Annotated in this window: 80 protein-coding genes, 1 tRNA gene and 3 pseudogenes (1 of these 84 only partly in view); 40 read left to right on the forward strand and 44 right to left on the reverse strand. The window is 62.2% G+C overall.

Going from position 1 to position 91334, the window contains the following annotated elements; genetic code table 11:
* A protein-coding gene (phnN, locus tag NKI20_RS06725) for a phosphonate metabolism protein/1,5-bisphosphokinase (PRPP-forming) PhnN (RefSeq protein WP_352829271.1) crosses the window boundary here: on the forward strand, positions 1 to 587 show its 3' portion. Its footprint begins 43 nt before the window's first position; only the last 587 of its 630 coding nucleotides appear in the window; the start codon falls outside the window, past its left edge; the stop codon is at positions 585 to 587.
* Positions 588 to 604: 17 nt separating this feature from the next.
* Here the strand turns inward: phnN and NKI20_RS06730 are convergent, their stop codons facing one another.
* From NKI20_RS06730 to NKI20_RS06740, 3 genes are all read right to left on the reverse strand, one after another.
* Positions 605 to 1600: an ABC transporter permease gene (locus tag NKI20_RS06730; protein ID WP_352829274.1), complete on the reverse strand. Its 996-nt coding sequence runs from the start codon at positions 1598 to 1600 to the stop codon at positions 605 to 607.
* 62 nt (positions 1601 to 1662) lie between these two features.
* Positions 1663 to 3201 (reverse strand): sugar ABC transporter ATP-binding protein, encoded by a 1539-nt coding sequence (locus NKI20_RS06735; protein ID WP_352829395.1) that lies wholly within the window; start codon positions 3199 to 3201, stop codon positions 1663 to 1665.
* Positions 3202 to 3316: 115 nt separating this feature from the next.
* Positions 3317 to 4279: a sugar-binding protein gene (locus NKI20_RS06740; protein ID WP_031260946.1), complete on the reverse strand. Its 963-nt coding sequence runs from the start codon at positions 4277 to 4279 to the stop codon at positions 3317 to 3319.
* Between the two features lie 650 nt (positions 4280 to 4929).
* Here NKI20_RS06740 and NKI20_RS06745 point away from each other — a divergent pair.
* Positions 4930 to 5970, forward strand: a complete 1041-nt coding sequence (locus NKI20_RS06745; protein ID WP_502898043.1) for a LacI family DNA-binding transcriptional regulator — start codon at positions 4930 to 4932, stop codon at positions 5968 to 5970.
* Positions 5971 to 6315: 345 nt separating this feature from the next.
* Entirely contained in the window at positions 6316 to 6519 is a 204-nt protein-coding gene (locus NKI20_RS06750) for a CsbD family protein (protein WP_352601557.1), read from the forward strand.
* 201 nt (positions 6520 to 6720) lie between these two features.
* Here the strand turns inward: NKI20_RS06750 and NKI20_RS06755 are convergent, their stop codons facing one another.
* The 10 genes from NKI20_RS06755 to NKI20_RS06800 form a co-directional block, all read right to left on the reverse strand.
* On the reverse strand, positions 6721 to 7632 hold the full coding sequence (locus NKI20_RS06755; protein ID WP_352829279.1) for an ABC transporter permease: 912 nt from the start codon (positions 7630 to 7632) through the stop codon (positions 6721 to 6723).
* Positions 7629 to 8729, reverse strand: coding sequence for an ABC transporter permease (locus tag NKI20_RS06760; RefSeq protein ID WP_352829281.1), 1101 nt, complete (start codon positions 8727 to 8729; stop codon positions 7629 to 7631). Before NKI20_RS06760 ends, NKI20_RS06755 begins: the two co-directional genes overlap by 4 nt.
* Complete coding sequence (locus NKI20_RS06765; protein WP_352829283.1) at positions 8726 to 10246, reverse strand: ABC transporter ATP-binding protein; 1521 nt, start codon at positions 10244 to 10246, stop codon at positions 8726 to 8728. The genes NKI20_RS06760 and NKI20_RS06765 overlap by 4 nt, the downstream gene beginning before the upstream one ends.
* Before the next feature lie 3 nt (positions 10247 to 10249).
* Entirely contained in the window at positions 10250 to 11347 is a 1098-nt protein-coding gene (locus tag NKI20_RS06770; RefSeq protein ID WP_352829397.1) for a BMP family ABC transporter substrate-binding protein, read from the reverse strand.
* Positions 11348 to 11373: 26 nt separating this feature from the next.
* Positions 11374 to 12753, reverse strand: a complete 1380-nt coding sequence (locus NKI20_RS06775; RefSeq protein ID WP_352829285.1) for an amidohydrolase — start codon at positions 12751 to 12753, stop codon at positions 11374 to 11376.
* Position 12754: 1 nt separating this feature from the next.
* A complete protein-coding gene (locus tag NKI20_RS06780) occupies positions 12755 to 13414 on the reverse strand; it encodes a glutathione S-transferase family protein (protein ID WP_352829288.1) in 660 nt (219 codons plus the stop codon).
* The gene (locus NKI20_RS06785) at positions 13411 to 14256 is read right to left on the reverse strand and encodes an aromatic ring-hydroxylating dioxygenase subunit alpha (RefSeq protein ID WP_352829290.1); all 846 of its coding nucleotides are present in this window, start codon (positions 14254 to 14256) and stop codon (positions 13411 to 13413) included. The genes NKI20_RS06780 and NKI20_RS06785 overlap by 4 nt, the downstream gene beginning before the upstream one ends.
* A complete protein-coding gene (locus NKI20_RS06790) occupies positions 14253 to 14906 on the reverse strand; it encodes a Rieske 2Fe-2S domain-containing protein (RefSeq protein ID WP_023761891.1) in 654 nt (217 codons plus the stop codon). Before NKI20_RS06790 ends, NKI20_RS06785 begins: the two co-directional genes overlap by 4 nt.
* 93 nt (positions 14907 to 14999) lie before the next feature.
* On the reverse strand, positions 15000 to 15320 hold the full coding sequence (locus NKI20_RS06795; protein ID WP_352829399.1) for an acylphosphatase: 321 nt from the start codon (positions 15318 to 15320) through the stop codon (positions 15000 to 15002).
* Positions 15321 to 15513: 193 nt separating this feature from the next.
* Complete coding sequence (locus NKI20_RS06800) at positions 15514 to 16113, reverse strand: DUF308 domain-containing protein (RefSeq protein WP_352829292.1); 600 nt, start codon at positions 16111 to 16113, stop codon at positions 15514 to 15516.
* A 279-nt stretch (positions 16114 to 16392) separates the two neighbouring features.
* On the opposite strand from NKI20_RS06800, the gene NKI20_RS06805 reads away from it, so the two are divergent.
* On the forward strand, positions 16393 to 17322 hold the full coding sequence (locus NKI20_RS06805) for a LysR substrate-binding domain-containing protein (RefSeq protein ID WP_352829294.1): 930 nt from the start codon (positions 16393 to 16395) through the stop codon (positions 17320 to 17322).
* 362 nt (positions 17323 to 17684) lie between these two features.
* On the opposite strand, the gene NKI20_RS06810 is transcribed toward NKI20_RS06805, so the two are convergent.
* The 8 genes from NKI20_RS06810 to NKI20_RS06845 form a co-directional block, all read right to left on the reverse strand.
* Positions 17685 to 18407 (reverse strand): hypothetical protein, encoded by a 723-nt coding sequence (locus NKI20_RS06810; protein ID WP_352829296.1) that lies wholly within the window; start codon positions 18405 to 18407, stop codon positions 17685 to 17687.
* A gap of 28 nt (positions 18408 to 18435) precedes the next feature.
* On the reverse strand, positions 18436 to 19635 hold the full coding sequence (locus NKI20_RS06815) for a gluzincin family metallopeptidase (RefSeq protein WP_502898044.1): 1200 nt from the start codon (positions 19633 to 19635) through the stop codon (positions 18436 to 18438).
* Between the two features lie 67 nt (positions 19636 to 19702).
* Positions 19703 to 20371, reverse strand: coding sequence for a TfuA-like protein (locus NKI20_RS06820; RefSeq protein WP_352486666.1), 669 nt, complete (start codon positions 20369 to 20371; stop codon positions 19703 to 19705).
* Between the two features lie 61 nt (positions 20372 to 20432).
* A complete protein-coding gene (locus tag NKI20_RS06825; RefSeq protein WP_352829300.1) occupies positions 20433 to 21581 on the reverse strand; it encodes a YcaO-like family protein in 1149 nt (382 codons plus the stop codon).
* Positions 21581 to 24673 (reverse strand): ATP-binding protein, encoded by a 3093-nt coding sequence (locus tag NKI20_RS06830; protein WP_352829302.1) that lies wholly within the window; start codon positions 24671 to 24673, stop codon positions 21581 to 21583. Before NKI20_RS06830 ends, NKI20_RS06825 begins: the two co-directional genes overlap by 1 nt.
* A 158-nt stretch (positions 24674 to 24831) precedes the next feature.
* Complete coding sequence (locus tag NKI20_RS06835; protein WP_352829304.1) at positions 24832 to 24960, reverse strand: hypothetical protein; 129 nt, start codon at positions 24958 to 24960, stop codon at positions 24832 to 24834.
* Positions 24961 to 25038: 78 nt separating this feature from the next.
* Positions 25039 to 25569 (reverse strand): hypothetical protein, encoded by a 531-nt coding sequence (locus NKI20_RS06840; RefSeq protein ID WP_352829306.1) that lies wholly within the window; start codon positions 25567 to 25569, stop codon positions 25039 to 25041.
* 177 nt (positions 25570 to 25746) lie between these two features.
* Positions 25747 to 27129 carry an FAD-binding oxidoreductase gene (locus NKI20_RS06845; protein ID WP_352829308.1) on the reverse strand — a complete coding sequence of 461 codons (1383 nt, stop codon included), beginning with the start codon at positions 27127 to 27129 and terminating at the stop codon, positions 25747 to 25749.
* A 219-nt stretch (positions 27130 to 27348) separates the two neighbouring features.
* Here NKI20_RS06845 and NKI20_RS06850 point away from each other — a divergent pair, with 219 nt between their 5' ends.
* Entirely contained in the window at positions 27349 to 28356 is a 1008-nt protein-coding gene (locus NKI20_RS06850) for an AraC family transcriptional regulator (protein WP_023761879.1), read from the forward strand.
* 109 nt (positions 28357 to 28465) lie between these two features.
* Here NKI20_RS06850 and NKI20_RS06855 read toward each other — a convergent pair whose 3' ends face one another.
* Together NKI20_RS06855 and NKI20_RS06860 are read right to left on the reverse strand one after the other, a co-directional pair.
* Positions 28466 to 28588, reverse strand: a complete 123-nt coding sequence (locus NKI20_RS06855; protein WP_352601598.1) for a hypothetical protein — start codon at positions 28586 to 28588, stop codon at positions 28466 to 28468.
* A 103-nt stretch (positions 28589 to 28691) separates the two neighbouring features.
* A complete protein-coding gene (locus NKI20_RS06860; RefSeq protein ID WP_352829311.1) occupies positions 28692 to 29240 on the reverse strand; it encodes an invasion associated locus B family protein in 549 nt (182 codons plus the stop codon).
* Positions 29241 to 29497: 257 nt separating this feature from the next.
* Between NKI20_RS06860 and NKI20_RS06865 the strand changes: the two genes are divergently transcribed.
* The 6 genes from NKI20_RS06865 to NKI20_RS06890 all read left to right on the forward strand — a co-directional run bounded on the left by NKI20_RS06865 (position 29498) and on the right by NKI20_RS06890 (position 44012).
* Positions 29498 to 40330 (forward strand): inverse autotransporter beta domain-containing protein, encoded by a 10833-nt coding sequence (locus tag NKI20_RS06865; RefSeq protein WP_352829313.1) that lies wholly within the window; start codon positions 29498 to 29500, stop codon positions 40328 to 40330.
* A gap of 206 nt (positions 40331 to 40536) precedes the next feature.
* Entirely contained in the window at positions 40537 to 41034 is a 498-nt protein-coding gene (locus NKI20_RS06870; protein ID WP_352601605.1) for a phage tail protein, read from the forward strand.
* Between the two features lie 13 nt (positions 41035 to 41047).
* Positions 41048 to 41557: a phage tail protein gene (locus tag NKI20_RS06875; RefSeq protein ID WP_352829316.1), complete on the forward strand. Its 510-nt coding sequence runs from the start codon at positions 41048 to 41050 to the stop codon at positions 41555 to 41557.
* A gap of 10 nt (positions 41558 to 41567) precedes the next feature.
* On the forward strand, positions 41568 to 42101 hold the full coding sequence (locus tag NKI20_RS06880; RefSeq protein WP_352829318.1) for a phage tail protein: 534 nt from the start codon (positions 41568 to 41570) through the stop codon (positions 42099 to 42101).
* 30 nt (positions 42102 to 42131) lie between these two features.
* Positions 42132 to 43451 (forward strand): DUF8189 domain-containing protein, encoded by a 1320-nt coding sequence (locus tag NKI20_RS06885; protein WP_352829320.1) that lies wholly within the window; start codon positions 42132 to 42134, stop codon positions 43449 to 43451.
* 3 nt (positions 43452 to 43454) lie between these two features.
* Positions 43455 to 44012: a GNAT family N-acetyltransferase gene (locus NKI20_RS06890; protein ID WP_352829322.1), complete on the forward strand. Its 558-nt coding sequence runs from the start codon at positions 43455 to 43457 to the stop codon at positions 44010 to 44012.
* A 268-nt stretch (positions 44013 to 44280) separates the two neighbouring features.
* On the opposite strand, the gene NKI20_RS06895 is transcribed toward NKI20_RS06890, so the two are convergent.
* The gene (locus tag NKI20_RS06895; protein ID WP_352829324.1) at positions 44281 to 44550 is read right to left on the reverse strand and encodes a DUF6916 family protein; all 270 of its coding nucleotides are present in this window, start codon (positions 44548 to 44550) and stop codon (positions 44281 to 44283) included.
* Positions 44551 to 44941: 391 nt separating this feature from the next.
* Between NKI20_RS06895 and NKI20_RS06900 the strand changes: the two genes are divergently transcribed.
* Positions 44942 to 45736, forward strand: coding sequence for a SapC family protein (locus tag NKI20_RS06900; RefSeq protein ID WP_352829326.1), 795 nt, complete (start codon positions 44942 to 44944; stop codon positions 45734 to 45736).
* Here NKI20_RS06900 and NKI20_RS06905 read toward each other — a convergent pair.
* The 4 genes and pseudogenes from NKI20_RS06905 to NKI20_RS06920 all read right to left on the reverse strand — a co-directional run bounded on the left by NKI20_RS06905 (position 45726) and on the right by NKI20_RS06920 (position 48465).
* Positions 45726 to 46061, reverse strand: coding sequence for a hypothetical protein (locus tag NKI20_RS06905; protein ID WP_031260931.1), 336 nt, complete (start codon positions 46059 to 46061; stop codon positions 45726 to 45728). The two genes, NKI20_RS06900 and NKI20_RS06905, sit on opposite strands and share 11 nt — an antisense overlap.
* Positions 46006 to 46464, reverse strand: a pseudogene (locus tag NKI20_RS06910) (DUF6772 family protein); the annotation flags it as partial. The pseudogene NKI20_RS06910 and the gene NKI20_RS06905, both read right to left, overlap by 56 nt.
* Before the next feature lie 30 nt (positions 46465 to 46494).
* Positions 46495 to 46656 carry a hypothetical protein gene (locus tag NKI20_RS06915; RefSeq protein WP_352829328.1) on the reverse strand — a complete coding sequence of 54 codons (162 nt, stop codon included), beginning with the start codon at positions 46654 to 46656 and terminating at the stop codon, positions 46495 to 46497.
* A gap of 51 nt (positions 46657 to 46707) precedes the next feature.
* On the reverse strand, positions 46708 to 48465 hold the full coding sequence (locus tag NKI20_RS06920; protein ID WP_352829330.1) for an adenylate/guanylate cyclase domain-containing protein: 1758 nt from the start codon (positions 48463 to 48465) through the stop codon (positions 46708 to 46710).
* Positions 48466 to 49191: 726 nt separating this feature from the next.
* On the opposite strand from NKI20_RS06920, the gene NKI20_RS06925 reads away from it, so the two are divergent.
* The 5 genes from NKI20_RS06925 (at position 49192) to NKI20_RS06945 (ending at position 52845) form a co-directional block, all read left to right on the forward strand.
* Positions 49192 to 49866: a protein-L-isoaspartate(D-aspartate) O-methyltransferase gene (locus NKI20_RS06925; protein WP_352829332.1), complete on the forward strand. Its 675-nt coding sequence runs from the start codon at positions 49192 to 49194 to the stop codon at positions 49864 to 49866.
* Between the two features lie 569 nt (positions 49867 to 50435).
* The gene (locus NKI20_RS06930) at positions 50436 to 51719 is read left to right on the forward strand and encodes a tyrosine-type recombinase/integrase (protein WP_352829334.1); all 1284 of its coding nucleotides are present in this window, start codon (positions 50436 to 50438) and stop codon (positions 51717 to 51719) included.
* Between the two features lie 60 nt (positions 51720 to 51779).
* Positions 51780 to 52130 carry an MbcA/ParS/Xre antitoxin family protein gene (locus NKI20_RS06935; protein WP_352829336.1) on the forward strand — a complete coding sequence of 117 codons (351 nt, stop codon included), beginning with the start codon at positions 51780 to 51782 and terminating at the stop codon, positions 52128 to 52130.
* 8 nt (positions 52131 to 52138) lie between these two features.
* On the forward strand, positions 52139 to 52636 hold the full coding sequence (locus NKI20_RS06940; RefSeq protein WP_352829338.1) for an RES family NAD+ phosphorylase: 498 nt from the start codon (positions 52139 to 52141) through the stop codon (positions 52634 to 52636).
* A gap of 71 nt (positions 52637 to 52707) precedes the next feature.
* Positions 52708 to 52845: a hypothetical protein gene (locus NKI20_RS06945; protein ID WP_352829405.1), complete on the forward strand. Its 138-nt coding sequence runs from the start codon at positions 52708 to 52710 to the stop codon at positions 52843 to 52845.
* Here the strand turns inward: NKI20_RS06945 and NKI20_RS06950 are convergent.
* The 7 genes and pseudogenes from NKI20_RS06950 to NKI20_RS06980 form a co-directional block, all read right to left on the reverse strand.
* Positions 52843 to 53081: pseudogene (locus NKI20_RS06950) on the reverse strand (phage integrase N-terminal SAM-like domain-containing protein); the annotation flags it as partial. The gene NKI20_RS06945 and the pseudogene NKI20_RS06950 sit on opposite strands and share 3 nt — an antisense overlap.
* Positions 53082 to 53335: 254 nt before the next feature.
* Entirely contained in the window at positions 53336 to 55069 is a 1734-nt protein-coding gene (locus NKI20_RS06955; RefSeq protein ID WP_352829340.1) for a tetratricopeptide repeat protein, read from the reverse strand.
* A gap of 30 nt (positions 55070 to 55099) precedes the next feature.
* The gene (locus NKI20_RS06960; RefSeq protein ID WP_352829342.1) at positions 55100 to 56461 is read right to left on the reverse strand and encodes an HlyD family type I secretion periplasmic adaptor subunit; all 1362 of its coding nucleotides are present in this window, start codon (positions 56459 to 56461) and stop codon (positions 55100 to 55102) included.
* Positions 56462 to 56546: 85 nt separating this feature from the next.
* Positions 56547 to 58841, reverse strand: a complete 2295-nt coding sequence (locus NKI20_RS06965; RefSeq protein ID WP_352829344.1) for a peptidase domain-containing ABC transporter — start codon at positions 58839 to 58841, stop codon at positions 56547 to 56549.
* A 215-nt stretch (positions 58842 to 59056) separates the two neighbouring features.
* A complete protein-coding gene (locus NKI20_RS06970; protein WP_352829407.1) occupies positions 59057 to 61015 on the reverse strand; it encodes a hypothetical protein in 1959 nt (652 codons plus the stop codon).
* Positions 61016 to 61249: 234 nt separating this feature from the next.
* Positions 61250 to 61831, reverse strand: a pseudogene (locus NKI20_RS06975) (DUF4347 domain-containing protein); the annotation flags it as partial.
* A 4-nt stretch (positions 61832 to 61835) separates the two neighbouring features.
* The gene (locus tag NKI20_RS06980; protein WP_352829346.1) at positions 61836 to 62615 is read right to left on the reverse strand and encodes a DUF4347 domain-containing protein; all 780 of its coding nucleotides are present in this window, start codon (positions 62613 to 62615) and stop codon (positions 61836 to 61838) included.
* A gap of 1294 nt (positions 62616 to 63909) precedes the next feature.
* On the opposite strand from NKI20_RS06980, the gene NKI20_RS06985 reads away from it, so the two are divergent.
* The 5 genes from NKI20_RS06985 to NKI20_RS07005 all read left to right on the forward strand — a co-directional run bounded on the left by NKI20_RS06985 (position 63910) and on the right by NKI20_RS07005 (position 70222).
* On the forward strand, positions 63910 to 65997 hold the full coding sequence (locus NKI20_RS06985) for a glycosyltransferase (protein ID WP_352829348.1): 2088 nt from the start codon (positions 63910 to 63912) through the stop codon (positions 65995 to 65997).
* 176 nt (positions 65998 to 66173) lie between these two features.
* Complete coding sequence (locus NKI20_RS06990) at positions 66174 to 67355, forward strand: glycosyltransferase (protein ID WP_352829350.1); 1182 nt, start codon at positions 66174 to 66176, stop codon at positions 67353 to 67355.
* Complete coding sequence (locus NKI20_RS06995) at positions 67352 to 68323, forward strand: glycosyltransferase (RefSeq protein ID WP_352829352.1); 972 nt, start codon at positions 67352 to 67354, stop codon at positions 68321 to 68323. Before NKI20_RS06990 ends, NKI20_RS06995 begins: the two co-directional genes overlap by 4 nt.
* A 153-nt stretch (positions 68324 to 68476) precedes the next feature.
* Positions 68477 to 69286, forward strand: a complete 810-nt coding sequence (locus NKI20_RS07000) for a hypothetical protein (RefSeq protein ID WP_352829354.1) — start codon at positions 68477 to 68479, stop codon at positions 69284 to 69286.
* A 189-nt stretch (positions 69287 to 69475) separates the two neighbouring features.
* A complete protein-coding gene (locus tag NKI20_RS07005; protein WP_352829356.1) occupies positions 69476 to 70222 on the forward strand; it encodes an AI-2E family transporter in 747 nt (248 codons plus the stop codon).
* 31 nt (positions 70223 to 70253) lie between these two features.
* On the opposite strand, the gene NKI20_RS07010 is transcribed toward NKI20_RS07005, so the two are convergent.
* The 4 genes from NKI20_RS07010 to NKI20_RS07025 all read right to left on the reverse strand — a co-directional run bounded on the left by NKI20_RS07010 (position 70254) and on the right by NKI20_RS07025 (position 74016).
* Positions 70254 to 70330, reverse strand: a tRNA-Arg gene (locus NKI20_RS07010).
* Between the two features lie 141 nt (positions 70331 to 70471).
* Entirely contained in the window at positions 70472 to 71434 is a 963-nt protein-coding gene (locus NKI20_RS07015; RefSeq protein WP_352601625.1) for a DUF5655 domain-containing protein, read from the reverse strand.
* A gap of 158 nt (positions 71435 to 71592) precedes the next feature.
* Positions 71593 to 72516, reverse strand: coding sequence for a DUF1003 domain-containing protein (locus tag NKI20_RS07020; protein ID WP_352829359.1), 924 nt, complete (start codon positions 72514 to 72516; stop codon positions 71593 to 71595).
* A gap of 609 nt (positions 72517 to 73125) precedes the next feature.
* Positions 73126 to 74016, reverse strand: coding sequence for a D-alanyl-D-alanine carboxypeptidase family protein (locus NKI20_RS07025; RefSeq protein WP_352829361.1), 891 nt, complete (start codon positions 74014 to 74016; stop codon positions 73126 to 73128).
* Positions 74017 to 74240: 224 nt separating this feature from the next.
* Between NKI20_RS07025 and NKI20_RS07030 the strand changes: the two genes are divergently transcribed.
* From NKI20_RS07030 to NKI20_RS07045, 4 genes are all read left to right on the forward strand, one after another.
* Positions 74241 to 76055: a methyl-accepting chemotaxis protein gene (locus NKI20_RS07030; RefSeq protein ID WP_352829363.1), complete on the forward strand. Its 1815-nt coding sequence runs from the start codon at positions 74241 to 74243 to the stop codon at positions 76053 to 76055.
* 287 nt (positions 76056 to 76342) lie between these two features.
* Positions 76343 to 77443, forward strand: a complete 1101-nt coding sequence (locus NKI20_RS07035) for a hypothetical protein (protein ID WP_352829365.1) — start codon at positions 76343 to 76345, stop codon at positions 77441 to 77443.
* Between the two features lie 130 nt (positions 77444 to 77573).
* A complete protein-coding gene (locus tag NKI20_RS07040) occupies positions 77574 to 78194 on the forward strand; it encodes a nucleoside triphosphate hydrolase (protein WP_352829367.1) in 621 nt (206 codons plus the stop codon).
* An 85-nt stretch (positions 78195 to 78279) separates the two neighbouring features.
* Complete coding sequence (locus tag NKI20_RS07045) at positions 78280 to 78621, forward strand: hypothetical protein (protein WP_352728416.1); 342 nt, start codon at positions 78280 to 78282, stop codon at positions 78619 to 78621.
* A 29-nt stretch (positions 78622 to 78650) separates the two neighbouring features.
* On the opposite strand, the gene NKI20_RS07050 is transcribed toward NKI20_RS07045, so the two are convergent.
* The 3 genes from NKI20_RS07050 to NKI20_RS07060 all read right to left on the reverse strand — a co-directional run bounded on the left by NKI20_RS07050 (position 78651) and on the right by NKI20_RS07060 (position 80996).
* Positions 78651 to 79355, reverse strand: a complete 705-nt coding sequence (locus tag NKI20_RS07050; RefSeq protein WP_352829369.1) for a glutathione S-transferase family protein — start codon at positions 79353 to 79355, stop codon at positions 78651 to 78653.
* Between the two features lie 172 nt (positions 79356 to 79527).
* Entirely contained in the window at positions 79528 to 80736 is a 1209-nt protein-coding gene (locus NKI20_RS07055; RefSeq protein WP_352829371.1) for a beta-ketoacyl-[acyl-carrier-protein] synthase family protein, read from the reverse strand.
* 5 nt (positions 80737 to 80741) lie between these two features.
* Positions 80742 to 80996 carry an acyl carrier protein gene (locus tag NKI20_RS07060; protein WP_023760236.1) on the reverse strand — a complete coding sequence of 85 codons (255 nt, stop codon included), beginning with the start codon at positions 80994 to 80996 and terminating at the stop codon, positions 80742 to 80744.
* Between the two features lie 214 nt (positions 80997 to 81210).
* Here NKI20_RS07060 and NKI20_RS07065 point away from each other — a divergent pair, with 214 nt between their 5' ends.
* Genes NKI20_RS07065 through NKI20_RS07085 form a run of 5 tightly spaced genes read left to right on the forward strand, consistent with a single transcriptional unit; the run spans position 81211 to position 83573 of the window.
* Positions 81211 to 82044: an urease accessory protein UreD gene (locus NKI20_RS07065; protein WP_352829373.1), complete on the forward strand. Its 834-nt coding sequence runs from the start codon at positions 81211 to 81213 to the stop codon at positions 82042 to 82044.
* A gap of 28 nt (positions 82045 to 82072) precedes the next feature.
* Positions 82073 to 82375 (forward strand): urease subunit gamma, encoded by a 303-nt coding sequence (locus NKI20_RS07070; RefSeq protein ID WP_023760238.1) that lies wholly within the window; start codon positions 82073 to 82075, stop codon positions 82373 to 82375.
* Between the two features lie 10 nt (positions 82376 to 82385).
* Positions 82386 to 82640: a DUF1272 domain-containing protein gene (locus tag NKI20_RS07075; protein WP_023760239.1), complete on the forward strand. Its 255-nt coding sequence runs from the start codon at positions 82386 to 82388 to the stop codon at positions 82638 to 82640.
* Between the two features lie 31 nt (positions 82641 to 82671).
* Positions 82672 to 83265, forward strand: coding sequence for a HupE/UreJ family protein (locus tag NKI20_RS07080; protein WP_031260534.1), 594 nt, complete (start codon positions 82672 to 82674; stop codon positions 83263 to 83265).
* Between the two features lie 2 nt (positions 83266 to 83267).
* A complete protein-coding gene (locus NKI20_RS07085; RefSeq protein WP_023760241.1) occupies positions 83268 to 83573 on the forward strand; it encodes an urease subunit beta in 306 nt (101 codons plus the stop codon).
* Positions 83574 to 83593: 20 nt separating this feature from the next.
* Here the strand turns inward: NKI20_RS07085 and NKI20_RS07090 are convergent, their stop codons facing one another.
* Both NKI20_RS07090 and NKI20_RS07095 read right to left on the reverse strand, forming a co-directional pair.
* A complete protein-coding gene (locus NKI20_RS07090; RefSeq protein WP_023760242.1) occupies positions 83594 to 84088 on the reverse strand; it encodes a hypothetical protein in 495 nt (164 codons plus the stop codon).
* 126 nt (positions 84089 to 84214) lie between these two features.
* Positions 84215 to 84592 (reverse strand): hypothetical protein, encoded by a 378-nt coding sequence (locus tag NKI20_RS07095; protein WP_352829377.1) that lies wholly within the window; start codon positions 84590 to 84592, stop codon positions 84215 to 84217.
* Between the two features lie 194 nt (positions 84593 to 84786).
* Between NKI20_RS07095 and ureC the strand changes: the two genes are divergently transcribed.
* The 9 genes from ureC to NKI20_RS07140 all read left to right on the forward strand — a co-directional run.
* The gene (ureC, locus tag NKI20_RS07100; protein WP_502898042.1) at positions 84787 to 86499 is read left to right on the forward strand and encodes an urease subunit alpha; all 1713 of its coding nucleotides are present in this window, start codon (positions 84787 to 84789) and stop codon (positions 86497 to 86499) included.
* Positions 86500 to 86532: 33 nt separating this feature from the next.
* Entirely contained in the window at positions 86533 to 86967 is a 435-nt protein-coding gene (locus NKI20_RS07105) for a YfbO family protein (protein WP_352728401.1), read from the forward strand.
* A gap of 34 nt (positions 86968 to 87001) precedes the next feature.
* Complete coding sequence (locus NKI20_RS07110; RefSeq protein WP_352829379.1) at positions 87002 to 87595, forward strand: hypothetical protein; 594 nt, start codon at positions 87002 to 87004, stop codon at positions 87593 to 87595.
* Between the two features lie 45 nt (positions 87596 to 87640).
* Positions 87641 to 88246: a glutathione S-transferase family protein gene (locus tag NKI20_RS07115; protein ID WP_352829381.1), complete on the forward strand. Its 606-nt coding sequence runs from the start codon at positions 87641 to 87643 to the stop codon at positions 88244 to 88246.
* The gene (gene ureE / locus NKI20_RS07120) at positions 88243 to 88836 is read left to right on the forward strand and encodes an urease accessory protein UreE (RefSeq protein WP_352829383.1); all 594 of its coding nucleotides are present in this window, start codon (positions 88243 to 88245) and stop codon (positions 88834 to 88836) included. Before NKI20_RS07115 ends, ureE begins: the two co-directional genes overlap by 4 nt.
* Complete coding sequence (locus NKI20_RS07125; RefSeq protein ID WP_352829403.1) at positions 88829 to 89500, forward strand: urease accessory protein UreF; 672 nt, start codon at positions 88829 to 88831, stop codon at positions 89498 to 89500. Before ureE ends, NKI20_RS07125 begins: the two co-directional genes overlap by 8 nt.
* On the forward strand, positions 89497 to 89937 hold the full coding sequence (locus NKI20_RS07130) for a DUF3995 domain-containing protein (protein WP_352728391.1): 441 nt from the start codon (positions 89497 to 89499) through the stop codon (positions 89935 to 89937). Before NKI20_RS07125 ends, NKI20_RS07130 begins: the two co-directional genes overlap by 4 nt.
* Entirely contained in the window at positions 89934 to 90575 is a 642-nt protein-coding gene (ureG, locus tag NKI20_RS07135) for an urease accessory protein UreG (RefSeq protein WP_352829385.1), read from the forward strand. Before NKI20_RS07130 ends, ureG begins: the two co-directional genes overlap by 4 nt.
* 82 nt (positions 90576 to 90657) lie before the next feature.
* Positions 90658 to 91334: class II aldolase and adducin N-terminal domain-containing protein (locus NKI20_RS07140; protein WP_352829387.1), on the forward strand; the 677-nt coding region annotated here is incomplete at its 3' end.

Here is a 91334-nt window from a genome sequence, read left to right on the forward strand (position 1 = left end):
TGTTTCCGATCCGTGACGGCGTCTTCGTCGCCGTCGTCGGTCCAAGCGGCGCCGGCAAGGACACGGTGATCGGCTATGCCCGCACCCGCTTTGCCGACGAGACAAGGCTGGAGTTCGTCCGCCGCGTCATCACACGACCGAGCGATGCCGCCAGCGAGGACCACGACACGCTGGCCGACGCCGCCTTCGCCGAGGCCGAAGCCGATGGCGCCTTCGCCATTTCCTGGGAGGCGCATGGCTTGCGCTATGGCATCCCGGCCGATGTCGACTGGTCCGTCGCCAATGGCCGCGTTGCCGTGGCAAACGTGTCGCGCGCGATCATCCCGGTGCTGCGCGAGCGCTATGCCAATCTGGCCGTGGTCGAGATCACCGCCTCGCCCGACGTGCTGGCAGAGCGTCTGGCGATGCGCGGCCGCGAGTCACGCGGCGAAGTGCTGGCGCGGCTGGCGCGAAGCGCCAATGTCACTCTGTCCGGCCCTGGCGTCACCTCGATCGACAATAGCGGCCCGCGCGACGCGGCCGGCGAGCGCTTCGCCGAGGTACTGCGCAAGGCGATGGCCTTTTCCGATATGTCGGGACTGATCTAACCTGCCTCGAGCCCGGCCTATTCCGCGGCCGCACCAGCGGCGCTTTTGCGAGTGGCGTCGACCATCAGCCGCCGTTCCCGGAACACGCCCCATTGCTGGTCGACCAGCACACCGATGAGGATGACGCCGCCCATCACCGCGAAGTTGAGCGAGGACGGGATGCCGAGCAGGTTGACGAGGTTCTGCAACTCCTGCAGCAGCACCGTGCCAAGGATGACGCCGATCAGCGAGCCCTCACCGCCGCGCAGCGAGAAGCCGCCGAGCACGGCGGCCGCGATGGCGTAGAGTTCGTAGAACTGGCCGTGGCTGGCCGGCGAGATCGAGCGCGTGTACATGGCGAAATAGATCGCCGACAACGCCGTCAGCACGCCGCAGATGACGTAAGCGGCCATGACGACGCGGCCGGTGCGGATGCCCGAATATTTCGCCGCCTCCTCGTTCTTGCCGATAGCGTAGAGATAGCGGCCGAAAACTGAGCGGTGCAGCACCACCCACATGACGATGGCGATGACGATTAGCGCGATAAAGCTGTTGGGAACGCCATATGAACGTCCGGCGGTGAGGAATTCGAGGTTCGGGAAATTCTGGCCGAAGGCAAAGCCGGCGGTGCCGTCGGCGGTGTAGAAGCGGGCGACGCCGCGATAGATCAGCAAGCCGCACAGCGTGACGACGAAAGGCTGCAGCTTTAGCCGCGTGATCAGCCAGCCATGCACCAGGCCGATGATGGCACCGAGGAACAAGATCAGCACGAAGGCCAGCGGCCAGCCCACCTCGCGCACGGCGATGAAGTCGATGAACAACGTTCCCAGCAGCGCAACCACCGAGCCGACCGACAGTTCGATGCCGCCGGTGATGATGACGAAGGCCTGGCCGATCGACAGGATGCCGAACAGGCCGATCAGGTTGGAAGTGTTGGCGAGATTGATCGGCAACAGGAAGCGCGGATTGATGATCGCCACGATGGCGCCGACCACCAGGATCAGGATCAGCAGGCCGAGATCTTTCTTGCTCATCGTCTTCTCCCCAATGCCCGCCCTAGAGGGTTCCGGACCGGAACCCGTGGCAAAACAAAAAATTATTTCGGTTGCTTGCCCACCGCCAGCAGCAGCACGTTTTCCTGGCTGAACCGGTCCTTGTCGAGAATGCCCGAGATCTGGCCTTCATGCATGACGGCGATGCGGTCGGACACGCCGATCACCTCTTCCATGTCGGAGGAGATCATCAGCACGGCGACGCCGGCATCGGCCAAAGCGCGCATCAGTCCGTAGATTTCCGCCTTGGCGCCGATGTCGATGCCACGCGTCGGCTCGTCAAGGATCATTACTTTCGGATTCATGGCCAACCATTTGCCGAGCACGACCTTTTGCTGGTTACCGCCCGACAGTGTGCCGGTGCGCGTCTGTACGGACGGCGCCTTGATGCCGAGATCCTTCTTCTGCTTCTCGGCGGTGGCAATCTCGGCACTTGTGGACACCAGCGAGCGGCGCGCATGTGCCGGCAGATTGGGCAGCGAAATATTCTGGGCGATCGACAGGTCGAGCAGGATGCCGGTCAGCTTGCGGTCTTCCGGCACCAGGAAGATGCCATGCGCGACGGCATCGGCCGCCGAGCCCAGCACAAGCGGCTTGCCGTCGAGCTCGAGAGTGCCGCCAAGGCTTGAGTCTATGCCGAAGAACACCCGCGCCAGCTCGGTGCGGCCGGAGCCGACAAGGCCGGCAAGGCCGAGGATTTCGCCGCGCCTGACGTCGAGATCGACCGGCCGGCCGGGATAGGCAGGGGTGCGGATGGCCTTGGCCGACAGGGCTGTGGCGCCGGGCGCGCGCGCGGCCTCGGAGGCCTTTTCGCGTTCCTTCAGCATGCGGCCGATCATCAGCTTGACCATCTGGTCATGGCCGATGTCGCTCTTCGGCAAGGTGCCGGCCAGCATGCCGTCACGCAGCACGACGACGCGGTCGGCGACGCGCTCGACTTCGTGCAGGCGGTGCGAAATGAAGATGACGCTGATGCCATCGGCCTTCAGCGCTTTGATGACGTCGAGCAATTTGTCGGTCTCGGCGAGCGGCAGGCTCGATGTCGGCTCGTCGAGGATGACGAGCCGCGCCTCGATCGACAGCGCCTTGGCGATCTCGACCATTTGCTGCTGCGCCAGCGACAAGGTCGCAACCGGTGTGTCGGCGGAAAAATTGGCGCCGACGCGCTTCAACAGCGGCGCCACCATGGTGCGCAGCTTTGCGCGGTCGACGAGCTTGAACGGCCCGGCGCGCAACGGCTCGCGGCCGAAGAAGATGTTGGCGGCGACATCGAGATTGTCGAACAGATTGAGTTCCTGGTGGACGAAGGCGATGCCCGAGCCCAGGCTGGCTTCGACGGTCAAGCCCTTGTGGGCGGTGCCGTCGACCGTGATCGTGCCGGCGTCGGGCGTGGTGACGCCGCCGAGGATCTTCATCAATGTCGATTTGCCGGCGCCGTTTTCGCCAACGAGGCCGATGACTTCGCCCGGCCTGACCTCCATGGAGAAGCCATCGAGCGCGACGACGCCCGGATAGGTCTTGCGCACGTTCTCGAGGCTGAGGAACGGGGTGGTCGTAGCGATGGATGTGTCGGAATAGTTCATCATGCCTGACAGCAGTTGGCGGGCTGACCTTGTGGCAGACTGACGATCCTCGCGCGGTTCGTCAATGCGAGCAGCCGGCCCAAGCGAAGTTGAGCCGGCTGAACTGCTTCAAGTTTTAGTTTCCAGACATTGCCTTCAGGTTGGCGGCATAGGCGTCGACATCATCCTTGCCGATGATCTTGGTGGGAACGATGATGAGGCCGCCTTCCGGGATGCCCGACTTGTCGCCCTTGAGATAGGAAGCCATCAGCTTCATGCCCTGATAGGCCCATTCGAAGGGCTGCTGCACGACGGTTGCGGCAACGGTGCCTTCCTTGACGCCGCCCAGCGTGATCGGATCGTCATCGAAGCCGACGACGGTGATCGAGCCGAGCTTGCCGGCGTCACGCAGCGCTTCATAGATGCGCGGCGTGTTGTAGGAGTAGAAGCCGACCATGCAGGTGACGTCGGGGCTGGCGACCAGCGCGTCCTCGACATTCTTCTTGGCGCGCGCCTGGTCGATGTCGTCACCGCGCACGTCGATCAGCTCGATCTTGGTGCCGGCCAGGCCGTCCTTCATGCCCTGGATGCGCTCCTTGGCATTGTCGGCGCCGAGCAGGCCGACGAAGCCGAGGCACTTGCCGCCATTGGGCATCGCCTTCTTGGCGATTTCAGCCGCCTGCTTGCCGGCATCGACGTTGGACGAGCCGATATAGGCGACGCGCTTGGTCTGCGGGGCGTCGCTGTCCGTGGTGAACAGAGCCGTTTCCGAAGCGATCTTGTTGAGCCCGTCTGTCGAGGTCTTGGGATCGACGGCCGAGACCATGATGCCCTTGACGCCGGCCGTCACCAGATCGTCCATCAGCCGCTGCTGGATGGCGACCGAGGACTGCTCGGGATATTTGAGTTCGAGATTATAATCCGGCAGCTCGCCTTGCGCCTTCTTGACGCCGGCTTCGGCGGCCTTCCAGAAATCGGAAGCGCCGTTGACGACGAAGGCCAGCGTCGGCTTGTCGTCGGCGCGCGCGATTGCCGTGGCCGACAGGCCGAGCAGCAGCGCCGCGGTGGCCACGGATGCATTTCGTATCAAAGATTTCATGTTCAACCTCCCATTTGGTTTAGTCATCAGACAGACTGGTCTTAGTCACCTGAATTTGCCGTTTGCAGCTTGGACGCCCCTCCTCCTCAAAGGGTTTCCGGCAACGAAAGAATGGCGCCCTTCCAGCCACGATCATGGACCTTAGAGACTCATCTCTCGTTCGTAAATAGTCCGATTTGTCTGACATATCGTATGTCCGAGACAAGGCTCGCGGAGATGATATCCGCTCGCCATCGGCCATTTGCGCACACTCCCGCCGGCCCCGACCCAGGCGGCCCGGACGCGACAAATTGACGGTACAGCGCATTCTTGTATTAGTAAACAGTATTAGTTTTCGAGGTGGCATCCGGGACGAGATTGCGGTTTCGCGGCGTATCTGCCGCGAGCCGCCGCCTGGCTGCGACAACGCCCGGACTTTATGGCGCTTGAGTTGTGAGTTGTCCAGATTCGCGTGGCGAGTGGACCTCAAGGTCGCTAATAGATATAAATGACTTGTGGCGATTTCTATAAACCGACAGCGTCCACGCCATCTTGGCGGCCCGACAGGCCGTCGCCAGACAGGCTGAGGGAGCGACATGAGCGATAGTCCGGCCATCGACAAAGAGAGGCGCCGCAAGGCGCCGGCGAAGGGCGCAAGGGGTCGTGTCACCATGACCGATATCGCCAGGGCGGCAGGCTGCTCGCAGGCGACAGTCTCCTTCGTGCTCAACAATTCGCCAGGGATCAAGCTGTCTCAGCAGACCCGCGAACGGGTGATCGAGGCCGCGCGGACCCTTGGCTATGCGGCGCCCGCCTTCTCGGCGCTTCACCCGGCGTTGCCTGCCTTCAAGGAGCCCGCCTTCGAAGGACTCGACGGAGTGATCGGCTTCGCCGTTGACCAGCTCGCCACCAGCCCGGAAGCCGTCGTCGCCATCGAGGGCGCGCGGCAGGCCTCGTGGAATGCCGGAAACGTGCTCTTGGTGGCGCAGACGCTGGGCGATGCAGTCATGGAGCCGCGCGCCATCGCGGCACTCACCAAGCGGGGCATTTCGGCGCTGATCTACATGACTATCTTCACCCGGGAGATCACCGCGCCCGATTACCTCTACGGCCTCGATATCCCGGTGATCCTGCTCAACTGCTACACATCAGACTACGCCTTCCCGGCCGTGGTGCCGAGCGAGATCGCCGGCGGCCAGAACTCGACCCGCCATCTGATCAGCCACGGCCACCGCCGCATCGCAACCATCACCGGCGAGCCGTGGATGCAGGCGGCACAAGACCGGCTGAAGGGCTACCGCCGCGCACTCGCCACCGCCGACATCCCGTTCGATCCCGAGCTGGTGGTCGAGGGCGACTGGTCGGCCAGTGCCGGCTATGCCGCGACCGTCAAGCTGTTGGCGCTGAAGGACCGTCCGACCGCCATCTTCTGCCAGAACGATCGCACCGCGATCGGCTGTTACGAAGCGCTGAAGGAAGCCGGCCTGCACATCCCCCAGGACATCTCCGTCGTCGGCTACGACGACGAGGAAATCGCCCGGCACTTGTTCCCGCCGCTGACCACCTCGATCCTGCCGCACATGGCTATGGGCCAATGGGCGATCGAGCAGCTGGAGGCGCCGGCGGTGCCGGGGCGAGGACGGTATCCGATCACCAAGCTGGAGTGCCCGCTGGTGGAGCGGGAGAGTGTAAGGGCCGTGGTGGCGGTGTGATAGGAGATAGCGCATGGCCCGCCAACGCGGCTTCTCGAACACGCTGACGACGTAGTTTGTTACCGGCTTGTCGGTTATCGCTTCACTTTGTGAGTTGATAAAATAAAGCCCGCGCCTCTGGCGGAGAGCGCGGGCCGATCGGGGCTTTCGCCCCAATCTTCAGCAGGCGATGGAGGGCACCGCCTGCCGCACACATCAACATTTAGAAACTGCTAATGTTCCATCGAGGCTGTTTGATCGAAACGAAATCCGCTTCCAATCGCGGTTGTCGCTTCTCCGCATTGTAGCGGAACCCCACGGCCATACGACCGTTTTTCCACCAGAGAAACGAAGGAGTTCGCCACCATGGACTGGAACCGCGTCGAAGGAAATTGGAAGCAGGTCAAAGGCAAGGTGAAGGAACAGTGGGGCAAGCTCACTGATGATGATCTCGACCGCATCGCCGGCAAGCGCGATCAGCTCGAAGGTAAAATCCAGGAACGCTACGGCCTGGCGAAGGATCGCGTACGCCGAGACATCGACGAATGGTATGGGCGACAAGGCTGGTAGACAGCTTTGAACCAATCAATTTTTGAGGCGTTATGGACCGCCGCTTTCATTGGAGCGATCTCGACGATGCATGCGGTTCTCGACCGCCACGGGTCTGGTCGAGCGCCGTAAGTCTTTGCCAGTCGCTGCCTGATTGCCTGCGAGCAGTAGACCGCCAAGGGCGCTTCAACTTGCGCCGAGCTTCGCAAATCCACATCGTGGCTAGCGTTCGAAGGGTTCGCCAAGCGAGGCGACGCCGTTCAGCCTGAGCAGGCGGCGGTCCGCCGAGATGATACCGAGCACGACGATCGTAACGAGATAGGGAAGGCTGGAAAGCAGTTGCGACGGCACGTCCAGACCGGTCGCCTGGGCGGCGAGGCTCATCAGCGAAACCGCGCCGAAGAGGCAGGCACCCAGGAAGATACGGCCAGCGAGCCACGTACCAAAGACAACCAGTGCGATCGCGATCCAGCCGCGTCCGGCAATCATGCCGTCCGCCCAAAGGGGCGTGTACACCGCTGCCGCATAGGCGCCGGCAAAACCCGCCATCATGCCACCAAAGGCTATCGCCGCGACACGGATGGCGATGACCGGATAGCCGATGGCGTGGGCAGCCTTGGGATTCTCGCCGATTGCCCTCACGACAAGGCCGACCTTCGTATAGGCAAACATCGCCCAGATCGCGAACGTCACGGCAAGGGAAAGCCATACGACGACGTCTTCGACAAACAGCCTGCCGACTACCGGGATTTCCGAGAGGCCGGGAAAGGCAAGTTTCGGCAGCCCCTTGACCGTCAGGCTCTCGTAGCTTTTGCCGAACAGCGCCGAAAGGCCCTGGCCGAGGATGCCGATCGCAAGGCCTGTGGCGACCTGGTTTGCCCTGAAACCGAGTGCCAGCACTGCAAAGACGAGGGACAGGACGGCGCTGCCGAGACCGGCGGCGACGAAGCCCAGCAGGTGTCCACCGCCGTGGTAGACGACGATGAACGCGAGCACCGCGCCGAGGGCCATCAGGCCCTCCACGCCGAGGTTAAGGACGCCCGCGCGCTCGACCACCAGCTCGCCGAGTGCGGCAAGCAGAAAGGGGGTTGCGGCTGCGAGCATGCCCGAAATAATGAACTCGACGGCGTTCATGGGTGGCTCCGGAGATGGGGGCGGCGCCACTCGATGCGGTAGCGCACGAAGGCCACAGCGACGAGATAGGCGAGCAGCAAACTGCCTTGAAAGACGCGGACGGCGGCGATCGGCAAGTTGGCCGACACCATCGCATTGTCGCCGCCGATATAAAGGACGGCCATGAAGAGCGCAGAAAAGACGATGCCGATCGGATGCAAGCCGCCGAGATAGGCGACGATGATGGCCGCATAACCGTAGCCTGTCGAGATCGAGCGCTGCAACTGGCCGAGCGGCCCCGCGACTTCCGCGGCGCCTGCCAGTCCCGCCACGAAGCCGCCGATCAGAAGCGACAGCCAAATCGCACGCGCTTCGCTGAAGCCGGCGTAACCGGCCGCGCGCGGGGCAAGGCCGCCGACCTGGAGCTTATAACCCATGAAGCTTCGCTGCATGAAAATCCAGGCCGCCAGCGAGAGCGCGAGTGCGATGAGCAGCGAGACGTTGACGCGGGTACCGGCGATCAGGGTCGGCAGCATCGCGTCGTTCTGAAACATCACGGATTGTGGGAAATTGAAGCCGGCCGGGTCCTTCCAGGGGCCGAGCAGCAGGTAGTTGAGGACTTGCGCGGCAACGAGGCTCAGCATCAGGGAGACCAGGATCTCGTTCGCATTGAACCTTACGCGCCAGAAGGCGGTGATCGATGCCCAAAGCGCACCTCCGATGGCCCCGAGAAGCAGCATCAGCGGCCAGATCCACTGCCCGGTCGCCAGCGGAAACCAGACAGGGATCGCCGAGGCAAAAATAGCGCCGAGGATGAACTGGCCCTCCGCGCCGATGTTGAACACTTTTGCGCGAAAACCGATCGCCAGCCCCTGCGCGATGAGGAGAAGAGGCCCGGCCTTGAGTAGCACCTCCGCGAACGATGTCCAGGAGAGGAACGGATCGAGAAGCATCGCGTACAGCACGGTCGCCGGATCGCGGCCTATCAGCGCATAGAGGCCCAGATTGAGGATGATCGCCATGCCAAGCGCGGCAACCGGGGCCAGCATGGCCGCGACGAGCGAGGCATGCTCCCGGCGGACGAGCGCGGGGAGGAACGTCGCGGCCGAAATGTTCATGCAGGAACCTTCTCTGGCGAGGCATGTGCGCCGATCATGTATCGGCCGATGTCTTCGGGGCGCGTGTCCCGCGTGACCAGAGGCGGACTGAGCATGCCATGGTGCAGCACCTGGATGAAATCGCAGAGTTCGAAAAGTTCCTCGAGTTCCTCGGAAATGACGAGGATCGCCATGCCCTCGTTGCGCAACGCAATGAGCCGCCTTCTGATGGCGGACGCAGCGCCGATGTCTACGCCCCAGGTCGGCTGCGCCACGAAGAGCAGTTTTGGCGAGAGCATCATCTCGCGACCGACGATGAATTTCTGCAAGTTGCCGCCCGACAGCGAGCCCGCTTCGGCAGCCGGGCCGGAGGCGCGGACGTCGTGCTGGCGGATGCATTCGCTGGTGAAAGCCGTCGCTCCGGCGTTGTCGATGAGGCCGTGCCTCACGAGATCGAAAGGATGGGCGGTAAGAACGGTGTTGAGCACGAGCGACATTTCAGGGACCGCGCCGCGCCCGAGCCGGTCTTCGGGTACGAAGGCGAACCCGAGTCTCCTGCGCGCTGCCGCGTCGAGCGTGCCTACGTCGCTGCCCATCATGTAGATCCGATCGCGCTGTTCCTTCACCATCGCTTCGCCTGAGATGAGCGCGGCAAGTTCGCCTTGGCCATTGCCCGAGATTCCGGCTATGCCAAGGATCTCGCCTGATCGTACCGTGAGGCTGATGCCGGAGAGCGGCGTGGCAAAGGGGTCATCGGGCGTGTAGTCCATGCCGATTATTTCCAGCCGCTTCTCCCCCTCGGGCATGGCCAACGCCGGCATCACCTCCGGCATGTCGCGGCCGATCATCATGCGGGCGAGGTCGTGCGTATCGTGGTCGCGCGGGTCGACGGTGCCTGTAACGCGCCCTCCACGCAGGATGGTCGCCCGGTCGCAGATCGTGCGAATTTCCTCCAGCTTGTGGGAGATGAAGAGGATGGACACGCCACGGTCGCGAAGGCGCCTGAGCGTGTCGAACAGCTTCTTCACCGCCTGCGGCGGCAGCACCGAGGTCGGCTCGTCGAGAATGAGCAGCTTCGGGTCCGTCATTAGGCAGCGGATGATCTCCACCCGCTGCCGCTCGCCGACCGAGAGCGCATGCACATCGGCGAGAGGATCTACTTCAAGGCCAAACTCCTGGCCGAGGGTGCGGATGCGCCCCGCCAGCTCCGCCTTGCTGCCGGGCACGACGAGCTGGATGTTCTCGACAACGCTCAGCGTCTCGAACAGCGAGAAATGCTGAAAGACCATGCCGATGCCCCTGCGCCTTGCCTCGGCCGGCGAGGCAAGGCTCAGGAGCTCTCCGTTCCAGACGACGGTGCCCTCGTCCGGCTGTTCAACGCCATAGATGAGTTTCATCAGCGTCGATTTGCCCGCCCCATTCTCCCCTAGAATCGCATGGATCGATTGGGGCGCCACGTCCAGATCGATGGCCTGGTTGGCACGGATCTGGCCGTAGCTCTTCGAGATGCCGCGGAGCGACAGAAGGGGCGGGGTCATGACTTACTTTGGCAGCGGTGTGGTGACACCCTTGACGTGCCAGTCCATCGCGACGATCTCGGGATCCGCTATCGTCGCACCGGCGGCGGCGGCTTCGCTGCCATCGGCCTTGGAGATTGGGCCTGTGAAGGGCGAGAAGCTGCCGTCGGCGATCTTCGCCGCCACTTCCTTGATCTTCGCCATCGTGTCGGCTGGGACATCCGAGTTCCAGTCCACGACCTCTACCACCTTTTCGGCGACGCCAAGGAAGGCGTTGGCGCCCTTGAAGGTTCCGGCGATATGGGCATCCACGGAAGCCTTGAAGAAGGGCGACCAGTCCGTCGCAATGCAGCCGAGATATTTCTTCGGCGCATATTTCTTCATCGACGAATTGAGGTTGAACGCGTAGACGCCAGCCTCCTCGCAGGCCGAGATGACCGAGGGCGTATCCTGCGCGTTCGAGAAGATCACGTCGCAGTTCTGTGCCATCAGCGCCTTGGCGGCTTCCTGTTCCTTGGCCGGGTCGAACCAGGAGTTCACCCAGACGACCGATACCTCGATAGCGGGGTTTACGGTCTGTGCGCCGAGCGTAAATGCGTTGATCGAGGTGATCAGCTCCGGAATGGCGAAGGCCGAGACCGAGCCCAGCTTGCCGGTCTTGGAAAGAGCTGCGGCGGCCATGCCGAGCAGGTAAGTGCCTTGGAAATACTTCGCCGCGAAGGGCGAGAAATTCGGCGCGGTCTGGAAGCCGGATGCATGCAGCACAGTGACCCCAGGATCGCGGCGGGCGATCTGCAGTGCGCCATTCTGGTAGCCGAACGAGCCGGCGATCAGGAATTTGTTCCCGTCGGCGACGGTCTTGTTCATGATCCGGTCGGCGTCCGGCCCCTCGGCGATGTTCTCGATGACGGTGATCTTCACCTTGTCGCCGTATGCGGCCTTGACCGGCTCGAGGCCGGCGGCGAGCGCATGGCCCCAGCCGACATCGCCGACCGGCGACGGGAGCACGAGCGTGATACCCAGCGGCTCGTCGGCCGCAAAGGCGGGACGGCCGCCAAGCGCGCCGGCAAGCCCCGTCGCGGCAAGGCCCTTCATTAGAGTTCTGCGGGTCAGGTAGTTCAGCATGTCAGTTCCCCTTTTTTAAGTTGTCAGAATTCCACCGTAGCAAGCGCGGCTTCCGCGTCCGCGGCAAGCCGGGCCTCGTCCAGCCCGGCAAACGCACCCTTTTCCCAGACGATGCGGCCGTTGATCATGGTCATGTCGGTTGGCATGCCGATGCCGACCTTGGCAATCAGGCTCAACGGATCGTGGCGCGTGCCGACATAATCCATGCGGCGCGTGTCGATCGCGAAGAGATCGGCGGCCATGCCGGGCGACAGTCGGCCGATGTCCTTGCGACCGAGAAGCGCGGCGCCGCCAGTTGTCGCATAGCCGAGGAAATCGGCCGGCGCGGGCACCGGATGAGCGCGCGTCGAGGCCGCCAGGCATTGCAGCATGTAGGCGGAATGGATGCATTGCATGAGGTTGGAATTGTCGTTCGAGGCGGCACCGTCGCAGCCGAGACCGACGCGCAGGCCGAAGGCGGACATGGCGGGAATATCGGTCACCTGCGCACCCACCAGATAGACCGGCTCCGGGCAATGCGAAACGCCGGTGCCGCTCGCCGCCATCAGCCGCAGTTCGTCATGCGTCAGCTCCCAGCAATGGGCATAGAAAGTGTCTTGGCCGGCAAATCCGAGTTCCTCGAGATAGTCCACCGTGCGCATGCCAAAGCGGGCTTCGATGACCGGGCTTTCGCCTTCGCCGACATGGGTGTGCATCTGCAACCCGCGATCACGCGCCAGCGAAACCGACTCCACGAAGGTTTCGCGGTAGCAATTGACCGGCTGGCAGGGAGCGACGACGACCTGGCGCATGCTGAAGGGGCTGGTGTCGTGATAAGTGTCGATGAGGCGGGCGCAGTCGGCGATGAATTCGTCCGTGGTCTCCAGCATCTCGTCCGGAATGGTCGAGCCTTCCGACTTCGGCAGCGTGTTGCCGCCGCGGCCCGCGTGGAAACGCATGCCGAGAAGATCGGCCGCTTCGAACTGCCGGTCGATGAGCCGCTTTCCGGCATGGCGGGGAAAATTGTACTGGTGGTCGAAGGCCGTCGTGCAACCGTGCTTGATCATCTCTGCCATCGCCGTGACCGAGGCGTGGTAGAAACAATCCTCGTTGAGCCGGGAGAAGATCGGATAGATCCGGTCGAGCCATTCGATGACCGACAGCTTCGTCCAGTCGAGCTCGGCACGGTTGCGCACGAAGCATTGGAAGAAATGATGATGGGTGTTGACGAGGCCGGGATAGACGAACCAGCCGTCGGCGTCCTGCACGATGGTGCCGGCCGGCAGTTCGCCTCTGTGCAGGCCTTCCCCGATTGCCTCGATCCGCGGCCCATTCGTCAGCACATCGACATTGCGCCGGACGCTCGGACCCCTGCCGTCATCGATGATGACCGCCGCGCAATCTTTCAGGAGATAGCCGGTCATCTCAAGCCTCGTCCGGGCATGGTCGCGGTTCGGGCTTCAGCTCGTGCAGCCGGTGGATACCGGGCATCTCGATGAAGTTGTCGAGGCTGCGGAGCGCTCGCGACCAGAGCCGGATCGTGGGATACGGGTCGAGGGAAACGCCTCCGTCGGGCGAGAGCGCGACATAGGGAAAGCAGGCAATGTCGGCAATCGTCGGCCGGTCGGACGCGAGAAACCGATTGCCACGCATTTTTTGTTCGAAGAGGCCGGCTTCCAGTTCACGCAGTGCCGCTGTGCCATTGGCCTGAAGCGCACCGATGTCACCGGGGCGCAGCAGCATCTCGTGCAGGCGCGCGCCGCCGAGGCTGGCGGTCAGCCTGTGCGAGAAGGAAAGCCATTGCTGGACGCGCGCCGTCTCCTCGGGGGCACCGCTGCCGAGCCAGGCCGGTGCTGCCTTCGCGGCGAGATAGCCAAGCATGGCGGAAGATTCGGTCAGGATCAGGTCGCCGTCCTCGAAGATCGGGATGGAGCCTCCCGGATTAAGCGCCATAAGCTCGGGGCCGCGATGCTCGGCGCCGGGATGGAAGTCGACCGGACGGATTTCGAGCTTCACGCCTGACAGCGCCGCCATCAGGCGCACCTTGTAGCAACTTGGGGAGAGGACGTAGTCGTAAAGCCTCATTGTGCCACCAGCTGCGCGCCGTAGGTATAATTGCGGCGTTTCAGCCAGCGGCGATAGGCGACCGAGGTCAGGTCGGCGCGTGTCGGGATTTCCATGCCTGGATCGAGCGGCAGAAGCCGCGGGATCTGGTTTTCGAGGATCGAGCGATCCTGCAGGAAAATCGTCTGCTGGAAATGGATCAGGTCGGTCAGTGGCGTCTCGTCGTCGAAGAGCGCCATCCACGGCCAGACGTCGCAGAGATCCTCGGCAAGCGGCTGGACGAACAGCGCGATGACATCCCATTCGCCCGGGCGCGGCGGGCAGGTCTTGTAAAGGACCGAGCAGGTCGGAGCCGGCACGCGGTACATATATTCCGTCGTGATACCCCCGCTCGCCGATTTCGCCGCTTGCGGCTGGTAGAACTTCACCTGGGTAGCCCAGACCTCGTCCTCTTCCTCGCGGATCTCGACCTTGTAGTCTTCGACTTCGGTATGCGGCTCCGAGCCGAGGATATCGGTATGGACGAAGGGGAAGTGTGCGATGTCGAGAAAGTTCTCGACGGCGCGGAGCGGCGAGCAGCGCACCCGCACCACACCGACATCGACGAAGCGGCGCCCGGGCTGGTCCGCCTCGGGAATCGGAAAGACCGGTTTCCTCGGTTCGCCGAGCGACGACCAGATATGGCCATAGCGCACCGAGACCGGCAGCACGCGACCGTTTTCGCCTGTCACTTTCGCCGCACCATTGGCGTCGAGCGCAACCTTGATCGGCGCGCCCATCAGGGTGGTCTCGCGCCCACCGCGGTCGAGCTGGCTGAAAAGCCCGACCGGATACCATTCGTCGCGCATCGCATCGTCGTTCATGGCACAGCCTCTTTCGCCTCGATCCGTTCGGCCATGCGCCGAAGGCTCTCGGCGGCTCGCGAGGCGGCGACGCGCTCGGACACACCGCAATCGGCTGGAACAAGGACATGGATCAGCGTCTCGCCGGTTTCCTGCGGGACGGGCAGCAGGCGGATTGCTGGCGCGCCGGGCGCCCGCCAGACGAATCCTTCCACGGCGGCCTTCGTACCGGTAGCCGCAGAAAGTGCCGAACCTCCGGCACGGACCGTCAATGAACGGAGCGGGACGTAACCCTCGAAAAGCGGTGGCTTGCCGTCGGGCTCTCCATCAGCAACCCAGACGATGCCGCCTGCCTCTTCGACCGACCGGGTCGCAACGCGAATCGTCTCCGGCGGCGTGAGGCTGGGATGGGCGGGAATGCGCAGACACCGACCGGCCTGCGAATAGGTCCAGCCGTGATAGATGCAGGAGAGCGCCTCGCCGCGCACGAAGCCATGGGAGAGGCGCATGCCGCGGTGTGGACAGCGATCCGCCGATGCCGCCAAGCGCCCCGATTGGCTTCGCCAGAGGGCAATGGGACCGGCGAGCGTCCGCGCCGGCATTGCCTGTCCTGTCGGCAGATCCTGGGAAAGGGCGACCGGCACCCAGGTGTCCGTCTTGTCGGACAGCATGACCTTACTTTCCGTACTGATACCACTGTTTGCCGGCCAGAGATGCCAGCGCAAGGAGTTGGCGAACCGCTCGATAGTCTGACGTATGCATAATTATTTCGCAACTGCAACATTGATTAAATTAAGTGCAGACGGACGGTAACCACGCGCAAAGCCATGTGTTTTTTGCTCGACAGGCGCGCGGTCGATCGTCTCGACCCAGACCTCGATGGGCCCTAGCGAACACCCCATCTCCATCATGTCGATCAGTTCCGCCGCACCGGCAATATCGAGCTCGATGCGATCGGTACTTGCATGAGTGACATGGTGCGCGAGACCAAGCTTGGCCGCATGGCGCATGATCCATGGCACGAAGGACGCGGGTTGGAGCTGGCCGCGAATGGTCATCCGCTCATGGTGCTGACCTTGCTTCATCAAGAAGGACCTCGCGGCTTTGGTATCATGGTCAGCAGCATAGCGTCTGACTGAACGGGCGGAAGTGATAATCGACGCGTGCGATTGCTGCGGATCCATACGCGAACGGCTGCGAGGGGCGAAAGGGCATAAAAGGCCAAAGCCGAATGGTTAGAGCCGCGCCTGGCCGGACTGGCGTGGCTGGCGCCGCGTCTTAGCTCGCGGTGCGAATCCCGCCTTTTCGGGCATCGCTGATGGCGAGCCAGATGGCCGAGACGGCGAAATAGAAGGCGCCGAACGCCGCATAGGGGGCGATGTTGGCGATGCCGACCGGGTCTGGTCCGTGGGCCATCAAGATCATGAAGACGCCTGCAAGGGCGGACTGGGCGCCGCTCAGGATCATCGCCCACTGGGCGCCGAAGGATTTCCAGCGACCAACGGCGGTGGCGAGTTGGAAGATGCCGGAGAAGCCGGCCCAGATGCCGAAGACGATCAGCACGCTGTGCATGCTGCTGCGAAGCGCGACAGCGACGGCGATCGCGGTGAGAATGCTGAAGATGAAGTTGAGCAGCTGCGATTTGTTGCGGCCGAGGCCGCCGCTGCGCTGGGCATCGATGAAGTTGGCGAGCGCGTCCCAGGCCGGATAGCCGACGAGCATGATCGCGGCGAGCGGTGGCACGCTCTTGGCGACCGAGAAGGCAATCACGACCCACGCCGCCGAGAAGGCGAACCGGGTGAAATAATAGCGCTTGAGCCAGCCCGAGGCGGATGGGGCGGATGGGGCGGATCGGTGTTCGATCGTCTGCGTAACCATGTCGAGTCTCCTATTCATTGCCTACCAGCTAGAAGACGGATCGTCGGCACGGAAATCGTTTGTTCAAATACCAGCAATCCAGCTCGGATATTCCTCGTAGGAATCCCTTGATCATCAGTCCCTTGCCGCGAGGGCGCCGAGTTCGTCTGTAATCCGCGAACCCCCGCAAGATCGGCAGAGAAGGCTCCGTGCTAACCAGGTGGTTTATTTGCATTGGTGCTCGAACGGACCTAAAAAGCCCGAAACCCTCGCTCTTATGGGCACATATTGGGGGAGCGGATGCATCTTCGAGGGCTCGATCTCAATCTTCTGGTTGCGCTCGATGCGCTCCTCACCGAAAGGAATGTCACCCGCGCCGCGGAGCGCATTCACATCTCTCAGCCCGGGATGAGCGCGGCGCTGCGGAAGTTGCGCCACCATTTCGCCGATCCGCTGCTAGAGCAAATCGGCCGCAATCTCGAGTTGACCGCCAGGGGCCGCGCGCTCGCCGACCCTGTCAAGACTATTCTCTCTCAGGTCAGCGAGCTTAACGATCAGTCGACCAGCTTCGATGCGTCAGCCGCGCGACGTGTTTTTCGGATTTCTGCGACAACCTACTGCTGCGAGCTTCTGGCCACGCATTTGATATCTCGGCTGCGGGAGATCGCTCCGCTGATCAGCGTGCAGTTCGAGGAGCTGTCAGCGGATACCGCAGACCGCATTGTGGACGGCCAGATCGACTTCGCGATCACAATCTCAGCCAGACTGCTCGACAAAATGCAGGCCTATGACGAGTTCATACGGTCGCAGAAACTATTCACCGACAAGTTCGTTGTGGCGATCTCCAAAGATAATGCGCACACCGCCAAGACCATCACTTTCGACGAGCTATGTGTGATGGGATATATCGAGACTCGGTTTGGCGGGGTGATCGCTGGCGTCGCTGAGCAGCTTTGGCGCCAGCAGCCTAAGCAACCGCACACATGCGGGTGGCTGCCGAACTTCCATCTCACTTTGAATACGGTCGGCAGGACTGATATGGCGACGATCCTGCCGTCGCTGCTGGTTGCGATGCAGAGCGACCGCTACAATGTGAGGGCGCTTCCAGTGCCCTTCGAGATGCCGATCATCGAGGAACGTCTCTACTGGCACCGGCGGAACGACAGTGATCCCGGCCATCTATGGATGGAACGGACGCTCGAAGAGGTCGCTGCCAGTTTCATAACTTGAGAACTGACGATCACGCGACGCCTCAGCGTGATGTTCCAGAGATCATCGCGCCGAGCGAAAGCTTGTGCCGGCCTGCGCCGGCGCCCGCCTCTAGGCTAAGACTAAGAGGAAGGGGGGCGCCATCAAACACTGCCGATTACCCTCCACAGTGCGATTTTGCCGCCGACTGCCGCATCACCACCGTGGGCATCGAAAACCGCCAATTCGCCAACAACGGTCAAAGCGGCCAGTAGTCCGGCAAGCTGAGTTATAGCGGTGTATAATCGCCACAGGCCGGTGGATTTGGACAACAACCATGGAAGCCGAGCCGGGGGGGCTAGCCGACAACAACTCGCCATCGGACATGCGCGCACTCGCGCCTATCAGTCGCCAAGTCTCCCCCCGCGGTGGCCCATCATCATCCGGGAAGCATACATCGTGGGCGAGCGCTTACCCGGCATATTGGCTTCGAGAACGATCTGCTCGACGAACCCCTGGTTCGTTTCGAATTCAATGCACTCATCAAGCCTGTCGACTATCCAAAGCATGTATCTGTCCCCCACACTCGGCTTTTTCTTGTCATAGCCGCAATCGTCGAGTGGAATTTCTTGAGGAAAGGCTGAGATCAGCATGATTTTCGGTTTTGGTAAATCATAGCAATGTCCTTCATAGGAATAACCAACAATAATGCCACAGGAAAGAAATTTTCCTTCCCTTGCTGCCTCTTCGAGTGTTACTATTGTTGATAAAGCAATTTTTCCAAACTTTCGCGTGTCGAGTACAATTTGGTACGACATTCCTGTGGACCATGGAAATGGTGGTATGGTAATAAGTTTTTTGAATATTTCTTCATCTGATAATATATCTTCTCCTTCACTTCTTAATTCTTTCACGATTTTCTTAACTTCTGCATTTGCTTTCTCATCTTTTTTGAGATCGCCCGTCGAAATATTTGAAGAAATACTTGTGTTTTTTGTGCCGACGGCCTTTGAGCTCCCTGGGAAAACGAGACCACCACTCCCGGGGATGCCGTAGAGCCTTACTTGGCTGGCGTTATATGCGCCATCGGGAAAGGTCAGTGTCGGTCGGTGAAAATCGTCGCTCATGTCGTTACCCTCCGTTGCAATCACCAATTCATAAAATTTCCCGCCATCTGAAGTTCTCTTCGAAGCTTGCCGCTATCGCCGGGCCGACGCGGTCGGACACTTCGATGATGGTGGAGGCTGCGATTGCGAATGTGAGATGGTCGGCATCGAGGCGCGTCCACGCGCGCGCGAGCGAAAGCGCGACATCGTCGCGCGCCTTGATTAGCTCGGTCTTGAAAAGGAACGGACTGGCCCGGAATGCATCGCCCGTGAAGTTAGAGATGCGCCGCATGTCGGCTTCACTAACCTGCCTGATGTCGAAGCGAAGCAGGCGCTCGTCGGCCAGGCCCTGCCGCACCAGGCCGGCATGGTAGAGATCGACCAGGGTATCGAACACCGCTCCCGTGAATGGGCGAGACCGGTCATGAATCTCTGCGGTGACTTCCGTCATCTTGCGCGAGTTACTGGCGAGGCGGATCTGGCGGTCGCCCGTCAGTTCGGCGATGCGGTTGAGCTCGTTGAGGACAAGCAGGTTTGCCTGGCTGTGCCGTAACAATCGATCCATCCCGCTGTCGAAATGCAGGAACGAAAGCAGCGAAATAAGATCGGAGTTGGCTTCGTGGAACGGCCCGAAGTCGCCGTCCTGCAGGCCTTGCGTGGGCACTCCGAAGAGAGAAAAGAGTATGGAGTGACCCATTTCATGCGCGATCACGTCGAAGTTGAGGGCGTACGGATGGCCGCGCCCGTCGGCTCCACGCTCGCGGCCAAGCTCCAGATAGCCATATCCCGATTGCGCATTCTCCCAGTCGACCCAGGGAATGATCTCAAGCCGCTCGTATGTTTCGGCGAAGTACCAGACAATCGGCTTGCCCAGATAGCTTTCCCAGATGTCCAGCACCCGGCTCGCAGCCGCGAACGCATGCGCTGCAAGGAACTGGCGCGACTGAAGAGCGAGGTGGTCGAAATGACCATCAACGCCGGGCTCGGCGGGTGGGAAATACGCGCCAACAAAGGGCGGCAGGTAGGGATACTCGTACGGCTGCTTGTCCAGCAAGGGATCACGCACGTATATGCGATGATCCGCCGGACCCGGATGGATCAAACCAGGCGATGTTGAAATCCAGACCGCCTCGGGTTGCTCGTACCCAGAAACGTGAGGCGCTTGTGGGTATAGCAGGAAGCGTGTTCCAGCCGACATCCCCGCCCGACCGGCCACATCGAGCGCGTTCACTTGCGCGGCCCCTCTCATGGTCGGCGACACTAGCACGAAGCCTGCATTTCGTAAATTGCACCAGGTATCACCGGCAACTCTGTCGTCAGATTGCTAAGCCGGCGTCCTCCAGATCTTGGGCAAACGCGACCGTCATTCTGAAATTCCTCAATTCCGCCGCCACCAATGCATTTTCTTGCACAAGTTGCAGAGCTGACAGTGCATCGCGTTTCTTTTGCTGAATGAAAGCTCCTGCGAGAATTTGCCGGCAGGCTTCGATATCATGGTCACTGGCTTCCCGTAGTGCCTCGCGGACCATTCGCGACAGCGTACGTTCCCTAAAATTGAGGTTCCGCGCCGCATTCTCAAGCCTTCCTGACAAATCGGTGGAGATCAGGTTCCGCCTCCAAGCGGCGCGAACGGTCATTCGCAAATCAACCAAAGCGTGCGTTAGGGGCGAAAAATTCACCGCCTTCGGACCGTACAGCACTGCCACTGCGTCATCAGGCAGGAAAGCAAAGCGGCGGTACCATCGATAGATAAGGCCAACGCCGTGCATGTATGGGTAAAGCTCGGCGGCTCGCAAGGCTCCCATGCTTCCAGCACCAATCACCGGGATGGCCTGGCTGATCGCCCACAGTATCTCCTTGTGCCTCACTGCCGGCTCAGCCTGGAAAGCGCCATCTATGATGACAATTGCAGCCGGGTCATAACGCTGCACCGCAGCTATGATCGAGCCTTGCACCGCGGGCGCCAGGCAGATCACGTCGGCCACCTGCTGTGCCTCTGGATGCGATAGCGTGGGGCCGGTGAAAACGAGCCGAGGTCGCATCCGCTCACTCCACCAAAGGGTACATTTGGGGGATAACTATCCTGACGGCCGACAGTCGGTTCCAAGGGCTGGTGTTGAGGCGGATCAGATACACGGCGTTGATTCCGCTTTCCTCCAGTCTCGCGAGAAGGCTACCAAGCAAGGTCTGCCCGCCCGCCACTCGATAGGCAGGCTGACGGGTGAAGCTCACGTCCTTGCGGCCGCCGGTGATCAGCTGGCGGTGCGCCTCGATAAGCTGCCAGTCGGGATATTTCGGATAAGACGCCCGGGTTATGTCATCGCGCGCACCCGAGATTGCCGCAAGCCGCGCCTGCGCCGCCTCGTGGATCGCTTGGACGGCAGCTGCCGCCGGATCGAATGCAGCGGCCGAGCCGTCGGCTGGCAGATGGAGCAATGCCGTCTCGCGAGGATTGCTCTCCATCAGATGGCACCAAATCACAGGCAGGCCAACAGGCGACGGCGCAAGCCAAAGGCCGACGATCATGTCCTTTCGTGCAAGTTCATCCAATAGGGCCACGACCCTTGCGTCATCGATGGTCGCTGGATCGATTCGCTGGTGTTGCAGAAAACCATGTGTCTTGAGAGCGCGGGCGATGGCATCGCGTTCGACGCATTCCAATATTCCGTGTGTGATGGCGTCTGTTTCATCAAGCGCGGCCGCCAGTCCGGTTGTCGTTGGCGTGAAAATTCCGTCACGGGGGCTGGGCGGTACGAGATAGGCCGTGTGCACCAATTCCAGCGGAACGAAGTCACGGCCGCCGCCCAGCAGGTTCTCCGCCTCTACCCAAGCGTTTTCTCGGCCGCGCCAATCAGCAGGTGCGGGCTCTCGCAGCCACGTCTCAAATCGCCCGTAGGGTATTCCGAGTAACTTGGCCGAAGCGTAAGCTGCATCAAGATGTTCGATGCGCTCGGCGAAAAAGCTCTCAGCGGATTCCAAAATGGCCGATATGGCAGCGCGAGCCAGGCTGGCACCCTTTCCCTGCGCGACCGCATTTGAAAACGAGAACGGCCTCGTTGCCTGCACGACCGGGATGCCGACACGGTCCAGGCCGGTAATGTCCGCAATACGGGTGATGCCCAACGCTTGTCGCATCGACATCAGACAGGTCAGCGCTTCGTCTGCCGGAGGACCAACGCGCTCATATTGTTCCACTATCGGCTGGCCCGCAGTTCCGGCTCAGGGTTCATGACCAGCGGTTCGCCGGGCTCAACCGACTTCCTTGCCGCTTCGACACGGTCGTTGTAGCTCCGAAGCAGTACGGGCGAGAGATTTGACGCGCTGAGCGTCTCGTAGGCCGCGATGAGAATGGGCACGGCATTCTGCTCGGCTGCAGTATTGAGGCTCTTCTCAAGGGCGGCCGCCACCCGGCTGGCCGCCGCCCTGTCAAGGACGAGCAGTTGTGCAATTCGCCGGTGTAGTTCCGCCAGCCAATATCGGCTGCCACCCGCCTCGGCCTGCGCCACCGCCGAATGAAGCAGCGCAAGCGCATGACCGATCTCACCCGAGCGTGCGAGAAGTTCTGCCAGCATGCCGCAATAGACGGGCTCGTCCTCGGGTGTCTGCACTTGTCCATGGAGGCCGAGGCCCTCACGCATCTTGTCCTTGCCCCGCTGAAGTTGGCCAGCATTGCCATCGCACCAGCCCTCGAAGATCTGTGCCGAGACGGCTATCGAAGGCAGGTGATGAAGCGCGGTCAGCTGTCGCAGATCCTCAATCACGTCACGCAAAGAAGCGAAGTCGCGGCGATAGCAACTCAGCATCGCGTCGTTGATACAGGCATGCGCAATGCTGCTGACATGGCCAGTCTGCTGCGCCCAACGGCGGGCCTCCGACATGGAGCGGAGAGCGCTCGTTGCACGTCCCGAGAACCACAGCGACAGTGCACGATGCGCCAAGCCACACACGCGCGCGTCGTGCCCCCCAAAACGCGTGGCATTCGCGTGCCCCTGGCTCACGTCATAGAGCGGCAATCCAGCATCAATCGCAGCTATGCATCCACCATGGTCTCCGCGATTGAAATCGACTGCCCACAAGCAGTGCCTAGCCTGAAGCTGAATCTCGGGGTCGTTAACCTCCTTCAAATCATTGACGACGGCCTGCGCCCGCTCGCCATCAACGACCGAACCCGTGAACCACCAACCCCAATAGATCGGGAACCACTTGGCGCGCTCCGCTATCGGCCGACGCCGTGCGATCTTTACGCCGTCGTCATAGAGCCTGCGGGCGTGTTCGGAATTTGGCCCTTCGACGGCAGTCAGTATCGGCCCGAGCACAACCATCGCCGAGAGCCGCAGCGCATCCCGTTTGTCATGATCAGAAACCTGCCCGCAAAGCGCGATGACATGCTCGAGCAGCTGCCTTGCCTCAGCCATGGCCGAGCGGGACGAGCTTTCCATGCCGGCATTGACGAACTCGCCGATCGCTTCGTCAAGCAGGCCGCCTCGCTCAGCATGATCGGCAAGAGCTGCCGTTGTTAGCCAGCCAACGAGGCTGCGGTTGCCGCTAGCCACCGCGTAAAGACGCTGATGCAGAGTCTGCCGCCGTTTCCGCAGTGTTCCATTGTAGATCGTCTCTTGAATGAGCGTATGCCGAAACGCGTACACTGTCGCCGCTGCGTGCCTGGCACGTACGAAGCCTGCCTCGGCCAGGGCATCGAGCGCCGCAGAGATTGTGCCCCGGTCAAATTCCGGCAAGAGCGCCGACAGCAAGTCCAGGCTGAATCTGTTGCCGGCGACGGCGGCCGCTCGCGCCACCTCGCGGGCGCGGCCGAGAGGCTCCAGCCGGGCATCTATCACTGTTTCCAACACCGCCGCGCGGCCGAGCGAAACGCCCTGTGGCAGCTGCTCCGTACCGCTAGCGGCATTCTCCGCCATCCATTGGCAAACCTCCTCGATGAACAGGGGTACACCGCCGGTGACGCGCTCGACCAACTCTATCAACTCAGGCGCAGGCGCTCGCTTGCCTTGAGGCCACATCGTTGCGATTGCCCGCAAGGTGTCGGCATGCTCAAGGGGAGCGAGCAGGACATGCTTGCTTCTTTCGTCCAGCCAGTCGCCAGATCCCGGCCTCGTCGTTGCGATCAAGAGCACGGGCGAACTAGGAACCAGCTTTGCAAGTTCACCCAGCAGCTGCTTCGACGTCAGGTCGATCCAATGAATATCTTCAACGATCAACACCACTGGGCCACGGGCGCACGTTGCTTGTAACGCATGGCGCGCAGCCCAATCGGCCTTCTCCCGGATTGCTTCCGGGCCCATCTCATGGAAACCGGACCTCGCGCCTTCCACGCCGAGCAGAAAAGAAAAGATGTCGACGACTTCGGCGTCGTGAACGTCATGTGCGGCGAACGCCTCGGCTAGAAGCGCGGGGGTGAGTGCACCGCCGTCGTCGAAATTGCCCAGCATCGCCTGCCGCAGTGGATACAGCGTCGAACGCGAGTCGCCTGGCATACATTGGAAGAGGAGCAACCTGTTGCGTTGGAAGCGCGTTCGCCGGCGCACCTCGTGCAGGATGCGCGACTTGCCAATGCCGGCTTCGCCCTCGATCACGATGACCTGGCCACGTCCCGAAACAGCTTCATTCCAACATTCATGGATCAGCTCGGCCTCATCCGTGCGGTCGATCAAGGGGCTGGTGAGGCGTCCGAACGCGAAGAAACGGTCTACCCCCCGTTTGTGGCTCAGCGCCTGCCAGACCTGCTCGGGTTGCGCGAAGCCTTTGATGACGTGAGAACCGCAGAAGCTAAATACGTGTGAGCGCCGTGTCAGATTGCGCGTCTCGTTGCACACGACGACGGTATCTGGCCGGGCGATTGCCTGCAGCCTGGTTGCCAGCGCAAATGCAGGGCCGGTTACCGTGTCTTGCCCTACAGCGGTGTCGCCCTTCAGGATTAGCGTCATCGAGGTCGCCACGCCGACCCTTACATGCAGGTCGCTCCTCCCTTTCTCCGCGGCAAGGAGCTTGCACGCCCTGACGATCTCAAGTCCGGCGCTGATTGTCAGCGACGCCGCATCCTTCGCACCCAGATCGACTGGGAACACGGCGACGCCGCCGTCGCCGACCTCGACCCTCACGGTTCCGGAGCACGATACTATTGCTTTCTTGGCGGCCATTTGAAACGCCAAGATAAGTTCCTCAAAATCTTCGATGCCGAGCAGGCCGAGCAACTCGGTGGAGCCTACGAGATCGTAGCAAAGGGCGGTTAGTACGCGCCGCTCGTGACGGGACTCGACGCCGTCGTCCATCAACCCCCTGCCGATCGGAAGGCGCGAGCCAGTCCCCGCCTTCGGAACATCAACTCGGCTCTTATGCGACATGTCACCCTCGCTGACAGGGCATACTATCAAAAGTATGACAGAGCACAAATTACAGAGCGGCGATCGCCGGAACCTGCGACGGCTGCTCAGGACCTCTCGCTTGCCTTCAGCTCGCGGCCCATGTTTTTCATCGCCGTCATGCGCTCGGCGATGGTACCCGTCGCCTCTTTGTGCGCCAGCGCAGCGCCTGCAATAAGCACGGCTGCTAACGTCATGGCCGCGAGCTTGAAAACCCAAACCTCCCGTCCACGAGGGTGACCTGCCACTGCGTTAAGCGGCAGGTCTTGCTTGGACTACTTCACTGGAATCATCAGGTGTGCGTAGGGCGTGTCGGGGAACATGACATATGGCTGTGTCTGGTTTGGTTCGTGGGGATATAACGCCATGATTTCCGGTGCGTTCATGATCATGACATGGGGACCGTCATGTAGCCATTCGGCCCCTTCCGCCGGCTTGGTTGCAAAGGGGTCGGTATTGCTGGCTGCATCGCCGCCCTTCAGCATGTAGGCAAAAGCGACCTTGCCTTTCGGTGGCTCGCTCTTTGACATGATCGCGTGCATCCACGCCATCCCGTTCTCATCTGTGCACATCGGGTCATCGGCGGGAGTTCCAGGGTCGTCCGGGATGCAAGTGAAGCCGTTCGTGCCCTTCCTCAACGTCTTCATCTCCCAGTTCACGACGGCGGCGTTTTTGCCGACAGCCTCCGGTGCTGCCGTAATCGCATTCTCAATCAACTGCTCATCGCTTTTGTCAGCCGCAGGTGCGGGGAATGCCCAAGCGGCGGCAATAGCTGCCAAAAACACAGGGCTTGAATGGATGCGCATTTCCTCCTCCTTAGCGAGCGCAGATTTTGCCGGCGAGTTCGCAACGAGCACAGCTCCCGCTCTTTGGAGTTGGCTGCTGCCCTAGGATCTGGAACGCGCCGCATACATAAGATACTCCTCATATTACCGGGGGTCACTCAGGATGTGACGCCGGTCCGCCTGACGAGCGGCCGCCCGTCAGGCAGCCGGCCGGATGTTTTGGTTCACCCGGAAGAGGTTGTTCGGGTCGTATGTCTTCTTCAGCGTAGCCAGGCGCTCGTAGTTGTCTCCATAAGCAGCCTTGAGCCTTGCATCGCCCTCGTCATCCATCATGAAGTTCAGGTAGGCGCCACCCAGATCGAACGGATGCACCGCCTCCCAATAGGCCTTGGTCCAGCGCGTCACCGGCCCCGCTTTCTGTGGGTCCGGATCGATCCCTGCGATAACCATCGACCAGGTCGCATCACGGCAATTCCAAGCTGTCTCGTCTTTGCCGATTCGATGAACGGCGCCATCGATCGGATAGAGATGCATGAGCGATAGCTCGCTCGGCGTCTTCGCCGCCTGCTTGAGATGAGCGTCAATCGCCGCGTCAGACAGTGTCTTGACGAAATCGCCCCGCCAATACCACTGCATCCCCTTCGGGTAGAGCCCGTCGAACATGCTCTGCACGGCGGGATAGGGCATCGTTCCCATCCAATTGAACCAAGGCGCAGGGAGCGCATCGATGAGCGGGGCCAGCGCCTCTCTACCCTTTTCCTCCGGACCGCTATAGCAACACATCAGGAGACACATCCGCTTGCCCCAAAACTCTTCCGGAAACGGCGCGCTCGAGAGGACCGTCTTGAGCCCGAGGAAGATCCCGAGTTCCTCGGGCGCGTCCGGCAGGAACTCGCGATAACGCTGCATGATGGTACGGGCGTGTTGTTGATCAAATGCGATCGGCCCCGCAAAGACCATGTTGACCCGGTGAAGCTGGAACACAAAGCTGGTGACGACGCCGAAATTGCCGCCACCGCCACGCAGCGCCCAGAACAGGTTGGGGTCCCGTTCCTTGCTGGCGGTGACGAAGCTTCCGTCGGCAAGCACGACATCGGCCTCGATCAGATTGTCGATGGTCAGACCGTATTTGCGCGTCAGATAGCCGTGGCCGCCACTCAGCGTCAGCCCGGCGATCCCAGTGGTCGAGATGATGCCCGCCGGGACAGCCAACCCAAAGGCATGGGTGGCGTGGTCGACGTCGCCCTGAGTGCAGCCCGCGCCTACCCGCGCCGTACAGACGTCCGGATCGACGCGCACGCCGTTCATCGCCGACAGGTCGATCACCAGACCGTCGTCGCAGCTTCCTAACCCCGGTCCGTTATGGCCGCCGCCACGTACCGCAACCAGCAACTTGTTGTCGCGACCGAAATTCACCGCTGTGATCACGTCGGCGACGTCGACGCAGCGAGCGATGACCAACGGTCGCTTGTCGATCATGCCGTTGTAGAGCTTGCGGGCCTCGTCATAGTTCGCGTCGCCGGTGCGGATGACTTCGCCCCGCAGGCTTGCTGCGAATTTGGTGATGTCTTCGTCGTTCATGGCATTCCTCCCTACCGAACCTGTCGGCCGGTCGATGGACGCTAGCCCATCCGGTGCTCGCGAAAATGTCACATCGTCCAATTCTGTTGCCCGATCGTTCAGAGTAGGATCGCGCATATGCGCGCTTGCTCATATGGCCGTATTGCTGGATAGTTCGGGATGTCCGGCCAAAAAATTCGTCATTCAGGGAGTAGTCGATCGTTTCCGGAGGTGTAGTGCATGGATGTCCTTTCCGATGTGCTCCGAGCCGTTCGCCTGACGGGTGCGATCTATTTCGATATCGACGCCAGTTCTCCCTGGGTCGGCGAGTCGCCGGGTACCGCCCAGATTGCCGCCGCCATCATGCCGGAGGCCGAGCACGTCATTTCCTTTCATGCCGTGATGTCTGGATCGTGCTGGGCTGCGCTAGGAGACGATTCTATGCCTCCGGTACGGGTTAACGCCGGCGATATCGTCGTCTTCCCCGGAGGTGCCCCGAATGTCATGAGTTCCTCGCCGGGGACGCGGGGCAAAGCCAACATGGCAATGTACTATCGGCCGGTAGACGAGAACCTGCCGTTCGCGGTGATTCATGGCGGTGGTGGAGACGAGCGGACCCGGTTTATTTGCGGGTACCTTGGCTGCGATGCGCGTCCCTTCAATCCGCTGCTCGCCGCGTTGCCGGCCATACTGTGCGCCCACAAACCTGCCGACGGCAGCAGCTGGGTTACTGACCTGTTTCGCCAGGCGTTGGCTGAGGGTGGCAGCGGGCGCGCCGGTGGCGAAACGGTTCTCGCCAAGTTGAGCGAATTGATGTTTGTCGAGGTCATCCGCGGCTATCTTGAGACCCTGCCAGAGGACTCGCGTGGATGGCTGTCCGGCCTTCGCGATCCGCACGTCGGCGAGGCGCTCCGACTCATTCACGCACGCCCTACGGAGGAATGGACATTGGACCGTCTCGCCCGCGCCGTAGGGCTCTCGCGCACTGCTTTTGCGGGCCGCTTTAGCCACTACGTCGAGGTCTCGCCCATGCAGTATCTTGCTCGCTGGCGTCTGCAGTTGGCGGGACGCCTGCTCGAACGGCCCGATGTCAGCATCGCGCAGGTGGGAGCTGAGGTCGGCTACGAGTCGGAGGCCGCGTTCAATCGCGCCTTCAAAAAGTTCGTCGGCATTCCACCTGGTACCTGGCGCAAGGGACGTTCGGGTTTGCTGAAAGCCCAAAAGTTGGCCTCTGTCGTCGTTCAGTAGGCAAAAATGGCGCGTGTTCACGGCTCGGGCTGCGTGCCAAGCCGACGTCGACGCAGAGCTCGAATGCCCGTTTCTGCCGGCAACCGCGACAACCTTTAGTCGTCCGTGATCACGGGCAATGTTCGCTCTCGTGCGGGGTAAAGTTGACCTCAACGGCCGACATCAGGCGCGAAGCATAGTGGAAGCCCTCGGGTGCGCTCAGCACCAGCGCCTCGACGCCGGCGCGGTCCATCAGGTGCGCCGCGATCTTAACGGGTCGGACCGTATGCGAGGGGCTTCGGCGCATTGGCGGACAGGCAGACGGCGCGCCAACCGGCCGTCAGCGGACAGCCCAATTACTTGATCGATTCCAGCTTGGCGACGGCGGCCGTGAAGCCGGCCAGCGACACCGGAATGGTGACCGGCTTGCGGGTGACCGATTCCATGCCGATGTTCAGATTTGTGCCGGACTTCATGGCCTTGACGAGGTCCGCCGACAGCGGCGTGGCGGCATAGGCGCCGTTCTGGTCGCTGGTCTGGATCGCGAGGGTCGTCTTCTGGGCCTGGTCGATCTGGAAGGAGGCGCCGGACGGCAGGAACAGCCCGTGCGGCAAGGCAAGCAGCATGGCGAGGCCACCGTTGCCGCTGTCGCGGCGCACGGTCACGGTCAGCACGCGCTGTCCGGTCTTGGCTTCGGTCAGGTTCTGCGACACCTGGCATTGAAGCTCGGCGTTCGCAGAGCCGCTGGAGCAGTTCACCGCCCACGGATTGGCATCGGAAGGTTTCGGCTGGGCCGGCTTGGCGTCTTCGGCAAGGGCCGGTCCCGCTGCCGCCAAGGCCAGCCACAGGGCGCCGCATCCCGCCGCCACGCCAAGTAGATTAGCTTGCGCTAAAATAAATGCCATGATCTTTTGTCGGATGCCTTGCATGTTTCCTCGCCCCACCAGGTATTCGCCTCGGTATGGCTTGATACAACAGTCTGGATGGTTCCGAAAGCTGGGCCGGAGACAAGAAAGCCGACGAAGATACTGTGACCTTTCGGACACACCACGCGACATTGCAGGAAACTTCTAGAAATTGAAGGGCCCGAGACTCGCTATACAATAGAATTCGAGTAAGAATTTACACGGGGCACGTGTAGTCCCGGAAGGACTCGCCAGGGATGGGAACTACCGAGAATTCTCGGCAAGTTGGTGGGGCGGCGGCGCATGGGGAGGATTTCCACGTGCGCGCCGGCTATCGCCATTCGCGGATAGCCAGACAGCTGTGGAAGACGACGGCGCTTACGACATTGGCGCTCGGCCTTTCCGGCATGGCCGCCCATGGCGACCCGAACGGGCTGTGGCGGCCGCAGATCCGCGCCATCATCGGCGCCGACAACAATGGCGGCAACGCCGCGCTCGAAGGCTTCATCCCGCTCAAGCAGACGGCCGAATCAGTGCTGTTCCTGGATGTCCGGGCCAAGCATGATTTCAAGGACAGTTTCGGCCAGGATGTCGGCCTCGGCATTCGCCGCATCGTCAACCCTGACCTGATGATCGGCGGCTACGCCTATCTCAACGTCGAGAACTATAACTCCAACCAGTTCACATCAGCCACGCTGGGCGCCGAGGCTATCACGCCGCATTTCGACGCGCATGTGAACGTCTATCTGCCAATCAAGGGCGACCACACCGATCACTCGTCGAGTTCGACGCTGTCGATGGTCGGCAACCAGCTGTTGGAGCAGATTTCGGTCCTCGACCATCGCGACTACGCGGCATGGGGTATCGAAGGCGAGATCGGCGCGCAGGTGCCGGTCAACCTGCCCGACAAGCATTCGCTGCGGCTCGACATCGGCGGCTATCGTTTCGAGGATCCGCACGACAACGACCACAGCGTCACCGGCGCCAAGGCGGGGTTCGAATACACGATCGGCGATGTCTTCGGCAGCGGCACCGAGCTGGTGCTCGCCGGCGAGGTCCGCAACGACAATCGCGACGACACCCAGTTCGCCGGCAGCGTGCGGCTGAACATCCCGTTCAATCCAGGCCACGGTTCGGACAATGCCGACAGCGGGGCCAACAGCGGGGCCGACAGCGGGCCGGAGCCGGTCTATCCGGTCAGCGAAGGCCTGCGCAAACGCGTCAACGAGCGGGTGCGCGGTGATATCGGCGTCAGGATCCAGTCGCAGGAACTGAACGGCGGATCGACGACGCGCGTCGCCATCAGCGCCGCCACCAATGCGGCCTTCGGAAAATTCTACTTTGCCGATGGCGGCTTGGCAGGCGCAGGCACCCAAGCCGATCCGACAACATTGGACGATGCCGTCACCAAGGCCGGCGGCGGCGGGTTTGTGGTAGCGCTCGGCGGCAACGGCAATCTGACAACCGACGGTGTGACGCTCGCCGACGGCCAGACCGTCATCGGCGGCGGCGAAAGCGTCACCGCCAAGCTTTTCGGCGGGGGCACCGGCACCTTCAACCTGGGCGGCAGCGACGGCACGATCCAGGGCACCAACGTCGCCAACCCGGTCATCACGCTGGGCAATGGCAATGCGCTCAACGGCATCAACATCACCGGCGGCGGCGATGGCATCCTGGGCAACAACATCACCGGCGCCACGCTGACCAATGTCACGGTCACTGGTGCGGGCGGCAACGGCGCCGACTTCACGGGCAGCTCGACCGGCATCACCGGTTCCAATTTCACCGCGACCGGCAACGGCCTCGACGGCCTGCACATCGAAGGCGACGGCACCTACAATTTTATCGGCACGACATTGCTGCAGGGCAATCTCGACGACGGCCTCGATATCACCGGCAAGGGCACCTACACCTTCGCCATCGTCAATGCGCAGGACAATGCCGACCGCGGCATCACCGTGCAGGGCACGTCAACAGGCGGCACGTTCACCACCACCGGCGGCGCCACTTCCGGCAATGGCGGTATCGGCGTCTACATCGACCCGATCACCGCCAATGTGACGCTGGATTCGATCGACCAGAACGGCGGTCCGGCGGGCGTGGTGCTCGATCAGGTCTCGGGCAAGTTCACCGTCACCGGCACGACCACGACCAAGAACACGACCGGAGTGGCGATCCAGATCACCAATTCGCCGGCTGAGATCCGCTTCGGCGGCGATGTGACGATCCAGGCGCCGAATGCGGGCGGCATCGACGCCTCGGGGATCAACGGCAAGATCGGCTTCGGCAACGTCTACATATCGGAGCTTGTCAGCGGCAATACCGGGCTCGACCTGTCGGGCAGCACATCGACATTCACCGCCCTGCTGCTCGACATCACCGGCGCCGGCACATCGACGGGCATCGACCTTTCGGGCGCCACCGGCGGATCGGTGGCCATCGGCAGCGGCACCATCGCCGTCGGCACCGGCGTGCAATTGGGCACGCATGGCGCGGCGGGTGCGAGTGCGAACACATCGTTCTCCTTCGGCGGCGGCACGATCACGGGCACGGTCGCATCACTCGACGCGCGCGGGCTGAACCAGACGCTTGGGCTCTATGCGTTCGGCCCGACCGACCTTGTCGGCCCACAGCTGTTCGACGTGCAGAACGTCATCTTCGTCGGCGCCGCGGCGACCGGCAGCGGCGATGGGTCGTGGCTGTCAAATCTCGCATCGGCGATCACCGCCAACAACAATCACGACAGCGACGCGATCTTCGTGCTGGTCAACAATCCGGCCAACACGCCGATCGACGCCGGGAGTGGTTTCACGCTGGACGACGGCCAGACACTGGGCTCGTTCGGCAACGGACGTAGCTTCTCGCTCGGCGGCATTCCGATCAACGTCACCGGCGACAATGTCGAGCACGACCAGATCGTCTCGGACCCCGGCGGCGGCGCGGCGACGCTGACCGCTTCCAGCGGCAACGTCGTGACGCTGGCCAACAATACGGCGGTGCTCGACCTCAACATTTCCGGCGGCGCCGGCTACGGCATCTACGGCAACGGCGTCAGTACGGTAACGATCTCCGGCGTGGATGTTTCCGGCGCAGGCATGAGCGGCGTGGTGTTCGACGGCACCAACACCGTTTCCGGCACCAACCTCGGCTCCAGCGGCAATGGCGGCGCGGGCCTGTCGATCCAGGGCGACGGCACCTACGCTTTCGGCGGCACGACGACCCTGTCGAGCAACGCTGGCGACGGCCTGCTGATCAACGGCAACGGAACCTATGGGTTCGGCGCGCTCAATTCGGACGGCAATGGCGGCAGCGGCGTCAGCGCGACCTCGACCGGCGCCGGCACACTGTCGACGACGGGCGGGAGCCTCTTCAACAACACCACATCCGCCTTCTCGGCGGCAAATATCGGGCTTGGCGTTACTCTTGGTAGTATCGGCCAGGTCGGCGGCACCACCGGCGTCAGCCTTTCGGGCGCCACCGGCAGCTTCAGCGTTACCGGCCCGACGACAATCGACAGCACCACGGGCGATGGAATCTCGGTCAGCGGCAGCGCTGCAACGGTCGGGTTCAGCGGCGACGTGTTCGTCACCCAGGTGCACGGCAATGGCATTGCGCTCAGCGCCAACAGCGGCGCCGTCAGCTTTGGCTATACGGAAATCGGTCTCCCGGGCCTCAACGGCATCGACGTTCAGGGTGTCAACGGCGCGATCAGCTTTGGCAATACCAACATTGGCGGCGTCGAGGCCACCGGGCTCGACTTGTCGGGCAGTCAGTCGACCTTCACCGCCACTTCGCTCAACATTTTCGGTGGGGCCACGTCGACAGGCATCGATCTTTCCGGCACCACCGGCGGCTCGGTGACAATCGGCGCCGGCGCCATTTCGGCCGACACCGGCGTGCAGATGGGCACGCATGGCGCGTCCGGAACCACCGCCAACACGGCGTTTTCGTTCGGCGCCGCCGGCGGCGCGACCATCACCGGCACGACGGCATCGCTCGACATGCGCGGCCTGTCGCCGGGCAGCGGCACCTATGCCTTCAACACCACGGTGCTCAACGGTCCGCAGCTGTTCGACATCGCCAATGTCATCTACGTCGGCGCCGCCAACACGGGCCTCGGCGATGGCTCCAGCGTCAACGACCTGATCAACGCCACCGCGGCCGACGCGCTGGCGGCCCCGGCCAACACCATCTTCGTTCTGGTCAACAACGGGGCCGGAAGCATCGACACCGATGCCGACGGCTTTACGCTGGCCGACGGCCAATCGATCGTGTCCTTCGCCAATGGCGCTTCCGTCAGCCTTGGCTCGCCGCCCGCCAATGTCACCGGTACGAATGTCATCAGCGGCACGCAGGTGCAGGACGACCCCTTCGGCAATGGCGGTGCGACGCTCAACAATGCGGCCGGCAAGACCATCGACCTGGCCAACGGCAACGTCGTCGAGAACCTCACCGTCATCAGCTCCGGCTTTGCCATCTACGGATTGGGCGCCAGCGGCGCAACGATCAACGGCGTGACGGTCAGCAGTGCCGGGATAGGTCTTTTCCTCAATAGCGTGACGGGCACGGTCTCCGTCGACGATCTTGACATCCAGAACGCAAGCCAAACCGGCATCGCGCTAGCCAATTCGAGCGCGACGGTCAATTTCACCGGCAGCACGACGATCGCCAATGCCGGCACTGTCGGGCTGTTCGCCAATGATTTCGACGGCACGGCCACCTTCGACGACCTCGACATCAGTGGCGGCGGCATGGGCGTCGCTATCTGGACCGGCTCGAGCGGCACGCTGACTTTCGGGGCCGCGAGTTCCATCACCAATACGGGCGGTGTAGCCTTCAACATCAGCGTCGCGACGCCCAACGTCACCTATAACGGCACGATCAACCAGGCCACGGCGGCCAACGCAGTCAGGATCTCCGGCCTGACCGGTGGCAGCGCCACTTTTGGCGGCAAGATCACCGCCAGCACCGGTGCGGCCAACGCGATCGACCTGAGCGGCAATGGCCGCGCGATCAATTTCACCGGCGGGCTCGACCTCACCACCGCCGGCGGCGATGGCATAAACATCAGCAACAATGCCGGCCCGGTGACGTTCTCGGGCGTGACCACGGTGACGCTGGGCGCGTCCGCCAACGCGGCCGGGATCAATTTCAGCGGCACCAATGCCAACGTCCTGTTCGGCCCCACGACCATCAACAATGTCGGCACCGGCCAGACCGGCATCGATTTCAGCGGCTCGGCGACGACCGCCGTTTTCGGACTGACCACGATCACAGGCACTGGCGACCTCACCTCGCGCGGCATCGACCTGTCGTCGACGACGGGCAATAAGACTATCACCTTCCTGCAAGGTTCCAAGATCGACAATGTCGGCATCGGCGTCGACCTGTCGTCGGGCCTCAGCACCGCGACCACTGCCAATGCCACCTTTACCTTCGGCGACGGCGATTCGACCGACGGGCTGGAATCCTTCATCATCGCGGCATCCGGCGGCTACACCGTCAACACCGTCGGGCTCGATCCGACGAAGGGCAGCTATGATTTCGACGACGTGTTGTTCACCGGCAGCGCCAATCTGGCCACGGCTCCCGGTTCGGTCACCCTGGTTTCGCAATCGGGCGGCTTCATCGCGGCCGGCACGACGGGCAATCTCAGCACGGGCGTCAACTCCATCTCGCTCGCCGCAGCCGATGCGCTGACCGGCGCGCAGAACTTCGTCTTCGTCGGCACGATCGATCTCGGCGCCACCGCCTTCACGCTCGACTCAGGACAGACCATTGCCGGCTTCGGCAATAGCAGCGTCGTTTCGACCGGCACGATCCAGCCGGCCAATGTCCAGGGTAATCTCGGCGCCACCGGCGGCAACATCACCGGCGACGAGGCCGTGGTCAGCGGCACGGCCAATCTCATGCAGCTGCTCGGCGACAATGCCGTGCGTAACACCGCCTTCGACTTCAGCGGCGCCACCGGCGCTGCCTTCCTCATCGACCAGGGCGCGGTCGGCTTCAGCAATGCCAGCGGCATCACCATCGAAGGCGTGACGATCAGCAATGTCTCGGTGGGCCAGAGGGCCGTCCAGGTTGCCGGCCTTGATGGCAATCTGTCGGTCATCAACAACAACATCAACGTCGCCGGTGCCCTGCTCGACGTGAATGGCGGCACCGGCACCATCTCGGTCTCGCGCGGCTTCCTGCCCAACGCCGGACCGGCAGGCACGCTGACCGGTGGCGGCATCACCATCGCCAACCGCACCGGCGGTTCGGTGACTTTCACCGACCAGGTCACCATCAATGGCGGCGGCGTGGCGATTTCGAGCGGTAGCGGGGCGGCGGCGGTCAATTTCGACGGCGGCCTCGCCATCGCGGCATCGACCGCCACCGGCCTCAGCCTTGCCGGGCTGAACAGCCTGACCGTTGCCGATGCCGGCACGACGACGATCGACGGGACCGGCCAGACGGCATTGTCGCTGCAGGGCACACTCGGCGCTGGCGGTGTCCATTTCGACAGTGTCGCTTCGACCAACGCGGGCACACAGGGCGTGCTGATCAGCGGCGCCAGCGGCGGCGCGGTCGACCTCGACGCAGTCAACGTGACAACTTCCAACGGCGCCGGCATCGAAATCCTCAATTCGGCCGGCACCTACACGTTCGGCAACACGACGATCGACAATTCCCAGTCGTTCGGCCGCGGCGTCAACATCGAGAACGCAACCGGCGCCACGTCAGCCACCTTCGATGGCACGCTGGCGATCACCACCGGCACCGGCACCGGTTTGCGTGCTGTCGGTGGCGCCACGCCCGCCAATACGAGCTTGAGCTTCACGGGTGGCGGCACAAAGACCATCACCGCGCAGGCCGGCGAGGCCGTCGACATCACTTCGGCAAACGTCAACGGCACCTTGACCTCGACCAGCGCCTCCTTCGGCGCCGGCCACGGCATCAATCTGGTGAATCTGACCGGCTCGCTCAATCTCGGCACCGGCACGCTGAACAATCTGGGCGCGGGCGCCGCCTTCAATGTTGGTTCGGGCACCGATCTCAGCGGCGGCAACGCTGATATCTCCTATGCCGGCACCATCGCCAGTGCCGGATTGGGCGCGGCGGTCTCGATCCAGGAACTGACCGGCGGCTCGGTGACACTGTCAGGCAATCTGAGCGATACGAACGCTGCCGGCGGCGGCAATATCGTCGTGGCCAACATCAACAACGGCACCTCGGCCACCGTCACCTTCTCCGGCGCCACCAAGCAGATCCAGTCGGGTGCGACCGCCAGCGTCAACCTGGTCGGCAACACCAATGGCACCATCGATTTCAGCAATGGTGGCCTGGCCATCAACACGACCAGCGGCGTCGGCTTCGCCGCCCAGGCCGGCGGCACGATCAGCGTGGCCGGCACCACCAACACAATCACGTCGACCGGGAACGCGCTCAGCCTCAACGCCGTGACCGTTGGCAGCGGCATCAACTTCAACTCGGTTTCGACCAGCGGCGGCGTGACCACCGGCATCGCGCTCACAAACGTCGCTTCATCCGGCGGTGCCATCAATCTCGGCACGGTCGACCTGCAAGGCATCAGTTCACGTGGTGTGGACGTCACCGGCACACTCGGCGCGGGGCTCAATTTCAACTCGTTGAGCATCGGCCTAACCAGCACTACGGCCGTGGCCTTCGACCTCAATGGCGCCGCCATCAACGCGCCGATCACGGCCAATGATTTCGATGTCACCAACACGATTGGCGCCGGCACCTCGATCGGCGCCGACCTGCGCGGTGCCACCGGCGGCCAGGTCGTGCGCCTCGGCGACGCCGTTGCGGGCGGCGCCAGCTCGAGCATCTCCGGCGTCAACACCGGCGTGTACCTGAACAGCGCCACCAACCTTGCCTTCACCTATGGCGACGGCGAATCGGCGACCGACCAGAATTCGACCATCGGCGCCACTGTCGGCATCGACGCCTCCAGCGCGCCAGCCGCCGGGACTTATAACTTCCAGGATGTCAACTTTGCCGCCAGCCCCGGCCTCGGCTTCGGCGTCGGCAAGATCTATTTCGTCGGCGCCAGCGCGACCGGCGACGGCACCGGCCGCGACCAGAACAATCTGGCGACGCTGTCGACGGCGGAAGCGGCGGCGGTAACGAGCGATGTCCTGGTGCTGGTCAACGACGGCGGGACCATCACCGCGACAAGCAGCGGTGCGGACAACACGCTGGTGCTGGCCACCGGCGAGCAGGTGCGCGGCTTTGGCAATGGCAACATCAATCTGGCAATGACGGTGCCATCCACTATCCAGCTTGCCAACAACAACATCTCGATCGTCGACGCCACGGCCGATGGCGCCGCCACGCTGACGACGAGTGCCGGCAGCAATGCCATCACGCTCGGAGCCAGCGGCAACTTCATCGACGGCTTCACCCTCGACGGCAGCCCCGCAGGCGCGGCGCGGGGCATCAAGGACAATGGCGGCGGCGCTTCCGGCAACATCATCAGCCACATGACGATCCGGAACTTCGCCACCGCCGGCGTCGAGATCACGCCGTCGACCAGCACGGCGATCGACCATGTGACATTCGCCGGCAACGCCACCGACGTCATCGTCAACGCGCTCAACACCACCATCACCAATGTCAGCAGCACCGGCGCTACCGGGATCGCCTTCGATATCCGCAACACGACCGGCACCACGACGCTGGCCAACCTCAACGTCACCACGGCGTCGACCGGCACCGGCATCGTCTTCGGCGGGGGGACCGGCCCGCAAGGCACGATCACCGGCGCCAATGTCGATGTCACGGGCGGCGCCGGCGGCGGCATCAAGGTTACCGGCGGCAACGCTGCCATCGCGTTCGACGCGGCGAGCTTCGTTGCCAGCACGTCGGGTGGCACGGCGGTCACCATCGCGAACCGCAGTGGCGGCAGCGTCGCCTTTGCCGGCTCGGTCGTGGCGAATGGCGCGGCGAGCGGCATCAGTGTTTCCGGCGCGACGGCGGCCAACACAATCAGCTTCACCGGCGGCGTTGATTTCGGCAGCAGCTTGGTGCTGACCGGCACCGCCGTTTCGATCGACAACAATGCCACCGCCTCGACGGTCAGCTTCTCCAACCTCGCCATCGCCACCAACGGCACGACTGGCTTCAGCGCCAGCAATGGTGGCACGGTCAACGTCACCACCGGAACCGTGAGTTCCACGGCTGCACAGGCCGTCGCACTGAACGGTGTTGCCGCAGGGGTCACGTTCAGCGCGACCAATTCGAGCGGCGGCGTCAATAATGTCAACCTGACCAATGTGACCGGCACAGTCGGCCTCGGCTCGGGCGCGCTGACAGGCGCGACGGGCACGGCATTCGTGGTTTCGGGTGGCTCGGCCAATGTCGACTACAACGGCACGATCAACCACAGCGCCAATGCTGTGGCGATCAATGTCCTGAACCACACCGGCACCGCCGGCGGCGCCAGCACGATCTCCTTTGACGGCGCCATAACGTCGAACGGCTCCAGCGACGGCATCAGCCTGACGAGCAATGGCAGCACCAACGGCACCAATATCAACTTCACCAGCGCGCTGACCATCAACACCTCTACCAGCAACACCACCGGGTTCAACGCGACCGGTGGCGGCACGATCAGCGCCACCGGGTCGGCAAGCACGATCAATTCGGGCAACGCTACGGCGATCAATGTCGCCAACACGACGATTGGGGCCAGCGATCTGACCTTCCAGAGCATCACGTCGAATGGTGGCAGCGCGACCGGCATCATCCTCGACAACACCGGATCTAGCGGCGGCCTGCATGTGACCGGCACCGGCACGACGGTCGGGAGCGGCGGCACCATTGCTAACAAAACGGGCGCCGACGGCTCCACCTCACAAGGCGTCGGTATCTATCTCAACAACACGACAGACGTGCAGCTTGCCAACGTGCAGATGAACGACTTCCAGAATTTCGGCATTTTTGGCAACAACGTGGCCGGGATGACGCTCAATCAGGTGGTCATCAACGGCACCAACGGCACGCTGCAGGGTGGCGTCGGCGAAGGTGATGCCTACTTCACGGGCCTGACCGGTTCTGCGACCGTTACGAACTCCACCTTTACCGGTGCGACCTATGACGCCTTCCACGTCTTCAACAATGCCGGACAGACCCTCAACAGGATAACCATCACGGGCTCGACGTTTGCGACGCTGACGGGCGCAGGAAATCTCTCCAACGACGCGCTGGTCTTCCAGGCGACGGACGGTGTGTTCAACGCGACCATCCAGGGCTCGACATTTACTTCAGCGCGCGGCGACCTGTTCCAGATGGATCTCCACGGTGGTGTCAGTTCGGATCTTGTGTTTGGCGGCGGAACGGCGTTGCTCGGCAATACGCTGACCAACAACAATGGCAACATAGTTTCCGGCGGCGGTGGCATCACGATCAGCTCTGGCGGCGCCGGCGACCACGCCAACCTGACGTTCAACATCGCCCACAACACGATGCGCGACGCCCTTGGTTCCGCTCTCGGTATCAGCTCGGGCTCGGGGACCGGTTCGTTCACCGGTACAATCGATTCCAACACGATCGGTGTCGCAGGGGTAACGGACAGTGGGTCGGCACAAGGGTCCGGCATCGGATTCGTCACCGACGGCGGAGCCGCGTCGAGCGTGACGATCACCAACAATACAGTCTATCAATATAACAATGCCGGTATTTTCATACAGACCGGCGACGCCGCGAATGGCGGCAACGCCCAGCTCACCGCCGTCGTACAGGGCAATACGGTCAGCAATCCCGGCACGTTTGGCACCAATGGCTTCTTGCTCAACGCCGGCACAGTCGCAAACGATGCACAGACGGTTTCGCTGACCCTTGGCGGCCCAGGGGCTTTGACCAACAACTTTGCCGGGTCCGGTGCAAACGGAGGCACGGATATTCGTCTTCGCCAGCGTTTCAACGTGCATGTCGGGTTGCATGCGGGCGGAGGCTTCAGCTACGGCGGTGCGCCAACGGATACGGCAGCAATTACAAGTTTCGTTCAGACGTACAACGCTGGTTCTCCGACGGTCAGCGTGGTCACCGGTCTTGCGGGCAGCGGATTCTTCTCGGCGCCGTAGCGCAGGGCTGTCGATGGCATGCAACGAATCGGACCGGCTGGCGCCAGCTCGATTTTGAGCTGATCGGTCAAAAAACATAGTGAAGTTTTGTTGAATACTAACGGTTTGTTGAGCGTCACATAGAATAATATCTTTATGAGACAGTATTACTGATAGATTTCTACATTGGCTCGTGTATAGTCATGAATGGAAATGAGGGACGCTGAATGTCAGAGCCGTTTCTGTCTGAAATCCGCATGCTGTCGTTCGTTTTCGCGCCCAAGGGTTGGGCGTTATGCAACGGCCAGCTTCTTCCGATCAATCAGAACCAGGCGCTGTTTTCGTTGCTCGGCACTACGTTCGGCGGCGACGGGAGAGTGAATTTCGCGTTGCCGGATCTGCGAAGCCGTGCGCCGATACATGTTGGCCAAGGACACACACTGGGAGAACGAGGAGGCGAACAAGAGCATACCTTGTCGATTTCGGAGTTGCCGACACATCCTCACCTGGCAAACGCCACCAACGGTAACGGGACTACCCCCACGAATTTTGGAAATTTCCTCGGCGCCTTCAACAATGGCTACCGTCAGCCAGCCAACTTGACGTCGCTGCATCCAGCTAGCATCGCCAATGTTGGCGGATCGCAGGCGCATTTGAATATGCAGCCATTCCTAACGCTCAGCTTCTGCATTGCCCTGCAGGGCATATTCCCATCGCCGAACTAAAGGAAGCGCGACCATGGCACAACCCTATGTTGGCGAGATCCGCATGTTCGCTGGCAACTTTGCTCCGGCCGGCTGGATGTTCTGCGAAGGCCAACTTTTACCGATCTCGGAAAACGAGACCTTGTTCCAGTTGATCGGCACCACATATGGCGGAGATGGCGAAGCGACCTTCGCATTACCCGACCTGCGCGGCCGCCTACCCATCCATCAGGGCAATGGTTTCATTCTGGCTGAAACCGGTGGCGCGGAATCGATCACACTTACAACCAATCAAATTCCAGCGCACTCACACGCGTTGTTGGCATCAACACAGACTGGCACGTCGGCCAACCCGGGAGGAAACGTTCTCGATCAAACCACCGGGACGATCTTCATGTACATCGATGGCCAAAGCCCCGATGGCGCAATGGCGGCAACCATGGTGTCGTCCGTCGGCGGCAGCCAACCACACGACAATTTCCAGCCCTATCTCTGCGTCGATTTCATCATCTCGCTGTTCGGAATTTTCCCGTCGCCGACTTAAGAGGACCGCCATGGCCGACCCGTTCATCGCCGAAATCCGCATCTTTCCGTTCAATTTTGCACCCAAGGGCTGGGCATGGTGCGATGGGCAGTTGCTGCCACTGTCGCAGAACACGGCGCTGTTTTCTTTGCTCGGCACCACCTATGGCGGCAACGGCAAGTCCAACTTTGCCTTGCCCGATCTGCAGGGCCGCTCGCCGATGCATCCGGGCCAGGGACCGGGTTTGTCGCTGCATGACCTAGGCGAGACAGGCGGCTCGGAGACGGTCACGCTGCTTGAGAGCGAAATGCCGGCGCATTCGCACAATGTCATGGTAGGAACCCAGGACACGGCCGATGTTCAAGTTCCAAGCCCCTCGAGAATTCTTGGCAAGTCCGGCGGCGCGTTTGCTTATGTTCCCGGATCGCCAACACCGGCGCTGACACCGATGAACGACGGTTTGTTGACAACGGCCGGCGGCGACCAGCCGCACAATAATTTGATGCCTTATCTGACATTCTATTTTTGCATCGCGCTGGAAGGTGTTTTCCCGCCAAGAACGTGAATTCCGAGCCAACAGGGCAGGACCAAGACCATGGCCAAGAAAGCAGAACCAAAGTCGAAAGCCCCCGCCGCGAAGATGCCGGCAGCGCCGAGAGCGGCTTCCAAAGCCAGGGCAGGCGGCGGCCGGCCCAGCATACCGCTCGCCTACCAGCACATGCCGGCCGGCTCGTCCTTCTTCGAACTGTCGCGGCTGATGGTCGTGGGCATCGATTCCGCGGCCGGGCGCCTTATCCAGAAGGCTCAAGATGCGCCGAACGGCGCGTGGTCGGCAGCCTGGTCGACCATCGCTCCAGGAGCCTGGGTGATCATGACCGCCGGCCTGACCAAGGACGGTCGGGTGGCGGTGATCGCGCAGCCGTCTGGTACCACCAAGCTGTCCTTCATCACCGAGGACGCAAACCAGATCGGCCCGATCGACAAATGGACCGCGCCGATGGACATCGGCGCGCCGCCCGGCGCCACTTCCTACCAGAAGCTTTCGATGGCCAACGATGCCGACGGTCGCACCGAGGTGTTCCTCACCGACAATCAGGGCCGTATCTGGTGGATCTACCAGAATCCGGACCAGATCGTGCAGGTGCAGAAAACCATCACGCCGCCCGGCTCGACGACGCCGATCGTCGTCACCGTAGACGTGCTCGCGCCGCCCGCCAAGATGTGGAGCGATTGGATCCAACTGACCGGGCAGCTGGTAGCGATCACGGCGATCCGCCAGGCCGACGGCCGCATTGCGCTGTTCGGCATCAATTCGGGCCTCCATCTCTATCGCTGCCAGCAGGCGAAGCCGCAGGCACTGAAGGTCGCCGACTGGACGCAATGGGTGCAGATCGACACCGGGCAAACCGGTGGGTTCATCGAAATGGCGCCGGTGGTCGGCCCGCTCGGCGCCACCAATCTGTTCGCCTTGACCCAGAATGGCCAGGTCTTGCACACGCGCCAGAAGCCTGCCGGATCGGACAGCTGGACGCAGTGGGCAACGCCCGGCTACAGCAGGGTGTCCAAATACACACTTGCCGCGGGCATCCAGGGCGACGGCGACATCGTGCTGGTCGCATCCGACCAGCAGCTTGTCCACTCATTCAACGCCCAATATGATGCCGTCACCCAGAATTGGTCGGGATGGCGCGACTTCAGCATGTCTTCGCTGCGGACACGGCTCTCGCTCGACTACAATGCCGATGGCCGGCTCGCTTTGTTCAGCCTGCTGCTCATGCCGGACGGTACGAACGGGCTGTGGACGATCTCGCAGATGGGCATCGACAGCTCCGAATGGGAGTATGGCTGGACGACGCTTGCCGACAACAATCTCAAGCAGATTGTCGTGGTTCGCGACCTGACGCCGCCGGTCTGACGGTTGATTTCCGGCAGCGTGACAGAAGCGAAGCAGGCACAGCCCCGTCCAATCTGGCCCCGGTCTGATAAGGTCGGGCTCGGCTTCCGTGCGGCGACGGCGGCGGATCTGCCGTTCCTGTCGCGGCTCTACGCCTCGACGCGCATGGAAGAACTTGCCGTGACATCGTGGACCGACGCACAGAAGACGGCGTTCCTCGACATGCAGTTCCAGGCGCAGCACGCGCATTACCAAAAACACTATCCCGGGGCCGACTGGCTGGTGGTGGAGCGAGCCGGACAGGACATCGGCCGGCTCTATATCGAGCGCTGGCCGAGCCAGCACCGCATCATCGACATTGCGTTCCTGCCGGCGCATCGGCGCAAGGGCTACGGCGCGGCGCTGCTGCGCGACCTGATCGACGAGGCATGGTTAGCCGGCAAATCAGCCTCGATCCACGTCGAGAAAAACAATCCGGCCAGGCAGCTTTATGTCGCGCTGGGCTTCGCAGTGGTCGAGGACAAGGGCGTCCATGATCTGATGGCCTGTGCGCCGCCGGGGGGCTGGTATGTGACGGGCTGAAGGCATGCGGGGTTGCAGGATAAAAGGTTGGTTCTGCCGCGATCCTTCACACCCCCCTCTGGCCTGCCGGCCATCTCCCCCTCAAGGGGGGAGATCGCAGCTTCGGCGCCGAGTTCTTCCTGCTGCATTCGAGATTGGCGAAAGCGGCTGAGCGCTCAATCTCCCCCCTTGCGGGGGAGATGGCCGGCAGGCCAGAGGGGGGTACTGTCCCGCTGACGTCAAGGTTCAGCGCCGCAGCGCAAGCGTCGCCTCAGAAAGCTAGCGACGCCTAATTGAACACCGCCTCGTAAAGCCGCCCCGCAGCATCGGCCGCCACCGGCACGATGAAGATCTCGTGGGTGCCGCTTGCGCCTGTGAAAAGATAGGTCGCCTGCGGCAGGGCGATTTCGCGCGGGCCCCTGAACATCAGCGAGAAACCGCCGCCCGGGCGCGGGCTGGCGGCGATGGGGTTGACCGCGCTCAGTTCGAGCGGGATCTGCCGGCCGCCGGCTTCGATGGTGAAGGTTTGTCCCTGTTCGAAATCCGATACCGATGCCATGCTATCAGCCTCAATTTGTCCGTTGGAGCGGTTCAGCGTTCGGATTGCCGATCAGCTCCCGCTTGTGTTTCTTCGCAATTCCCAAGGAAAAGCGCTATGCGCTTTCCCGGGAAAACCGCTACACACTTTTCCTGAAATTGCTCGAGCGGCGGCACTGTCGCCGCTTCGCCGCAAGCTGTCCAGAGGTGGGCAGGCGGCCGGGCCGGGCCCGCAAGACAATTCGCCGCCGCAAACCCAAAAATACAGCACCGCCTGTCCTTTTATGCGCGCAAGAGACGCTGTAGTACTTTGTTCGCGCGCGGGATTCTTTTCGATCCAAGATCAGCGCAAACAAGAACAGATCCCGGCTTCGGGACCATTGGCGGCCGGATCGGCTTGCGGGAGACGGACGATGGCGGATGCAAAGACGGACGTGGCGGGCGATGCGATGCCGCTGTTCTATTCCACGCCGGAGGCGCTCAACCCGGTGCGGCACGGCTCGCTTGGCCTGACCGCGCGCAGCGACTTTTCGTTCGCCCGCTCGGCGCACGCCATTCCGGTGGTGGCGTCGGAAATGCCCGCGGCGATGCGCTCCTACCCGATCGTCTTCATCGGTGCCGCCAAGGCGCCGGTGATCATCACCGGCGTGCGCCAGAACGAAAACCTGTTCGTCGATGCCGACGGCCGGTGGACCGCGCCGCACTATGTTCCCGCCTATGTCCGCCGCTATCCCTTCATTCTGGCCGACGACCCGAACGCGCCCGGCCGACTGACGCTGTGCGTCGACCGGGCAAGCGAGCGCGTTGTCGACCAGCTCATGGCGCCGTTCCGCGACGACAAGATCGCGCCGTTCTTCAGCGGCGCCGAGGCGACCGATGCGACGAAGCAGGCGCTCGCCTTCTGCGATCAGTTCCAGATCGATTTCAGAGCCACCCGCATCATGATCGACAGGATCGACGCGCATGGCCTGTTCGCGCCGCGCCAGAGCAAAGTGACGCTGGAGGGCGGCGAAGTGCTCAACCTCACCGATTTCCAGGTCATCGACGAGCCGGCCTTCAACAAGCTGAGCGACGAAGCCTTCCTCGACCTCAGAAGATCAGGCGCGCTCGGCCTGCTCTACTGCCACCTCGCCTCGACCAACAGCTGGACGTCGCTGGTGCACCAGGCATCGCTGCGAACCACGAAATTGCCGCCCGTCAGGCCTTGAGGTGGAGTGTCACCAGCACGAAACATTCCCCACCTTCCTCGAAGCGGGCCGTTACACGCAGCCAGTTGCCGAAATGCGTCAAGCGCGCCATCGCCATGCCGTCGCGTCGGTTGGGCATGCGGAACTCGGTGCCCTCCGGCAACCACCGCATCCCGTCCGGCGAGATTTCGACTCGTGCCATCGGCACGGGACCGCTAGGCTCCTTCAAGGCCCGAACGAAGAAAATCGCCTCGCGCGCCCATCCCGCCTCATAAGGTTCACTGGCGGCCTCACCGCTCCATCGCTCGTTGCGCGCGACAATGGCGGTAATGCTCTCGGGCAGCATCAGAAATCCCCCGAAAGAGGAACGCGCGCTTGGCGACGTCGGTCTCGGCGAACACGCAGAAATTGAGCATGCACCAGAGGTTCTTCATGGCCGGAATGTGAATCGACTCGAAACCAGACAAATCGAAGCTGCGGTCGTTGCAGCGCAGGGCGAGCGCCCGCATCGACTCCAGGTCGAAGTCGAAACACAGATAGGTCCAGTTCACCTTCGTCGGGATCTCATTGTAGCAGAGGCGCTGCGCGCCGCCGGCAATGTCGATCCAGCCCTCCGGCGAGAGATGGTAGTGGCTGATCGTCTTGTTCTCGGTGCCGAGCGGGATAATGCGTTCCGTTTCACGCTTGTATTGCCATTTTTGCAGATGCTGGCCGTCGAGCGCATTGAGGAAGCACAGATGCGGCATGACCCTGTCATCGCTGTTGTCCCGGTCTCCGCCTTAGAGATCGAACAGGAAGCCGACCGAACGCACTTCCGTTTCCGACAGCTTCAGTTCGGTGGCCTCCGGCTTGAAGGTCGTGGCGGGGTCACGCCAGCGCCCAATTAGCGCTACGAAGCAGACCTTCAGCCTGGAAGCTGGGCCCGGCTTGCCACGTGGCATATCCAGGAAGCGCGTCCCCCTCCTGAACTAGGCACCGTTTTCGGCTCTATGCTATGCTATACCTGCACGACGAGCCCCTTCCTTGATCGCAGCGAGGGCAAGAGGATTGGTGACAGGATAGGTTCGGATGAAGTTCTCGACGGTGAACCTTGGAAACTCGACGGCAATCCGCCTGGCGATCGACTGCGCCTGCGCCGGCTCTTCGAGCAGCGCGTGGCACAGGGCACGGAACATCAGAGTGACGGGAATATCCGGCGGACTTTGGCACAGCGACGACAGACTGTCGGCATAGCGACCGGCGACGAACCGCGCCCGGGCGAGCTGCGCGTAGTACCAACTCGGAGCCTGCGGATTGAGGCGAAGCGCCCGTTCGGCAAGAGCACAGCCTTCTTCCGGGTTTCCACACACGAGAGCTCGGCTTGAGGCAAGCATCGACAGCACATCGGCGTCATTGGGTGCCAGGGCCAGCGCCCGGTCGTATTCCTCTGCGGCCCCGCTGATATCGCCGTCAAGGGCGCGGAGAGCGCCCATGTAAAGGCGCGTCATCGGATCGGTAGGGTCGAGCGCCAAAGCCGTTTCCACGCATTCTCGCCAGCGCTCGACCGAAGCGGCTGAATCTGGCGTGAAGGCATTGAAGGCATCGACCGCATGTGCCAATCCCAACGTCATCCAGGCCCGCGCGAAGCCGGGGTCAAGTTCCACGGCGCGGGACAGCATGCGTATGGCTTCTGCCCTCGCCTCGGTCGTGAATCTGTCGTGCAGTTCCACCCCGAGTAGATAGCAGTCGTAAGCACCCAGGCTCGAGGGAGGCTTCCGCCGAGCCACCTCGCGCCCGAGATTGGCGAGCTTGCCGAAAGTACCTGCCAGGGCATTGATGACGTTCTGTGTGATGCTGTCCTGCATGAGAAAAAAATCATCGGTCGATTCGTCGAACCGCGCCGACCAAAGGTTGGCTCCGGTCCGGGTGTCGACCAACTGCACCGCGACGCGGACACGCTGTCCGATCGCCTGGAGGGTGCCTTCCAGCAGGTAATCGGCGTTCAGTTCCCGTCCAACCGAGCGTGTGTCGCTCGCCCGTCCCCGATAGGACTGCATGGTCTGGCGCGAAATGACCGCAAGGTCGGGATAGCGCGCCAGGTCGCCGATCATGTCGGCCGACAGGCCGTCTGCCAGCCGCGTCCAGCCGTCGTCGGCGCTCAGGTTTTCGAACGGCAAAACCGCAATTACCGGCGGCTTACTGTCGTCGCCGGAAGAAGGGCCTGGTTTGGCACCGACGATCTTGCCCGCAGTGGCGGGGTCGATCAAGACACGGTACACGCAAACCGGTTCGGCGATACTTTTCATTTTCTGCTCGCCGAGTGAGGCAAAGCCGATCGGCACCTTTCCCCTCACATGGTCGCAGGCGGTGGCGGAAATTGCGATTCCTCCAGGTTCCGCCAGCCCTTGCAGCCGATCGGCGATGTTCACCGCATCGCCGTGGATGTCGTCACCCTCAACGATAACATCGCCCAGATTGATGCCGATGCGGAAATCAAGCCGCCGTCCTGGCCGCGTCAGAACGTTCACCTCCGCCTTCTGTTGCTGGATTTCGACCGCGCAGCGCAGCGCGTCGACCACACTGTGGAACTCGACCAGCATCCCATCACCCATGGTTTTCACCAGTCGACCATGGTGCGCAGCGATCCGTGGCTCGAATACTTCGTTCAGATCGGTTCGGAAAAGCGCACGCGTACCCTCGTCGTCGATCTGGCTCAAGCGGCCATAGCCGACAACATCGGCAATCAGGACGGCTGCGAGATGACGTTCCATCCCCCATTCCTTCGCGGATTGTTACCCGCGTTCCAAGCTTACAGCAGGTCGCAGGTTGATGCCATTGCCGCCGCCCCTGAAAGACAGCTTTTCGGGTCTGTGTATCTTGCTGCATGAGAGCCCGAATGTCGGACAGGGTCATGATCTTCGATCACATGGCATGTCCGCTTCCGAGCCAGGATTCCACGCCGTGAACGACCGGTTAGGTGAGTTCACGTCGATTCATGTGAGCGCCTGAATGTCCGCTTCCCACATTCCAAGCGTCGAAGCCACAGGTCCGCTTTGGCTCCGCCAACGGACGGTCCACTTTCCTCTGACGGCCTGGCAGCAGCCTGGTCTGCCCATGGCGATCAACGATGCAGCCCTAGCCGCTGTCGTGCGTTCCCCACGGAGACTGGCACTATTGTCGGGACAGCCCTTATGCTCCGCGCTGTCTACCAGGGGAGATCTTCTGCACGACAGAAGAACCGGCTTTACTCTCAGCGACAAGAAACTTGCACCACATTCGCCAATCGGCCTGTGACATGTGGATTTAGTCGTCGGCGTCGAAGAACTCGATGTCCGCGCCGAGAATCTCGGCGGCGGCACTGGCCTCTGCGGAGCGTCAGCCTTCCTGCTTCCAGGCCCGGGCCCGCCACTTCGAGCGCACACCGAGGATCGCCTTTCGATTCGCGACAGTGGTAGACTGTACCTGGCAGCAGGCTGGTTGGAGAAAGCCCCACCGTCATGAAACCGATGACCGAAGAGCACCTTGCGATTTTACGCAGGCACATGGTCGAGATGATTGCGATCCATGCCGACCTTGCAAGCGAAGAACTCGGCAAGGCAACGCTCGATGAGCGGGTGATGGCATCGATGCGGCGGATCCCGCGGCATCTTTTCGTACCAGCCCAGGTCGCGTCCTATGCCTACCAGGACATGCCGCTGCCGATCGGCTTCGATAAGACCGTCTCGCAGCCCTTCATTGTCGCTCTGATGACTGATCTCCTTGCTCCCCAACCGCACCAGGCAGTGCTCGAGATCGGAACTGGCCTGGGCTACCAAGCCGCAATCCTCGCGGAACTCGCCGGACAAGTTTGGAGCGTCGAAATCATCGAGGAATTCGCAAGCCATGCCAAGGCTCTGCTGCAGGGCCTCGGCTTCTCCAATGTCGGCATTCGTGTCGGAGACGGGTCTCGCGGCTGGCCCGAGCACGCCCCATTCGACAGGATCCTGGTTAGCGTGGCGGCTGAGCGGACGCCGCCGGCTTTGCTGAACCAGCTCAAGCCAGGGGGACGCCTTGTTCTGCCTTTGGCGTCTGAAGACGCACAGTTTCTGACTGTCATCGACAAGGACGTGGCAGGGCAACTCAAGACTCGGAAACTCATCCCCGTTCGGTTCAGCCGGCTCGAAACCGTCTAATGAGGACCGCGCAACTGACGCAACCGCGCTTTCCGACCGTCAACCGGATGCCAGCCTTCGGCATTTCTTCGCCCATGGTGACGCAAAGAAAAGATCCGTCTCGGCCAGCGGCGACAGGCAAGTGATTGGGCGCCAGGGTGTGACATGGCGGATCGATTGCAAACTTTCTGGTTACCGGCCCTGTGGCAAAGAACGCTCGACCATTTTCGGAGGGGTGCTTTGCCATTTGCCGGTGACGCTGTGATTGCTGCGCGGCGGAAGCCGAACGCGCTAAAGCGAAATGGTCTACTGATACCGAGTAGGCGTTGAGACACTCGCCAAAACCATTCTCACCTAACTACCTGATATTTATGTTGAAACTGGCGCACCCGACAGGATTCGAACCTGTGACCTCTGCCTTCGGAGGGCGCTATATCGCTTTCGCTATGATACGCTATAGTATCCAAAACTCCTAATAAAACCAATATGATAGCGCGCGTCACGTCGCCGGGCATATCCATTTTTTGCCTTGAGCTGCTCCCATTTGGTTGCACTATGGTTGCAACATGGAGAACCCCAGAAGAGGCAAGATGCCCAAGCTTAGCAAACGCGCAATCGAGAGCCTTCGGTCAGATGGCACCAAGACAGGAACCCTCTACTGGGATACCGAGCTCAGAGGGTTCGGCGTCAGAGTGTTCCCATCCGGCCGAAAGACATTTGTGGTCAAGTTCCGTACCCACAGTGGACGCCAGCGATGGCTGAAGATTGGCGCCTATGGTCCACTGACCGCGGAGCGCGCACGCGACCTCGCGAAGATCGAGCTGGCCAAGGTCGTGGAAGGCAAGGATCCGGCGACGCTTCGGCACGATTTGCGAAATGCGATGTCCGTCTCTCAGCTCTGCGAGCTCTACATGGAGGCCGCCTCGGCCGGCCTGGTTCTTGGCCGCAAGGGACTACCCAAGAAAGAAAGCACGCTGTCAACGGATCGATCCCGCATTGAGGCGCATATCAAGCCTCTGCTGGGACAGCTCAAGGCCAGAGCGGTTACGCGAATGGACATGGAGCTGTTCAAGACAGGCGTCGTAACCGGAAAAACTGTTAGAGACGAAAAGCTCGGGCCGCGGCGTCGGTCGATCGTGAAAGGCGGCAAGGGTGCGCTGACTCGCACGCTAGGGCTGCTTGGTGCGATCTTTGCCTGGGGCATCGATAGTGGGCATGTCGAGCAGAATCCGGTGCGCGGTGTGCGTCGTTTTGCGGATGCGCAGAAGAAGGCACTCCTAACCGGCGATCAGTATCGCGCGCTGGCAGAAGCCCTTCATGCACTTGAGCAGAAACGCGATCGCCACGGCGCACCTAGGCACAGCCAGATTGGAATCGCTGCCATTCGCTTCATTGCGCTGAGCGGTGTCCGGCGTGGCGAATGTCAACAGTTGCGCTGGGACGAGGTCGATGCTCTGGGAACTTGCCTCGCCCTTGGCGAGACCAAGACCGGACCATCCTTGCGGCCGCTCAGCCAGGCTGCATTTGCGATAATCGATAGCTTGGAGCCGATTTCGGACTACGTGTTTGCCGCCGGGCCTGAGCAAGCGGGTTACCAGGGGCTACCTGGCCTCTGGGAGATGGTTCAGAAAACGGCACGCCTTTCGGCTGAAACCGCCGCGGCCAGGTGCCGTGACGAAAAGCCTCCTGAGGTCGGCCCGCTCGATGGCGTGACTTTGCATAGTCTGCGCCATAGCTTCGCGGGCGTTGCGGAACAGCTCGGGGCGACGATTCCGACGATTGCCGCGATGCTGGGGCATCGGCTCAGCGGGGTGACCGGCGGCTATATCCTGAAACGCAAGCTCAAACGCGGAATCGAGACAGCCAACCATTGAATGCCGTCAGGTTTGACGCTATATTGCGTCATAACATGCGGCAATCGTAGGAAGCAGCTGATGGGCCTAGTTCAATATTCCGACAATGGGTTTTTCGCGCCGCGCAAGATCGCGGAAGCTCTCCGAACGACCAGCGAGGAAGTTGCGAAGACTGCCGGCCTCGGCAAGGACGCCGTCCAGCGCAAAGACCGCGTTCGGTCGGACAAAACCCAGCGCCGGCTGCGCGAAATGGTGGAGATCGTCAATAAGGTCGAGCCGCGCTTCGGCTCGGCGCTCATGGCCTATGCGTGGTATCGGTCCGAACCGTTGCCCGGCTTCTCCGGGCAGACGGCCATGCAATTGGTCCGTAGCGGTCGGGCTGACGAGGTGCTCGACTATATCGACGCTGTCGATGCCGGCATCCACGCCTGACCCGGTGGATGCGGTATCGAGGCAAGCTCTATCGGGCGCTAAACCCCATTTACGCACGCGCGCCGCTTTCGGGTCGCGGTGCTGAGCTTTACGGCGGTCGGTTCAATCCGAAGGGCACTCCCGCACTCTATACATCCCTCTCGGTGCTGACCGCGCTGCGGGAAGCAAATCAGGTCGGCAATTTGCAACCGACGACACTGGTCTCCTATGACGCTGAGATCGGGCAGGTCTTTGACAGCCGGAACGAACAGGCGCTTTTGGCCGAGGGGATAGATGCAACTACACTTGCTGATAACTCCTGGCGCGACCAGATGAAGGCGACCGGTGAGGCAGTGACGCAGGCATTTGCCCGAAGACTGATCGGCCTTGGCTATCACGGATTGGTCGTCAGGAGCTTTGCGCTGGGCGCGACCGCGGACGATGTCAATCTCGTGCTCTGGACGTGGGGAGATGCCCCGCCCTCTCGCCTGACCCTTATCGACGATGAGGGTCGGCTGTCGCGGTGAGCTGGTACGGCGGCCCGGAAGACCGGTTTCCTCGGCGGCATTCTCACCCCGTGCATGAGACCACCGCAGAAATGATCCGGGTGATCGCCCTAACGGGCTACTGGCGCAGCGAGGTCGTCATTCTGCGTTGCGGCGAAGTCGATATCGAGGGCAGTTGCCTGCGCCTGGGCGATGCGTTCCGGATATCGGCATGGCCTAATTTAATTTAGCGTCACGCCGTAGAAGAACCGCAGCGCGCACCGTCTGGTTCAGCGCCGGCCACCATATCCCGGTCGAAACGAGATACATCTGGAAGGCGCGGACGTCCTCCAGACCAAGGCGCTCGGCCGAAATACCGAGAAAACTTAGCGACTGCGTAAATGTAGGATCACTGCGTTGCCGGCGATAGATTGCGGACCGTAATGTCCTCGATCATGCGACGGCGCAGAGGGCTCATCTCGGCCATTTCTCATCTCCTGTTCTCAAGATTACGCTTCAACGGCCGCAATCCTTCAAAACAGAAGCCTTATCCGAAAACCCTCGCACCAAATGCCGCGTCAGCGGCTTGGTTCAATCTCGAATCCCTTAAATCGCGACGTGCTTTAGTCGAGAAGTTCATGCGACGAGCTGTGTGATCCTGTCAGCATCGTCCACATTGGCTCCAGCTCCGGCAGCAATCCAGCTGCTACCCTGATTGTTGTTTGGCCAAATCGGCCGGCCTCAACCAGAGGCGAACTCGGCGAGATCGTCTGCCGCTTCACTGATACCGTGCGCAGCCGCGCGCTCGAGCCAAAGACGACCGGCCACCGGGTCGCGCTCACCAGCGAGACCTTTCAAGAGATAACGTCCGAGCATGAGTTGAGCTTGGCTATGCCCGAGCTCCGCGGCGGCGGCGAACCATTTCTGCGCCGCGATCTGGTCTATCGGCACGCCCTGGCCGGCGCCGTACAGCGCGCCAAGCGCAAACATCGCCCCAGCGTGGCCGTCGACGGCAGCCCGCTCAAACAGCTGCATTGCAGCCTTTGGCTCTCGCGAGCCTCCACGCCCGTTGAGCAGCATCTCGGCGAGCGCCACCCGTGCGTCAAGTACGCCGGCCTCGGCCGCCCGCGCAAACCATATGCGAGCCTGTGTTGGGTCGGCCGCAACGCCGCGTCCATCCTGGAGGAGGCGGCCATACATGTATTGCGCCTCGGCGACGCCCTCGGCTGCGCGTCTCAGCCAGTGTGCCGCTTGCCCCTCGTCCTGGCGAACGCCGACGCCCTTGGCAAAACAGAGCCCAAGGTTGAATGCCGCGATGAGGTCGCCCGATGATGCAGCTGCCTCGAACCATCCGGCGACGCTTGCACCGTCGTCCGTTTCGCCGGCTCCTCCGAGGACAAGATTGGCGAGGTCGACCTGAGCTTCCTGATTGCCGCCATTTGCAGAAGTGCGCAGCAAGCGTGCCCCCTCCTCGACATCCTCGGCCACACCGTTTCCCGTCAAATAGAGCGAAGCCAAAGCGCGAGCGGCGGCTTGGTGACCCGCTTCAGCCGCTCGCCGATACCAGTTTGCGGCTTCAGCAAAATCCGGCCGCTGCGTCTTCACATAGCGATCGCCGAGAAGATAGGCTGCCTCGATGTTGCCAGCCAAGGCGGCACGCCTCAACCACGCCTCTCCGGCAGCAATATCCAGATCGATGAGTCCACCATCGATCAATGCCAATCCCAACCGGAACTGGGCCGAGGGAAGGCCCTTCTCTGCGGCAGCCAGATAGAGTTGGGCGGCTGCAGGCATGTCGCGTGGCACGCCGAGCCCGTGCTCGCTCAGGACCGCGAGAAGATACGTTGCGGTGGGCAGGCCAGCACTGGCCGCGCGCCTCACCTCGTCTGCAATCCTGACCCGGTCTTCTTGCCTGCCGCGCCGGGCCAGCGAGAGGGCAAGGCCGAGACATCCTTCGGCGCAGCCGGCGAAAGCCGACTTCTCGTACCAGCGGTGCGCTGCATCCGCATCGCGCATCGGTTCGGGGCCGCTGGTAAGGATATAACCGAGGATCGCCTGTCCCGTTGCCGAGCCCGCCTCGGCCGCCTTCGTGGCAAAGGCGAACGCTGCCGTGAAGTCCGGTTCGCCCGAGGAATCCCGTTTGAACAAGTACTCCGATTCTGCCCCCTTGCCATCGGCTTCCGCCGTCGCCAGCCCGGTGACGTAGAGAGCGGCGAGGAGTGCCTGCGCATCGGCGCTCCCGTGGTTGGCTGCCTGCAGCAGCCATCGGGCGCCTTCCATGCGGCTCGGCGGCACGCCCGAGCCTTCGAGATAGCAACGCGCGATCCGGTACTTGGCGTCAACGATCCCTGCCCGCGCCGCTGCCGCCAGAAGCGGAAAGGCTTCAGCGGCTTTGCCGCTGTCAGCTAGCTGGATCGCCCGGCGCAACGCTGCCGCAGGGAAGGCGAGACGGGTTAGCCGATCCAGGATTGTCATCGATCCGAGCCTCCGAGTTCCTCCAGTTCTCTATGGCTCCCGCATCGCCTCCTGGCCGATCGGCAGCATCACACCGAGAATGTACTTGAGTATCGTGCGCCGACCGACCTTTACATCGGCGGTCACCGGCATGCCAGGGCTGACGGAGAAACCGGCTGGCACACCGTGGAGGGCGGTCTGGTCGATGGAAATCCGCGTGCGATAGAACGGCTCGGCGTCAGAAGGCAGCATCGCCAGCGAGCTGTTAGGATCGCGCGCTTGTTCTTGCGCCGAGAAAGAATCAGGGCTGACTGCCCGCACGGTGCCATGGGCGAGGCCATATTGCGAATAGGGGAAGGTGTCGAATTTGATGACCACTGGATCGCCGACATGTACAAAACCACTGCTCGTTCCAACGATGTTTGTCTCGATCTCGAGCGGCGCGTCGGCCGGCACCAGTGTGATAAAGCGTTCCCCTGACTGCATGACCGAGCCGACCGAGACCTTTGCCACCGACTGGACGATGGCGTCCGATTGGCTCTTCAACTCGACCAGCTGTTTTCGAAGCTTTGCCTTGTTCAGGAGTTCGCGGGCGTCCGAGATTCGCGAGCTCGCCTCCGACAAGCTCTGCGAGACATCAGCTCGCCAGCCCTGGATGTAGCCGTCGCGCTCAGCGGCCACCGCTGCTTGCTGACGCTTGGCGGCTTCCGCGGTCTGCTCGGCATTGCCGAGCGCCCGGGACATTTCTGCCCGGTTGTCCTCGGCAAGGAGCGTATTGAGGCGGCTCCCCACCTGCCTTGCCTCGAGCTGCTTACGCATCTGTTCGATCGAGGCCGCGACCGTGAGCCGCTGGCGGTAGCCGTCGGCATCCGATTGCGATCGCGAAATCACCGAACTGAGTTCGTCGCGCTGGCGTTCGAAATTCTCCACCTTAGCGTCGTAGACCGCCTTGCGGTGCTCGTATATCGACACCTGCAGGGTCCAACTCGGGTCGAGGCCGTTGTAGGTGAACGCCTGGCCGTTGGCCTCGGCCTTCAACCGCGCCACCTCTGCTTCAAGCGTCGAGACCTGCATCGCCAGTGCCGCCAGGTCGGCTGAGGCAAAGGTCGCGTCGAGGCGGGCGAGCAATTGGCCGGCCTGGACACGCTGTCCCTCCCGTACTTCGATCGAGCGGACGATCGCTGTCTCGAGCGGCTGCACGACGATGTTGGGCGATTGCGAGACCACCAGCCCTCTGGTCGTCACAACCTGATCGACCGGTATCAGTCCCGCCAGGGCGATCAGCGCAATGACCAGGCTCGAAACGATCCAGACGATGCCGCGAGCTGCCTGCGGAATAGGCGCATTGGCGACAGCCGTCGACGGCCACTGGAACTCGAGTATGGCTGGCGTCGTCGCATCCCTCGTTTCCATCCGATGCCACCGGGCGGGTAGGGCGGTGAGAGAGGTGCTGCTCATGGTTTACCGACCTGATGCGAAAGTGAGCCGCGCGACATGGTCAAACCAACCGCGGCGGAACGGCGACCGGGCGGCCGTGGCGACCGTCGAGGTGCCGGTTCTGCTGCGACCACAGCTGGCGATAGAGCGCGCACCGTTCGAGCAGGATCGCATGCGGTGCGACATCGAGTACCTTGCCCTGGTCCATGACCAGGATGTTGTCGCACTCGGTCAGGGACGAGAGCCGGTGTGAAACGATGATCATCGTGCGCCCGCTGGCGATACGCATGAGGTTGGCGCTGACAACCGCCTCGCTCTCCGGGTCGAGTGCGCTGGTCGCTTCGTCGAGGATGAGAATGGTCGGATCATGGATGAGGGCACGTGCGATCGCCAGCCGCTGCTTTTGACCGCCTGACAGGTTGGGCGAACCTTCCTCGATGTAGGTGTCATAGCCATTGGGCATGCGCTCGATGAATTCCTGGGCGCCGGCGAGATGCGCCGCTCGCATGGCGTCGGAAAGCGTCAGGCCCGGGCGCCCGGCGATGATGTTGTCGCGGATCGATCCACGGAACAGAAAGTTGTCCTGGAGGACCACGCCGAGGCTTTGGCGAAGATGGCGCAGGTTGATTTCCTTGAGATCGACGCCGTCAAGCTTGAGGAAACCGCTGTAGTCGCGGTTGATCCCCTGCAGGAGGCGCGCGATCGTCGACTTTCCCGAACCGCTGCGGCCGACAATGCCAAACACGGTGCCGGCTGGAATGTGGAAACTGACCCGATCGAGTGCCGGTGTCTTGGTAGCGATATAGCTGAAGGTCAGGTCGCTGAACGCGACCTCGCCGACGAGCTTGGGTCTCAGACCGGTTGAATTCGAGCTGCTTTCCAGCGGCCGGTTGAGGACCGACGCTGCCTCGCCGATGGCCGCACCGACCTCTTCGTAGTCCTCAACCAGTCGCGCCAGTCCAACCAGCGGCTGCGCCACGCGCTGGGCGATCATCATGAACGCAAACAGGCCGCCGACCATGTAGCCCGAGCGGTCGTTCATCGCGAGATAGGCGCCGATCAGCATGGTGCCGAGCACCATCATCCGTTCGAGCGGCGTGACCAGGGTCTGCGGCCAGCTTGCCAGCTGTCCGAAGGCGAGACGCGCCTTTCCCGCTTCCGCCACGCGCTCATCCCAGAGCGCCTTGCGCTGTGGCTCGAGGCCGAGCGCCTTCACCGTCTTGATACCGACGACAGTCTCGCCGATCGCCGCAGACTTCCAGGTTTCGGCGTCGACCACCCGCTGGTATCTGCGGCGCAACGGCTTAAGAAAAGCAAGGATGATCAGCATGATCACGACCGCGCAAGCCAGCACGATCCAGGCGAGGGCGGCGTTGATGTAGAACATGACCGGCACCAGCACGCACAGCGTAATCATATCCAGGAACGTGCTGAGGAGTTTTCCGGTCAGGAACTCGCGGATGCGATAGACCTGGGCGAGGTGATACATCGTCTCGCCGGCCGGATGACGCTCGAAATAGTCGAGCGGTAGTCGCAAGAGCCGGCTGAAGACGTGCAGCTGCAGCTTGGTGTCCAGACGCGCGCCGACGACATTGATGATCAGTCGTCGCGCGTGACCAAGCAGCGTCTCGTAGACAAAGACCACGGCGATTACCGCCGACAGCAACACCAACGTCGAGATGCTGTTGAACTGCAGCACCTTGTTGACCACCGTCATGACGATAAGCGGCGGCAAAATCGTAAGGATGCTCAGCGTGAACGAGCCGATGGTGACGTCACGCAGAGCGCGGCTTTCGAGGCGCACCAACTCGGCGAGCCAGCGAAAGGTGAAGGGCGCGTCGGCCGCGACATAGGATCGTGATGCGCGCAGCAGCACGGCGTCGCCCGTCCACACCTGCGACAGTCGCAACTCATCGATGGCGATGGCTTCACCATCATCTGATGCATCCGCACGTTTCAGGAAGACGATGTTTCGCTCGGCGTTCGCCCCCGTAAGGAGAGCCGCGCCGCCATCGTTGAACAACAGCACGACCGGTCCTGTTTCCTGGAAGCGCAAAAGGTGGGACCAGCGGATGCGGACGGCGCGCGACCACATACCGGCATCCTGCGCCCACTGGGACAGATCGGCGGCGGCCGGATCCGCGCCCGCGGCCTTGAATTCGTTCGGGTCGAGCTCGACACCGTGATAGCGGGCGGCCCGCAGCATCGCCTTGAGGCGTGGCCCGATCTTGTCGAGCTCGGCGGGGCCGCTTGGACCCTGCGTTATGGTGCTCTCGCCGCCAGCCGCGTGACCTTGCGCGGTACTGGAGTCGATCGGGGCCGGCTCGATTCCGGCGTTCGCGGGGATGGTCACCATGCACCTGTCTTCCGGTACGCGAGCGAACTCGACAATACCCGGGCCGACGTGCCTCTGCCGAGGGTTCCGATCATGCCCGCTTGTACTCCTAATTGAGCCGCCGCGCGACTCTCGCGCCAATCCGTGTCCGGGGATGATTAACGCGCGAACCTCGCTGTCTTGCGATGTTCGCGCGTTATTCCCCTTCTCCGGAGGTCTCTCGTCAAGCTTCTCGCTCACTCATGCGGCTTCAGAAGATCCTTTAGGGTCGTCTTGGCTGTGTGATCGATGCTGGCGGAGCCCGTACCGTGCTTGGTCGTATCCAGGGTCTGGTCCGTACTCGCGCCTGACGTCTGGTTCTGCTGGTGACCAAATCCCTTGATCGTGTCGAGGACATTCAGGAGATCGGTCGTCACCGAGCCGGCCGCAAGGCCGATCAGGTGGTTTAGTGAGGGCCCCCCGGCGGTAACGCTGCCGGTCGAGCTCGACTGCAGGAATTGCCCGGTGTCCTTGAGGCCGAGCGAGTCGGACGTGACGTTGGTGGTCGTCTGGGTCGTCGTCGCCAGGGTTGTGGTCGTCGCAACAACCGCGTCGTGATGACCACCCGAGGGTCCAGTCGCTCCGGTTGCGCCGGTGGCACCTGTCGCGCCCGTGGGTCCGGTTGGCCCGGTCGCTCCGGTCGGCCCGGTTGCGCCAGTCGCACCTGTCGTGCCCTTGGGTCCGGTTGGCCCGGTCGCTCCGGTCGGCCCGGTTGCGCCAGTCGCACCTGTCGTGCCCTTGGGTCCGGTTGGTCCGGTTGGTCCGGTTGGCCCGGTCGCTCCAGTCGCACCCGTCGTGCCCTTGGGTCCGGTTGGTCCGGTTGGCCCGGTCGCTCCGGTCGGCCCGGTTGCGCCAGTTGCACCCGTCGTGCCCTTGGGTCCGGTTGGTCCGGTTGGTCCGGTCGCTCCGGTCGGCCCCGTTGCGCCAGTTGCACCCGTCGTGCCCTTGGGCCCGGTTGGTCCGGTTGGCCCAGTCGCTCCGGTCGGCCCGGTTGCGCCAGTGGCACCTGTCGCGCCCGTTGCTCCGGTACCGCCGGTCGAGCCTGTGGCACCAGTCGAACCCGTGGCTCCGGTTGAGCCGGTTGCGCCGGTGGCTCCGGTCCCGCCGGTCGCACCAGTGGCTCCGGTTTCGCCGGTCGCACCTGTGGCTCCGGTCCCGCCGGTCGCGCCAGTGGCTCCGGTTTCGCCGGTCGCACCTGTGGCTCCGGTTTCGCCGGTCGCACCTGTGGCACCCGTCTCGCCGGTCGCGCCAGTCGCTCCTGTTCCGCCGGTCGCACCAGTGGCTCCGGTTTCGCCGGTCGCACCTGTGGCTCCGGTTTCGCCGGTCGCGCCAGTCGCTCCTGTCCCGCCGGTCGCACCAGTGGCTCCGGTTTCGCCGGTCGCACCAGTGGCTCCGGTTTCGCCGGTCGCGCCAGTCGCTCCGGTCCCGCCGGTCGCACCTGTGGCTCCGGTTTCGCCGGTCGCACCGGTGGCTCCGGTCCCGCCGGTCGCACCTGTGGCTCCGGTTTCGCCAGTCGCACCTGTGGCACCCGTCCCGCCGGTCGCGCCAGTGGCTCCGGTTTCGCCGGTCGCGCCAGTGGCTCCGGTGACGCCGGTCGCGCCAGTCGCTCCGGTTCCGCCGGTCGCGCCAGTGGCTCCGGTTTCGCCGGTCGCGCCAGTGGCTCCGGTCCCGCCGGTCGCACCAGTGGCTCCGGTTTCGCCGGTCGCGCCAGTCGCTCCGGTCCCGCCGGTTGCGCCTGTGGCTCCGGTTTCGCCGGTCGCGCCAGTCGCTCCGGTCCCGCCGGTTGCGCCTGTGGCTCCGGTTTCGCCGGTCGCACCTGTGGCTCCGGTCGCGCCTGTAGCGCCGGTCGAACCTGTAGCGCCCGTCCCGCCCGTAACACCGGTGGCACCCGTGGCACCTGTCGAACCTGTGGCTCCGGTTGCACCGGTCGAGCCTGTGGCGCCAGTCGCGCCGGTAGAACCCGTAGCGCCAGTGATACCGGTTGCGCCGGTTGCGCCAGTCGCTCCGGTCGCACCTGTAGCGCCGGTTGAACCCGTCGCGCCAGTCGAACCGGTGGCACCGGTCGGGCCTAGGTTGCTCGCAAAAGACGAAGTCGAGAACGTATCACCACCGGAAGTCGCATTCATCGTTGCGGCTACCGTGACCACAAGAGTCATACTTCCGGCACCACTGGTGCTATAAGTATATATGGCATAACCATCCGTGTTGCTCGGTACGATAAATGTATTCGAGAAGTTTGTAAATCCGGATGGCGCTCTTGAGGGTAGGGTAAAACTAGAGACGATCGTTCCAGTGGTAGTATCTACCAAATAAAAAAGATTGTTTGCTGCACTGCCGCTGCTGGTTGCAATTGTTCCACTTATTGTAAGGTCATAGCTAAGTATTCCGCGATAGACTTCTACCCCGTTGGGAGTTAGTAGTGCAGGAGCTGACACCTCGTATGCATTTCGCCCCACAAGTTCCCAAGTGCCTCCCAGTGAAGCAGCACCGATTTTCCCAGCGGCCGCTCTTACGTCCGCGCCTGTTGCATCCTCCAGCGCCCTGACAAGTGCCTCACCAGCAGCGCCACGGCCCGTCTCGCAACTCCATAGCCGCAGGTCGCCGTTCTCGGCCAACGCCCGGCCGATCGCCGCCAGGTCGCGAGCGTCACGCGCCAGCGTCTCAGCAGACCATTCGCCGGCCGCGAAAGCGACGCGTCCAGGGGCGCCGTGGGCGATGACGTGCACCGCCGCAAGGCCTCGCCGCCCGGCCAGCGCCCGAGCCATCTGCGCGGCCGCGGGCCGCGTGGCATCGAGGAGCACCGGTTGCACGCCGGCCCGCAGCTCGGCCAGGAGGGTGCTGACGTCGCTGACGGCAGGATCGATGAAAACAATTTCGGTGGCATGATCGCTCCGAGGGTATTCGGCCGAAGCCTCCCGTGCTGATGCGGAAAGGCGCGCGGGGCTATGGAAGGGAACCGGGTTGTTCAGCATGGCCTTATCCTCTCGATCCAACGGCGCCGGATGGAGGCGCGGGCATATCCACCGTGAAGCCGGCCGAAGTGAACTTGCCGGTTTCGTCGAAGACGCCGACGTCAAGACCCGTCGATTCGCTGGGCACCCTGACGGTGATCCGGAAGGGCTTGTTCGCCATGTTCGGCAGATTGATGTTGCCGACGATCGCACCGCGGTCCCTGTCCACCACGAAGTAGGTTGTGGAGCCGGTCGCCGAGCCGCTTGGGATCAGGCCGGATACCGTGATCTCGATTGCCGCCAGAACTGCTGCGTAGCTCATGATACCCCCCAGGGTCAGCGGCGGCCGCGCCATGGCGTGCTCCGCCCGCAAGTTCAGTTTCCAGTCGCCGCCAAGCGCCGGCGACCCAACCAGGTCATTCGCCGCCGCGACCGGCGTTCCCGCCGCGCGCGACAGCGCATCGATAAATTCCGTTCCGGCGGCACTGGCGCCGGCGTTGCAGCTCCACAGCAGCAGTTCGCCAAGGCCACCCAGCGCCTGGCCGATCGCGGCGAGGTCGAGCGCATCGCCGTCCAGCGTCTGCGTCGACCACTCACCGACAGCGAAGCACACCCGACCAGGCGCGCCGTGTGCGATGACGTGCACCGCGTCGAGGCCGTCGCGACCTTCGAGCGCCAGCGCCATCTGGCGCGCGGCCGGGCGTTCGGCGTCGAGCGCGATCGCCTCGACCTCGGGTCTCAGGTTTCGCAGGATTGTGCCGAGATCGGATACAGAGGGATCGACGAAGACGAGCTCGCGGCCCATGGCGAAATCCTGTCCATATCGATTGGGTTCAAGCTGAAAAGCGACACCGGGCTTGGCCGGACCGACCGCGCGGGCAGGGCGCGAGGTTCTGATGGCGTCGTGGTCGTCAGGGAAGGGGTTGTCGACGCAGGAACGGCCCAGCGGCCGGTCTCCGAATGCGGTAACCCATGGCTGCTGCAGAGATGCAGGTTTATCGGCGCTGGAATTCGCTCCGCGCCGGCCCTCACGCAATGTCACTGTACCCACTCCCACAACCGGGCGCCGACGGATCGGCGCCAACACGCGAAGGAACTCCAGAACGGGAAACCTGTCCGCCTCCGCCGATGGCAAACGTACACGCGGTTTGTCATTGGCACGTCCCAAGAACGCGCCTTCTTCATTGTCCGCGATGTGGCTTTACGACCCTAGACCCCTCTGTCCCATGACTCCTGCAGAACCTCCGGCCACCGACCGTGAGACCTGCGGACATCCCTCATATGCCCGTATATTAGTAAAGTCGAAATTTAGCGATTTGTAAACTATTAAGTAGAGAACTGGTAAATGGCTAGGAATAAGGCCGCAGGGTTTGCGTCAATATTGAAGGGTCGAAGCTGCGCGAATTCGTTTTAATATCGGGGGCTTGGCGTCCTCGTTTCAGTTCCCGCCATCTGCAAACACCCATCATCGCCAGAGGCAAAAGAAAAGCGCGGACCGGCTGCCAAGGAGTCCGCGTAGCCCCTTTTTTCAACTTGGACCAGCTCCGGTCCGTGATCCGTTCAACACTGCTGCCCAACTCGTGCGGCTTCAGGAGATACTCAGAGCCGTCTTGACGGTGTGGTCGTTGCAGGCCTCCCAGATAATTCCGACCACACCAAAAAAACCGCGTGTCCGGACATATAAGTGATGCAAAAATTAGGGGTTTTTGGAATATAAGGTAACGGGCCGATAGGTACCCAGGGACAAGGTGGCAGGCATTGCTCGACGGCATCTGTAAGAATTCTCTGAGAATCGCAGGCTTAAAGCTTCCGCTTCAATTCTCGTCATCGCGCCGCTTTAATCGACGTAGACTCTCGCGGTTGTTCGCAGGGTGGCTGCGTATTGACCACACAGTGGGTTTCTCGACCTTGACGCCATCTGGTATTGGCAGTGAAGTGGGCACGCGGAATTGGCCGACACGTCTTGGCCGCACCCGGACAAGCAAAAATGATCGGGACCGCAGGGGGGAATGCATGAACAATGCGAGCCGTGGTGCGGCGCACCAGACCGATCCTGGAGTCCGAAGAATGGCACTACCCGGGCGTGACGGACCGTTGGCGTGACCAACATCGGCCTATGCATGATCGTCAAGAACGAGGCAAAGGTCATCCTGCAATGCCTGAGCAGCGCGCTTCCCATCGTTGACTATGTGCTCGTCGTCGACACGGGTTCCGAGGACGGTACGCAGGACCTCATTCGCGCCTTCCTGGCCAAGCACAATGTCGATGGCGCAGTCATCGACGAGCCCTGGCGGGACTTCGCCTACAACCGGACTTTCGCCCTGGACCGGTTACGTGAGGTTGGGACTGTCGACTATGCGATGATCATCGACGCGGACGATGTCGTGATCCCGAGCCCCACCTTCGATCCGGTCGTATTCAAGTCGCAGATGGAACACGATTTATATGACGTTGAGGTATCTGATGGCGGTATTTCGTATTATCGCCCGCAGATCTGTCGGAACCGGCTGGCCTTCTCCTTCAAGGGAGTTCTGCACGAATATCTCCAGGGCCCTTCTAGCCATCTCACATGCGAGACCGCCAAGGGTTTCAGAATAGCATCGGGGCGAAGCGGAGCACGCAGTCAAAACCCGCGAAAGTACCAGGACGACGCGGTCGTTCTTGAAAATGCGCTAGCGACGGAGACCGACCCCTTCCTTGTTTCGCGATACACCTTCTATTTGGCGCAGAGCTACAGGGATTCCGGTGAACCTGAAAAATCACTGGCGAACTATATGAAGCGCGCCGAACTGGGCTTTTGGGATGAGGAGGTCTATGTCAGCCTGCTGGAGGTGGGCAACAGCATGGTGGCGCTGGGACGGCCGTTCGACGAGATCGTTGCCGTCTTTGAGCGCGCCGCGCAGGTCGTTCCGGCCCGTGCCGAGGCTTTTCACGCCGCGAGCCTCTATTGCCGCAACCAGAGCCGGTATGCGGAAGGAACGGAATTCGCGCGTCGAGGGCTTGACCTTGCTCAACCCGCCGGACTTTTCGTTCGGCCCTGGGTCTACGACTACGGACTGCTCGACGAGTTTGCCGTCAACGCCTACTGGACAGGCGCTTATCGGGAATCGCTCGACGCCTGTCTAAAATTGCTCGCCACCGACAAATTGCCGGCGGACATGGCGAAACGTGTGGCAGCCAATGCGCGCTTTGCCGCCGACAAGCTTTCAGCCAATGAGCCCTCGAAACTTGCGGTGTTCGGGACGGCGGCGCCGACTAGCGCGGCAGTAAGCTCTTGGGTTCCGGAACGACCCGCGGCGGGCACCGAGCTCATGGTTGAAGGGTTGAGAGAGCGGTTAGGGGAAGAACTCGAGCGGATCAACCTCCAAGTGAACCACCCAGGGTACGATAAGACCGATGTCAGGCCCTGTGTCGTTTGGATGCATCATGATGTCGACCAGCCGTGGGTTCAGTGGTGCACTGATAGGGAACTTGTCGATTCTGTTCGTTGCTTTGTTTTCGTGTCGTACTGGCAAAGAGAACAATACCTGACCACCTTCGGGCTGCCTCCGGATCGTTGTGTGGTGCTTCGACACGCGCTGGACTTGAGCCCGGATCCGCGACTGTGGGAAACGCGATCGACCTGGCGCTGCGCATACACAAGCACGCCGTTCCGTGGACTTTCCGTACTCCTTGATGCCTGGCAGCGCCTCAGTCCCGCCAATGCCGAACTCCATGTCTGGTCGTCGATGAAACTTTATCTGGAGGATGACAGTCCCTACCAGCACCTCTACGATCGGGCGCTGTCCATGCCGGGTGTACTATATCACGGCATTGCGCCCAATTCCGAACTCCGCAACACGTTGCGGTCCATGGATTTCCTGATTTATCCCTGCACATTCGCTGAAACCGCGTGCCTCGCCGCCATAGAAGCAATGGCCGCAGGCTGCCGCATTATCATCCCTTCCTTGGGTGCGTTGCCCGAAACCACGGCCGGCTACGCACGCGTCTATCCATTCAATCCCGACGCACAGGAACATGCCGTAACGTTTGCCGAGAACCTGGCTGACGAGTTGGAGACGCCGTGGGGAGGCCGGCCGGGGTTGTCGCTGAGCCAGCAAGCGCACTGTGCTGCGGTGTACGATTGGCCGCTGCGCTTGCACGAATGGCGACAGATGATCCAGCGACTCACGCGTAGGAGATGGTAATGCGTATCGTTCCAGTATCGGTTCGTCTATGGGTGTTGGTGATGACGAAGCCCGGATCGCAGCGGCGACTGCCGATGATATGGCGCGTGATAGTGATTCAAGGCGGCTCTTCCGAATTTTCCACAATACATGCCGCAAACGCGAAGATGACGACATAAGAGTATATAGGGGTCAGCATGGGCTACAGATTTCACGTCTTAGGAGTACCGCACACAATAACTGTAAAAGAGTACTCCGCCTGTGCATTCACGCAAAAAATTCTGAAACTATGCAAGATGCTTAAATCGCGCGGTCACACCGTAATTCACTACGGTCATGAGGATTCGCGTGTTGAATGCGACGAGCATGTCACTGTAACCAAGCGCTATGATTTACACAGATCCTATGGTGACCACGATTGGAGGACGATGGGTTTCCCTCCTTATCGTCTCGATGATCATGTTTATAAGGTTTTTTATGCAAAAACGATCGCCGCATTGCACGAGCGCAAGCAACCCAAGGACTTCCTGCTCTGCGCATTTGGTGGAAATCACAAACCGGTCGCCGATGCGCACCCGGACATGATCGTTTGTGAGCCGGGCATTGGCTATCCCGATGGCGGATTCGCGAAATTTCGTGTCTTTGAGTCATATGCTGTTATGCACGCCTACCTCGGGCAGGCGATGGTCAAAACATCGAGCAATGACATGTGGTACGATGTTGTCATTCCAAATTACTTTGAGCTTGACGACTTCGAATTCTCGACGACCAAAGATGATTATTTTCTCTTTTTGGGGCGGGTGAACTCTGCCAAGGGTATTCACATTGCGCTTCAAATCGTTGAAGAAATTGGAGCTCGATTGGTAGTTGCCGGCTCAGGTGCTGTTGACGGTAAGCTAGCGCGCACCAGTCGGCCCATTGAGGAATATATTGACTTTGTCGGCGTCGTTGGGCCCGAAGAGCGTAAGCGCCTGATGGCAAGGGCCAAGGCTACGCTCGCTCCCTCGACTTTCCTCGAACCGTTTTGCGGTGTCCAGATCGAATCCATGCTGTCCGGGACCCCTGTGATTTCCTCTGATTGGGGTGCCTTCGCCGAATATAACCTACACGGCATTACCGGATACAGATGTAGGACGTTCGAGCAATTCACATGGGCGGCTCGTAACATTCACACGATCGACCGGCATGCTTGTCGCAGTTGGGCAGAGCGTAACTTTTCGCTCGAACGCGTCGCTGACCTTTATGATGAATACTTTTATTCGGTCAGAAATGTGTTTGATGGAAAGGGGTGGTACGAGGCAAATCCAATGCGCTCACAGCTCAACTGGCTCCACCGATATCCCCCCAAATTCAACGACGATTTGGATACTCGCACATGAGAAAGTCAGCAGAGCCACACGCTGAGCCGGCCTACGATCGAACCACAAGCCAATCGCCTGTTCGCGTCGTCTTCTATTCCGCGAGCAGTTGGGCGTTGGGAGCGATCCATTATTCTGTTTGTGACCACTTTACCAAGCTAGGCTGGATCGCGGAGCTCAAGCCCTGGGAACAAGGATACAATATCAGCGAATTCCGTTCTGAAATGGAAAAGTATGACTATATTGTTACCCTCCCAAGTGGTGGAACCAGACCACTGCTGAATTCATATGGCATTCCCCGTGAAAAGATTATTCTTGTCGCCCATGATGAAGAGGACATCATTCGACTTCTCCGTCAGGAAGGGACCCCTGCAGCATTTGAGCGCTATGCCGGTTATGGCGTGGTAAGCGATACACTTGCATGTTCGTCACTGGCATTAGGTATTACAAGAGTTCCGGATGTCGTTCGCCTCGGGATCGAGTTCGAACACTATCGCCGTGAAAATGCCCCGACACTGACGAATGTTGGCTACGCAGCAACGATGAGTCGACCGAACGAATACGGCGTCGAACGCAAACGCGGGTTTCTGGCCAAAGAGGCCGCGGAACTGGCAGGTCTCAACTTCTCCGAAGTTTCCAATCTGCCGTTCGAAAAGGTCGCTGATTTCTACGCCACAGTTGGCGCAGTTTTGATGCCTTCGCTGCAAGAGGGGGCGGGTTTGCCCTCGCTGGAGGCCGCCGCTGCGGGGAGATTGGTCATAGGAACTCCGGTCGGCCATTTTCCTCGTCTGGCCTACGAGGGCCTCGGCATACTCGCCCCCTTAGGCGCTAACGCGTTCCGGCGCTTTTCGGCCGAGAAATTGCGGTTCTATAAAGACAATCCCAGCGCTTATGTCGACAGATGCCGCTCGATACAGGAGAGCGCGAAAATGCGCGATTGGAGTCACGTCATAGACGATTGGAGAGATTTGATCCTAAACGCAAATTAGGCGGGAACTCCTTCTCTTCAATAGAGCCTTCCATCAGAAGAGATTTCAATGCGGCGGCGGGACGTTCTTGCCTTCCTTATGGCCGCGATGTACGCGTCGCGAACCTTCGCCTCCCCCGCGCGTTGGGATTCATCCCCAACTTCGAGCGCCCCCATGCCCAAACCCACCGCCCCGGCCTACCTCGCCACCCTCCTCACAGCTCCCATCGAACTCGCGGGCAACTGGGGACACATGCTTCCTCGCTCCGCCCAATCGGTCGTCGAACGCATGCGGCACGCCTGCCTGGATGGCGTCCGCCTCGTCTCCGATCGCCAGCCGACGTGGCTGCGCGTCGACGAGCACACCTCGGGGCCACCGGCGATCTGGCTGCACCCTGACGGCAGCAGCATGGCCTGGATCATCGTCGACATCGGGGAGCGGGACTGGTCGAAGCTTGCCTACCAGTTCGGCCACGAGCTCGGCCACGTCATGGCCAACAGCTGGCAGGCTGACGCCAAGCCGGCGCCGCCCTGCCAATGGTTCGAGGAAGCGATGGTTGAAGCGTTCTCGCTGCGTGGCCTGGGGCGCCTGGCGACAAGCTGGAAGGACACCCCGCCCTTCGCCGGCGATAACGCCTTCGGCGATGCCATCGCCCGATACCGACAGGATATTATCGACCGCTATACGGCGCTCGCCGATAGCCAGGGGCTCACCCGCGACGCCGCGGCGTGGTTCTCCGACCATCGCAGCGAGATCGAAATGCCTGGCCTCAATCCATTCGCCCAGGCGATGTCGGTGGTCATCCTCGCCGAATACGACCGCGCGCCGGACTGCGTCGAGGCGCTGGGTGCACTCAACCGCTGGCCCGGCCGCACCGGCATACCGATCGATGAATATCTGAAACGATGGAAGGGGAGCTGTGCCGAACTGCGGGCCTCGCCCCAACTGCCGGTCCGCCTGCGCGAACTGTTGCGCATTGCGTAATCAGCCGAGGTGAGAAAAGAGACGCTCTACGGAGCGCAAGTGGGAGGCAGAGCCGCCGCGGCGACTGCAGAACGAGGCCCGGTTCGCCTCTAAGGTGGTCCTCGACGGCGATAAGGCCAAGTTAGCGCGCGAGGTCAATGTAGTCTTCTACACGCAAGCGCAGTCGGATTCGGACCCATAGAGGTCGGTATGCGTCGCCGATCGCGTGATGTTGGGGGCAGACGTCATGATCGGCCGCTAGACCATACAGAACCATGCGGGAATATTGATGATTCCGGCCCGCAAAAAAGCCTCCTCTTACTTGATGGCGATTGGGGCAAGGCCCTAATCCTCACAGCCTGGGGCGGCATTGTTGTAGGCGGCATCGACAATGTCCTTCGCCCCATGTTGGTCGGAAACCAGCTCAGGCTTCACACGATTCCCGCCTTCATATCGATGATAAGTGGGCTCGCCCTGTTCGGAGCTTCGGGATTCATACTGGGGCCCTTGGGCGCTACTTGTGACGATGCTGCTCGTAGAGGTGTGGGCGGCGCGCTACAAAAATCCGCAATCACAGGCAACGGGAATGACCTCGTATTGAAGGGTCCGGCGGACGACGACACCGACCAACTGCACGGACAGGCGCACGCACCAGCACCTGTTGGCATTCATTGCCCATCTCGATCCCCAGTCCGCGTGGCCATGAGCCGTTACCGGCGGGATCCGAGTGTCGGGCTGGGCCGCCGCGCGCACCGCAGTTCCGACCAGCGCGCCGATGCCGGCGGTAAGCGCGTGGCGAAGTCACCCCAGACGCGCAGCGTTGCGCGAAGAATGTTGGCGCTGGCGCCGATGGCGCCCAGCAAAAAATCGCACCGACTGGCGTCGCTTGGTTTGCGTCGAAGCGAGCTCAAATGCTCACGCGCGCCTTCCCTTCGGTACAAGCAATGCGCCCAATGATCAGCTAGTCAATTGAAATATAACGGAAAATTGGCGCACCCGACAGGATTCGAACCTGTGACCTCTGCCTTCGGAGGGCAGCGCTCTATCCAGCTGAGCTACGGGTGCTTCCCGGAATCCGGAAAACGTACCAGCCGGTGAACCGGCAAGTCACGGCTTCTTAGCGGAAGCCGCGGCGGGCTTCAACGGGCAAGTGAGTTGTGCGAAATCAAAAACGCTGGTGCACCGAATCAAAGACGAGGGCGCCAATCACGATCCTTCATACGCTCTCAGGAACAACGACTGCGCCTTCTGGAAGTCAGCCATTGACCTGATTGAAACTTGTAGATTACCGGTTCCGTAGTGGCCAATTTTCGTTACATCACGGGTAAAGCCCTCCTCAAGCTCGATTGTCCGTGGGTCTAGCTTGACGTAGACAACGGCAACCTTCGGCTGTGGATAGACCTCAAGGCAGGCGAAGTTCTTTATGCGCTTGAACGCCGTATACAGCTTTAGTTCCTTGACCTGAACGTCGTCTCCAAGGCCGATGAGAAAGTCGCGAATGGCATCATGGAGATCGCGCAAAGCCGGGCTCGCTTGCGATAGGCGGTACGCCATACGGTATGTGGCATAAGGGTCTTCCGGATCTTCGTTCGAGGTGGCCACAGTGGTCTCGCCAGGAGTACTCTTTATGTCGGGTACGGCTGAAAATGTGTTTACCTTGGCCAGTTTCGGTGCGTGAACGAGTTCCAACATGAGCATAGATTCACCAAACTGCCGGTATCTTATCAACTCGATGTTCCGGGCGATCTGCTTTACGGCATGCTGGTCATAGCGGGTGAAATCCCCGGCGACGCAGAGCAGCCTTGGGGCCGAGAAATCGACATTCTTCGCAGCTTCAGGACCAAGCTTTTCCATGGCCAACCATTGAAATTCCTTTCGATGGTCGAGAAGCCAATCAAGGTAAAATAGACCTTGATTGATGACGTTCTCGTTCACCGCGCGCTTATACTCAATGATAACGGGACAATTGTCTTCATCGAGCCCCAACGTGTCGATGCGCCCGCCGTGGACCGGTCCCGTTGAGTGTTCCGTCGCTAGGAATCGAACACCTAACAGGGCTTCAAGGTTCGCCTCAAAGATATGTTGAAGCGATTTTTCGACCTGTATGGCAGAGCCGGCTAGTTCGTGAATCTGCCCTTGGGTGAATTGAAATAGTTTAATATCGCTCAAAAAAGTACCCGCCCAATAATTACTTGAAACAGACTGTCTTGAATTTCCAGCTCAATGTCCAGTTGTGGCAACCGCTAGCGAAACATTAGAGTCCCCTGTCGTCGACCGCTGGCCGTCATGCCTGACCGGCCGTCCTCGACCTCGCACCGCGCCCATCCTCACTGCGCCGCCTCGCTCTTCACCGCCCTCTTTCTCCGCACCGCCCGCTTCGGCTTCCTGGCACCCGTCAGTTCGTGCATCGCGTCCAGCTGCATCTGCTGCATTTCGGCCAGGCGGGTCCATTGGCGCGAGATGAGGTAGTCGAGTTTTTCGTGCAGATGGCGCACTTCGAGCTCGGCCTTGAGGTTGACGCGGTAGTCGTTGAAGGAGCGCAGGCGGTCCTTGGATTCCTGCCGCCTCTGGCTCATCATGATGATCGGCGCCTGGACGGCGGCAATGCAGGAAAGCAACAGGTTCAAGAGGATGAAGGGGTAGGGATCGAAGGCGCCCGCCATGCCGGCGAACAGGTTGATGCCGATCCACACCAGAAGCACGCCGGCAAACGAGATCAGGAACCACCAGCTGCCGCCGAAGGAAGCCATGTTGTCGGAGACGCGGTCGGCGAACGTCCGGTGCTCCTCGAACTCTTCCTCGGAGTTTTCGGAAATGGTGTCCTGCCTGGCGATCGATTCGACCACCTGGCGGTCGAGCTCGGAGAATTCGCCGTGTTCCTGCTGGAGCAGTTCCTCCATGTAGCGCATGCGGTAGCGGCCGAGTTCGGCGCGGGTGATGCGGGCGCCGGCCGGCAGGTCCGGATGATCGGAGCGAATGCGGTCGGCGAGGCTCGGGCGCAGCGTGTCGATGCGCACCAGATCGCGCTTGCGGAATTTGCGGCCCGATATCGCCGATGGTTTTTTCTTCGGCTTGCCGCGATGGGCGCCCGGAACGGACGGCTCCGAATCCGGCACGTCGGGCGTTTCGAGGTGCTCGTCCGAAGTCTGGTCGGCCTCGAGTTCACCGGTGGTCGGCGCCTCGAAATATTCGCCGCCGCTGTCGTTCTGATTGTCTGGCGGCTGCTCGGGTGTTTTCGGGACGGTGCTCATGGTGGGGGCTCCTGCTGCGGTGCTGGGCGGGACGATAAACAGAGGTGGCGGCGCATAGCCAGCGCGGGGCACGGATTTCGCGGGCCGGACAAGTGGTTTTGATCGGAGAAGGCGATGCGGCTGGCGGCGGCTCGCTCTTCGCGGGTTCAGGGCGGTGGAGGCATTCGAGATTGGCCGAAGCCTTCCAAACTTCGTCATCCACGGGCGGAGCGGGAGCGCAGCGACGCGGCGCAGACCCGAGGATGAACAAGCGATGAGGGTTTGCGCTGATCGCCTACCTTGCTCGAACGGCATTGCGAACCAGGGCGTACATGGCTGCGGGAGGGTGACGGCAACAAAAAACCGCCTTGCGGCGGGTCACTGGCGCGACTCAGCACCATGCTTGGATATGTAGCACAGTTGCCCTCACCGGGCAATGCGCCACGCGCAGCCGAGCGCGATGCTTGCTACCGGCAGCTCGCCCTTCGCAGGCTCCCTGCCCTTCGGGCGTTCAGCCCCTTCAAAAGGTCCACTGGACCTTTCGATCCGCCCGAAGGCGGACCGGGGCTTCACCGTTCGTCGTTCAAAAAGCCAAGCAATTGGCTTTTTGTCCGCTGCGCGGACCACTCCTCACTGCTCGGCGAACATCAGCCTGGTCTTGGTGTCGGCCATCGCGGGCGACAGACTGCGCTGGATCAGCGCTTCGACATGGTCGTTGCGCTGGCGGGCGCTGTCGGCGCCCATCACCACCACGATCAGATTGCGGCCGTCGGCATTGTAGGAGGTGACGATGTTGAAGCCCGAGGCCCTGATGTAGCCGGTCTTGATGCCGTCGACGCCGTGCACGCGGCCGAGCATGTCGTTGTGGCCGCGCACCAACCTGCCGCGGAACATGAAGTCGCTTTCGGAGAAATAGTGGAACTGCTGGGGAAACCGCCGATGCAGCGCCATGCCGAGTACCGCCATGTCGCGCGCGGTCGTCATCTGGCCATTGTCGGGCAGGCCGGACGCGTTGCGGAACGAGGTGCTGGTCATGCCGAGCTGGCGCGCCTTGGCCGTCATCATGGCGGCGAATTGATCCTCCGAGCCGCCGAGATATTCGCCGACCGCCACCGCCACGTCATTGGCCGATTTGACGACGATGGCGCGGATCGCGGAATCGACATCGATGGTCTCGCCGCGCCGGAAGCGCATCTTGGTCGGCGGCTGCGAGGCGGCATGGTCCGAAACCGGGATCTGCGTTTCCTTGGTGAGGCGGCCGGCGTCCAGCGCCTCGAACAGCAGATACAGCGTCATCATCTTGGTCAGCGAGGCCGGATAGCGCTGCGCCGTCGAGTTGACCTCGAACAGCTGCTTGCCGGTCCCGGCGTCGACGACGATGGCGGCATATTTCTGCGGCGGCGCCGGTACCGCCAATATGGCGTCCGGCGGCGTCACGGTCGTGCAGCCGGCAAGCAGCAGCAACAGGCCAAGGACCGCAAAAAAGCGCTGGATAAGCGGAAGGGGACGCAGGTGGGGCAAGGGCAAGTCTGTTCGGTCAAGCTGCTGCTGAGATAAGGCGAAGCTAACGTAACGCGTCAGCTGCGTCCATTTGGTTAATGGAGGTTAGCCCCAGGATTGTCGAGGCCGCGCAGGACCTGGTTCCTCCGAAAAGCGCCCCGAAACGGCCTGTTTCCCGTGTCTTTCCTTGCCAAAACCACGTTTCCTGTGGGAAGTCGTGGTATCTGGCGGCTTGGGGGCGTGGCATGATTGACATCGGGGCCGGGGGCGCGGCGCCCTCGCTTATCAGGGCATCGCTCAGCCGCACCGGCAAATGGGCCGGCAGCGTCGCCTTTATCGGAGGTGCGGTTTCCGATATCCTCAATCCGCTGGCGCCGTTCGCCGCCTATATCGCGCTGGTCGCCTCGGTGGCTGCCGTCATCATCGCCATTGCCATAGTGCTCAGGCTGGTGCTGGCGGCCAAGGCGCTGCCGGCCTTGATCTTCGCCACAAGCGCTGCCGCCGTCGCCGGCGGCGTCTACGGCCTGCAACAGCAGACCAACGCACAGAACGGAGTGATCGCCAGCCTGGTGCCGGCCATCGCCGGGCTGCAGCAGTCGCTGGGCATCGTTTCGGCCAAGGTGGCCAAGATCGAGCAGACGGTCACGCAGACGCAGAAGACGGTCGAAGCGGTCAAGCAGTCGACCGACACGGTGGTGAAGAAGACCGACGAAATCGCCAACGCCCAGCAGCAGCAGACGCAGCAGACCGCGCAGGTGCAGAAGACCACCGAAGAGGTGAAGAAGCAGACCGAGACGCTGGCCGCCGGCCAGGCGCAGCAGCAGGCTCAGACCGAGAAGCTGCAGGCGACGACGCAGCAGATCGCCGCCTCGATCGACACCATCGCCAAGGGCTTTGCCGCCCTTGCCGCGCAAGGCGGGGCGATCGCCGAGCCGAAGCGGCCGGACGAGTTCTACCACAATGCGCGGGTCTACGAGCTTTCCGGCGACATGCTCAACGCGCGGCGCTCGTATCTCGCCTTTGCCGGTTTCGATGTCGATGCCATCGACCCCTACACGCGCTTTGCCACGCTGCTTCGGGTGCAGGACGGCAAGGCCGGCGCCCGCGAGGTGTTCGGCGCGCTTGCCGACAAGGGCAAGGCGCTGTCGATCAAGCTGGTGCATATCCAGCAATTCGACGACGCCCAGCGCCTCGACAAGCTCAACGCTTTCCTCACGGCCAATGCGGATTTCGCGCCGGCCTATTTCCTGTTGGCGCAGGAGTTCTCGGAAGACCGCCTCGGCGCCCAGACGCTGGCCGACAAGCGCAACGAGGCCAAGGCGCTGACCAGATTCGTGTCCTACGAAAAGGATGGCGGGCTGCTCAAATATTTCGTCGACCAGACGCAGTTGGCCGACTGGCTGGACCGCAGCCGCAGCCGGCTGGCAGCCCTCGGCGACGTGCTCGACCCTGCCCGCTTCGTGCCTTCGCTGACGCCGATGCGCTCCAACCAGGGCTGGTCGATGACCATCTCGCTGCCGGAGCCGGCGACTGGCATCTCGTGGCGCATGGGCGAGACCGGCCCGTTCACCGACACCGGTTTCCTGGCGCTCAACGACCAGACCACCGGCAAGCCGATGCCCAATCCGAGCTTCGAGATGCCCGACAGCACCGTGGCCGGGACCATCGCCATCAAGTATCTCGACATAAGGGGCCGCGAAACCGGCCCGTTCGATATCCGCTTCGACCCGGAGGCAGCGCTTCAGCAAGGCAACAAGCAGATCCTCGACCAGTTCTGGACGTCGTGGATCGCCTTCGACTCCGGCGGCAACCACGGCCTGGTCTATTTCACCCAGATGCTGTCCTACCGCTGCGCCATCAAGGAGGTGCATTACAGCCTGAACGGTGCCGCGCTCGACAAGTCGCTCGAGATACCGCCTTGCGACAAGAAAGACCCTTACGCCATCCCCTACGACGCCAAGGGCTATTTCAAGGTCGCCGACAGCGTGAAATCGATGTCGGTGCAGGTCACCTACACCGACGACACCAAGTCGCCCGTGCGGGAATACAAGCGGCAGTAGAGGGGGCGGTGCCATTCCCCTCTCCGTCTCGGCTTCGCCGAGCCACCTCTCCCCACTTTCGTGGGGCGAGGAACCGCCAACTTCGAAAGGCCAGTCTTGCAGAACTTGGGTTCCTCGCCCCCGCAAAGCGGGGGAGAGGTGCCTCGCGCAGCGAGGCGGAGCGGGGGCAGCGCCGACGTTCGGCGATCAGTCGCCACCCTCCTTTTGATACGAAATGCCCGACATCAAGCTTGCGCAACCGGCGCCGAAGGGGTTCTGTTTGCGCCTTCAGAATCGGTGAGAGCGCAATGACTGTCAGCACCATCAAGGCCAGGAATATTTCGGTTTCGCTCGACCTCACCGTCGGCCACATCGCCGACATGGTCGTCGAGGGCGGCGGGCGGCAATTAAGGCCGCTGCACCGCGCACCGTGGGTAGACGCTGGCGAGACGCTGCCGGATGATCTGCCGGAAGGCACAGTCCGGCTGTCCGGCGATTTTCTCTGCGCGCCGTTTTCACGCAGCGATGTCGAGGAGGCGCCGCTGCATGGCTGGCCGGCCAACAGCGCCTGGGATGTCGTCGAGAGTGCCGCAACGGAAGATGGCTGGCGTGCGGTCTACCGACTGCGGCACAAGGTGATGGGCGCTTCAGTCGACAAGATCCTGACGCTGCGCGACGGCCATCCCTTCCTCTACCAGGAGCATGTGTTTTCCGGCGGCCATGGCGCGATCTCGGTCGCCCATCACCCGATGACGGCGATGACGGGCGGCGGCAGGCTGGCCTTTTCGCCGAAGCGGTTCGCCGCGACGCCGGACGATCCGCTGGAGCCGGATCCAGCACGCGGCCGCTTCATGCTGGGTTACCCGGGTCGATCCGCCGATCTCACCCATTTTCCCGCCGCCGGCGGCGGCACGCTCGACCTGACGGAATATCGTATGGGCGACCGCCGCGAGGATTTCCTGACGCTGGTCGAGGCCGATCATGGCGGGCCGGGCTGGACCGCCCTGGCGCGTGGGGCCGAACAGGACCTGGTTCTGGTGCTGAAGAACCCCTCCGAGCTGCCGATCACCATGCTATGGTTCAGCAACGGCGGACGCGACTACGCGCCCTGGAGCGGCCGCCACCGCGGCGTGCTCGGCATCGAGGACGGCCGCACGGCGATAGGCCATGCCGCCTCGATCGGTGACAACTGGCTGACGCGCGAAGGCGTGGCGACCGCCTTTGCGCTTGGCGCAGGCCGCAGCGTTTCCTTTCGCCATATAATCGGCGCCATGCCGCTGTCCGGCGGCGAGCCGCCGCAGGCGATCACGACGGCGGATGGCCGTATGCGGCTGGCAGCCGGCAGCTCGTCCTGGGAGGTTCCCTTCGACAGCGACTTCCTGCGCATAGGGCGAACGGCGGCAGCTTGAGTGGATGGCTTCCTGTTTGTTCTCAAGGAACGCTGGCGCGCAAATCCCGGTTTGAAATTTCCGCCTGCTGCCGACAAGATGCCGTGATTATGGTTATCCTGGCGATCATGCAGGCCAGAGAGAGGCTCCAATGTCCGAAATCGCCCATCTCGCCGCCACCATCTTCAAGCGTGCCGGCAAGGCAAGCCGCTTCATCGTCGCCATTGCCGGGCCGCCTGGCGCCGGCAAGTCGACGCTGTCGGCGAGGCTGCGTGAGCTGCTGCCAGAAGGCACTTCGGAGGTCGTGCCGATGGACGGCTTCCACTATGACGACGCCGTGCTCGAGCGGCGCGGCCTGCGCGCGCGAAAGGGTGCGCCGGAAACCTTTGACTTTGCCGGTTTTGAAGCCCTGCTTAAGCGCATCCGGGCCGGCGAACCCGATATCGCCATACCGGTCTTCGATCGCAGCCTTGAACTGTCGCGCGCCGCCGCCTCGATCGTCGCCGCCGAGACCAAGTTCATCCTGGTCGAGGGCAATTACCTGCTGCTCGACGAGGAACCGTGGTCGCGGCTGGCGCCGCTGTTCGATTTCTCGATCTTCGTCGACGTGCCGCGTGACGAGCTCGAGCGCCGCCTGCTGGAGCGCTGGCATGGGCACGGCCGCTCCGATGAGGATGCGCGCGCCTGGATCGCCTCAAACGACATGCCCAACATCGACCGGGTTATCGCTCGCCGCCGCGCTGCCGACCTGGTGATCGGCCTTTCCGCTTGATTCTACGGATTGCGCAAGGGGAACCTTAAGACTTTCAGGCCGTTATCGCGGACAAGGCAATTCTGCCAAGAAGGGAGTCCGTCCGATGGCACAGAAGGCAAGAAAGCCCGCGCCCTCCAAGGGCAAGGCAACCCAATCCAAGGCAGGCGCCGGCCCGGCAACCACGGCGCGTTCCAAGGATACCAAGCCGGCCTTCGGCAAGGCAGCGCCGAAGAAAGTGGTGCCGGCCGCCGCGAAAGCCGCGCCGAAAACCGCAAAGCCCAAGAAACCGGCAGGCGCTGACGGTTCTATTTCGAGCAGCGCATTGCGTACGGTCAAGGCTGCGGCCAATGTGGCTGCAGGCGCCGTCGTCGCCGCCGCCAGGGGTACTGCATCGCTTGCAGCATCCGTGGTGGGCAAGGGCGATTCGAAAGCCAAGGCGAAGTAGAGCCTTCTCAAAGCTCGCAGGTTTGGGGGTCAGGCTCTGGCCGGGATGGTCAGGCCCTTCTGCACGGCAGGCCGCGCCAGGCCGCGTTCCAGCCACGCCGCCACATTGGTGAAATCGTCGAAACCGACGAGGTCGCGCGCTTCGTAGAAGCCGATCAGGTTTCGTACCCAGCCGAGCAGCGAGATATCGGCAATAGTGTAGTCATTGCTCATGATCCATTTGCGGCCCTTCAGCCTACCATCGAGGACGCCGAGCAGCCGCCGCGATTCATCGCGATAGCGCTCCAGCGGGCGCTTGTCGGCAATCTCGCGGCCGGCGAATTTGTGGAAGAAACCGACCTGGCCGAATATCGGCCCGACCGAGGCCATCTGGAAGAACACCCACTGGATGGTCTCGTAGCGACGCGCCGCATCCACGGGCATGAGCAGGCCGGTCTTTTCGGCGAGGTAGAGCAGGATGGCGCCGGATTCGAACAGGCCGATCGGCTTGCCGTCCGGACCGTTCGGGTCGATGATCGCCGGGATCTTGCCATTGGGATTGAGCGAGAGGAATTCCGGCGTCCAGCTTTCATTCTTGCTGATGTTGATCAGATGCGGCTCGTAGGGCAGGCCGAGTTCTTCCAGGGCGATCGATATCTTCACGCCGTTCGGCGTTGTCGCCGAGTACAGCTGGATCCGGTCCGGATGTTTGGCTGGCCAGCGCGTTGCAATCGGAAAGGCGGACAGGTCGGCCATGGGAAACTCCTGAATGGGGATTCGCGCCGAGCGGCACGGTTTGGCGGGGGCGGCCAAGAATTAGACGCGCCAAACGGCACGATCAATATGGCGATGAACGTTTCGCCGTGCACCGACAGTCAACTCCGGGACGACCGGGATCGCCCCGGGTAGTTGTAACGGCCATGCAGGATCAGACGGCCTTGAAGGCCAGCACGGCATTGGTGCCGCCGAACGCGAAGCCGTTGCTGATCGCGGTGCGCACCTTGCGCTCGCGCGCCACATTCGGCGTGACGTCGAGATCGCAATCGGGATCGGCCTCGCGAAAATTGGCCGTCGGCGGCACGATGCCTTCGCGGATCGCCATCACGCAGGCGATCATCTCGAGCGCGCCCGATGCGCCGAGGCAATGGGCATGCATCGACTTGGTCGACGACATCGAAAGCTTGTAGGCATGGTCGCCGAAGACGCGCTTGATCGCCGCCGTCTCGATCTGGTCGTTGGCCTTGGTACCGGTGCCGTGGGCATTGAGGTAGTCGACATCCTCGGGATTGAACCCGGCGTCGGCCAGGCAGGCGCGCATGGCGGCCGTCGGTCCTTCGATGGTCGGCGCGACAATGTCGGACGCGTCGGCGGAAAGGCCGGCGCCGGCGATCTCGGCAAGAATGGTGGCGCCGCGCGCCATGGCGTGTTCGTAGCTCTCCAGCACCGCCATGCCGGCACCTTCGCCAATCGACAGGCCCTGGCGATCGGCCGAAAATGGCCGGCAGGTGTCCGGTGCCAGAACCCGCAGCGCTTCCCAGCCCTTCAGGACGCCCCAGACCAGCGGCGCATCGGTGCCGCCGGCAACCATCACGTCGGCGCGGCCGAGCCTGATCTGGTCGACGGCCGAGGTAATGGCGTGATTGGACGACGAGCAGGCCGAGGTGACGCCGAAGACCGGCCCGCGCAGGCCGAGATTCATGCTGACATGACCAGAGGCGGCACTTGGCATCACCTTTGGCACGGTGAAGATGCCGGCGCGATTCCTGCCCTCGATCAGGATGGCGCGATAGTTCTCCTCGATCGCTTCCCAGCCGCAGACGCCGACACCGACGACGGTGCCCATCCGATAGGTGGTGGCCTCATTCGAAACCAGGCCGGACTGCTGCATGGCTTCCCTGGCCGCGATCGTCGCCAGCAGGCTGAAGCGGTCCATCGATACGGTCTGCTTGCGGTCGATGCCGTGATCGGGAAGCGTCTTGATTTCGCAGCCGACCTTGACCTTCAAATCATGCAGCTGCGGACTTGTGATCTGGCCTATGGCCGAGCGGCCGGCGCGCATCTCGTTCCAGATCGCAGGTGCGCTGGTGCCGAGCCCGCAAATGCCGCCCATGCCGGTAATGACGACGCGCTGCCGCATTCAGTTCAGGCTTTTTTCGCGATCAGAGCGCGGACAGCTTCGACCATATCGCCGACATTCTTCAGATTGCTCCAGGCGTCGACCGTGTTCATCTCGATCTCGATGCCATACTCTTCCTCAAGATCGAAGATGATCTCGGTCAGCTCGAGCGAATGGATACCAAGCGAGGTCAATTCGGTGTTGGTGGTGATTTCCTCGCCACCCGGCTCGGCATGAGCCTTGATCTTCGCGATGATATCCGTTGCCAGCTGGTCGGCCATTCGGTTTCTTCCCCACTGTGTCGCGTTTCCCGACGCCAACTGAGCAGCGCCCCTATTCTCCTGGTATCAAGCCGCCGTCGTCGTTTTATACCCCCGCCAAGCGCTCTGTGACCGTACCAAGGTGGTTCCCTCTATAGAAACCGAAACGTTGTCAAGCAACAAGCTATATCGAACTCCATATCGACAAAGCCGCCGGAGTGCTTAACGTGCAGGCATGGATACGGCCGAACATGGCGGGATTTCGACGCAGCGCGTTGCGGGCGTGGCGCGGCTTTCCTGCGCACTCAGTGACGGTCGCACGCGCCTGCGGCGCCTCTATCAGGACGGTGCCGCCAAAATAAGGATGCCGGCCGTCGCGGCCGATCCGCTCGAAGCGGTGCTGATCAACACCGCCGGCGGGATGACCGGCGGCGACCGGATCGCCTGGGACGTGGTTGTCGGCACGGCCGCATCGGCATCGATCACGACCCAGGCTTGCGAGAAGATCTATCGGGCGGCATCCGATCGTGCCGAGGTGCGGGTCAATTTGTCGGTCGGTGAAAACGGCCGCATCACCTGGCTGCCGCAGGAAACCATCGTCTTCGACCGGGCGGCCTTTGCCCGTAAGCTCGACGTCGAGCTTGCCGCCGGCGCCGAGGCGCTGGTGCTGGAAGCCACCGTCTTCGGCCGCTTGGCGATGGGCGAACGTGCCACGCACGGCAATTTTCAAGACCGCTGGCGTGTGCGCCAGGAGGGATCCCTCATTCATGCCGAGGATTTCCGCATCGGACCCGATATCGCCGCAACGCTTGACCGCCCGGCGGTTGCCAGTGGCGCGATCGCGATGGCGACGCTGCTGCTGGTTTCGCCGCGGGCCGAAGCGCTGCTCGAACCGGTTCTGGAGATCGTCGGCGACCAAGGCAGCGCCAGCGTCTGGAGCGTCAAGAAATCTGGCAAGCTTCTTGCGAGGCTCTACGCCGGGGATAGCTACCGGCTGCGCCAGCGGCTGGTTCCACTCGTCGAATTGCTCAACGGAAGGGCGGGGTTGCCCAAATTATGGTCACTGTAGGCCTGTCGCTACCAGCCTGGGAAAACGCATGAACCTGACGCCGAGGGAAAAGGACAAGCTGCTGATCGCCATGGCGGCGATCGTGGCGCGCAAACGGCTCGAACGCGGCGTGAAGCTCAACCATCCGGAAGCGATCGCGCTGATCACCGACTTCGTCGTCGAGGGTGCCCGCGACGGCCGCCCAGTCGCCGACCTGATGGAGGCCGGCGCCCATGTCGTCACCCGCGCGCAAGTCATGGAAGGCATCGCCGAGATGATCCACGACGTGCAGGTCGAGGCGACATTTCCCGACGGCACCAAGCTGGTGACCGTGCACGAACCGATACGGTGAGGAGGAAAAGATGCTTGAGCTGCGCCCCAATTGCGAATGCTGCGACAAGGGCTTGCCGCCGGAGGCAACGGATGCGTTGATCTGCACCTTCGAGTGCACCTTTTGCGCCGACTGCGTGGAGCATGTGCTGGGCGGCATCTGCCCCAATTGCGGGGGCAATTTTTCGGCACGGCCGATCCGCCCGGCGGCGATGCTGAAGAAATACCCTGCCTCGACCAAACGCGTTCTCAAGGCCGAAGGCTGCGGCCCTCGCAAGGCTGCTTGAACACCGCGCCCCTTAACCAGAAGGCATTTCGATGATCCCTGCTCCGATGAAACGCGCTTCGCTTTCCACAATTCCACTTCTTGCGGCGTCCATGCCGGCCTATGCCCATGTCGGCATCGGCACGACCTCCTCCTTCACGGCCGGCTTCATGCACCCGCTCACCGGTCTCGATCACATGACCGTGATGATCGCGGTCGGACTGTGGGCAGCGCTCAAGGGCGGCAAGGCGGTTCTTGCCTGGCCGGCGGCCTTTGTCGGCGTCATGCTGGCCGGCGGCGCGCTCGGCATGCTGCATATGCCCCTGCCCTTCGTCGAACCGGGCATTCTGGCATCGGTCGTGGTGCTCGGGCTGCTGGTGACCCTGGCGGTCGATCTCCCGGTCTCGGCAGGCATTGCCATCATCGGCCTGTTCGCGCTGTTGCATGGCCACGCCCATGGCACCGAAATACCGGAGAATGCCGGCGGGCTCGAATACATGGCTGGCTTTGCCATCGCCACCGCGCTCCTGCATGCCACCGGCATCGCCGCCGGGCTCGGTCTCGGCAGCCGGTCCCGTGGCCTGTCCCGCGCTGCCGGTGCCGCTTGCGCGGCGATCGGTATCGGCCTCGTTTTCGGTGTGCTGTGAAGATGATCCCGGGCGAAATCATCACAGCGGGTGGCGACATCGAACTGAACAAGGGCCTGCCGACGATCACCTTGAAAGTGGCCAATAGCGGCGACCGGCCGATCCAAATCGGCAGCCACTATCATTTCTTCGAGACCAATGAGGGTCTGAAGTTCGACCGCGAGCGTGCCAGAGGCATGCGCCTCGACATCGCCGCCGGCACGGCCATGCGCTTCGAGCCGGGACAGGAGCGCGACGTGACGCTGGTGCCGCTTGGCGGCAAGCGCGAGGTCTACGGATTTCAGCAGAAGGTGATGGGCAAGCTGTGAGATCTGCCAGCGCGGTCAGCTCAGTTCGACGGCTTGGCCGCGGCATAGATGACGACCTTTCCGGGATCGTCGAATTCGACGGCGAGGACATCCTGCACAAGCACGCGCCGCGACTCGATTGCATTGAACAAGAGCGCGTTGGCCTCGATCTCCTTGCGCAGTTCGGTAATGTCGTCCTGATGCTGCTTGATCTTGCTCTCGATTACCGCCGGTGGGCCGCCTTCGGTGCGCGCGGCGTCGGTCAGGAATACGATATCGACCTTGTCGAGCTTGGAGGTCTTGCGCACCAGGCCGATGTTTTCACGCGTCCGGTCGATGGCCGTGTTGACGTTTCCGGCTTCGGCCGTGGTCTTGGCCTCTTCCTGCTTGACCTCCGAGCCGACAATGCGGTTGACGGTCTCCGTGCTTTCAAGACCCTGCGCCTTCAGGCCGGCAACAGGATCGGCCGCCGCCAGCAACGCCATTGCGGCGACGGCCTGCAACCGTCTTTGGGCGGGAAAAGGAGTGATCGCCATCGCTCGCTCCTGAGGGAATTCGTTTCGGGACGCGGTCTAGCGCGAGAACAAAACGAATCCCGCCCGGCGAAGGTTCCCGTCCCGATGCGGCCGGCGGACCGAATGCCGGCCCACCCAGCCCGTCTGTCAGCTGGCCTTCTTGGTAATCAGGGTCAGCGCGCCATTGGGTTCCATGCTGGCGGCGACGACCTGCGCCGAGCTGAGCCCTTTGGCTTCCAGCGCGGACTTCACCTTGGGCGTGGCGTCGATCGAGCTGCGCAGTTTCTTCAAGCCGGCGTCGCCACGCTGGGCGATGACCTGGTTGACCTGCGTCTGCGTGTCCTTTGGCAGTTCCGTGATGTCGACGATGTTGACGCTCTGGATCGTCGGTACGGCCGGCTGGGGGGTGGCCGGAGCAGGCGTGGTCGGCGCCGGAGTTGGCTGCTGCGCGGGTTGCTGCTGGGCACTGGCGGCGCCCGCCAGCATCAGGGTAGCGGCAGCGGCAAGAACTATGGTTTTGCGCATGGATTTTCCTTTCCATCGATTGGCAAACGGTCGTTTTGGGGTGACCCCCTAACCTCAAACGCCAAATGGGATCAGAAGGTGTCGCCCAGTGGGTCATTGCGTGACCATTGGATGGCAGCAATGTGCCGGACTTCAATCAAACTGCATTTCGGCAAACTACATTTCGGCAAACCGCATTTTGGGAGCAATCGCTGATGGCCAGAATTACCCGTGCCGCCTATGCGCAGATGTACGGCCCGACGGTCGGCGACAAAGTGCGGCTTGCCGACACGGAACTGTTCATCGAGGTCGAGAAGGACCTCACCATCCATGGCGAAGAAGTGAAATTCGGCGGCGGCAAGGTGATCCGCGACGGCATGGGCCAGAGCCAGGTTTCGCGGGCGCAAGGCGCCGTCGACACTGTCATCACCAACGCACTGGTGGTCGATGCCGGCGCCGGCATCTTCAAGGCCGATATCGGGCTCAGAGACGGGCGGATTGCGGCAATAGGCAAGGCCGGCAATCCGGACACGCAGGACGGCGTCACCATCATCATCGGCCCTGGCACCGAGATCATCGCCGGCGAAGGCAAGATCCTGACCGCCGGCGGCTTCGACGCGCATATCCACTTCATCTGCCCTCAGCAGATCGAGGAAGCGCTGATGAGCGGCATCACCACCATGCTCGGCGGCGGCACGGGCCCCGCGCATGGCACGCTCGCCACCACCTGCACGCCGGGCCCATGGCACATGGCTCGCATGATCCAGTCCTTCGATGCCTTCCCGATGAACATCGGCCTGTCAGGCAAGGGCAACGCGTCCTTGCCCGCGGCACTCGAGGAAATGGTGCTGGGCGGTGCCTGCTCGCTGAAGCTGCACGAGGACTGGGGCACGACGCCGGCGGCCATCGACTGCTGCCTGTCGGTTGCCGACGCATACGACGTGCAGGTGATGATCCACACCGACACGCTGAACGAATCCGGCTTTGTCGAAAACACCGTCGCCGCCATCAAGGGCCGCACCATCCACGCCTTCCACACCGAGGGTGCCGGCGGCGGCCATGCGCCCGACATCATCAAGGTTTGCGGCTTGCCGAACGTCATCCCGTCCTCGACCAATCCGACGCGGCCGTACACGGTCAACACGCTGGCCGAGCATCTCGACATGCTGATGGTTTGCCATCATCTGTCGCCGTCGATCCCCGAAGACATCGCCTTTGCCGAAAGCCGCATCCGCAAGGAGACCATCGCGGCGGAGGACATCCTGCACGACATCGGCGCCTTCTCGATCATCTCTTCCGACAGCCAGGCCATGGGCCGTGTCGGCGAAGTGGCGATCCGCACCTGGCAGACCGCCGACAAGATGAAGCGACAACGCGGATCGCTGGCGCAGGAAACCGGCAACAACGACAATTTCCGCGTCCGCCGCTACATCGCCAAATACACGATCAATCCGGCCATCGCGCATGGGCTGTCGAAGGATATCGGGTCGATCGCGGTCGGAAAACGCGCCGACCTGGTGTTGTGGAACCCGGCCTTCTTCGGCGTCAAACCGGATATGGTGCTGATCGGCGGCATGATCGCCGCCGCTCCGATGGGCGACCCCAACGCCTCGATCCCGACCCCGCAGCCGATGCACTACCGGCCAATGTTCGGCGCCTATGGCAAGGCGAGGACCAACTCGTCGGTGACCTTCGTTTCGAAGGCAGCGCTCGAATCCGGCCTGCACGGCAGGCTTGACGTCGACAAGCAGTTCGTCGCCGTCGAAAACACCCGCGGCGGCATCGGCAAGCATTCGATGGTGCTCAACGACGCCACGCCGCATATCGAGGTCGACCCGGAAACCTACGAGGTCCGCGCCGACGGCGAATTGCTGACTTGCGAGCCGGCAACGGTGCTGCCGATGGCGCAGAGGTATTTTCTGTTTTAGGATTGGTGCGCCTGCGAAGTATCGGACCCCATCATGGATGAGCAAAAGAAACTTGCCTTGATTTCGAGAATGGGCGCGCTGCAAAAATACAATGGCGGCGTTGCTCCCCTCACTATGCCACTTGTTACATTGGAAGAATATTTCGATGGAGCTGAAGGTGAAGCCGGATTGCTGTGCAACAGTCCGGAAGCGCTGAACAATGATACGGTTCTGGCCACATTTCAGTCGATACGGAAAAGGCCTGAAGTTCATGACGTCCGGATAGCCATCGTGCAGTGTGATGATGGAGAATGGCCGTTCTCTGACAAGGTCGTCATCACAACGCGCGTCAGCGAAGAACATGTGACTGGCTGGCTGCCATCAGGCTTTGAGCCGGACGAGACCTGGGAGGGAGATGTCGATCACCTACCCGCCGAGCAGGTTGAAATTCCGGTCGGTTACCGAAAGCTATGGCTCTGGTATGACTAGCCGCGACTTTCCAAGCAGTTCGTAGAACAGACAAATGGCCACCGAAATCGCGTCAGCCCACGACATCTTCCCGCACATCCGCATCGTCATGGGCATGGTGATCGGGCTTGGCGTCGCCCGCCTGCTGTCGGGCGTGGCGCGCATCGTCCAGCACCCTGGCCAGTACCGGCTCTATACGGTGCATCTGGCCTGGGTCGCCTCGGTGCTTTTGATGCTGGTGCATTTCTGGTGGTGGGAGTTCGGTCTCTACGCAATTGAGACGTGGACCTTCGGCAAGTACCTGTTCATCATCTTCTATGCGATCACGCTGTTCCTGCTCTGCGCCCTGCTGTTTCCGGATTCGATGCTGGATTACACCAGCTACGAGGATTTCTTCTATTCGCGCCGGGCCTGGTTCTTCGGCCTGCTGGCGGCGACCTACCTGCTCGATGTGATCGACACGCTGCTGAAAGGGCCGGAGCATTTCGCCCGCTTCGGCAACGAGTACCTGTTCCGCACGCCGGTCTTCGTCGCGCTCTGCATGGTCGCGATCCTGGTGCGCGACAGCCGCTTCCACATCGCCTTTGTCGCGGCTGCGCTCATTTATCAGATATCGTTCATCCTGCGGCTCTTCGACACCATCGTCTGAGCGGACGCGATGGTCTAGGTTGCTCGGGAAAGGCAGGTTTCAACCATGTACAAGGTCGTCGGATCGCGTGGGTCCCGGGTCAGCCGCGTTCTCTGGATGCTCGAGGAACTCGGGCAGGCCTATGAATTCGTCGAGGTCAAGCTGCGCTCGCCGGAAGCCTATGCGCTCAACCCGTCGGGCAAGGTGCCGATCCTGATCGATGGCGAGCTGACAGTGACGGATTCGGCGGCGATCTGCGTCTATCTCTCAGACAAACATGCGGACATGGGCATGGGGACCAACCCGGGCCTCGCCGGTCGCGCCGAGATGGATTCCTGGATGCATTTTGCCCAAAGCGAGTTCGAGGCGCCGCTGTGGAACAAGCTGCGCCATCGCTTCCTGCTGCCGAAGGACGTGCGGGTCGATGTCGGCCCTGCGGCCGCCTACGATTTTGCCTCGGAGCTCAAAGCGCTGGACCGGCGGCTGGGCGACCGGCCCTTCGCGCTGGGCGACCGGTTCTCGGCTGTCGACGTGCTGCTCGGCGATATTGGCGGCTGGGCCCGCGCCGGCCGGTTCCCGATCGAATCCGACCGCATCAACGCCTATTTCGACCGCGTACTGGCGCGGCCTGCCCGCGCAAGGGCGCAAGCAAATGGGGGATCCATGAAATGAAGCTCAACCTCAACACCGACTTCACCAAATTCCCGCGTGCCGTCTCGGTGCTGTCCGCCGACAAAGCCGGAACCATCACGCCATCCGGGCAGGCCGTGCTCGCCCATGACGAGCGGCATCTGCGCCGTCGAGCCATCCAACTTGCCGACGGCAGTAAGGTGCTGGTCGACCTGCCTGAGCCCGTCGCCCTGAACGATGGCGACCGGCTGGTGCTGGAGGATGGCGGCCACATCGAGATCATCGCGGCGCCGGAAGACGTCTATGATATCCGGGCTCGTGACACCGTGCATCTGGCCGAGCTGGCCTGGCATATCGGCAACCGTCATCTCGCGGCCAGCATCGAGGCCGGGCGCATCCTCATCCTGCGCGACCATGTCATCAAGGCGATGCTGGAAGGGCTCGGCGCCACGGTGACCGACGTTTCCGAGCCGTTCAAGCCGGTGCGCGGCGCCTATTCCGGCCATGGGGGGCAAAGCCACGATCACGGCCATGCGCATGCCCATAGCCACGCGGAAGCGCATTCCCACTCACATGGCGAATCGCATGCCCATTCGCACGGTCACGACGGCCACCACCACGACCATGACTGACCAGCCTTCGAACATCGCCCTGCTGCGGCTGATGGCGTGGTTGTCTCCGGCCTTTCCGGTCGGCGGCTTCTCCTACAGCCATGGCCTCGAGCGTGCGGTGCATGATGGACTGATCATCGACAGCGAAAGCCTTGCCGCCTGGCTGGAAACGCTGGTCGAGATGGGCTCCGGCTGGAACGACGCGGTGCTGTTCGCCGAGAGCTGGCGCCGCGCGCGCAACGCCGGTGATCTCGTTGACATAGCCGCACTTGCCGAAGCGCTCGCCGGCTCGCGCGAACGCCACACCGAGACGATGCTGCAGGGTGCGGCCTTCCTCAAAGCGGCAGCAGCCTGGCCAAATCCCGTTCTCCAGCGTTTGCCAGCCGAATGCGCCTATTGCGTCGCCGTCGGCGCCATTGCCGGCGGCAATTCAATTGCACTTCGGGATGCGCTGTCCGCGTTCCTGCAGACCTTCTTCTCCAACCTCGTCCAGGCCGCGATCCGGCTCGGCGTCGTTGGCCAAAACAGGGCAACCACCCTGCTTGCCGGCTTCGAGCCGCTGGCCGTTGCGACCGCAGCCCGCGCCGGGCGCTCGACATTGGACGATCTCGGCGGCTGCGCCTTCGTCTCCGACGTCATGGCGATGAAGCACGAAACCCAGTATTCGCGATTGTTCCGCTCATGATCATCCTCGCCTTCGCGCTTTCGACCGTTCTGCTGCTGATCACCGCACTGCATGTCTATTGGGGCATTGGCGGCATCTGGCCGGGTAAGGATGCGGCCTCCTGCGCCCACGCCGTGGTCGGCTTTCGCGGCGTCGACGAGATGCCGACGCCGTTCGCCAGTTTCGCCGTTGCCGCGTGCCTATGCCTGGCGACGCTATGGCCGCTGGCGCTTGAAGGCGTCTTTGCCTCGCCGTTTCCCAGGGAAGGCCTCGCCGCCACGTCGCTGCTCATCGGACTGGTCTTCCTTGGACGCGGCATTGCCGGCTTCACGCCGTGGTGGCGGCGCTTGACGCCGGAACAGCCTTTCGCGCGGCTCGATGTCCGTTATTATTCGCCGCTGTGCCTGCTGATCGGGCTCGGCTTTGCCATCCTCGCCATCACGGAGTTTCCCGCATGACACAGACAAATGGCCCGCTGCGCGTCGGCATTGGTGGTCCGGTCGGTTCGGGCAAGACGACGCTGACGGAGAAGCTGTGCAAGGCACTGCGCGACGAATTCTCGATCGCCGTCGTCACCAACGACATCTACACCAAGGAAGATGCCATGATGCTGGCGCGGCTGCAGGCCTTGCCCGAGGATCGCATCATGGGCGTCGAGACCGGCGGTTGCCCGCATACCGCGATCCGCGAGGATGCCTCGATCAATCTGCAGGCGATCGCCGAGATGAACCGGAAGTTTCCGGATCTCGACATCGTCTTCATCGAATCCGGCGGCGATAACCTCGCCGCCACCTTCTCGCCCGATCTCGCCGACCTGACGCTCTATGTCATCTCGGTCTGCCAGGGCGAGGAAATCCCGCGCAAGGGCGGGCCGGCGATCACTCGCTCCGATTTCCTGGTGATCAACAAGAGCGATCTCGCACCCTACGTGAACGTCAACCTCGATGTCATGGAGAGCGACGCCGGCCGCATGCGCGGCAAGCGGCCGTTCGGCTTCACCGACCTGTCGCGCGGCAAGGGGCTGCAGGAGGTGATCGATTTCATCGTCGAGCATGGCGGCTTGCGGGCCGGCGCCGCTGCCAGCACCGCAGCGTGAGATAGCCATCGCTGCACCAACCATAACCGGTTGCGGGCATGGGCTGGCCACGGCATTCTTGGCAAAACCGGAGGATTTTTCGATGAGCATCGCCCGCCTGCAGAAGGAAACGCTGATCAACCTGCCCTTTTGTGAGGAGCGCGTCGATCTCGCCTGTGCCTTTCGTTGGACGGCGCGGCTCAACATGCACGAGGCGGTGGCCAATCATTTCTCGCTGGCCGTCAATGATGCCGGCACGCAGTTCCTGATGAACCCCAACCAGGTGCATTTCTCGCGCATAAAGGCGAGCGACCTTTTGATGATCGACGCCAACGACCCGGATACGCTCTCCGGCCCCAACGCACCCGACCCGACGGCGTGGGGGCTGCACGGCGCCATCCATCGCAATGTGCGCCACGCGCGCTGCGTCATGCATGTGCACTCGATCCACGCCACGGTGCTGGCGTCGCTGGCCGACTCCCGCCTGCCCCCGATCGACCAGAATTCGGCGATGTTCTTCAATCGTCATGTCGTCGACGCGCATTATGGCGGACTGGCCTTCGAGGAAGAGGGCGAGCGCTGCTCGCAGCTTCTCGTCGATCCCAAGGTCAAGGTGATGGTGATGGGCAATCACGGCGTACTCGTCATCGGCGATACGGTCGCTGATGCCTTCAACCGCATGTTCTATTTCGAGCGCGCCGCCGAGACCTACATCAAGGCGCTGTGGACCGGCCGGCCGCTGCGCACGCTGTCTGACGCGGTCGCCGAGAAGACGGCAAA

Source organism: Mesorhizobium sp. M0830, from assembly GCF_040319965.1.
GTDB lineage: Bacteria > Pseudomonadota > Alphaproteobacteria > Rhizobiales > Rhizobiaceae > Mesorhizobium.

What these genes read in the sequence shown, in the direction of transcription:
- NKI20_RS07035 (WP_352829365.1), top strand. Translation starts at nt 76,343, where the DNA reads ATGACTGTCAGCACCATCAAGGCCAGGAATATTTCGGTTTCGCTCGAC.
- NKI20_RS06765 (WP_352829283.1), bottom strand. Translation starts at nt 10,246, where the DNA reads ATGACCCCGCCCCTTCTGTCGCTCCGCGGCATCTCGAAGAGCTACGGC.
- NKI20_RS07125 (WP_352829403.1), top strand. Translation starts at nt 88,829, where the DNA reads ATGACTGACCAGCCTTCGAACATCGCCCTGCTGCGGCTGATGGCGTGG.
- NKI20_RS06970 (WP_352829407.1), bottom strand. Translation starts at nt 61,015, where the DNA reads ATGACTCTTGTGGTCACGGTAGCCGCAACGATGAATGCGACTTCCGGT.
- NKI20_RS07000 (WP_352829354.1), top strand. Translation starts at nt 68,477, where the DNA reads ATGCCCAAACCCACCGCCCCGGCCTACCTCGCCACCCTCCTCACAGCT.
- NKI20_RS06805 (WP_352829294.1), top strand. Translation starts at nt 16,393, where the DNA reads ATGCATCTTCGAGGGCTCGATCTCAATCTTCTGGTTGCGCTCGATGCG.
- NKI20_RS06830 (WP_352829302.1), bottom strand. Translation starts at nt 24,673, where the DNA reads ATGGACGACGGCGTCGAGTCCCGTCACGAGCGGCGCGTACTAACCGCC.
- NKI20_RS06965 (WP_352829344.1), bottom strand. Translation starts at nt 58,841, where the DNA reads ATGGTGACCATCCCCGCGAACGCCGGAATCGAGCCGGCCCCGATCGAC.
- NKI20_RS06775 (WP_352829285.1), bottom strand. Translation starts at nt 12,753, where the DNA reads ATGACCGGCTATCTCCTGAAAGATTGCGCGGCGGTCATCATCGATGAC.
- NKI20_RS07020 (WP_352829359.1), bottom strand. Translation starts at nt 72,516, where the DNA reads ATGAGCACCGTCCCGAAAACACCCGAGCAGCCGCCAGACAATCAGAAC.
- NKI20_RS06945 (WP_352829405.1), top strand. Translation starts at nt 52,708, where the DNA reads ATGATCCGGGTGATCGCCCTAACGGGCTACTGGCGCAGCGAGGTCGTC.
- NKI20_RS06855 (WP_352601598.1), bottom strand. Translation starts at nt 28,588, where the DNA reads ATGGACCGCGCCGGCGTCGAGGCGCTGGTGCTGAGCGCACCCGAGGGC.
- NKI20_RS06740 (WP_031260946.1), bottom strand. Translation starts at nt 4,279, where the DNA reads ATGAAATCTTTGATACGAAATGCATCCGTGGCCACCGCGGCGCTGCTG.
- NKI20_RS06935 (WP_352829336.1), top strand. Translation starts at nt 51,780, where the DNA reads ATGGGCCTAGTTCAATATTCCGACAATGGGTTTTTCGCGCCGCGCAAG.
- NKI20_RS06865 (WP_352829313.1), top strand. Translation starts at nt 29,498, where the DNA reads ATGGGAACTACCGAGAATTCTCGGCAAGTTGGTGGGGCGGCGGCGCAT.
- NKI20_RS06980 (WP_352829346.1), bottom strand. Translation starts at nt 62,615, where the DNA reads ATGGGCCGCGAGCTCGTCTTCGTCGATCCCTCTGTATCCGATCTCGGC.
- NKI20_RS07090 (WP_023760242.1), bottom strand. Translation starts at nt 84,088, where the DNA reads ATGGCGATCACTCCTTTTCCCGCCCAAAGACGGTTGCAGGCCGTCGCC.
- NKI20_RS07105 (WP_352728401.1), top strand. Translation starts at nt 86,533, where the DNA reads ATGGATGAGCAAAAGAAACTTGCCTTGATTTCGAGAATGGGCGCGCTG.
- NKI20_RS06900 (WP_352829326.1), top strand. Translation starts at nt 44,942, where the DNA reads ATGGCGGATGCAAAGACGGACGTGGCGGGCGATGCGATGCCGCTGTTC.
- NKI20_RS06875 (WP_352829316.1), top strand. Translation starts at nt 41,048, where the DNA reads ATGGCACAACCCTATGTTGGCGAGATCCGCATGTTCGCTGGCAACTTT.
- NKI20_RS06835 (WP_352829304.1), bottom strand. Translation starts at nt 24,960, where the DNA reads ATGACGTTAGCAGCCGTGCTTATTGCAGGCGCTGCGCTGGCGCACAAA.
- NKI20_RS06920 (WP_352829330.1), bottom strand. Translation starts at nt 48,465, where the DNA reads ATGGAACGTCATCTCGCAGCCGTCCTGATTGCCGATGTTGTCGGCTAT.
- NKI20_RS06780 (WP_352829288.1), bottom strand. Translation starts at nt 13,414, where the DNA reads ATGAGGCTTTACGACTACGTCCTCTCCCCAAGTTGCTACAAGGTGCGC.
- NKI20_RS07130 (WP_352728391.1), top strand. Translation starts at nt 89,497, where the DNA reads ATGATCATCCTCGCCTTCGCGCTTTCGACCGTTCTGCTGCTGATCACC.
- NKI20_RS07115 (WP_352829381.1), top strand. Translation starts at nt 87,641, where the DNA reads ATGTACAAGGTCGTCGGATCGCGTGGGTCCCGGGTCAGCCGCGTTCTC.
- NKI20_RS07110 (WP_352829379.1), top strand. Translation starts at nt 87,002, where the DNA reads ATGGCCACCGAAATCGCGTCAGCCCACGACATCTTCCCGCACATCCGC.
- NKI20_RS06990 (WP_352829350.1), top strand. Translation starts at nt 66,174, where the DNA reads ATGGGCTACAGATTTCACGTCTTAGGAGTACCGCACACAATAACTGTA.
- NKI20_RS06850 (WP_023761879.1), top strand. Translation starts at nt 27,349, where the DNA reads ATGGATGTCCTTTCCGATGTGCTCCGAGCCGTTCGCCTGACGGGTGCG.
- NKI20_RS07050 (WP_352829369.1), bottom strand. Translation starts at nt 79,355, where the DNA reads ATGGCCGACCTGTCCGCCTTTCCGATTGCAACGCGCTGGCCAGCCAAA.
- NKI20_RS06880 (WP_352829318.1), top strand. Translation starts at nt 41,568, where the DNA reads ATGGCCGACCCGTTCATCGCCGAAATCCGCATCTTTCCGTTCAATTTT.
- NKI20_RS07060 (WP_023760236.1), bottom strand. Translation starts at nt 80,996, where the DNA reads ATGGCCGACCAGCTGGCAACGGATATCATCGCGAAGATCAAGGCTCAT.
- NKI20_RS07045 (WP_352728416.1), top strand. Translation starts at nt 78,280, where the DNA reads ATGGCACAGAAGGCAAGAAAGCCCGCGCCCTCCAAGGGCAAGGCAACC.
- NKI20_RS06955 (WP_352829340.1), bottom strand. Translation starts at nt 55,069, where the DNA reads ATGACAATCCTGGATCGGCTAACCCGTCTCGCCTTCCCTGCGGCAGCG.
- NKI20_RS06915 (WP_352829328.1), bottom strand. Translation starts at nt 46,656, where the DNA reads ATGCCACGTGGCAAGCCGGGCCCAGCTTCCAGGCTGAAGGTCTGCTTC.
- NKI20_RS07065 (WP_352829373.1), top strand. Translation starts at nt 81,211, where the DNA reads ATGGATACGGCCGAACATGGCGGGATTTCGACGCAGCGCGTTGCGGGC.
- NKI20_RS07005 (WP_352829356.1), top strand. Translation starts at nt 69,476, where the DNA reads ATGCGTCGCCGATCGCGTGATGTTGGGGGCAGACGTCATGATCGGCCG.
- NKI20_RS07075 (WP_023760239.1), top strand. Translation starts at nt 82,386, where the DNA reads ATGCTTGAGCTGCGCCCCAATTGCGAATGCTGCGACAAGGGCTTGCCG.
- NKI20_RS06760 (WP_352829281.1), bottom strand. Translation starts at nt 8,729, where the DNA reads ATGAACATTTCGGCCGCGACGTTCCTCCCCGCGCTCGTCCGCCGGGAG.
- NKI20_RS06995 (WP_352829352.1), top strand. Translation starts at nt 67,352, where the DNA reads ATGAGAAAGTCAGCAGAGCCACACGCTGAGCCGGCCTACGATCGAACC.
- ureE (WP_352829383.1), top strand. Translation starts at nt 88,243, where the DNA reads ATGAAGCTCAACCTCAACACCGACTTCACCAAATTCCCGCGTGCCGTC.
- NKI20_RS06885 (WP_352829320.1), top strand. Translation starts at nt 42,132, where the DNA reads ATGGCCAAGAAAGCAGAACCAAAGTCGAAAGCCCCCGCCGCGAAGATG.
- NKI20_RS06735 (WP_352829395.1), bottom strand. Translation starts at nt 3,201, where the DNA reads ATGAACTATTCCGACACATCCATCGCTACGACCACCCCGTTCCTCAGC.
- ureC (WP_502898042.1), top strand. Translation starts at nt 84,787, where the DNA reads ATGGCCAGAATTACCCGTGCCGCCTATGCGCAGATGTACGGCCCGACG.
- NKI20_RS06750 (WP_352601557.1), top strand. Translation starts at nt 6,316, where the DNA reads ATGGACTGGAACCGCGTCGAAGGAAATTGGAAGCAGGTCAAAGGCAAG.
- NKI20_RS06940 (WP_352829338.1), top strand. Translation starts at nt 52,139, where the DNA reads ATGCGGTATCGAGGCAAGCTCTATCGGGCGCTAAACCCCATTTACGCA.
- NKI20_RS06795 (WP_352829399.1), bottom strand. Translation starts at nt 15,320, where the DNA reads ATGAAGCAAGGTCAGCACCATGAGCGGATGACCATTCGCGGCCAGCTC.
- NKI20_RS06755 (WP_352829279.1), bottom strand. Translation starts at nt 7,632, where the DNA reads ATGAACGCCGTCGAGTTCATTATTTCGGGCATGCTCGCAGCCGCAACC.
- NKI20_RS06930 (WP_352829334.1), top strand. Translation starts at nt 50,436, where the DNA reads ATGCCCAAGCTTAGCAAACGCGCAATCGAGAGCCTTCGGTCAGATGGC.
- NKI20_RS06870 (WP_352601605.1), top strand. Translation starts at nt 40,537, where the DNA reads ATGTCAGAGCCGTTTCTGTCTGAAATCCGCATGCTGTCGTTCGTTTTC.
- NKI20_RS06895 (WP_352829324.1), bottom strand. Translation starts at nt 44,550, where the DNA reads ATGGCATCGGTATCGGATTTCGAACAGGGACAAACCTTCACCATCGAA.
- NKI20_RS07040 (WP_352829367.1), top strand. Translation starts at nt 77,574, where the DNA reads ATGTCCGAAATCGCCCATCTCGCCGCCACCATCTTCAAGCGTGCCGGC.
- NKI20_RS07095 (WP_352829377.1), bottom strand. Translation starts at nt 84,592, where the DNA reads ATGCGCAAAACCATAGTTCTTGCCGCTGCCGCTACCCTGATGCTGGCG.
- NKI20_RS06925 (WP_352829332.1), top strand. Translation starts at nt 49,192, where the DNA reads ATGAAACCGATGACCGAAGAGCACCTTGCGATTTTACGCAGGCACATG.
- NKI20_RS07080 (WP_031260534.1), top strand. Translation starts at nt 82,672, where the DNA reads ATGATCCCTGCTCCGATGAAACGCGCTTCGCTTTCCACAATTCCACTT.
- NKI20_RS07030 (WP_352829363.1), top strand. Translation starts at nt 74,241, where the DNA reads ATGATTGACATCGGGGCCGGGGGCGCGGCGCCCTCGCTTATCAGGGCA.
- NKI20_RS06845 (WP_352829308.1), bottom strand. Translation starts at nt 27,129, where the DNA reads ATGAACGACGAAGACATCACCAAATTCGCAGCAAGCCTGCGGGGCGAA.
- NKI20_RS06790 (WP_023761891.1), bottom strand. Translation starts at nt 14,906, where the DNA reads ATGCTGTCCGACAAGACGGACACCTGGGTGCCGGTCGCCCTTTCCCAG.
- NKI20_RS07085 (WP_023760241.1), top strand. Translation starts at nt 83,268, where the DNA reads ATGATCCCGGGCGAAATCATCACAGCGGGTGGCGACATCGAACTGAAC.
- NKI20_RS06730 (WP_352829274.1), bottom strand. Translation starts at nt 1,600, where the DNA reads ATGAGCAAGAAAGATCTCGGCCTGCTGATCCTGATCCTGGTGGTCGGC.
- NKI20_RS07055 (WP_352829371.1), bottom strand. Translation starts at nt 80,736, where the DNA reads ATGCGGCAGCGCGTCGTCATTACCGGCATGGGCGGCATTTGCGGGCTC.
- NKI20_RS06810 (WP_352829296.1), bottom strand. Translation starts at nt 18,407, where the DNA reads ATGAGCGACGATTTTCACCGACCGACACTGACCTTTCCCGATGGCGCA.
- NKI20_RS06840 (WP_352829306.1), bottom strand. Translation starts at nt 25,569, where the DNA reads ATGCGCATCCATTCAAGCCCTGTGTTTTTGGCAGCTATTGCCGCCGCT.
- NKI20_RS07070 (WP_023760238.1), top strand. Translation starts at nt 82,073, where the DNA reads ATGAACCTGACGCCGAGGGAAAAGGACAAGCTGCTGATCGCCATGGCG.
- NKI20_RS06960 (WP_352829342.1), bottom strand. Translation starts at nt 56,461, where the DNA reads ATGGAAACGAGGGATGCGACGACGCCAGCCATACTCGAGTTCCAGTGG.
- NKI20_RS06745 (WP_502898043.1), top strand. Translation starts at nt 4,930, where the DNA reads ATGACCGATATCGCCAGGGCGGCAGGCTGCTCGCAGGCGACAGTCTCC.
- NKI20_RS06800 (WP_352829292.1), bottom strand. Translation starts at nt 16,113, where the DNA reads ATGGTTACGCAGACGATCGAACACCGATCCGCCCCATCCGCCCCATCC.
- NKI20_RS06815 (WP_502898044.1), bottom strand. Translation starts at nt 19,635, where the DNA reads ATGAGAGGGGCCGCGCAAGTGAACGCGCTCGATGTGGCCGGTCGGGCG.
- NKI20_RS06860 (WP_352829311.1), bottom strand. Translation starts at nt 29,240, where the DNA reads ATGGCATTTATTTTAGCGCAAGCTAATCTACTTGGCGTGGCGGCGGGA.
- NKI20_RS06905 (WP_031260931.1), bottom strand. Translation starts at nt 46,061, where the DNA reads ATGCTGCCCGAGAGCATTACCGCCATTGTCGCGCGCAACGAGCGATGG.
- ureG (WP_352829385.1), top strand. Translation starts at nt 89,934, where the DNA reads ATGACACAGACAAATGGCCCGCTGCGCGTCGGCATTGGTGGTCCGGTC.
- NKI20_RS06785 (WP_352829290.1), bottom strand. Translation starts at nt 14,256, where the DNA reads ATGAACGACGATGCGATGCGCGACGAATGGTATCCGGTCGGGCTTTTC.